The sequence below is a fragment of the Cupriavidus sp. U2 genome (genome assembly GCF_009663685.2).
Lineage (GTDB): Bacteria > Pseudomonadota > Gammaproteobacteria > Burkholderiales > Burkholderiaceae > Cupriavidus > Cupriavidus necator_C.
In genome coordinates this window covers 168,436-283,778 of record NZ_RCOG02000032.1, presented here as the reverse complement: position 1 = coordinate 283,778, position 115,343 = coordinate 168,436, and the positions used below count along the sequence as shown (strand labels likewise).

Genomic DNA, 115,343 nt, shown 5'->3' with positions numbered 1-115,343 from the left:
GTTCGGGGCGCGTCCGCTCAAGCGTGCGATCCAGCAGCAGATCGAGAACCCGGTGGCCCGCGCCATCCTCGAAGGCAAGTTTGCCGCCAAGGACGTGGTGCCGGTGGACTACGAGGGCGATCACTTCACGTTCGGACGCGTCGTTCACTAAGCCGGGCGGCTGGCGGCATCGCCAGCATCGCCAGAGAACCAAGGACCTCTTCGGAGGTCCTTTTTTTTGTCTGTTGGCTTCGGCCTTTTGCGCCACAATACCGGCTCTGCCCGATTCCCACCCCCTGGAGCAATCCCATGGCTCATGGCGAGCACAAGTACCACGTCACCGTGGAATGGACTGGCAACCGCGGCACCGGCACCAGCGGCTACCGCGCCTACGGACGCGATCACACGATCCGCGCCGGCGACAAGCCGGAGATTCCCGGTTCCTCTGACCCGGCCTTCCTGGGCGATGCCACGCGCTGGAATCCGGAAGACCTGCTCGTCGCGTCGGCCAGCGCCTGCCACAAGCTCTGGTACCTGCACCTGTGCTCGGACGCCCGCATCGCGGTGCTGGCCTATGTGGACCACGCCGAGGGCACCATGACCGATGGCCCCGCAGGCGGGCAGTTTTCGGAAATCGTGCTGCGCCCGCGCGTAACGATCCGGGCCGGCGACGATGCGGAACGCGCCGCGCACCTGCATCACGTGGCGCACGAGAAGTGCTACATCGCCAATTCGGTCAACTTCCCGATCCGGTGCGAAGCGGTAATCGAGCAGGCAGCCCCGGCCTGAGCCTGATGCCGGCAGGTGGGGCAGGCGTATGTCCGCTGCCTCACCCATACCGCGCGAAAGATGCTTGGCCATCACGATCCTGATGGTCTAGTGTTGACACATTGCATTGATTGACAAGCCAACAGTCAGCACGGTCATGAATCCCCCTGTTGCCCTGACCAACTCCTCATAGCGCGCTGCGCCCGCGCCGCCGCGCGGGCAATCCTTGCTTCCCGGTCCGTCGCCTGAACTTCCCGAGCCATGCAGCCCGGCGGGCCCCGTTCGTCCTTGCATCCCAAAAAAAAACGGCAGACGTCCCATTGCCCGCTGCGCCACGCCTGCCCGTCCGACATCCACGGATCGCGCCTCCCCCTGGCGCTTCTTTGTAGTCTGGAGGAAATATGGTGTTGCCAATACGGAAGGTCCCCCTGACCCTGGCTGCCGCGGTTGTGGGCACACTGCTGGTCGTTTCCTGCGGTGGCAGCGACGACAATTCGAAGCCCACCACGCCCACCACGCCACAGGCCGACAACAGTTGCCAGGTGCTGGCCAGCAACGGCAGCACGGTGGTGGTCGGGTCGAACCAGCCCGGCGACCCGGCACTGCCGGAAGCGGCCACCGGCTATCGCACCGGGTTGAAGCCGGTCTACGCCAGGACCTATATGGTGTCGACATCGAACGCCTACGCCAGCGCGGCGGGCTGCGCGGTGCTCAAGAATGGCGGTACGGCCGCCGATGCCGCGGTGGCCGTGCAGGCCGTGCTGGGCCTGACCGTTCCCGAGGCCACGGGGATGGGATCGGGCGGCTTCATGCTCTATTACGATGCCGCCGCGAAGACGGTGCAGGCCTACGACGGGCGCGAAACGGCGCCGGCGGCGGCCACCGAGAACTACCTGCGATACGTGGACGACGCCACCGACCAGACGCCGCCCAAGCCCAGCGCGCGCGCGAGCGGCAGGTCGATCGGCACCATCGGCGTGCCCCGGCTGATCGAGCGCGTGCAGAAGGAACATGGCAAGCTGGCCTGGAAGGACTTGTTCGGCGACGCCATCGCGCTGGCCACCAACGGCTTCCCCATCGGCGGCCGGCTCGCCCAGGCCATCTCGTCGAACGCTGCCAGCCTGAAACGCGACCCCGAAGCCACCGCCTATTTCTTCAACGCCGATGGCACGCCCAAGGCGCTGGGCACGGTGCTCAAGAACCCGGCCTATGCCAACACGCTGACCGCCATGGCCGCGCAGGGCGCCGACGCGCTGTACAAGGGCGCCATCGCCAACGACATCATCGCCAAGATCGGCGCGACCACCGCCACGGACGGCACGCCGACCACCCCGGGCAAGACCACGCTGGCCGACCTGGCCGCGTACGAGGCCAAACTGCGCACCCCAGTCTGCGTGACGTACCGCGCGTACTGGATCTGCGGCGCGCCGCCCCCGACATCGGGCGGCATCACCGTGGCATCGGCGATGCAGATCATCGAGAACTTCGATATGGCGTCGCTCAAGCCCAATCCCGTCGACAACGAAGGGGGCAAGCCGACCGTGCAGGGCGTGCATCGCGTGAGCGAGGCCGAACGGCTCGCCTATGCCGACCGCGACAAGTACGTGGCCGATACTGACTTCGTGCCGCTGCCAGGCGGAACATGGGACACGCTGCTGAACAAGCCCTATCTGCAGACGCGCGCCGCGCTGATCGATCCGAACCGTTCGATGGGTACGGCCACGGCGGGTAACTTCGGCGCCGTGCCCCTGGGTGTGGTGCCGCTGGTCGAGCACGGCACGAACCACTATTCGATCGTCGACGCGCAGGGCAATGTGGTCAGCGCCACCACGTCGGTGGAGTCGAGCATGGGGTCGTTCCATATGACCAACGGCTTTCTGCTCAACAACCAGCTGACCGACTTCTCGGCCGCCCCGACCGATGCCAGCGGCAACCCGGTGGCCAACCGGGTACAGCCCGGCAAGCGGCCGCGCAGCTCGATGGCGCCCACGTTGGTGTTCCGCAAGGCGCCCGACGGGTCGATTGGCGATTTCCTGATGGCCACGGGGTCGCCGGGCGGCGGCACCATTCCGCAATACGTGGTGAAGACGCTCGTGGGCGTGCTCGATTGGGGGCTGGACGCGCAGCAGGCGTCGAACCTGGTGGATTTTGGCGCCAGCAACAGCGCCACCACCACCCTCGGCGGCGAGCATCCCGATATCGATACCAGCAACGGCGGCGCCAACGATCCGCTGATCACCGGCCTCAAGGCGCTGGGGCACACGATCTCCACCTCGGCGCAGTCCAGCGGCGTCAACACGATCCTGCGCAGCCAGGCCGGCGGCGCGCCCGTGCTGCAGGGCGGCACCGACCCCCGGCGCGAGGGCGTCGTGCTGGGCAATACCTTCGCGCCATGACTGCCACCTGAACGACACCGTTCCGCAGGGCCATCCGGCAGCGTTGGCCCTGATTTCGTCGCCAACCGCCCCCGATTGTGGGGCGGTTGACCTGCATCAACTTGCAAATGGGAACGGATGGCTAATATCTGAACCGTCATGGAGATGCGGGGGCGCTCTTCATGACTTGTCTACCCGTTTCCGGAATGGAAACTTGACCCGCAGCGCAACTCCGGTGCTGCGGGTTTTTTCTTTTGGGCGGCCGCCGGAAAGGGCGACGGCCCGCCCATCCGGACGCGCAGTGACAGCCCGGCGATCAGGCAAGCTGGACGTCGAGCCTCCGACCCAGCGAATCCAGCGCCTTTTCGATCATTTCCAGTTTGGAGGAGTGCCGCAGGTTCAGGAGCCGATCCACCTGCGGCATGTGAACATCGAGCCGCCGCGCGAGTTCTGCCTTGCGCACGCCTTGTGCCAGCATCTCATTGGCAAGGAGCACCTTGGCGGTGACCAACGCTGGCAACGTGACCGTTAGCTGGCCGCGACGGGCCTTGGACGGCAGCGGAATCTGACGGCGCAAGTCGAAATAGATGTCCAGGGCGGCTTCGAGGGCGTCCAGCCCTTGCTTGAGCGCGTCGGTTTCATCGACGCCGACGGCATTGGCTTCGGGGATGTCAGCAAACGTGACCAGCAGAGTGCCGTTGCTATCGGGCGTCAGCGTTACGGGGTACGAGAACATGTGGTGCGTCCTGTAGTAAGTCGTCGATGCCAGGTACGGGATGGCGAGTTCGAGTGAGAGGAGGCCCTTCGCGGGCCTGCCCGTCACTTCAGGCCGAGCTGCTTTCTGATCCTCAGTTCCAGATCCTTGCCCATCTCTTTGCTGCCGTGGTAGGGAAAGATCGTCGTGAAGCCATTCAGCGTGACCCGGTAGTGGCTGGAGCCGCTGCGGTGCTTCTGGAAGATCGCACCCTGCTGTTCGAGCCACCGCTTGAACTCGCTGTATTTCATGCCCCTCCCTTGTCGGTTGAGAGGCGGGCATTGTGCAACATATATGTTGTGCCTGACAACGTTGAAAATGCAACATTTATGTTGCGTTGTCAAGAGCGTGACGCACGTTTTCCAGCATTCCCATATTCCCGTCCGATCTTATGCAGAAAACGTGCTTGGATCGGCGAAACCATTCGTTCCGTTCAGAAGGGCCGGCCGGTAGCCTTTCTCCCTGACAGAAACCCCGTCCGATCCAGGCGGGGGCATTCACGACAACTCTGACGGGAGCAATTGAACATGATTCGCAAGCTGGCCCTGGGCCTCGCAGTACTGTCCGCAATCGGCGCGGCGCCGGCCGCCCTGGCCAACACCAACCTGCTGAACGTTTCCTATGACCCCACGCGCGAGCTGTACGTGGACGTGAACGCCGCGTTTGCCAAGGCCTACAAGGCGCAGAGCGGCGATACGGTGCAGATTCGCCAGTCGCACGGCGGTTCGGGCAAGCAGGCCCGGTCGGTGATCGATGGCCTGGATGCGGACGTGGTCACGCTGGCGCTGGGGTACGACATCGACGCCATCGCCGAGAAGGGCCTGCTGAAGCCCGACTGGCAGAAGCGCCTGCCGCACAACGCATCGCCGTATACGTCGACGATCGTGTTCCTGGTGCGCAAGGGCAACCCGAAACAAATCAAGGACTGGAACGACCTGGTGAAGCCTGGCGTGCAGGTCATCACGCCGAACCCGAAGACGTCGGGCGGCGCCCGCTGGAACTACCTGGCTGCCTGGGGCTATGCGCTGCGCCAGCCGGGCGGCAATGAAGCCAAGGCCAAGGAATTCGTCGGCCAGCTGCTCAAGAATGTGCCGGTGCTGGATTCGGGCGCGCGCGGCGCCACCACCACGTTCGTCGAGCGTGGTCTGGGTGATGTGCTGATCGCATGGGAAAACGAAGCCATCCTGGCGATCAAGGAACTGGGTCCGGACAAGTTCGACATCGTGGCGCCGTCGGTCTCGATCCTGGCCGAGCCGCCGGTGGCCGTGGTCGACAAGGTGGTGGACAAGAAGGGCACGCGCAAGGCCGCCGAGGCCTACCTGCAGTTCCTGTACACCGACGAGGGCCAGGAAATCGCGGCCAAGAACTATTACCGTCCGATCTCGGAAAAGGTGGCTGCCAAGTACGCCGCCAACTTCCCGAAGGTGAAGCTGTTCACGATCGACGAAGTGTTCGGCGGCTGGGCCAAGGCCCAGAAGGCGCACTTTGCCGATGGCGGTTCGTTTGACCAGGTGTACCAGCCCGGCAAGCGGTAATCACAGTGCCGGGGGCGGCCCCGGCCGATTGCGCCAGCGATCGTGCCCGCCGCCCCGGTGCGCCTGACGAAGGAGCCCGAGATGTCCGCTGTTCGCGCTGTCCTGCCTTCCCGCGTCGCCATGGGGCGATGTCCCGCCTGACCTGAAGTTTCCTCCACGCATGACGTTTTCCGCATGCCGCGCGCTGGCGCCGGCAGGGCGTCGTGCCGCCATCGATTTCGAACTTCTCCTCATCCGGAACCCCGATATGACATCGTTCAAACCGCTTTCCCTGCGCCGGCGCCTGCTGCTGGGCGCGCTCGTGGTAGCCACCGGCCTGACCTACGGCCTGCTGGCCAAGCCGGCCCAGGCGCAGTCGCAGACCGTGAATCCGAAGCAGCTGCGCATCGGCTATCAGAAGTACGGCACGCTGACGCTGCTCAAGGCGCGCGGCACGCTGGAAAAGCGCCTGGCGCAGCAGGGCATCACCGTGAAGTGGACCGAGTTCCCGGCCGGTCCGCAGTTGCTGGAAGGCCTGAACGTGGGCGCCATCGATTTCGGCACCGTCGGCGAGGCCCCGCCGATCTTCGCGCAGGCGGCCGGGGCGCAGCTGGCCTATATCGGCAACGAGCCGCCGGCGCCGACGTCCGAAGCCATCGTCGTGCCGAAGACCTCGACGTTGAAGTCCGTGGCCGATCTGCGCGGCAAGCGCGTGGCGCTGAACAAGGGCTCGAACGTGCATTACCTGCTGGTGCGCCAGCTGGAAAAGGCCGGCATTCCCTGGAGCGAGATCCAGCCCGTCTACCTGCCGCCCGCCGACGCCCGCGCGGCGTTCGAGCGCGGCGCCGTGGATGCCTGGGTGATCTGGGACCCGTTCCTGGCGGCCGCCGAAAAGCAGCTCGATGCCCGCGTGCTGGCCGATGGCCGTACCGCCGACGGCAAGAACCTGGTCAGCAACCATCAGTTCTACCTGGCGTCGCGCCCCTATGCGAATGCCCGCCCCGACGTGGTGAACGCGATCCTCGACGAACTGGCGCAACTGGGCCAGTGGGCTGAGAAAAATCCGAAGGACACCACGCAGTTCCTGGCCAAGGAAACCGGGCTTGACCCGAGCGTGCTCGATCTTGCTGTTTCACGATTTTCCTATGGCGCGAAGCCTGTGACGGCTGGCGTGCTGGCCGAACAACAGCGCATTGCCGACGCCTTCGTGACGCTGAAGCTGATTCCGAAGCCGATCAAGGTGGCCGATGCCGCCTGGCAACCGCCGGCCGCCACGGCGCAGCGGTGAAGCGGTGAATCGCCGAATCGCCGAATCGCCAAGGCCGTACATCGCAACCGATAAAACAAGAGGCTCGACATGCAAGTTTTCTGGTTCATCCCCACCCACGGCGACAGCCGCTACCTGGGCACCTCGGAAGGGGCGCGCGAAGTCAACTTCGACTACCTGAAGCAGATCGCCGTGGCCGCCGATACGCTGGGCTACGAAGGCGTGCTGATTCCCACCGGCCGCTCGTGCGAAGACCCCTGGGTGGCCGCGTCGGCCCTGGCTGCCGTGACGCGCCAGCTCAAGTTTCTGGTGGCCGTGCGGCCGGGTCTGATGACGCCAACGCTGGCTGCGCGCATGGCCGCCACGTTCGACCGCGTGTCGGGCGGCCGCCTGCTGGTGAACCTGGTGACCGGCGGCGATGTGGCCGAGCTGGAAGGCGACGGGCTGTTCCTGGATCACGCGGCGCGCTACGAGGCGTCGTCCGAGTTCATCCGCGTCTGGCGCGACGTGCTGGCGGCCAGCCACGACAACGGCGATATCAGCTTCGCGGGCAAGCACCTCACCGTGAAGGGCGCGCGGGTGCTGTACCCGCCGGTGCAGCGCCCGCATCCGCCGGTCTATTTCGGCGGATCGTCGGCGGCCGCGCACGAACTGGCCGCCGAGCAGGTGGAGACCTACCTGACCTGGGGCGAGCCGCCGGCCGAGGTGGCGAAGAAGATCGCCGATGTGCGCGCCCGGGCCGCGAAGCATGGCCGCACGGTGCGCTTCGGCATCCGCCTGCACGTGATCGTGCGCGAAACCGAAGCGGCGGCATGGGCGGCTGCCGACGAACTGATCAGCCGGCTCGACGACGACACCGTGGCCCGTGCCCAGGCCGTCTTCGCGAAGATGGATTCCGAAGGCCAGCGCCGCATGGCGGCCCTGCATGCCGGTGGCGCCAAGCGGACCCGCGAGGCGCTGGAAATCAGCCCGAACCTGTGGGCCGGCGTGGGGCTGGTGCGCGGCGGCGCGGGCACGGCACTGGTGGGCGATCCGCAGACCGTGGCCGCGCGCATCGAGGAATACGCCGCGCTGGGCATCGACACGTTCATTTTCTCGGGCTATCCGCATCTGGAAGAAGCGTACCGCTTTGCCGAACTGGTCTTCCCGCTGCTGCCGCGCTCGGTGCGCGACAAGCTGCCCGGCCAGGTGCTGTCGGGCCCGTTTGGCGAAGTGATGGCCACCGGCATCGTGCCGCGGGCATCGCAGAGTTGAGGAGGGCGCACACATGACGACGCCCCTGTCGAACCAGGCCGCCAGGAAGACCGCGAACAAGGCGGCGAAGAGAACCCCGGCGCAGGCCGTGGCACCGTGGATCGTGCCGGTGCTGCTGATCGTGGTCTGGCAGGCCGCCTCGCAACTGGGCTGGCTGTCGAACCGGGTCTTGCCGGCACCGCTGGCCGTGGTGGAGGCGGCGTGGTCGCTGGCCGTATCCGGCGAGCTCTGGCGCCACGTCTGGGTCAGCACCTGGCGGGCGCTGATCGGGCTGGCCGTGGGCGGCGGGCTGGGCCTGGCGCTGGGCCTGCTGACCGGCACGTTCCGCACGGCGGCCACGCTGCTCGACAGCACGCTGCAGATGGTGCGCAACATCCCCACGCTGGCGCTGATTCCGCTGGTGATCCTGTGGTTCGGCATCGACGAGACCGCCAAGCTGTTCCTGGTGGCGCTGGGGGTGTTCTTCCCGGTGTACCTGAACACGTACCACGGCATCCGCGCGGTGGACCCGGGGCTGGTCGAGATGGCGCGCAGCTATGGCTTGTCGGGCTGGCGCCTCTATCGCGAAGTGATCCTGCCTGGCGCGCTGCCGAACATCCTGGTGGGCGTGCGGTTTTCGCTGGGCCTGATGTGGGTGATCCTGATCGTGGCCGAGACCATCTCGGCGCAGTCGGGCATTGGCTACATGACGATGAATGCGCGTGAGTTCCTGCAGACCGACGTGGTGCTGGTCGGCATCCTGCTCTACGCGCTGCTGGGCAAGCTGGCCGATGTGCTGTCGCGCGCGCTGGAGCGGTTCTGGCTGCGCTGGCATCCGGGCTACCAGACCAACTGACAAGGAGAGATCCCCATGCAAACGCTATTTCCCGTGGAGCAGGCCGCGCTGGCGTGGGCCGAGCGCGATCTGGCGCGGCGTGACGTGGCCCGCCGCGAGGCGGCTGCCGAAGCGCGCCAGACGCCGGCGGCCGCTGGCATCGCGCTGCGCGTGCAGCAGGTGGTCAAGTGTTACAACGGCCGCGAAGTGCTGCATGGCATCGACCTCGATGTGACGCCGGGCGAGTTCGTCGCCATCGTCGGGCGCAGCGGCTGCGGCAAGAGCACGCTGCTGCGGCTGGTGGCCGGGCTGGAGCCGGCCGACGAGGGTGCGGTGCTGCTGGACCATCAGCACGGGCGCCAGCTGGATCGCCAGCAAAGCCGGACCTTGCAGGACAGTATCCGCGTGATGTTCCAGGATGCGCGGCTGTTGCCCTGGAAGCGTGTACTCGACAACGTCGCGCTGGGCCTGCCGCGCGAGCGCCGCGCCGATGCCGCCGCCGTGCTGGCGCAGGTGGGGCTGGCCGAGCGTGCCGACGAATGGCCTGCGCGGCTGTCGGGCGGCCAGCGCCAGCGCGTGGCCCTGGCGCGCGCGCTGGTCCACCATCCGCGCCTGCTGCTGCTGGACGAACCGCTGGGCGCGCTCGATGCGCTGACCCGCATCGACATGCAGGCGCTGATCGAATCGCTGTGGCGCCGGCTCGGTTTCACGGCGCTACTCGTCACACACGATGTATCGGAGGCCATTGCGCTGGCCGATCGCGTGGTGCTGATCGAGGACGGCCGCATCGCGCTGGACCAGCGCGTGGCGCTTGAGCGTCCGCGCCAGCGCGGATCGGCGGCGTTTGCGCAACTCGAAGACACCGTCCTGCGCCGCGTGATGCGGCAGCCATCGACAGTGTCTGCACCATCAACGAATCTTCACGCCCGGCCCGCCGAGGAGCTTCTATCATGAGCAATCAGGCGAACCGCGCGTACCGACATGGACTTCACCATGACCCACGCTTCCGCAGCTTCCGCACCTTCCGCAACCTCCGCACTCGAACGCTACCTTGAAACACTGCCGCGCGAGCCGGTGCCCGGCCGCGAGCTGTGGCGCGACGCGCGAGGGCAGGTGCAGGGCCAGTACTTCAACTGCTCGCTGACCAGCGCGTTCGACCCGCTGGTGACGCTGGCCGACCGTGAGGTGGTGGCCCACGAGGGCTCCATCCGCACCTATGCCGAAGATGGCGTGGGGCTGGCCGCCTGGAAGCTGTTCGCGATGGCGGCCGACGACGCGTCGCTGGTGTCGCTGGACCGCCTGTCGCGGCTGGTGCACGCGATGAACTACTTCGCGGCGCACGGCGAGCGCAAGCTCGTGCTCAACGTGCATAACCGCCTGCTGGCGGCGGTGGCCGACGATCACGGCGCGGCATTCCGGCGTGCGCTGGAATCGCTGGGCCTGCCGGTGGACCGTTTCGTGATTCAGGTGCCTGCCAGCGCCAATGACGACCTGCCGCTGCTGCTGCACGTGGTGGGCAACTATCGCCGCAACGGGTTTGCGGTGAGCCTGCAGGCATCCGACCCGGCCGAGGCCGGCGCGCTGATGGCGCATGCGCTGCCCGACTGGCTCAAGCTCGACATGCGCCGCATCTGGACGGACCGCCAGCTTGCCGGCCTGCGCGCCAGCGCCGAGGGCGCCGGTGTCACGCTGATCGGCCGGCGGCTGCAGAACGACGAAGCCGTGGAGCGGCTGCAGAACGCGGGCATCGCGCTGGGGCAGGGCGAGGCCGTGGCCGGCGGGCCGGTGCCGGCACGGCATTTGCGGGAGCCGTTGCAGACAGGCAGTGCTTCCTAGGCGGCATCGCCCCGGCGGCACTGGCTGGCCGGTAGCGCCCTGTCGGCGAACATCGACAGGCGATCGGCAATCTTGTTGCAGTACCCCATAAGTCCTGAACAACGAAGCACCGAAGCAGAGAAGGAGAGCGCGTATGGCGGCATCGACTCTATCGGGCGGCGTCGCGCGGCTGGAAGTGCCGCGCGGCCTGCAGATCCTGACCGTACCGGGCCTGCATGGCAGCGGGCCCGCACATTGGCAAAGCCGTTGGGAAAGGCTCTACCCGGACTGGCAGCGCATCGAGCAGCACGACTGGGGACGCCCCAGCCTGCCGCTGTGGGCCGAGCGGGTCTCGGAAGGGGTATCGCGCGCACTTCGCGTGGCGTCGCGCGGCGCGGTGCTGGTGGCGCATAGCTTCGGCTGCCTGGCCACGCTGCGACAGGCGTCGCTGGATCCGGTGGGCATCGCGGGCGCGCTGCTGGTGGCGCCGGCCGATCCGGACAAGTTCGGCGTGGGCGGCTTGCTGCCCACGTGGCGGCTGCCGTTTCCGACGGTGCTGGTGGCCAGCACCAATGATCCGTGGATGTCGCAACGCACCGCGTTCAGCTGGGGCACGCTGTGGGGCAGCGAACTGGTGGATGCGGGGGCACTCGGCCATATCAATGCCGATTCGCACCTGGACGACTGGCCGGCAGGGCAGGCCCTCCTCGCCGCTTTGCTGCAGCGGATCGACTCAGAGGGGCGTATCCTGCACCTCGGCGACGGCTCGGACAGCTGGGAAGCGTCCGCGGATGTCGCACAGACATCGCCTTATATCTAAAGCGTCTAAGAAAATTCGGAAATATTCGTTCTTTTTATAAGGGCGCATCTGCAAAATTTGTCTCGTACGCCGGCGCCTTATGCGCCGGTTTCATAAGACGAGACACGCATGCCTTCCTCGATATCCCTGGCGGACGCGCCCCCGCCGACGGTCAATGCCGCGCCCCTGCGCGCGGCGCCGGCCCAGCGATTTACCGTGTTGCCGGGCTTCGGGCTGTCGCTTGGCTTCACGATCTTCTACCTGACGCTGATCGTCCTGATCCCGCTGTCGGCGGTGTTCCTGAAGACCTTCACGCTGACCTGGGACGGCTTCTGGGCGACGGTGGGCAACCCCCGCGTGGTGGCATCGCTGGAACTGAGCTTTGGCGCGTCGCTGATTGCGGCCATCGTCAACACGGCCTTTGGGCTGGTGGTGGCCTGGGTGCTGGTGCGCTACCGCTTCTTCGGCAAGCGATTTATCGATGCGCTGGTAGACCTGCCGTTCGCGTTGCCCACGGCCGTGGCCGGTATCGCCCTGACCGCGCTGTTCGCCGGTAATGGCTGGATCGGCCGCTGGCTGGAGCCGCACGGCATCAAGGTGGCGTTCACGCCACTGGGCGTGGTGGTGGCGCTGACCTTCATCGGGCTGCCGTTCGTGGTGCGCACGGTACAGCCGGTGCTGGAGGACGTGGAACGCGAACTGGAGGAAGCGGCGGCCAGCCTGGGCGCGTCGCGCCTGCAGACGTTCGGGCGGGTGATCCTGCCGGCCATCCTGCCGGCGCTGCTGACGGGCTTTGCGCTGTCGTTCGCGCGTGCCACCGGCGAGTACGGATCGGTGGTCTTCATCTCCGGCAACATGCCGATGGTGTCCGAGATCGCCCCGCTGATGATCTATTCGAAGCTGGAACAGTACGACTATGCCGGCGCCACGGCGGTGGCCGTGGTGATGCTGGTGATCTCGTTCGTACTGCTGCTGCTGATCAACCTGCTGCAGGCCTGGACGCGCCGCCACCAGACTGGTGCCCGCGCGGCCGCGCTGCCTGACGGCAACCCGGAGGCGAACTGACATGGCCGGCGCTGTATCCCGACTGGGCGGCCAGGCTGCCGCCCGACATCCGCACGAGGCCACGGGCGAATCGCCGTGGGTGCGCTATACGCTGATTACCGTGGCGGTGCTGTTCCTGGCGCTGTTCCTGTTCGTGCCGCTGGCTTCGGTCTTCTACGAGGCGCTGCGCAAGGGCCTGGACACCTACCTGGCGGCGCTGACCGAGCCCGACGCGGTGGAGGCCATCAAGCTGACGCTGACCGTGGCGGCCATCGCGGTGCCGCTGAACGTGGTGTTCGGCGTGGCGGCGGCCTGGGCCATCGCCAAGTTCGACTTCCGGGGCAAGAACCTGCTGATCACGCTGATCGACCTGCCGTTCTCGGTGTCGCCGGTGATCTCGGGCCTGATCTACGTGCTGATGTTCGGCGCGCAGGGCTGGTTCGGCCCGTGGCTGGAGGCCCACGACATCAAGATCATGTTCGCGGTGCCGGGCATCGTGCTGGCGACGATCTTCGTGACCTTTCCGTTCGTGGCGCGCGAGCTGATTCCGCTGATGCAGGCGCAGGGCAGCGAAGAGGAAGAGGCGGCCATCGTGCTGGGTGCCTCGGGCTGGCAGACGTTCTGGCACGTGACGCTGCCGAACATCCGCTGGGGCCTGCTGTACGGCGTGATCCTGTGCAATGCGCGGGCGATGGGCGAGTTCGGCGCCGTGTCGGTGGTATCGGGCCATATCCGGGGCCTGACCAACACCATGCCGCTGCACGTGGAAATTCTCTACAACGAATACAACTTCGCGGCCGCGTTCGCCGTGGCGTCCCTGCTGACGCTGCTGGCGCTGGTCACACTCGGAATCAAGACGCTGGTGGAAGTGCGCGCCAGCCGTGAACACGCATCGGAAGGGCAGCCATCATGAGCATTCAGGTCAGGAACGTGCAAAAGCGGTTTGGCGATTTTGTGGCGCTCAACGACGTCTCGCTGGACTTTGCCGAAGGGGAACTGACGGCGCTGCTGGGGCCATCCGGGTGCGGCAAGACCACGCTGCTGCGCATCATCGCCGGCCTGGAACGCGCCGACGCGGGCCAGGTGGTGCTGGCCGGGCAGGATGCCTCGTCAACGCATGTGCGCCAGCGCAACGTGGGCTTTGTGTTCCAGCACTACGCGCTGTTCAAGCACATGACCGTGTTCGAGAACGTGGCCTTCGGCCTGCGCGTGAAACCGCGCGCCGAGCGCCCGTCAGAGGCCAAGATCCGCGAGAAGGTGAAGTCGCTGCTGGAACTGGTGCAGCTGGACTGGCTGGGCGACCGCTACCCGGCGCAACTGTCGGGCGGCCAGCGCCAGCGTATCGCGCTGGCCCGGGCGCTGGCCGTGGAGCCGCGTGTGCTGCTGCTCGACGAACCGTTCGGCGCGCTCGACGCCAAGGTGCGCAAGGAACTGCGCCGCTGGCTGCGCCGCCTGCATGACGAACTGCACGTGACCAGCGTGTTCGTGACCCACGACCAGGAAGAGGCGCTTGAAGTGGCCGACCAGGTGGTGCTGATGAACCGTGGCGCCGTGGAGCAGTTCGGCACGCCCGAGGCGGTCTACAACCATCCGGCCACGCCGTTCGTGTTCGGCTTCCTCGGCAACGTGAACCTGTTCCACGGCCGGCTGGAAGTGGGCGACAGCGGCGGGCTGCTGCATACGGGCGAGGCGGTGCTGCCCGTGGTGGGCAGCGGGCACGAGACGGCGGGCGATGCGGTGGCCTACGTCCGGCCGCACGACCTGGAACTGGAACGCTACGCGCCGGGCACCGATGGCATTGCCGTGACGCTGCGCCGTGCGCTGACGCTGGGCCCGGTGGCCCAGCTGGAACTGGAGCGCGAAGACAACCAGGACGTGATCGAGGTGGCGCTGCCGCTGGAACGCTTCCGGCACCAGGGCTTCCGCGAGGGCGAACTGCTGGCGGTGCGTCCGCGCCAGCTGCGCGTTTTCAACCGCAACCAGACAACAACACAGGAACAAGGGGCGGCACGATGAATTTCCAGCAACTGCGTTCGATTCGTGAGGCGGTGCGCCGCCAGTTCAACCTGACCGAAGTGGCCAACGCGCTGTACACGTCGCAGCCGGGCGTGTCGCGCCAGATCCGCGAGCTCGAGGAAGAGCTTGGCGTGGAGATCTTCGAGCGTTACGGCAAGCGGCTGACCGGGCTGACCGAGCCGGGCCGCGAGATCGTGCGCATCGTCGAACGGCTGCTGCTCGAAGCCGAGAACCTGCGCCAGGCCGGCGACGAGTTCGCGGGCCGCCATACCGGCCGCCTGACCGTGGCCACCACGCACACGCAGGCGCGCTACGCGCTGCCCAAGGTGGTGCAGAGCTTCCGGCGCGAATATCCCCACGTCACGCTGGCGCTGCAGGAAGCGTCGCCGTCGCATATCGTGGAACTGCTGCTGACGGGGCAGGCCGATATCGGCATCGCCACCGAGGCGGTGGCCAGCGAGGCCGGGCTGACGTCGTTCGAGGCCTATAGCTGGCAGCACGTGATCGTGGTGTCGCCCGAGCATCCGCTGACGCGCCTGCCCGAGCCCACGCTCGAGGACCTGTGCAACTTCCCCATCATCACCTACGACGCCGGCTTTACCGGGCGCCGCAAGATCGATGGCGCGTTTGCCGCCGCCGGGCTGCAGCCGGAGATCGTGCTGACCGCCATGGATGCCGACGTGATCAAGACCTATGCCGAACTGGAACTGGGCGTGGGGATCATCGCGTCGATGGCCTACGACTCGCGCAAGGACGCTGGCCTGACGCAGATTTCGGCCGCTCACCTGTTCGAGCCGAATACCACCAGCGTGGCCGTGCGGCGCGGTGCCTACCTGCGCGGCTACGCCCATGCGTTCATCAACATGTTCGCGCCGCACCTGTCGCGCGACACCGTGTCGACCGCGCTGGCCGAGGCGACCAGCCGCCTGGCGGTGGCGGCCTGAGGCCGCCCGAGGGCCCCTGAGTCCCACGAAGCCGCCTGAGGCCCCCTGAGGCCCCCTGAGGACCACCGCCGGATACTGGCCCGATCGCCGCCGTGACCGCTGCCCGGGCCATCCGGGCAGCCACGGGCCCGCCACCCGATGCACCGCCCGGGCGGGGCCGTCCCCGCCAGCCCGGGCCGCCGCATGGCTTCAAACGGGCGTACGACCCGCTGGTCGAATCCCTGCACCAATCGCGCCATTTCCCGCCAGTTCGTCGCACGACGCTTTCTTCCCGTCGCGCTCCGGCGTAAAGTGCCCTTCATCGCAGCGCCCGGAAGCCACCGAATGCCCGGGCCGCTGCCTATGCTGCAGTGCATCACAGATTTGCACGCGGTTTGTGGAGCAGAAGGAGGGAGAGAGATATGCGCATGTCGTGCGCGGTGCCGTCACGGCTCAATATTCTTGCGCGAGACCTGCTGTTCGTGCTCTGCATGAACACCGTCATCGCGGTCAGCCTCAACTATGGCTTCCAGACCGGCGGCACGCTGGTACAGAACTTTGTCTACAGCCAGCTGATCGGCCTGTCGATCTGGGTACTGATCGACGTGCCGCGCGTGCTGATCTGGTGGAACGACCGCCCGCGCCGCTGGCCGTTCATGTGCCTGGCCGTGGTGGCCGTGCCGATGGGCGTGGTGCTGGGCAGCTGGGCCACGCGCGAACTGCTGCACCTGCCCGAGAAATCCGCGGCCGCCACCGGCGACATGCTGCGCATGTGCCTGATCGTCGGCATGCTGGCGTCGGCCAGCATGATCTATTTCTACTGGTCGCGTGAAAAGCTGGCCTACCTGGAACGCCAGGCGGCGCTGGACGCCCTGCAGCGCGAGGAGGCCGAAAAGCAGCTGGTGCGCGCCCAGCTGATGGCGCTGCAGGCGCAGATCGAGCCGCACTTCCTGTTCAATTCGCTGGCCAACCTGGACGGCCTGATCGCCACCGACCCGCGCGCGGCGCGCCAGCTGCTGCAGCGGCTGATCGGCTTCCTGCGCATGTCGCTGTCGCACACGCGCGCCGAGCATTGCACGCTGGCGCAGGAATTCGAACTGCTGCGCAGCTACCTCGACATCCAGGGCATGCGCTTCGGCGCGCGGCTCGACTACGAGGTGGATTTGCCGCCGGCGCTGGCCGATGCCGAGATTCCGCCGATGCTGATCCAGCCGCTGGTGGAAAACGCGGTCACGCATGGCATCGAACCGTGCATGCGCGGCGGCAAGATCGTGCTCTCCGCGCGTCAGGCCGAGGACGGCAGCCTGCAGGTGCTGATTGCCGACACCGGCGTGGGCTTCTGCCAGAGCGGCAAGAGCGGGTCCGGCCTGGGGCTGACCCATGTGCGCGAACGGCTGGCGCGCATCTTTGGCGCGGCGGCCACGATGCAGATGGAAGAAAACGTGCCGCGCGGCGTGGTGGTGCGGCTGACGCTGCCGCTCACGCGCAGCACCGAGCCGACCTTCGTGCCGATGCGCGCCGCGCCGGACGCGCGCCCTGCGCCGCCCGCCACCGTGGCGCCGGCCATCTCCCGTACCTGAGCGCGCCCGAGCCCCGCCCCTGAACCGTTCTGTCCCTGACATTCGTCCTCCATGTCTCCGACCCTGCTGATCGCCGACGACGAGCTGCTGCTCGCCCGCGTTCTCGAAGCCGAACTGAAAGCCCTGTGGCCTGAAGCCACGATCGTGTCCGTGGTGCATGACGGCATGGCCGCGCTGGAGGCCGCGCGCGCCCACCGGCCCGACGTGGCCTTCCTGGATATCCGCATGCCAGGCATGAGCGGCATGGACGTGGCGCGCGAACTGATCGAGTTCGACCACCCGCCGCTGGTGGTGTTCGTCACCGCGTACGACCAGTTTGCGCTGGAAGCCTTCGAGCGCGCGGCGGTGGACTACGTGCTGAAGCCCGTGCAGCACGAACGGCTGGAGGCCACGGTGGGGCGCCTGAAGGCGCGCCTGAGCGCCAAGGCCGCCGAAGCGGGCAAGGCGGCCGGCAACGACGAGGGGGATGACGGCGACGAGGCAGCCGCCACCGACATCGGCACCATGGTCGACACCGACCGGCTGGCGCAACTGCTGCAGCGGCTGGAGTCGCTGGAGCAGCCCGCCGCCGCCCCGCGCGGCCACTATCTGCGCTTTATCAAGGCGCTGGTGGGGCAGGAGGTACGCATCATCCCGGTCGATGAAGTGGTGTATCTGGAGGCCACCGACAAGTACGTGAACGTGGTGTCCACCGGCGGCGAGGCGCTGATCCGCACCAGCCTGCGCGAACTGACGCAGCAGCTGGACCCCGACCGCTTCTGGCAGATCCATCGCGGCACGGTAGTCAATATCGACTGCGTGGCCAGCGCCGTGAACCAGTCGCTGGGGCGCCTGTCGCTGAAGCTGCGCGACCGGCCGGAGTCGCTGCCGGTTGCGCGGCAGTACGCGCACCTGTTCAAGCAGATGTAGGGCCTTCCGGGCCGGGGCCGAACGGGGCCGACCGGGCCGGTATGGGCCTGCACCACGGCGGGGAAAACGGGTGCGAAGGTTCCGCCGCCACGCGGCTTCCTCTACCATGGGCGTTCCCTGTTCCGTCACCCAAGGATTGCGCCATGCAGCGAGTGTTTGTCTACGGCACCCTTCGTGCCGGCGAGGTCAACGATCTGAACCGGGCCGCCGCGCGGCATGGCATCGGCGCGGCGACGCTGGTCGGCACGGCCAGCATTGCCGGGCGGCTCTATGACTTCGGCACGTATCCGGGCCTGGTGCTCGATGCGTCGGCCGGCCCGGTGCTGGGCGACGTGTACGACATTCCCGACGCGCTGCTGCCGGTGCTGGACGAGATCGAAGAGGTCTATCCCGGGCAGGCCACGCTGTTTATCCGCGAAACGCAGCCCGTGATGCTGGACGGCGCGCCCACCGATTGCCTGCTGTACCCGGTGGCGGACGCTGCGGTGGCCGGGCTGGCCCGCATCGACGGGGGTGACTGGGTGGCCTATCGCCAGGCGCGCGACACCGCCGCGGCGGCCTGACGACGAGACATTTCAAACGCCGTCACGCGGCACGTGACGGCGGTAGCATGGCCGGCGATGACATCCGATGCTGTCAACGCACAACGCCCGCCCATGACCCAGCCGCCTGCGCCCGCGCATTCCGCAAGGGCTCCGCTTCGATTCCATGTCCAGTCCGGCCGTGTCCGCCTTGCCGCCTCGGCCTGGGGTGATCCCACGCATCCCGTGGTGGTACTGGTGCATGGCTACCCCGACAACAGCGAGGTGTGGCACGGCGTGGCGCAGGCGCTGGCGGCGCGGTTCCATGTCATTGCCTACGACGTGCGCGGGGCGGGGCAGTCCGATGCGCCGCCTGACGTGTCCGACTATCGCCTGGAACGGCTCGCCGATGACTTTATTGCCGTGATCGACGCCGTGTCGGCGGACCGGCCGGTGCATCTGGTGGGCCATGACTGGGGATCAATCCAGGGCTGGGAATTCGTGACCGATCCGCGCCTGTACGGCCGTATCGCCTCGTTCCCGTCGTGCTCGGGGCCGTGCCTGGACCACGCGGCCAGCGCGTTGCGTGCCGGCGGCCGCCGCAGTCTCGGGCAATGGGGCGCCACGCTGCGCCAGGCGCTGGCGTCGTGGTACATCCTGTTCTTTCATATCCCGCTGCTGCCCGAATGGCACTGGAAGCTCTGGCTCGGGCGCGGCTGGCCGTTCTGGCTGCGCCACACCGAAGGGCTGCACGTGCCAGCCAATCCCACGCAGACGGCGGACGGCATCCACGGGCTGCGGCTGTATCGCGCCAATCTCCGCGCGCGGCTGCGTGCGCCGCGCGAACGCCGGGCGCATGCGCCGGTGCAGGTCATCGTGCCCACGCGCGACCGCTACGTGCGGCCCGCCGTGACCGAGGATATGGGCCGCTGGGTCACCCGGCTATGGCGCCGCCGGATCGATGCGCATCACTGGCTGCCGCTGTCGCATCCGCAGCGCATGGCGGCCATGGTGGGCGAGTTTGTCGACCATCTCGATGGCGCGGCCACCTCACCTGCGCTGGAAGCGGCGCGTGTCGACCCGGAGGCTGCCGGAATTTCATGATGCGGAATGATGTTTTGGTCCGCAAAAATCCGCGCGTGATATCGGCCCGGGCATTTCTCATCCTGAAAGATGTCGTGCCGCATCGTGAAAAGACGAGGCTAACACTTTGATTTTTATCAACTAAAAAACTGTGCGCGAGCGACCATCGGCGCTTGTTGCAACGCGGGAAGCTTCTCTACACTCTTATATAAGACACATGACCTGAGACGCCAAAGACACAGCGTCCCGGGTCCCCCGGCCAGCCAGGGCCGGGGAGCCGTCGCCGATTTCCATGCCATCTCGACATTGCTACAGGAGAGTGAACATGACGACCCGCCAACAACAGATCGATGCCCTTCAAAAGGACTGGGATAGCAACCCCCGCTGGAAGGGCGTGCAACGTCATTACACCGCCGAAGACGTGGTCCGGCTGCGGGGTTCGGTCCAGATCGAGCATACGCTGGCCCGCCGCGGCGCGGAAAAGCTCTGGCATCTGCTGAACACCGAGCCGTTCGTCAACACGCTGGGTGCGTTGACGGGCAACCAGGCCCTGCAGCAGGTCAAGGCCGGCCTGAAGGCCATCTACCTGTCGGGCTGGCAGGTGGCTGGCGATGCCAACCTGGCCGGGGAAATGTACCCGGACCAGTCGCTGTACCCGGCCAACTCGGTGCCGATGGTCGTCAAGCGCATCAACAACACGTTCCAGCGGGCCGACCAGATCCAGTGGAGCGAAGGCACCGGCGACACCGACTTCTTCGCGCCGATCGTGGCCGATGCCGAGGCCGGCTTCGGCGGCGTGCTGAACGCATTCGAACTGATGAAATCGATGATCGAAGCGGGCGCCGCCGGCGTCCACTTCGAAGACCAGCTGGCGTCGGTGAAGAAGTGCGGCCACATGGGTGGCAAGGTGCTGGTGCCCACCCGCGAGGCCGTGGCCAAGCTGACCGCCGCGCGACTGGCCGCCGACGTGTCGGGCGTGCCCACGCTGGTGATCGCGCGTACCGACGCCGAGGCCGCCGATCTGGTGACGTCGGACGTGGACGAGCGCGATCAGCCGTTCCTGACCGGCGAGCGCACCGTGGAAGGCTTCTTCCGTTCGAAGGCTGGCATCGACCAGTCGATTGCCCGCGCGCTGGCCTACGCCGAAGTGGCCGACCTGGTGTGGTGCGAAACCGGCAAGCCGGACCTGGAGTTCGCAAAGAAGTTTGCCGAGGCCGTGCATGCCAAATTTCCCGGCAAGATGCTGGCCTATAACTGCTCGCCGTCGTTCAACTGGAAGAAGAACCTCGACGATGCCACGATCGCCAAGTTCCAGCGCGAATTGGGCGCCATGGGCTACAAATTCCAGTTCATCACGCTGGCCGGCTTCCATTCGCTGAACTATTCGATGTTCAACCTGGCCCACGGCTACGCGCGCAACCAGATGTCGGCCTTCGTGGAACTGCAGGAAGCCGAGTTTGCCGCCGCCGAGAAGGGCTTCACCGCCGTCAAGCACCAGCGCGAAGTGGGCACCGGGTACTTCGACGCCGTGACGCAGACCATCGAAGGCGGCCAGTCGTCGACGACCGCACTCAAGGGATCGACCGAAGACGAACAGTTCTTCGACAAGAAGGTGGCCTGAGCCACCTGACCGGAAAGGGGATTCGGGGACGGCGCGCGACCATCGCGCCGTCAGTTTGGCTCCGCGCCGCAAGACCTGCGGCGCGGCTTTTTTCGAGAGGCACCTTCGTTTTTCTGGCACCTCTCGGTGTGGGAGCTATCGGTAGACGATCACAGGAATATCGGTATGCGTGAGCACTTTTTGCGTTTCGCTGCCGAGCAGCAGGCCTGACAGCCCGCGTCGGCCGTGCGAGGCCATGAAGATCACATCGCAGCCATGGCGTTCCGCCGCGTCGATGATGCCCAGGTAGGGCACGGCGAAGGTCGTCATGTCGGCGTCGAAGGGCAGGCCGGCGGCAACGGCAGCGTTCTCGATTTCCTTCAGGTACAGCCGGGCCTGGTTCTCGATGCGTTCCTTGAACGCCTGGGGCGCCTCGACCACGATCTCGCTGAAGGGCGTATACGGATATTCCTCAAGACAGACGTAGGCGGTCACGCGGGCATTGATGGCCTTGGCCAGTTCCAGGCCGCCGTCTATGGCCTTCTTGGACAGCTCCGAACCGTCGGTGGGCAGCAGGATGTGCTTGAACATACCGGACTCCTTTCGCGAGTGGGAACGGGTGCAGGCCAGCGCGGCGCCTGTCTGCATCGATTGTAGTCAGTGTGCAGTGTTCGTCATTGTGAAATATCAAGATTCTGCGATTGACAGCGTACGGACGGTGCTACGCGACGACGGCGTGGACTTCGGCGGCGGCGCTGCTGGGCGCCTGTTCGGCGCGGCGCCAGTAGGCCGGGTTGCCGTAGGTGTTCTTGAGATGGTCGATAAACAGTCGCACGCGCAGCGGCAGGTGCTTGCGTTGCGGAAAGACGGCGTGGATGCCGATGGGCGGCGCCTGGAATTCGTCGAGGACGGTCACCAGCCGGCCGCTGACGATTTCCTGGCCCACTTCCCACCAGGAGCGCCAGGCCAGGCCGTGGCCCTGCAGGCACCAGGCGTGGAGCACGGCCCCGTCGGTGCATTCCATGTTGCCGCCCACCTTGACGGTGACGGCGCGGCCGTCCTGCTGGAACACCCAGCCGCGCTGCACGTTGGCGCTGGCGCCGAAGTGCAGGCAGTTGTGGCGGGCCAGGTCATCGGGCAGGGCCGGGGTCCCGGCGCGCGCCAGGTATTCGGGCGACGCCACGACCACGCGGCGGTTTTCGGCCAGGCGGATCGACACCAGGCTGGAGTCGGGCAGGTCGCCCAGGCGGATGGCGCAGTCGAAGCCCTCGTTGACCAGGTCGACCACGCGGTCGGACAGGTCGAGCGTGAGCGTGACGTCGGGATGGGATTCGATGAACAGCGGCACCAGCGGCGCCACGTGCTTGCGGCCGAAACCGGCCGGGGCGGTGATGCGCAGGTGGCCGCTGGCCTTGACCCCGCCGGCGGAGACGCTGGCTTCGGCATTGTGGAGGTCGTTGAGGATGCGCTGGCAGTCTTCCAGAAACGCGGAGCCTTCGAACGTCAGGGTGATCTTGCGGGTGGTGCGCACCAGCAGTTTGACGCCCAGCCGCTCTTCCAGCGCATCGATGCGGCGGCCGATGATGGCCGGCGCAACGCCTTCGGCGGCTGCGGCAGCGGACAGGCTGCCACGTGACGCCACCGATACAAAAGTCTCCAGTTGCTTGAAGTGGTCCACGAAAGATAGCTCGGTTGTAGACGAGTCTTGATGAGGATGGCCAAGATTAGTAGTGCAAAAGTAAAAGATCAAGTGACAGCGCGCCTATTTGCCGCACTGCAGCGCATCACTAGAATTCCATGCATTCAATCGTGTACAGGTCCATTCAGTCCCTGGCGTTTTGAGAGATGAACAAAATCCGCGCGGTAGTCTTCGATGCTTACGGCACGCTGTTCGACGTGTATTCGGTCACGGCGCGCGCCGAGCAGCTGTTCCCGGGCAAGGGCGAGGCGCTGGCCCTGCTGTGGCGCGAGCGGCAGATCGACTACACCCGGCTGCGTTCGCTGGCCGCGCCGGACGGGGCGCGCTACAAGCCGTTCTGGGACATCACGATCGATGCCCTGCGCTATGCCGCCGAGCGGCTGGCACTGAAGCTCGATGACACCGCGCAGGCGCAGCTGCTCAAGGAATATGCGTGCCTGTCGGCGTTCCCGGAGAACCTGGCGGCGCTCAAGCGCCTGCGCCGCGCCAACCTGCCGCTGGGCATCCTGTCCAACGGCAACCCGGAAATGCTCGATATCGCGGTCAAGAGCGCCGGCATGCACGGGCTGTTCGACCATGTGCTGTCGGTCGATGCCGTGAAGCAGTACAAGACCGCGCCGGCCGCGTACGCGTTGGGCCCGAAAGCCTTCGACCTGCCGGCCGGCGAGATCCTCTTTGTCTCGTCGAACTGCTGGGATGCCTGTGGCGCCACGTGGTTTGGCTACACCACCTACTGGATCAACCGTGCCGGCCATCCGGCGGAGCGCCTGGACGTGGCGCCCACCGGCACCGGGCACGACATGAACGACCTGCTTGCCTTCGTTGCCGCCTCGGGCGCAACGGTCTGACAGGCGGGCCCCCTTAAACACACCATCGCACCAACAGGAGAAGACTGATGGCTATCACGCTGCCCGCGGGCATGAAGATTACCGGCGAGATCCTGCCGGCTTACGAAGACATCCTCACGCCGGAAGCCCTGGCCCTGGTCGACAAGCTGCACCGCGCCTTCGAGCCGCGCCGCCAGGAACTGCTGGCCGCGCGCGTGGAACGCGCCAAGCGCCTGGACGCCGGCGAAATCCCCGATTTCCTGCCGGAAACGAAGCACATCCGCGAAGGCGACTGGAAGGTTGCCCCGGTGCCCAAGGCGCTGGAATGCCGCCGCGTGGAAATCACCGGCCCGGTGGAAGCCAAGATGGTCATCAATGCCTTCAACTCGGGCGCTGACAGCTACATGACCGACTTCGAGGACTCCAACACCCCGAACTGGCACAACCAGATGCAGGGTCAGGTGAACCTGAAGGCCGCCGTGCGCCGCACGCTGACGCTGGACAGCAACGGCAAGCACTACAAGCTCAACGACAAGATCGCCACGCTGCAGGTGCGTCCGCGCGGCTGGCATCTGGACGAAAAGCACGTCACGATCGACGGCAAGCGCGTCTCGGGCGGCATTTTCGATTTCGCGCTGTTCCTGTTCCATAACGCCCGCGAGCAGATCGCCCGCGGCGCCGGCCCGTTCTTCTACCTGCCGAAGATGGAAAGCCATCTGGAAGCGCGCCTGTGGAACGACGTCTTCGTGATGGCCCAGAAGGAAGTTGGCCTGCCGCAAGGCACGATCAAGGCCACGGTGCTGATCGAAACCATCCTGGCCGCGTTCGAAATGGAGGAAATCCTGTACGAACTGCGCGACCACAGCGCCGGCCTGAACGCCGGCCGCTGGGATTACATCTTCTCGTGCATCAAGAAGTTCAAGGTGGACAAGAACTTCTGCCTGGCCGACCGCGCCAAGGTGACGATGACCGCGCCGTTCATGCGCTCGTACGCGCTGCTGCTGCTGAAGACCTGCCACAAGCGCGGCGCCCCCGCCATCGGCGGCATGAGCGCCCTGATCCCGATCAAGAACGATCCGGAAAAGAACGCCATCGCCATGGAAGGCATCATCAGCGACAAGCGTCGTGACGCCACCGACGGCTACGACGGCGGCTGGGTGGCCCATCCGGGCTTGGTCGAGCCGGCGATGAAGGAATTCGTGGCCGTGCTGGGCGACAAGCCGAACCAGTTCGAGAAGCAGCGCATGGACGTGGAAGTGAAGGCGGCCGACCTGCTGAACTTCCAGCCCGAAACGCCGATCACCGAACACGGCCTGCGCATGAACATCAACGTCGGCATCCACTACCTGGGTGCCTGGCTGGCCGGCAACGGCTGCGTGCCGATCCACAACCTGATGGAAGACGCCGCCACGGCCGAGATCTCGCGTTCGCAGGTCTGGCAGTGGATTCGCTCGCCGAAGGGCAAGCTCGAGGACGGCCGCAAGGTCACCGCCGAGCTGGTGCGCGCGCTGATTCCGGAAGAACTGGCCAAGGTCAAGGAAGTGGCCGGCAGCGGCCCGACCTACGACCGGGCCGCGAAGATCTTCGAGCAAATGTCGACGTCGGAAGACTTTGCCGAATTCCTGACCCTGCCGCTGTACGAGGAAGTCTGACCCTCGTTGCCTTGTGTGTGCGCGCCGCTCCCAGCTTTGGGAGCGGGGCGGAAGAGAGGGGAGAGGGCCTGGCGGTTCTGACGGCGGCAAGCCGGCAGGCAGAACCGCCGACCCTCTCCCCCAAACGCCTTTCCCGCCTGCGGGCGAGGCGCCCCCTCAGGCGCTTGCTCGCGCGCCGTAGCCTGTCCCCTTCCACTCGATAAAACACAGTCCGTGCCCGAACGGGTCGGACAGCATCGCCTGGCGGCCCCAGTCGAACTCCCGTGGCCAGTCCTCGATTTCCGCACCGGCGCTGAGCGCGCGCTCGATGGCCGGTTCCAGCGATTCGACCACGAAATCCAGATGCACCGGGGTCCAGTGCCGCACGTAGTCGCGCCGGGTGTCGGCCCGGGTAGTGGCCAGCGTGCCCGGCGCCTTGGCCAGCAGATACACCGGCGCGCAGGCGCCGTGCAGCTCGGCCACCGTGCCGTCGAACAGCTTGCGGTTGAGCCGCAATCCCAGTCCTGCCTCATAAAAGCCGATGCCGCGGTCAAGGTCATCGACGTCGATGTTGATCAACAACTCCATGCCTGCCTCCTGAGCGTTCTCCCGATGCGCGGCGCAGGGCGGCCGCTCCTGACGGCTCCTGACGCTATCCGGACACCGGGCCAGCATTGTGCGCCCGGCCTCCTGACACCAGCTGTCAGGAGTGATGTGCAGGCCGCCAACCCGGACGGGTGGCCCGGGGACGGACAGCGGCGCGCGGGAGGCCCCATAATACGGAAATCTACGATCTGGAGAGTCAAGTTGCGCTTCGAACACCTGGTGGAAATCAATGACCCAGGCAACCCCACGCTGGAGCCGCTGACGCCGGACCAGCTCTGGCAGGGCCTTGTGCTGCGGGCGGAATCGCCGGAACTGTTCATGCTCGGGCTCGATAGCGCCGAGATCGTCGGCCGGGGCGACGGCTGGATCGAGCGCGTGCTGCATTTCGGCAAGGCCAGCGTGAGCGACCGCGTGGCCTACGAGCCGCGCCGCGCGGTGCGGTACGAGTCGGCCCCGACGGCCGAGCACGCGGGCGGTACGCTGGAGATGATCATCGAGACCCCGGCGCCCGGCGCGCTGCTGGTCCGCTTCATCTACCAGACCACCATGCCCAATGTGGACGCCAGCGGCGACAACCGCTACGCCGAGATCGTCAAATCCGCCTATCACGAGGCCGATCTCGATACGGTCCGCAAGATTCGCGAAATCGCTGCGACGGGACGGCTCGGGTGAGCCGCCCATCCACTGCGCCGGCACGTACCGGCAGCGGGGATGCCCACGGAGGAGGAACTGGCGGACCGCAGGCGCCGGGAGGACCCGGGGAGCCGGAACCATCGTCCGGGCGTCGCGGCGGCCCGACCCGCGCCGACCTGCGCGCCCGCCATGGCGACCGCCTGCGCTGGCTGATCCTGGTCACGCTGATGCTGGGCACGATGTCGTCGATCGTGTCGTCGACCATCGTCAACGTCGCCATCCCCGATCTGAGCCGGCATTTCGCCCTGGGCCAGGAGCGCGCCCAATGGGTGGCCGCCAGCTTCATGATCGCCATGACGCTGTCGATGCTGCTGACGCCGTGGCTGCTCAACCGCTACGGCCTGCGCCGCACGTTCATCGGCACGCTGGTGCTGCTGGGCGGGGGCGGGCTGATCGGCGGATTCTCGCCCACCTTCGGCGTGATGCTGGCCATGCGCGTGGCCGAGGGCATTGCGGCCGGCATCATGCAGCCGCTGCCCAATATCTTCATCCTGCGCGTGTTCGATGAACGCGAGCAGGGCAAGGCGCTGTCGCTGTTCGGGTTTGGCGTGGTGCTGGCGCCGGCCATCGGGCCCAGCGTCGGCGGCTTTCTGGTCGAGCTGTTCGGCTGGCGGTCCATCTTCTTCGTGGTGGTGCCGCTGACGCTGGCCGGCTGGTGGATGGCGCGGCGCTACATGGCCGTCGATTCGGCGATGATGGGCGAGCGCAAGCCGCTGGACTGGCGCGGCCTGGCCCTGGTGGGCGTGGCGACGGTGAGCCTGCTCAATGGCCTGGTGGAAATGCGCACCAACGCCGGCGAAGGTGTCGGGCTGGCCGTGTTCGGCGTGCTGATGCTGGTGGCGTTCGTGGCGTGGCAGTTGCGCGCGCCCGATCCGCTGATGAACATGCGTCTCTACAGCTATCGCCAGTTCTCGGCGGGCGCGGTGGTGGCCTTCATCTACGGCGCGGGGCTGTTCGGGTCTACCTACCTGCTGCCGGTCTACATGCAGATGGCGCTGTCCTATACGCCGTCGGCGGCGGGGCTGGTGCTGATGCCGGCCGGCATTGCGCTGGCCGTGACCATCGCGGTGGCCGGCCGCCTGACCAACCGCATCCTGCCGCACCGCCAGGTGTCGTTCGGGCTGGCGCTGCTGGCGGGCTCGTTCCTGCTGATGGCCACCGGATCGATGGCCACGCCATACGTGCTGCTGGTGCTGTACGCGGTGATCGGCCGTATCGGCCTGGGCTGCATCCTGCCCTCGCTGACGCTGGGGTCGATGCGGGGCGTCGATTTCTCGATGATTCCGCAGGGTTCCAGCTGCATCAACTTCCTGCGGCAGCTGGGTGGGGCGATTGGCGTGAGCCTGGCCGGGGTGGGCCTGCAATGGCGCCTGGCCGAGCATGGCGCGGTGCTGGGCCGTGGCGGCGACGCGGCGGCGCAGGCGGCGCGCATCCAGGCCTTCGACGAAACCTTCCTGGCCGTGGGGATCGTGATCGCCACGGCCATGCTGGCCGCGTGGCGTATCCGCCCGCGGCCGCTGCCCGGGGACTGACGCCCGCGCCTGCGGCGTTTCCGATCGTTATTGCAGCAGGGGCAGTTCGTTGCGCTGATAGCAGACGCCGGCCAGGAAGCCGCTCAGCACCGACGCGGCTTCGCGCCCGCCAGCCGGGCGGGCCTGGATGGCCGAGACGGCGAATTCGGTCAGCGCCACCATGGGGGCGGAGGGCGGGTTGCCGCCTTCGACCAGCGCGCGCTTCGCGCCATAGCCATGCGTGCGCATGTCCACCGCGGCGGACATCGCCGTCGCGGCATAGACGGTGCAGGACTTGTAACGGACGGGATCGTAGGCCGGGGCCGCAGGCTCGGCGGGACGGGACGGCGCACGCGGCGCGGCCATCAGCGCCGTGGACAGCGTCAGCGCGCAAACGCTGAACAGCACTCGGTAGGTCTTCATGTCTTCCTGAATCACGACACTGTTGCCAGATACATTGCGGATGATCTGGTTATCGGCAGGAAAGACAAGGGGCTGAATGGGGGGAACAGCGGCGGACGGCGCGGGGCCGTCCGCGGGGGCACGTGCAGGGCCAGGTTCAGCTGGCGCGGCCGGCCAGCAGATCGCCCACCAGTTCGATGTACTTCTGCTTGGCCTCGTCCTGGGCGGTGCCCTTGAGCGCTTCCCAGGCCTCGAACTTGTAGCGGCCGACGAAGTCGGTCATGCCGGGCTTGTCGCCGTGGGCGTCGCCCTCGGCACCTTGCTTGTACAGCGCGTACAGGCGCAGCAGCGTCATGTTGTTGGGGCGCTCCGACAGCGTCTTGACGTCGATTTGGGCCTGGTCGAATTGGGCTTGCAGGTCGCTCATGGGGTCTCCGTGTGGCAATGCGTTGGACAGGCGATGATAAGCGCCGCCGGCGTCCGTTTCGGTGCAAAAAAGTCGAGGAAGCTCTCAGGTTGCCCCGCTGGCGGCCCGCGCGGGGGGCTCGCCGTTGCCAATACTGCTTTGCCCCGCCAGCGGATACAATCGCTGCCATGTCCTGGATTCTTGCTGTCGAGACCTCCACAGAGTGGTGTTCCGTCGCACTCGGCCGCGCCGCCGGGTGTTTCTCCCGTCATGAGCACACCGGCGCGCGTTCGTCGTCGCGGGTGCTGCCTGCCGTTGGCGAGGTGCTGGCCGAGGCCGGCATCCGCTTGGCCGACTGCGCCGCCATCGCCTTTGGCGCGGGTCCCGGTTCCTTTACCGGCCTGCGCACTGCCTGCGGCGTGGTGCAGGGCCTTGCCTTCGGCGCGGACCTGCCCGTCATCCCCGTCAACGTGCTGATGGCATGTGCCGAAAGCGTACGCAACGGCACGTGCGGCGGTGAAACGCTGCCTGCGGGCGCGGCGGTGCTGGTCGCCATCGACGCCCGCATGGACGAAGCCTATGCTGCCACGTTCCGCTGGGACGATGCCGCGAACGAATGGGCAATGGAAGGCGCCATGCAGGTGGGCGCGCCGGAATCGATCGTGGCACCCGATGGCGATTTCTGGCTGGCCGGCAACGCGCTGACCGTCTTTGGCGACCGCCTGGCCGCGGCAGCCGGGGCTTCGCGCACCGTGCCGGACGCCATGCCCGACGCCCGCGCGATGGTGTCGATCGCCCAGCGTGCGCTGGCGCGTGGCGAGACGATTGCCGCGGCGGATGCCATGCCGATCTATGTGCGCGACAAGGTTGCCCAGACCATCGTCGAGCGCGAGGCCGTGGCCGCCGCCAAGGCCGCCGCGCTGGCCGCACAGGGAGCGGCCCGATGAGCGCCGCGCTGCTGCCGCCCGAGCGTCCGGACCACCCCGAGTGGCCGGCGGTGCCGGTCATGCCGCCGCTGGCGCAGGGCTGGGCGCTCGACCACATGAGCGCGCGCGACCTGCCGGCCGTGGCCGAGATCGAGCAGCGCGCCTACAGCCATCCGTGGACGCGCGGCAACTTCGAGAACTCACTCAAGGCCGGGCATTTCGGCCTGACGCTGCGAGACCCCTCGACGGCGCTGATTGGCTACGCGATGCTGATGCCGGTGGTTGACGAGATGCACCTGCTCAATATCACGATCGATCCGGCCCACCAGCGACAGGGCTACGGACGGCTGCTGCTGGCCATCGCGCTGGCTACGTCGCATGCGCACCGGCTGCACACGATGTTGCTGGAGGTGCGTCCGTCGAATATCGGCGCGCTGGCGCTGTATCTCGAAGCAGGATTCGTCGAGATCGGTCGCCGCAAGGGCTACTATCCGGCCACGGCGCTGGGGCGCGAGGACGCCCTGGTGCTGCGCCGCGTCTGGCCCGCCAGGCTTGACGGAGAACCGGCATGAACCGCCGCGCATTGTTCCTGGAAGCCCTGGGCATTCCGGCCGAGTGGGTGCCACGCCGGGCCCAGGCCATTGAAGGAGCGGCAGACGAAGCCGTGGCGGCGGAAGCTGTCGTCGCACAAGCGGTGGACGATGCAAGCGCCGCACCCGCAGCCGCAGTACTGGCGGAAGTCCGGGCGTCGCCGTCCGCCCGTCCGCCCGAGCCGCCCGAAGTTTCGACGCTTTCGACCGGACGGCTGGCCGATGTGCTGGCGGACGAGCCGGCCGGGATCGATCATGCCGCCGACAGCGGCATCAGCGCCATCGAACTGGCCGCGACCGTCGAGGCTTTCGATGCGCCGAACCCGGACCGGCCGGTGGCCCCGCACGGAGACAAGCCGCTGGGCCGTCTGCCCGGGCAGGCCGGCCGCGAGGCCGCCATCGCCGGGATGCCCTGGCCGGAACTGGCCGACAGCGTTGCCGGCTGCACCGCATGTGGCCTCTGCGACACCCGCACCAACACCGTGTTCGGCGTGGGCGATCCGCAGGCCGAATGGATGCTGGTGGGCGAGGCGCCGGGCGAGAACGAAGACTTGCAGGGCGAGCCGTTCGTCGGCCAGGCCGGCAAGCTGCTGGACAACATGCTGGGGGCGCTGGGCCTGGCGCGCGGACGCAATGTCTATATCGCGAACGTGCTCAAGTGCCGGCCCCCGGGCAACCGGAATCCCGAGCCCGAGGAAGTCGCCCAGTGCGAGCCCTACCTGAAGCGCCAGATTGCGCTGATCAAGCCGAAGGTCATCGTGGTGCTGGGCCGCTTTGCGGCGCAGTCGCTGCTACGATCGACCACGCCGATCGGCAAGCTGCGCGGTACGGTGCATACCTACGAGGGCATCCCCGTGGTGGTGACCTATCACCCGGCCTACCTGCTGCGCACGCTGACCGACAAGGCGCGTGCCTGGGAAGACCTGTGCCTGGCGCGCGAGGTCCACGATCGTGCGGGAGCTCAAGCCTGATTTCGCCCAGATAACGCCACCGGGCGGCTGCGCGCCGACCGGGGCGGACGCGCCTTTGCCGCTCTGGTGTCGCGCGGCCTCGCAGCGCACGCGCGACCTGGCCTGGTGTTCGCTGTCGCCGGCGCTGCTGTCCCATCTGCCCGATGGCTACCAGGATGGGCCTGCGCGGCTGGCCCAATGGCCGCCCGGCGCGCAGGCGGGGTGGCAGGCCTGGCTGTCGCAGGCCGATCCGGCCACCTTGCCCGAAACCATCGTCGAACTGAGCCAGCATCCGGACCCGACCGGCAGCCGCAGCCTGCGCCTGGGTCGTCATGCCGAGCGGCTGCTGCACTTCGCGCTGCGGCACACGCAAGGGGTGGATCTGCTGGCGGCCAATGTGCCGATCCGGCGCGCGAATGGACATGGCGTGCAGACGCTGGGCGAACTCGACGTGATCTGGCGCGACCCCGCCAGCGCGGCCGTCGTCCATTGGGAGATGGCGGCCAAGTTCTACCTGATGGTGGACGGCGTGGCCGGGCATCGGGCCTTTGTCGGGCCGAATCTGGTCGACCGGCTGGGCGACAAGCTCGATCACATCGTGCGGCGCCAGTTGCCGCTGGGCCGGACGGCGGAAGCCCAGGCGCTGGTCGGGCATCCCGTGGATCGCAGCGAAGTCTATCTGCTGGGCTGGCTGTTCTACCGCGACGGCATCGTGCCGCCGGGCCTGGAAACGCTGGGGATTGCGCCGGATCACCTGAACGGGTGGTGGGCACCGCTGGCCGACTGGCGCGCGCGTGCGTCGGACCCCGCGAGAGGGCATGTGCGCTGGTGCCGGCTGTCGAGGTCCGACTGGCTGTCGGGGGCCCGTGTGGCCGAGGCCGCGACCGAAACGGCGGCGGTCATGCACGATGCGCTGGCCGAACGCTTTGCCGACCCGATCCACGCGTGGCGCCGCGAGGCGCCGGTCATGGTCTGTGAACTGGTGCAGGATCAGGACGCGCCCGGCATCTGGCGCGAATGCTCGCGCGGATTCGTGGTGCCGGACGACTGGGAGGTGCGGGCCACGCTGCGGGCCGCGGCGCCTTGAAGACCGGGGCGAGCCGGCAAGGCTGACGCCCCGCGTGCGATCAGTGGTGCTTGTCCTCGCCGATCATCGCCAGCGAGTTGTACATCTTCACATTGTGCTTGTGCAGGCGCATCACCAGCGCCATGGTCGCCACGATGAACAGGCCTAGCGCGACAATCACAAAGCCGATCGGCACGTTCAGCTTGATCAGCAGCGCGTACAGGCACAGCATCAGCAGCACCGAAACGTTCTCGTTGAAGTTCTGCACCGCGATGGAATGGCCGGCCGAAAGCAGCACATGGCCACGGTGCTGGAGCAGGGCGTTCATCGGCACCACGAAGTAGCCCGACATGGCACCCACGATCATCAGGAACACGTAGGCGATGGCCATGTAGAGCGGCATCGCCATGCCCAGCACGTCGAGCGTCACGGCCGGCATGGTGTCCTTGGTGTAGAACGCCATCAGGATCACGGTGGCGCCCATGGCCACGCCGAACGGCAGCACCGACAGCGACTTGCGCAGCGGAATGCGCGCGGCGGCCGCGATAGCGCCCACGGCTACGCCCACTGCCACCACGGCCTGCAGCAGGGCGCCTTGCGACAGGTTCAGCCCCAGCGACTTCTCGGCCCACTTGAGCACGATGAACTGCAGCGTGGCGCCCACGCCCCAGAACAGCGTCGTCACGGCCAGCGAGATCTGGCCGAGCTTGTCGCGCCACAGCGCAATGAAGCAGTCGCCAAACTCCGCAATCAGCTTGATCGGGTTCTTTTCCTGCTGGGGATAGCGTGCGCCGGTGTCCGGAATGAACAGGTTGAAGACGGCGGCAATGAAGTAGAACAGCATGATCACCACCATCGCCGCTTCGGCGGGGGTGTTGACGCCGGTGTCGACATAGGGCAGGTCGAAGTGCAGCAGGATGCTCGACAGTTGCACCGAGATCAGCGCGCCGCCCACCACCGTGCCCAGGATGATGGAGCCGACCGTCAGACCCTCGATCCAGCCGTTGGCCATCACCAGCTTCTCGGGCGGCAGCAGCTCGGTCAGGATGCCGTACTTGGCCGGCGAATAGGCCGCGGCGCCGAATCCGACCACGCCATAGGCCAGCAGCGGGTGCAGCCCGAACATCATGATGGCGCAGCCCACGATCTTGATGGCATTGGTGATCAGCATCACCTTGCCCTTGGGCATGGAGTCGGCGAAGGCGCCCACGAATGCCGCCAGCACCACATAGGACAGTACGAAGAACAGCTTGAGCAGCGGCGTCATCCACTGCGGGGAATGCAATTCGGCAAGAAGGGCAATGGCTGCGATCAGCAGGGCATTGTCGGCCAGCGACGAGAAAAACTGCGCGGCCATGATCGTGTAGAAACCCTTCTTCATACCTTGGACTTTGTCTCCATCGCGGGCGTCCATGTGGACGGGCAAAAGCGCACCGGCCGGTAGTGCCGTCGCTTGGCGGGAACCTGCTGCGCCTGCCTTGTCAAAGTGGGGCGGCGACGCTACTTTCGCGCGCCTTGCGGCTTGCCTGACCGTCATTGACATATTGCTTCTCTTTTAAAACATGGCCGGAGCGTCCGGCTTTATATCACGAATCCGCGACATTTCAGCACACCGGCGGACGCGCATTGGACAGTACATGCCCGGATGGATTCCCGGAATCGACCTGCGGATGTGGTCAAATATCGCCTGCGCAAGGTGGCGCCGGCTTGTCCGCGCCGGCCGGTTCGTCCCGAAGGCCTGTTACCGCACAGTGTGTGCCACCTCAACGCCCGAATCCAGTGGCCTGCCGACCGGGTCTTCCCGCATCTGGTGCAGAACATCGTTCGACAGCCCACGCAAGCAGTCATATCCATGCCAAGACCCATTCACGCTGTCATCCACCAGCCCGCGCTGGCCAACAACCTGGAAGTGGTGCGCCGCCATGCCCCGGATTCCCGCGTCTGGGCGATCGTCAAGGCCAATGCCTATGGCCACGGCATTCGCCGCGCCTTTGCGGGCCTGAAGGCCGCCGACGGCTTCGGCCTGCTGGACCTCAACGAAGCCGTGCTGCTGCGCGAACTGGGCTGGCAGGGGCCGATCCTGCTCCTGGAGGGATTCTTCCAGCCCCAGGATGTTCCCGTCATCGAGCAATATCGCCTGACCACCGCCATTCATTGCGAGGAGCAGCTTCGCATGCTGGAACAGGCCCGGCCCAAGGGCCCGCTGGCCATCCAGCTCAAGCTCAACACCGGCATGAACCGGCTGGGCTTCCGGCCTGCCCAGTACCGGGCGGCCTGGGAACGCGCCCGCACCATGCCGTGCGTGGGCAGTATCGTCCATATGACCCATTTCTCCGATGCCGACAGCGCGCGCGGCATCGCGCACCAGATCGAGGCGTTCGAGACGGCCACGGCCAACCTGCCCGGCGAGGTCAGCCTGTCGAATTCGGCGGCCGTGCTCTGGCATCCGTCGGCCCATCGCAACTGGGTGCGGCCGGGCGTGATCCTGTACGGCGGTTCGCCCACGGGCCTGTCGGCGGACATCGCCGATACCGGCCTGCAGCCGGCGATGTCGCTGCACAGCGAACTGATCGGCATCCAGGACCTGCAGCCGGGCGATACGGTTGGCTATGGCTCGATGTTTACGGCCGACCGGGCGATGCGCATCGGCGTGGTGGCCTGCGGCTATGCCGACGGCTACCCGCGCCACGCGTCGGGCTGGGGTGACAAGCGCGCCCCGGTGCTGGTGGACGGCGTGCGCACCGACCTGGTGGGCCGGGTGTCGATGGACATGATCTGCGTGGACCTGACGCCGTGCCCCAAGGCCAAGGTCGGCTCGCCGGTCACGCTCTGGGGCCACGGGCTGCCGATCGACGACGTGGCCGCCGCCAGCGGCACGGTGGGCTATGAACTGATGTGCGCGCTGGCCCCGCGCGTGCCGACCACCGTGGCCATGCTGACCACGGCCGATTCCGTCTCCTGAAGACAGCCCGAGCCCCATCCAGCCCGAGTCCGGATTTTTTCGATGGCCAAGACCAAGACTGTCTATACCTGTACCGAATGCGGCGGTACCACGCCGCGCTGGGCGGGCCAATGCCCGCAGTGCAACGCCTGGAACACGCTCGTCGAGACCGTGGCCGAATCGGGATCGTCGGCCGCGCGCCGTTTCCAGCCGCTGGCGGCGTCGGCCGTGGTCCGCAAGCTCAGCGATATCGAAGCCGCCGAGGTGCCGCGCTTCACCACGGGCATCGACGAGTTCGACCGCGTGCTGGGCGGCGGGCTGGTGTCGGGCGGGGTGGTGCTGATCGGCGGCGATCCCGGTATCGGCAAATCGACGCTGCTGTTGCAAACGCTGGCCAACCTGTCGGCCAGCCGGCGCGTGCTCTACGTCAGCGGCGAGGAATCGGGCGCCCAGATCGCGCTGCGCGCGCAGCGGCTGGGGGTGGAAGCCGCCACGGTGGGCCTGCTGCCCGAGATCCAGCTTGAAAAGATCCAGGCCGCGCTGGAGGCCGACAAGCCCGAAGTGGCCGTGATCGACTCGATCCAGACGCTGTATTCCGAGGCGCTGACCTCGGCGCCCGGGTCGGTGGCCCAGGTGCGCGAGTGCGCGGCGCAGCTGACGCGTATCGCCAAGAGCAGCGACATCACGATCATCCTGGTGGGCCATGTGACCAAGGAAGGCAGCCTGGCCGGGCCGCGCGTGCTGGAGCACATCGTCGATACGGTGCTGTATTTCGAGGGCGACACGCATTCGTCGCACCGGCTGATCCGCGCGTTCAAGAACCGCTTCGGCGCGGTCAATGAACTTGGCGTTTTTGCGATGACCGAGCGCGGCCTGCGCGGCATCAGCAATCCGTCGGCGCTGTTCCTGTCGCAGCATGAGGAGCAGGTGGCCGGGTCGTGCGTGCTGGTGACGCAGGAGGGCACGCGCCCGCTGCTGGTGGAAGTGCAGGCGTTGGTCGATACGGCCAACGTGCCCAACCCGCGCCGGCTCGCGGTGGGGCTGGAGCAGAACCGGCTGGCGATGCTGCTGGCCGTGCTGCACCGGCACGCCGGCATCGCTTGCTTCGACCAGGACGTGTTCCTGAACGCGGTCGGCGGGGTCAAGATCACGGAGCCGGCCGCCGATCTGGCGGTTTTGCTATCGATCCACTCGTCGATGCGCAACAAGCCGCTGCCGCGCGGGCTGGTGGTGTTTGGCGAAGTGGGGCTGGCCGGCGAGATCCGCCCCAGCCCACGCGGGCAGGAACGGCTCAAGGAAGCCGCCAAGCTTGGTTTCACGATGGCCGTGATTCCCAAGGCCAACGCGCCCAAGCAGGCCATCGACGGGCTGGAAGTCATTGCGGTGGACCGCCTGGAGCAGGCGATCGATCGCGTACGGCACCTGGACTGACGCAATGGCCGATGCTGCCGGGGATACCGAAGACGCAGCGTCGCGGTCCGTGGCGCGCGGCAAGCGGTCGCAGGCCGCCTACCAGGCGCTGCGCGACGACATTTTCGCGTTCCGGCTGCTGCCCGGCGACCGCTTTACCGAAAACGACGTGGCCGAACGGCTGGGCATCTCGCGCACGCCCGTGCGCGAGGCGCTGCAGCGGCTGCAGGGCGATGGTCTGGTGCGGGGCTACTACCGCAACGGCTGGGAAGTGGTGCCGCTGGACCTGGGCCGCTTCGAAGCCCTGTACGAACTGCGCACGCTGCTGGAAACCCATGCCGTGACGCGCCTGTGCCAGCCGTCGCACGCAACGCGCCGGGCCGCGCTGGTGGCCATGCTCGATGCCATCTGGCGCGTGCCTCAAGCCCGGCGCCTGGCCGACGGCAACGCCGTGGCGCAGCTTGACGAGGCATTTCACCTGGCCATCGTCGAGGCGGCGGGCAACGCCGAAGCGGCGGCCGTGCATCAGCAGGTGACCGACCGCATCCGCATCATCCGCCGGCTCGACTTCGCGTTCGGCGAGCGCGTCTCGCTGACCTACGACGAACACGGCGCGATCCTGGCCGCGCTGGCCGATGCCGATGCCGGTCGCGCGGTGGCGCTGCTGTCCACGCATATCGAGGATGGCCGCGCAGAAGTCAGCCGCCTGACCATGGCGCGCCTTGAGGAAGCCCGCACCAGCTTCGTGCCGTCGACCGAATCCGGTGCACCGGCGCGCCGCCGCCGGTTCGGCTGATCGCAGCGCTTTCTTCCCCGGTGACTTCGCGCGCGGCATCGCGTCGCGACGCTTTATCGCCCGCTATCCCCCACGCCACGCGGCATAGCCCGCTTCACGCCCGTCCGGCAGCCGTCCCCCTTCGCCAGTAGGGGCGCCCATGGCATGCCTATTGCGACCGTTCCCATGCAGGAGATTTATGTATACATAAATCGCGGAACTGTCGTGACCTTCCATCTGTATCCGAGGCAGCGATCCGCGCAGCGATGGCGCGGCGGCCGCCTGGTGAACACGGGTTGCCCGTGTCATCAGGCGGCCGCCGCCCCGCACTGGATTCCAACAAGGCGTGGCGCCGCGTGGCCACGCATCTCTCTCGAAGTCTGTCTGAAGGAGTGGTTCGATGCGTACCGTTGCTGATAACGCGGCCCTGGGTGTGCCGCACGCCGTGCCGCTGGCGCGCACGCGCTGGCTGCAGCTGCTGCTGGGGCTCGTGTGCATGATGGCGATTTCCAGTCCGCAGTATGTCTGGACGCTGTTCACTAAACCGCTATCCGCCAAGCTGGGCGTGCCGCTGTCGGAACTGCAGGTCACGTTCTCGCTGCTGATCGTGTTGCAGACATTCTTCTCGCCATTCCAGGGCGCGATGATCGAACGGTTCGGCCCGCGCCGCCTGATCGCGCTGGGCACGGTGCTGTCGGGCCTGTCGTGGGTGCTGGCCGCGTCGGCGCAAAGCGTGAGCATGCTGTACCTGACCTACGGCGTGGTGGGCGGGCTCGGCACGGGCATCGTCTACGTGGGCGTGGTGGGGCAGATGGTGCGCTGGTTCCCTGACCGGCGCGGCTTTGCCGTGGGCATGGTCGCGGCCGGCTACGGCATGGGCGCCATCCTGACCACCTTCCCGATTGCCGCCGCGCTGGCGGGCAAGGGGCTGGAATCGACGCTCTGGCAATTCGGCCTGATCTTCGCGGTAATCGGCTTCCTGGCGTCGCAGGGGCTGCGCGCGCCGGCCGCCGGCGAGCCAGTGGCGGTGCGGCCGGCCTACACGCCGTCGAACGTGGCCGATGTGCCGACCCGCAAGATGCTCAGGACGCCGCTGTTCTGGCTGCTGTTCGCGATGATGACGATGATGTCGACCTCGGGCCTGATGGTCACGTCGCAGATGGCCGCGTTCGCCAAGGATTTCGGGGTGTCCAATGCCGTGGTGTTCGGCATGGCCGCGCTGCCGCTGGCGCTGACCATCGACCGCCTGACCAACGGCCTCACGCGACCGATGTTCGGCTGGATCTCGGACCGCTGGGGTCGTGAAAATACGATGTGCTTTGCCTTTGCGCTCGAAGCGGTGGCCATGACGCTGTGGCTGCTGACGCGCGAGAACGCGGTGCTGTTCGTGCTGCTGTCCGGCGTGGTGTTCCTGGGCTGGGGCGAGATCTTCTCGCTGTTCCCCTCGACGCTGACCGACACGTTCGGGACAAAATTCGCCACCACCAACTACGGCTGGCTGTATATCTCGCAAGGCATCGGCTCGATCTTCGGCGGCCCGCTGGCGGCGCTGATGCACGAGCGCATGGGTAGCTGGATGCCGGTCTTCGGCGTGGCCATCACGCTCGACATCGTCACGGCGGTGCTGGCCATTGCCGTGCTGAAGCCCTGGCGCAAGCGGTACCTGGGCGCGCCGGCGGCACGCTGATGGCGCGGGGGGCGGGCGGGAAGTTGGCCGGTTGGGCACAGGTGAGGGCAGGTGCGTCAATCCGCCACACTGCACCCCGTGGCGGATTGCTCGGGCACCCCGGTGTCGCAACGGAAAATGGGTAATAATTCGCGTCGAAGCCAATCTTGCCCTCGACACACCCATGCAAGCCAATTCTCGCGCCTATTTCCTGCTGATCGCCGTGGTCTCGTTCGCGTTGCTCGGTGCCGCGTTGTACATGCAGTACGTGGAGGGCTACCAGCCATGCCCGCTCTGCATCATGCAGCGATTTGCGTTCCTGGGCATCGGGCTGTTTTCGCTGCTGGCGGCCATCGCGCAAAACACGCGCACGCTGTGGCAGGGCCTGGGCATGCTGTCCGGCGTGGCCGGTATCGCGGTGGCCGGCTACCACGTGTCGCTGCTACTGAACCCCAAGGCATCGTGCGGCATCGATCCGCTGGAAAACTGGGTCAACGCGCTGCCCACGGCCAAGCTGCTGCCGCAGGTGTTCTATTCGGACGGCCTGTGCACGGCGCCGCTGCCGCCGCTGTTCGGCCTGTCGATCCCGGCCTGGTCGCTGATCTGGCTCGTGATCCTGACGCTGACGCTGGCGGTGGGGCTGATCCGCCGCGAGAAGAACTACCGCTAGAGGGGAGCAAACCGCTGGGGCAGTTGCGCCTGTAGTTGTCTGCCGGTCGGCAGGTATTACGCGATCTGCTCGATCTGCTCTTGCAGTTCCAGCCAGCGTTCCTCCAGCTGGTCCAGCTCGCCTGTGACCTCGGCCTGGCGCTTGAGCATCTCCATCAGCTTCGCCTTGTTGGCTTCCTCATAACTTGAAGATTCGGCCATGAAGGCGTCGATCACGGTCTTGTCGGCCTGCAGCACCGACATCCGCTTTTCCACCTTTTCCAGTTCCTTGGTCAGCGGCTTGCGCAGCACCGACAGCCGCTGCCGTTCGTCGGCCTCGGCGCGGCGCTGATCGCGGCGGTTGACCGCCGGGGTGGATTCGGCGGCGTGGGCGGCTGTGGCGGCATTGCGCTTGGCGGCGGCCTGTTGCAGCAGCCAGTCGCGATAGTCGTCCAGGTCGCCGTCGAACGGCTTGATGGTGCCGTCGGCCACCAGCATGAACTGGTCGGACGTGGCGCGCAGCAGGTGCCGGTCGTGCGAGACCAGGATCAGCGTGCCCTCGAACTGGGCCAGGGCCATGGTCAGCGCCTCGCGCGTGTCCAGGTCCAGGTGGTTGGTCGGTTCGTCAAGCAGCAGCAGGTTGGGCTTTTGCCAGACGATCAGCGACAGGGCCAGCCGGGCCTTCTCGCCGCCCGAGAACGGTTCGATTGGCGAAGTTGCCATGTCGCCGCGGAAATTGAAGCTGCCCAGGAAGTCGCGCAATTCCTGCTCGCGCACGTCGGGAGCCAGCCGCGCCAGGTGCTGCAGCGGCGAATCGTGGTCGCGCAGCGTTTCCAGCTGGTGCTGGGCGAAATAGCCGATGACCAGGCCCTTGCCCAGCCGCACCGTGCCGTTGAGCGGCGGCTGCGTGCCGGCCAGCGTCTTGACCAGCGTCGACTTGCCCTGGCCGTTGGCGCCGAGCAGGCCGATGCGCTGGCCGTTCTGGATCGACAGCATCAACTTGTGCAGGATGGTCACGGGCGGGTCGGCTTCGGCGTAACCGCAGTCGACGTGGTCGAGCACCATCATCGGGTTGGGCGCCGAATCGGGCTCGCGGAATTCGAATGCGAAGCCGGCCGCCACGTGCACCGGTGCCAGCCGTTCCATCTTTTCCAGGGCCTTGACGCGGCTCTGCGCCTGGCGCGCCTTCGTGGCCTTGGCCTTGAAGCGCGTGATGAACGATTCCAGGTGCGCGATTTCCTTCTGCTGGCGCGTGTAGGCGGCCTGCTGCTGGGCCATCTGCTGCAGCCGCATCGTTTCGAACAGCGTGTAGTTGCCGCCGTATCGCTTGAGCTGCTGGTTTTCGATATGCACTGTGACAGTGCATATGGCATCGAGAAATTCGCGGTCGTGCGAAATCATCACCAGCGTGCCCGGGTAGCGGGCCAGCCAGTCTTCAAGCCAGACGATGGCGTCCAGATCCAGGTGGTTGGTCGGCTCGTCGAGCAGCAGCAGGTCGGAGGGGCACATCAGCGCCTGCGCCAGGTTCAGGCGCATGCGCCAGCCGCCCGAGAACGATGCCACCGGCTGCGTCACCTGCGGCAGCGTGAAGCCCAGGCCAAGCAGCAGCGCCTCGGCGCGCGCGGCGGCGGTATAGCCATCGGCATCGGCATAGGCGGCGTGGGCCTCGGCTTCGGCCGATCCGTCGCCGCTGGCCTGCGCGGCGGCGATGCGCGATTCGATCTCGCGCAGCCGCGTGTCGCCGTCGATCACGTAATCCACGGCCGTACGATCCACTGCGGGTGTCTCTTGCGCCACATGTGCGATGCGCCACTGGGTGGGCACGCTCACATCGCCGCCGTCGGCATGCAGTTCGCCGCGCAGCATCGCGAACAGGGTGGACTTGCCGCTGCCGTTGGCGCCGACAAGGCCCACGCGCTCGCCGGGGTTGAGCGTCACGCTGGTGTGGTCGAACAGCACCTTGGTGCCGCGCTGGAGGACAAGCTGGTCGATACGTATCACGTGAAGGGCTTCAGGCTGGATGGTGCAGGGCAGCCGATCGTTGGGCAGGCCGGCATTGTAGCGCGCCGGAGCCTGCCGGACCGGCGCTGGCCCGCGGCGGCGACGCCGGCTTTCAGTCGGCTTGCATGTCCGCTTCCATGTATTGAGGGATTTCCCGTATTCGACCACTTAGGTCATTGCGGGCACGCCATTTGCGTGTAAATTTATTTACATTGCTTGCTGCACTGCGAAAGTGCCTTTTCATTGCCGGCGCGTCGCCAGTGCCGTTGGCGATGCTTCAAGGCGGTGCCAACCTTCACCCCGACGTCCTCACATGTCCAGCGGCCAGACGATTTCCGAACGCATCGCTCGCGCCTTGCCCACACTGACGCCCGCGCACCAGCGCATGGCGAACTACCTGCTGGACAACCTGTTTCGCGCGGCCACGATGCGGATCGACGAATTCGCCACGGCCGTGGAAGTGTCGGTAGCCACCGCCAACCGCTTCGCCAAGGCCCTGGGCTTCGAGGGCTATCCGCAGTTTCGCGCCGAACTGGTGCGCGGATTCGAGGCCACGCTGGCGCCGGTGGAACGGCTGCGCGACGAACTGGCGCGCCCGAGCACGGTGGCCGACGTGTTTGCCGCCTCGCTGGAGGACGGTGCCCGCAACCTGGAATCCACGCGCCGCAACCTCGATCCGGAATCGATCGAGCGGGCCGTCGATGCCATCCTGGAAGCCGAGCGCGTCTACGTGATGGGCTTCGGCGCCAGCGGTTACCTGGCCGGCCTGATGCAGCACGGGCTGGAAATGCACTGCCGGATGGTGACCTCGGTGTCGACGGTGGGCGGCGCCTCGCACGCGGCGCGGCAACTGTTCAAGCTGACGCCGAAGGACCTGGTGGTCTGCATTGCCTTTCCGCGCTATGTGACCGATTCGATGAAGCTGGCCCAGCGCGTGAAGGCGCACGGCGGCCGGCTGCTGGCGCTGACCGATGGCCCGACCTCGCCGCTGGCGCCGCTGGCCGATATTTCGCTCTACGCCAATGCCGGCAACCGCCTGTCCGCCAATTCGGAAGCCACGGTGCTGGCGCTGATCGAGGCGCTGTGCGGGGCGGTGTCCTACCGGTCCGTGCGCGCGGTGAAGGCGGCGGCCGAGATGACCGAATTCCTGCTGCCGTGGCTGTACGGCGCGCCCGGTGTGCGCGACGACCGCGGCACGCAGAAATCCTCAGACTGAAGTCAAGAAGGGAAGTAGAAGGACCTATGCCTCAAGCTGTTATCGCCATCCACGGCGGCGCCGGCACGATTACCCGTGCGGCCATGGACGCCAACCGCGAACGCGAATACACCACCGCGCTGGAACAGGTGCTGCTGGCCGGCCAGCGCGTGCTGGCCGAAGGCGGCAGCGCGCTGGACGCCGTGACCGAAGCCGTGCGCCTGCTCGAAGAATGCCCGCTGTTCAATGCCGGCAAGGGCGCCGTGCTGACGCACGCCGGCACTTACGAGCTCGATGCATCGGTCATGGATGGCGCCACGCTGAACGCCGGCGCCGTGGCCTGCGTCAAGCGCCTGCGCAATCCGGTGCTGGCCGCGCGCGCCGTGCTGGAAAAGAGCGAGCATGTGCTGTTTGCCGGCGAAGGGGCCGAGGCTTTTGCCGAAGCGCAAGGACTGGAGCTGGTGGCGCCGGAATACTACTTCACGCAGGCCCGCTACGATCAGTGGCAGCGCGCCCAGGGCACCACCGGCATGGCGCTGCTGGATCACGATGCCGCCGCGCTGGCCGCCAGGGCCGCGCAGGAAGGCAAGGCCGACCCGCTCGATGCGGACAAGAAGTTCGGTACGGTCGGCGCGGTGGCCTGCGATGCCAACGGCAACCTGGCCGCGGCAACGTCCACCGGCGGCGTGACCAACAAGCAGGTGGGCCGCGTGGGCGATACGCCGGTGCTGGGCGCCGGCTGCTATGCCGATGACGTGGCGGCCGTGTCGGCCACGGGCACCGGCGAGATGTTCATCCGCACGGCGGCGGCGTTCGACGTGTCGGCGCAGATGCGCTATGCGGGTTTGTCGCTGGAGGAATCGGCGCGCCGCGTGGTCATGGAGAAGCTGCCGGCCATCCATGGCCGCGGCGGCCTGATCGCGGTCGATCGCGCGGGCAACGTGACGCTGCCGTTCAACACCGAAGGCATGTATCGCGGCCTGGCCCGCGTCGGCGAACCGGTCAACGTCTGGATTTACGGCTGATATGCAGAATACTGTTTCCAAGCACGGCATCGTGCTGCCGCCCGAACGCGCGGTGGTGGTGGACAACCTGACGGTGCGCTTTTCCACCTCCGAACGCACAGTCGAGGCGGTGCGCAACCTGTCCTTCCATGTGGATCGCGGCGAAACGCTGGCCGTGGTGGGCGAATCGGGCTCGGGCAAGTCGGTGACGTCGCTGGCGCTGATGCGCCTGGTGGAGCACGGCGGCGGCAAGATCGCCAACGGCAGCATGCTGCTGCGCCGCCGTTCGGGCGAGGTGCTGGACCTGGTCAACTCCACGGAAGCGCGGCTGCGCAGCGTGCGGGGCGCCGACGTGGCGATGATCTTCCAGGAGCCGATGACGTCGCTCAATCCGGTGTTCCCGGTGGGCGAGCAAATTGCCGAATCGATCCGCCTGCACCAGGGCAAGGGCAAGGCCGCGGCACGTGCCGAGGCGCTGCGCATGCTGGAACTGGTACGCATTCCCGAGGCACGCCGCGTGCTGGACCGCTTTCCGCACCAGCTGTCGGGCGGCATGCGCCAGCGCGTGATGATCGCCATGGCGCTGTCTTGCAAGCCGGCGCTGCTGATTGCCGACGAGCCGACCACGGCGCTGGACGTGACGATCCAGGCCGAAATCCTGCAGCTGATCCGCAACCTGCAGGCCGAAATGGACATGGGCGTGGTCTTTATCACCCACGACATGGGCGTGGTGGCCGAGGTGGCCGACCGCGTGCTGGTGATGTATCGCGGCGAGAAGGTGGAAGAGGGCACGTCCGACGACGTGTTCCACGCGCCGGCCCATCCGTACACGCGCGCGCTGCTGTCGGCCGTGCCCAAGCTCGGCGCGATGTCGGGCACGGACCTGCCGGCCCGCTTCCCGCTGGTGCAGGTGAGCGACGGCGCCACCCCGGTCAAGGAAGTGCCGCAGGATACGGTGCCGGCGGGCGCCGCGCCGATCCTGCGCGTGCGCGACCTGGTCACGCGCTTCGACGTGCCGGGCGGCCTGTTCGGCAAGGTCACGCGCCGCGTGCATGCCGTGGAGCAGGTCAGTTTCGACCTCTATCCCGGCGAAACGCTGGCGCTGGTGGGCGAATCGGGCTGCGGCAAATCCACCACGGGCCGTTCGTTGCTGCGCCTGGTCGATGCCCAGAGCGGCACGATCGAATTCGCGGGCCAGAACATCAGCAAGATGCAGGGTCCGGCGCTGCAGGCGCTGCGCCGCAATATCCAGTTCATCTTCCAGGACCCGTTTGCGTCGCTGGACCCGCGCGTCCCGGTGGGCTACTCGATCATGGAGCCGCTGCTGGTGCACAAGGTGGCCAGCGGCAAGGAAGCCGAGGCCCGCGTGGCCTGGCTGCTGGAAAAGGTGGGCCTGACGGCGGCGCATGCGTCGCGTTATCCGCACGAGTTCTCGGGCGGCCAGCGGCAGCGTATCTGCATCGCCCGCGCTCTGGCGCTGAACCCCAAGGTGGTGGTGGCCGACGAGTCGGTGTCGGCGCTGGATGTGTCGATCCAGGCGCAGATCGTCAACCTGATGCTCGACCTGCAGCGCGAACTGGGCGTGGCCTTCCTGTTCATTTCGCACGACATGGCTGTGGTGGAGCGCGTGAGCCACCGCGTGGCGGTGATGTACCTGGGCCAGATTGTCGAGATCGGCCCGCGCCGCGCCATCTTCGAAAACCCTCAGCATCCTTATACGAAGAAGCTGATGTCGGCGGTGCCGATTGCGGACCCCGCGCGTCGCCATCTGAAGCGCGAACCGCTGAACGACGAGATTCCGAGCCCGATCCGCATGGTCGGCGACGAACCCGTGGTGCAGCCGCTGGTGGCCGTGGCCGGCAGTGGCGCGCACGGCCACTTCGTGGCGCGGCACGCCATCGGCGGCGCCTATTGACCAATTCCGTAGTACCGAAGTCGCTGTATCCCCTGTATTCCTGCTTTCCCGATAGAGGAGAAGAGATGTCCAAGGTTTCTTTCCGGCTGATGGCCGGTGCTGCCGCAGTCGGCGCCATGGGTATGCTGGCCGCCGCGCCGGCCTTTGCCGCCAAGGATGCGGTGATGGCCGTGTATTCGACGTTCACCACGCTCGACCCGTACGACGCCAACGACACGCTGTCGCAGGCCGCCACCAAATCGTTCTACCAGGGCCTGTTCGGCTTCGACAAGGACCTGAAGCTGGTCAACGTGCTGGCCGAAAGCTATGACGTCAGCAAGGACGGCCTGGTCTACACGTTCAAGCTGAAGAAGAACATCAAGTTCCACGACGGCACCACGTTCGATGCCACGGCCGTCAAGGCCAACCTGGACCGCGTGACCGATCCGGCCAACAAGCTCAAGCGTTACACGCTGTTCAACCGCGTGGCCAAGACCGAGGTGGTTGACCCGTACACCGCCCGCGTGACGCTCAAGGAGCCGTTCTCGCCGTTCATCAACGTGCTGGCCCACCCGTCGGCCGTGATGATCAGCCCGACCGCGCTGAAGAAGTACGGCAAGGAAATCGCCTTCCACCCGGTGGGCACCGGCCCGTTCGAGTTCGTGGAGTGGAAGCAGACCGACTACCTGAAGGGCAAGAAGTTTGCCGGCTACTGGAAGACGGGCTACCCGAAGATCGACTCGATCACGTGGAAGCCGGTGGTGGACAACAACACGCGTTCGGCCGTGATGCAGACGGGCGAGGCTGACTTCGCGTTCAGCATTCCGTTCGAGCAGGCCGCCGTGCTCAAGGCCAGCCCGAAGGTGGACCTGATCGATTCGCCGTCGATCATCCAGCGTTATCTGTCGCTGAACACGACGGTGAAGCCGTTCAACGACCCGAAGGTGCGCCAGGCCATCAACTACGCCATCAACAAGGAAGCACTGGCCAAGGTGGCCTTCGCCGGGCACGCGGTGCCGGCCGACGGCGTGGTGCCGCATGGCGTGGACTACGCCGAGAAGCTGGGCCCGTGGCCGTACAACCCGGCCAAGGCACGCGAACTGCTGAAGGAAGCCGGCTACCCGAACGGTTTCGAGACCACGCTGTGGTCGGCCTATAACCACACCACCGCGCAGAAGGTGATCCAGTTCGTGCAGCAGCAGCTGCAGCAGGTGGGCATCAAGGCCCAGGTGCTGGCCCTGGAAGCCGGCCAGCGCGTGGAGCGGGTGGAATCGGTGCAGAAGCCGGAAGAAGCCGGCGTGCGCATGTACTACGTCGGCTGGTCGTCGTCGACCGGTGAGTCGGACTGGGCGCTGCGTCCGCTGCTGGCGTCGGAATCGATGCCGCCGAAGCTGCTGAACACGGCGTACTACAAGAACGACCAGGTGGATGCCGACATCGCCGGCGCGCTGCGCACGACCGATCGTGCCGAGAAGGCCAAGCTGTACAAGGATGCCCAGCAACGCATCTGGAACGACGCGCCGTGGGCCTTCCTGGTCACCGAGAAGATCCTGTACGCCCGTGCCAAGCGCCTGACCGGTGCCTACGTGATGCCTGACGGCTCGTTCAACTTCGACGAGATCGACATCAAGCAGTAAGCCTGGGGTTGACTGACTTTTTTTCCCCTCTCTCGCACGCGGGAGAGGGTAGCTGGTGCAGTAGAAGTGGTAGCAGTCGCGGTAAGCAGTGCATAACAAGCTGTTGATAAATGCGGTAAGCCGGGAGGCCGCCTGCCCGTGTATGCGGGGTGAAAGGGCGGGCGGCCATCGGTCTCAAATTTCTGGTTTTCTGGTGTCAGGATGCTGAATTACTTCCTCAAACGATTTCTGGGCGTCATACCGACGATGCTGCTTGTGGCAGTGCTGGTATTCCTGTTCGTCCACCTGCTGCCCGGCGATCCGGCGCGGCTGGCCGCAGGCCCGGAAGCCGATCAGGCCACTGTCGAACTGGTCCGCAAGGACCTGGGGCTCGACCGCCCGATGCACGAGCAGTTCGTGCGCTTCTTCACGAATGCGCTGCAGGGAGAGTTCGGTACATCGCTGCGCTCCAAGCGCCCGGTTTCGCAGGAAATCAGTGAACGCTTCCTGCCGACGCTGTACCTGACCGTCACGTCGATGGTCTGGGCGGTGATTTTCGGCATGGCCATCGGCATCAGTTCGGCCGTATGGCGCAACCAGTGGCCCGACCGCCTGGGCATGACGCTGGCCGTCTCGGGCATTTCGTTCCCGGCCTTTGCGCTGGGCATGCTGCTGATGGAAATCTTCTCGGTGCAGCTGGGCTGGCTGCCGTCAATCGGGGCCGACAGCTGGAAGCACTACATCCTGCCGTCGCTGACGCTCGGCGCCGCCGTGGCCGCCGTGATGGCGCGGTTCACGCGCGCGTCGTTCATCGAGGTGCTGCAGGAAGACTTCGTGCGCACCGCGCGCGCCAAGGGCGTGCGCGAGACCGTGGTGGTGATCAAGCACGCGCTGCGTAACGCCATGATCCCGGTGGTGACGATGATGGGCCTGCAGTTCGGCTTCCTGCTGGGCGGCTCGATCCTGGTGGAGATGGTGTTCAACTGGCCGGGCCTGGGCCGCCTGCTGGTGGATGCCGTGGAAATGCGCGACTACCCCGTGATCCAGGCCGAAGTGCTGCTGTTCTCGCTGGAATTCATCCTGATCAATCTGGTGGTGGACCTGCTGTACACCGTGATCAACCCCACCATCCGCTACAAGTAAGGAGGCTGACATGACCGAGCTTTCCACGTCCGCCACCGTCACGCCAGCTTCGGCCGCCGAAGCCGTCCGCACGCCCTGGACCGAGTTCTGGCGCAAGTTCCGCAAGCAGCATCTGGCGCTGGTTGCCGGCGTCTTCGTGCTGCTGCTGGTGGTGATCGCCATCCTGGCGCCCCACATCGTGCCGTACGACCCCGAGAACTACTTCGACTACGACGCGCTGAACGCCGGCCCGTCGGCCGCCCACTGGATGGGCGTCGATTCGCTGGGCCGCGACATCTTCAGCCGCATCCTGGCCGGCACGCGCATTTCGCTGGCCGCCGGCGTGTTCTCGGTGGTGATCGGCGCCATCATCGGCACGCTGCTGGGTCTGCTGGCCGGCTATTACGAAGGCTGGTGGGACCGCATCGTCACGCGCATCTGCGACGTGCTGTTCGCCTTTCCCGGCATCCTGCTGGCCATCGCCATCGTGGCCATCCTGGGCAATGGCATGGTCAATGTGATCATGGCCGTGGCCGTATTCAGCGTGCCCGCGTTTGCCCGCCTGGTGCGCGGCAATACGCTGATGCTCAAGCGCCTGACCTATGTGGAGGCGGCGCGCAGTATCGGGGCGTCCGACTGGACCATCCTGATGCGCCACATCCTGCCGGGCACCGTGTCGTCGATCGTGGTCTATTTCTCGATGCGGATCGGTACGTCGATCATCACGGCCGCGGGCCTGTCGTTCATCGGCCTCGGCGCACAGCCGCCCACGCCGGAATGGGGTGCGATGCTGAGCCAGGCGCGCGCCGACATGGTGACCGCGCCGCACGTGGCCATCTTCCCGAGCCTGGCGATCTTCCTGACGGTGCTGGCATTCAACCTGCTTGGCGACGGCCTGCGTGACGCGCTGGACCCGAAGATCGACCGTCGCTGATTCCATGGCCAACGCTCCCATCGTCGGCAGCCTGCCGGCCGGCCCGCGCAATGCCATGACCGATGTGGCGGGCGTCTCCGTCGGCCACTGCACGCTGGCCGACGGCGCCTGTCAGACCGGCGCAACCGTGATCCGCCCGCACGCGGGGAATGTCTACACCGACAAGGTGCCCGCTGCCGCCACCGTCTTCAATGGCTTCGGCAAGAGCATCGGGCTGGTACAGGTGGACGAACTCGGCGTGCTGGAAACGCCCATTGCGTTGACCAACACGTTCTCTGTCGGCACGCTGGCGCAGGCGCAGATCCGTCACGCGATTGCGTCAAATCCCGAGATCGGGCGCAAGTGGCCCACCGTCAATCCGCTGGTATTCGAATGCAATGACGGCTATCTGAACGATATCCAGGCGATGGCCGTGCAGGGCCAGCACTACGACGCGGCCCTGGCCACGGCGGGCGCGGACGTCGCACAAGGCGCTGTCGGCGCAGGGCGCGGCATGTCGTCGTTCGGTGCGAAAGGCGGCATCGGCACGGCATCGCGCCTGGCTGGCGGCTATACGGTCGGGGCGCTGGTGCTGTCGAACTTCGGTACGCCGGAATCGCTGATCCTTGCTGGCCGCCCCCTGGGCGCCGAACTCAACGCCCGCCTGAAGCAACCGGCGGAGCCCGAGAAGGGTTCGATCATCATGATCGTGGCGACCGACGCCCCGCTGGACGCGCGCCAGCTGCGCCGCCTGTCGATGCGCGCCGGCACGGGGCTGGCGCGAACCGGTTCGATCTACGGCCATGGATCGGGCGATATCGCATTGGCCTTCTCGACGGCCTATACCGTACCGCACCTGGGCGATGCGCCGATGCCGGCCGTGCCGATGATGCACGAATCGAAACTGGACCCGCTGTTCCGCGCCGCGGCCGACAGCGTCGAACAGGCTATCGTCCACGCGCTTTGGCACGCCGAAACCGTGCAAGGCCGCGACGGCCATACCCGCCGCGCGCTGCGTGAGCTGCTGCAAGACCTGCTGTAAAGCCCGAATCCATGAAGATCCTGATTTCCGCTGATATCGAAGGCGTGGCCGGCGTATTCCACGCCGAGCAAACGCGTGCCGGCAATGGCGAATACGAACGCGCCCGCGCCTGGATGACCGCAGAAGCCAATGCCGCCGTGCAAGGCGCGTTCGCCGGCGGCGCGACCGAAGTGCTGGTCAACGATTCGCACGGCGGCTTTCGAAATCTGCTGCCCGAGCAGATCGACCCGCGCGCCGAACTGGTGCTGGGCAAGCCGCGCTACCTGAGCATGATGGCCGGCGTCGAGCAGGACTGCGACGGCGTGTTCATGATCGGCTACCACGGCCGCGCCCAGAGCCGTGGCGTGCTGGCGCACACCATCAATAGCGGCGCGTTCGCGCGCGTCTGGTTCAACGGGCTGGAACTGGGCGAGGCCGGCATCTACGCCGCATTGGCCGGCGAATTCGACGTCCCCGTGCTGATGGCCAGCGGCGACGACGTCTTCATCGCCGAAACCCGGCCGCTGATGCCCTGGGTGCGCTACGTGCAGACCAAGACGGCCGGCGGGCAGGGCAGCGGCACGACGCTGTCCCCCGCCGCCGCCCGCGACGCCATCGCCCAGGCCGCCGAAGCGGTCACCCGCCAGGCCATCGCCCACCCCGAAGCCCGCTGCTTCGAACTGTCCGGCCCGGTAACCTGCCGCCTGCAGACCCTGACCACGGCCCACGCCGACCTGTTCTGCCAATGGCCCACATTCGAGCGCGTGGACGGCGTAACGCTTTCGTTCACAGCACCGACGGTACAGGGGGCAGTGCGGATGCTGAATTGCTGTTCGGCGATGGCGTTTATGTTGAAGTAGAGGGTGATCGGAGTTTCGGATATCGAACCGGTGTCGCGGCTTGCCTACTTTGACCGGCTTTTTCTTTGCTCGCGACTAATTAAAGCGGCATTCATTTCCAGGAGACACTACAGGCCTTCTTTGCAGGATCGCATTCCTGGTTGCAAAGTAGTCGCCGCCAATGGGTTCAATTTCGACTGTCCAGAGAACCTTTTCGTCGGCTGCCTTTAGGGTTGCGCGACCGCGCTGTGCGTCGAAGAAGGATGCGAAGTCGAGAATCGCGGCTCTGCCCGATGCGTCGATTTCTCCGTGAATATTGTCCAAATCGTCCACTTCGCAGTCGATTCGTGCTCCGCTTTGTGCGATTGCACAGCACCGTCCGTGGATCCGCTCTTCATTTTGCTTCAACGTGATCGAGAACGATCTGGTGCCCGGGGCTTCCGCCCAATCGCATGTGCCTTGGAAGCAAAATGCATGAGTAATTGTGGGAGCCAAATAAAGAAATGTCGTGGCAATCAGGATGGTAACTTTCATATCGGCAGTCCATGAGATATGCAGTTATCCACGCGATTAAGCCAGTTCTTTCAGAAATTTGCGGTTGTTTGTCTCCTTTTTGTTCATATCAAACGCCAAGGATGTGTTAGCCGAGCTGTCCGTTTGACTGATTCGCATCTGGCTTCGATCTGTTTATTTTAATGCTTCTGAGATATTTTCTGACGGCGGCAGCCGTGCGAAAGGGAAAGGATGACTCTTCGTGCTCAGAATATCCGTCAATCCCGGTCCACTGGCCCATTCGCAGAAAATCGTTATTTTCAATGACTGTGCCTGCGGAATCCATTTGATAAGCGCTAACTTGGTAGAGGTTTCCAAATGTTCCGAGCCCGCGATGATTTATTGTCCAGCGGACTATTGTAATTAGATTCATCTTTCCCGCTATCTCTTCGAAGAACAAAGAATCCACGCTGGGAGGGCCGCCCTCCCAGCGATAGACGGCTATTTTCTGTCTGCGACAATAATCGCCTTCGTTCCTATAAAATACAAGTTGGCTGGAACTGGAATTATTTCCCTCGATAGCTATGATGCTATCTCTTTCTAGTTTCTTTGCGGAAAACGTTTGATTTTTTTTGGAAATTTCAGGGCAAGCGGCGGCGCTTGATTTTTCGTTGTCAAGTGAGGAGGCTGGTGTGCAAAATGCAACACATGCGACGAGCAGTAAGCCTCTTTGGAAGGCCGCCTTATTGGCCAGGATCACTCGAAAGATCCAGTAAGAGAGCAAGGCGGTTATATGATGCCCTTCTTGCCGCGATTCCATGTGTTCCTCCATTCACGAATCGGGATACGGTCGCAACGTCTCCCGTGTCCGCTATTGGGTTAATATTGCGAGTAACGGTCCAGTAAACAAATGCAGACTCGATGCCATATGCCAGGTTGGTGAGAATCAGATCTGGATGGGCTACGAAATCTTGTGGGTCATCCGGAAACCTACGATTGTGTTCTTCGGTAAGAACCCTATAGTTCGCCTTGAAAGTTGTCTGAATAAGGCCCCTTCCTCGATATCGATATCCATCTCCGGTTGATTCTGCGCCATTTTCATACCTGTTTTCATAGACGTAATTTGCCAGGTTTTCCGGATTGTTTTCATAAAAGTCAGTTTCTGACCAAAGCTTCGGTCGAAGTTTTCCGTAATTGCATTCAACGTCATTTTCGGAGATTGTAGCCGCTGGGGCACTCGCGCCACGTGGTTTTGGTTTGCATCCAAAAATCACTTTCATGTTTTGCGAATTGTAAAACAGATTTTCTTCGACATTCCTAAATTTGCTTTCTGCTTCGATTTGCGATAGAAAATGTGCGATTCTTTTTGGTGTTGTGACATTGTATTTTTCGGCGAACGTATTGAGATGCGCGAGTAGGCTCTCATGATAAGTGGTTGACCCTGATGGGTTGGCCGCAGCAAGCATTTCGATCGTTATTAACGGATGTTTCGCCTGAAAGTTCCCCACCATCCCCACCGGATGCATATGAAACACTGCCGGGCCGGGTAAATCAGGCAGCTTTGCCTTGACCTCCTCCCACCACACCAGTTTCTCGATACGCCGTTGCTCGGCTGCGTACTGGGCATTCGCACCCGTTTCCTTTTCGAGTTCCGCGGTCAGCGATTTCCATTTGGACGGGTTGGCCCATTCGCTTTCGTGTCGGATAATCAGGCGCGATGCACGCAGCGACTGCCATCTGTCTTTCGCGGCCACGCATAGCTCGTCGATGGCGCGGTCGCCGTTACTGCCGGGGCAAATTGCCTGATAGACGCTTTTCATTAGCGGACTTAGTTTGTCCAGCGCAGCGGTGGCCGGCATGTCTTTGTCGCAGGCATAGTCGACGTACGCTTTTGATTTGGCGCATAGCGTATGGGCGGGGTCATGCGCGCCCTCGATGGGCTGGAAATCCACCCAATCCTGCGGATACTCGCGCGTGACGCGACCGCCCGCGAAATTCTGTTCTCGTACCCAGCCGCTGATTTCGTTGCCAAGCCACGCATAGCTCGTCGATGGCGCGGTCGCCGTTACTGCCGGGGCAAATTGCCTGATAGACGCTTTTCATTAGCGGACTTAGTTTGTCCAGCGCAGCGGTGGCCGGCATGTCTTTGTCGCAGGCATAGTCGACGTACGCTTTTGATTTGGCGCATAGCGTATGGGCGGGGTCATGCGCGCCCTCGATGGGCTGGAAATCCACCCAATCCTGCGGATACTCGCGCGTGACGCGACCGCCCGCGAAATTCTGTTCTCGTACCCAGCCGCTGATTTCGTTGCCAAGCATGTTGGCGCTATGCACTTTCCACCAGTTGAGCTTCAGGTTGTCCGCGCCAGGGCTCGTCTCCGTGAACTTGTGTTCCTTTCGCCGACCCAGTTCCGCTAGCGACAGCATTAGGACGACATCGGTGCGCGGAGCGTCCTTTCCCTCCTGATGGGCCGCCTTATAGAGCTTTGTTCGCCTGTCGATACGCAGCAGGGTGGGTTCGGCAGGCAATCCAAGTGCCTTCCAGCGCGCGGTGTGCGGCGAGTGTTCCTGGATCCAGGCCCGGCTCGTCTGCAGGAATACCTTGATTTCGTCGCCACAGAAGATCTCGATATGGACCATTCGGGTCGGCACTGCGTTGCCGAGCGAGTCGTACCGGCCGAGGTGGCCGAGCAACTGGCCCGCTTTGACCTTGATCGGTTTTGGAGGAACGACTATGCAGTCGAGCGCGGTGTCGGGTATGAATTCCTCGAACACCTGTCCACCATTCTCGCGCCCAAGAAATACCCAGCCGCCGACCGCAGCATCTGGCGCCACGAAGTCTCCAGCGCGGGCCGGAATCGGCGGACCGCTGCGTGCGATCTTTCCCCAGTTGCCAGTGCGCTCGCTGATACTGAACTGTGTGCCCTGCGGCAGGATGCCAAGCGTCGTGCCGCCGGCCCGTGCGGACCGCACGCGCAGGCCCTTCTGCTCGGCGGGCGCACCGCGCACGCCGGGCCTGGGGCGTTGCCGATCCCGGGCGAACGTCGTGACCTTGAACTCCGGCGACCAATGGGCCGGGCGGGACAACGTCTTCTTGTTCTCGTAGCCAGCCAGATCCTGCAGGTGCATGTACAGGCTGTAGAAGGTCAGCCAGGTCCCGCGCGGAAACTCCATCTTGTGGCGCACCAGCGCGAAACCCGTGCTGTAGCAAGCCTGGATGGCGGACTGCTGGCCATCGCCGGGAAGTTCTGTCACCGGACAGGTTCGATCAAGTCGCCACGCGACGACCTCGCCGTCGGCCATCGCCAGCACGCCGCCGGTCAGGTCGAGGAACTGGCCAGCGCCAGCTTCGGTGATATGGATGCCGCCGTGCCACATGCCGTGGGCGCTGACGGCAAAGGCGCCGCCGGGCTCGAGTCGGAGCAGGCGGTGGAACTCGTGCTCGTCGGTGATCTCGACGCCGGGCGCGCCTTCCTTTGCAGCCTTTTTTCGCAGGGGGAAGGTGAAGCGGAGGGGTTTCAGTGGGGGCGGCAAAACGGCTGTGGCATTGGGAGGTGTATTCGTTGACATACTCGTGTTCGAGAGGCCGTTCGTAGCCCCGATCAATCCGGGGAGGCTTTCAGAAGGGTGAGCCGGGTCTTACCATCAGGCATGAAATGCGTCCCATAGCGCACCAATCCCGTCTTCTGCAGTTGGCACGTCATCACAAAGCTCAGCAACATGCCGGATTCGGGCACTTCGAGAGCAATGTCGATGGACTTCAGCCGCGGCTCATAGCGCAGCAGCGTTGTCTCGATCTCCCGCTTGAGAATGTGTGCCGAGGCGGGCAGATGGCGGTAGATCAGCGATAGATCGCCGAGACCGTAGTCGGGCAGATGGGCCAGGCAGCCACGCCGGCTGTTGAGAATGCGCTGGATGTTGTCCTGTACCGACAGAAAAGTCTGGGTGGCGGGATCAAATTCATCAATGGCGACGCCATTCGCGAAGAAGCCGGTGATGGCTTCGAAGAGGCCAGGTCCGCCGTGTGTCATGTGGGGGTGCCAGTCGTGGAAGGGGCAGTCTCGGATGTGTCGAAGGCGATGCCAATGCCGTCTTCCTCGGAAAACGACAGTCGCACCGCCTGCAACCGCTGGCGCGTGTCCGCGTGCATCAGCAACTCGCGCGCGAGGACGGGCAAGATCTGCTGATCCAGCAGGCTGTCGATGTTGCGTGCCCCCGAATCAGGCAGCAGGCACGCCCGCACCAGTTCCTTTGCCAGTTCTTCGTCGCAGTGCAGCGGCACGCCAAAGCGGCGCTCGACGCGCCGCGCCACCTTATCGAGTTTCATTCGAACAATCGATGCCATGGCTTCTGCGGAAAGTGGCCGAAATACGATGGTCTGAAATCGCGCCAGCAATGCAGGCTGGAAATGCCGGACCAGAACCGGGCGTAGACGTGCCAACAGCGCGGCGCCGTCGGGCTCGCTGTCCGCTTCACTGCAGGTTTGCGTGGCGGCGAGGATGTCTTCACTGCCGAGGTTCGAGGTCATGATGATGACCGTGTTGCGGAAGTCGATCTCCCGACCCTCGCCGTCACGCATGCATCCGCGATCAAAGACCTGGTAGAACAGGGTCAGCACATCCCGGTGGGCTTTTTCGACTTCGTCCAGCAGGATCACGCTATAGGGCCGCTGACGCACGGCCTCCGTCAGTACGCCGCCTTCACCGTAGCCAACATAGCCCGGCGGCGATCCCTTCAGTTGCGAAACGGTGTGGGCCTCCTGATATTCAGACAGGTTGATGGTGATCAATGATCTCTCGCCGGCGAACATCAGGTCGGCCAGTGCCCGCGCGGTCTCGGTCTTGCCGACGCCGGAAGGCCCGACCAGCAGGAATACGCCAAGCGGCGACGTTTCCGAGCGCAGGCCCGCCTTCGCAGCTCGCAGGCTCTTGCCCAGCGCGGCGAGCGCCTCGTGCTGGCCGACCACGATGCGGCCCAGGCGCGCTTCGATATCGAGCAAGGTTGCCCCTTCGCCGGAGAGCAGGGTATCCATCGGCACTCCAGTCCAGTCGGCGATGACCTGGGCGATGGCCTGTTCGTCGACTTCAGCGTGAATCAAGGGCTTGCTACTGTCTTGTACGAGCCTCGCGCGCGCTGCCTGCATGCCGGGCACCAGCTGGCTGCGGGTCGACGTACCCGTGGCAACACGCCATTGTTCGCGGAGGGTGGCCAAGGCATCCGCCGCAAGCCGTTGCCCGGTGTAGGCGTCGCCAAGCTCCGCCTTCAGGCTGTCCAGTTCTGCCAGGCGTGCGTCGATCGATGCCAGCCGCGCCGCGTCCCCGCTGCCGGTCATGGCGTGATCGTCGTGCAGCGCGGCACGTTCAAGCTCGAGCGACGACCGTTCGGCGTCACACGCCTGAAGCGGGGCTGGCGTGGATTGCTGGCTCATGCGCACCCGGGCAGCGGCCGTATCGATCAGGTCGACCGCCTTGTCCGGCAGTTGGCGCCCGCTTAGATAGCGGCGCGACAGCCGGACCGCCGCGCCCACGGCGGCGTCGGTAATATGTACGCCGTGGTGGCGCGCATAGCGGTCCTTGAGCCCGCGCAGCATCACGCACGCATTGTCGTCATCGGGCTCGTCGACCTTGACCATCTGGAAGCGCCGCTCCAACGCCGCATCGCGTTCGAAGTACTGCTTGTATTCGGACCACGTGGTGGCGGCGATGGTCCGGAGTTCGCCGCGCGCCAGGGCGGGCTTGAGAAGATTGGCCGCATCGGCGGCACCGGCGTTGTTGCCAGCGCCGATCAGCGTGTGCGCCTCATCGATAAATAGCAGGATCGGTGTGGGGGATTGCTGCACCGCGTCGATGACGCTCCTGAGCCGGTGCTCGAACTCACCCTTGACACCTGCGCCAGCCTGCAGCAGGCCCAGATCGAGCGCGAGCACGGCGACATCGCGGATCGCTGCGGGCACATCGCCGTTGGCGATCCTGAGTGCCAGACCTTCGACCAGGGCCGTCTTGCCGACACCCGGTTCGCCGACCAGAATCGGATTGTTCTTACGGCGGCGCGCCAGGATTTCAATCATCAGGCGGATTTCCGCCTCGCGGCCGAACACAGGGTCGATCTGCCCGTCACGCGCCTTGCGGGTCAGGTCCATGGTGAAGCGGGCCAGTGCTTCTTGCTGCCCTGGCTGGTCCACGGCCGGCGCGCGCGGCGCGATATCTTCGGTGCTGGCAGAGGATACGGCCAGGTTGGGCAGGCAATTGTCGATATGCGCGATCGGGGCGGTCAGCAAGGGCCACGCGTCGGGGGCGCGCAATAAGCTGGGATGCTCCGAGAGGGCGGACAGCAGATGGATTGTCCCGAGCGATGACGATCCGTCCAGCGATGCCCGAAGCCAGGCTGCCTCCATCCATCGACCAAGACGCGCTGACACGCCCGGTTTCCCGCGCAGGTCGCACGGCAGGCGCTCTATATAGTCCAGCAGGCCGTTTCGGATGGCGTCGACATTGACACCGTGGCGACGCAGTACTCTCGGCAAATCGTTGTCGCCGGGCTCGAGCAGTGCGATCAGCCAGTGTTCGACTTCGATATTGCGATGTGCGCGTGTTTCACACAGGCAGGCTGCTTCTGTCAGTGCCTGGGCGCTAAGTTCGTCAAGGCGGCGCAAGAACGGTGTGTAGTCGCGGGAGGTCATGTCGCAGATCGTGGTGTGTCGGGTCGATGCGGAAAATGGCCGGTGCGAGGCACCGGCCAACGGTCACGCGCCGGCTTCAGGCACGTTCATTCCAGCTATCGGCGTGGATGATGTTGCCGTCCTTGTACGACCAGGTGATCTTCTCGTAGCGCAGTTCGATCTCCTCGAGGTGGTTGTGCTTTTCGAAGGCAGGGTTCTTGATGTCGAGCATCTTCGGCGTGACGCCGACCACCTTGACGCTTTCCAGCGTCGTGTTGAAGTACTCTTTTTCCTTGCCGGCGTCGTCGATCCGGTACCACTTGATTTCGACCGATTTCAGCGTCTGCCCGCTCGTGACGGCCTTGTAGAGATAGGGCGTCGCCGCGTCGGTCTCCTTGGTGAACTGAATGGGGCGGTGGACGCGCGTGCCGGTCAGCTTTCCCGTATTCGAGTCGGTCGGGATATGGACGCCATGCTCGAAGGCGACGATCTCGACGCTGCCTTCCCGGCCAGATACCGTCACGGAGCCTTTGATGTCGGCGCCGCCGTCGTCCTTGATCCACATGTATGCGGGAATTGCCATTGCTACTCCTTTTGCTGGAATGAACAGGCCGAAAGGCCAGGGATTGCAGAACTGCCGCGCGCTATTTCGCGACAGTCTGTGACAAGTGTGATTTCAACGCGACGATTCGCCGCCCGTCCGGCGGCGGTGTCGTTGGATGCCTTGGGTCGGCTATCGCCATAACCCTGGATGGCAAAGTGGGTCACGGGCATTCCCGCGGCATCGGACAGCCAGTCACGGACCGATGCCGCCCGGGCTTCCGATAGCCGCAGGTTCGATCCGGCGTTGCCGACGGAGTCCGTATGGCCCGCGACGAGCACGCGTTTGTCGGGATTTGCCTGGATCATTGTCACTGCCGCGACTAGCGCGCGATTGGCGCCAGGATTCAACTTGGCCGAGCCGCTCTGGAACAGCGACAGGCTGTCGAGTTCGATCGTTGACGGCGGCGCCGCCGGCGGGCTGTAGGCGGCAATCAGCGCGTGGATCGGCGACAGCAACGGCGTGCCACGGTAGAATCCGAGCCCGAGCCGGGGCGGCACGCCATGGACCTGATAGCCCTCGAGTACGTCGCGATGGCGCTTGAGCGTCAGCAAGGCGTCGACCCGGGCGGCATCATGTTCGGGGGGCACCTGGCGATAACGGGACATGTCCTCTGTCACGCGCGCCACGAGCGCCCGGTTTTGCCAGGCCGAAGCGGCTGCGGCTGCGCAGAAGGCAAGCACCAGCCAGACAAAGGCGTGCGCCAACGCACGGGGCAGGACAGGCTGTGGCCGCTGGGTCGGGATACCGGCCAGCATCGGCGCCGGAAGAGGGTACGGTGTCTCTGGCGCAGTGCGGGCGGTGGATAGCAAGCCGGTCTTTTCCGAAACGAATGTGCCGAAATGCGAGTCCACGCCTTGGGGTCCGGATACTGCTGTCACGCCAAAGCCAGTGAGCTTCAATGGACTGACGTGCGAGCCTGGATCGGCGCCTTCGCGCGCGACTGGCAACACCACGTCGGCGGCCCAGCGGGCGACGGCGCCGAGGCGCGCGGCGCGATGCATGCGCTTTTCGCGGTCCAACGGCGTCGCGACCTGCGGGTATGCCGTCAGCCCCGTGGCCAGGTGTTCGCACAGGGTGTCCCCGCTCTCAATCTCACGCCCCGATACCCCGAACCATGGACACGCGTCGGGTGGCCCGCCGGCGTCCGCTGCATAGATGGCAAGGCATACCGGCAACGGGTAGCCGAGCGCGCGTCCCGCCTCGGCAATGACGGCGTGCCAGCGCCGCAGATAGCCGGACAACTCCGGGAAGTCGGCATGCTGGTCGGCAGCCACCAGCCATGCGACGGCGTCCGGCCCTTGGCCTTCACGCCAATGCCGAAGCGCGACAGCCAGCCCGGCCAGGTCGGTTGCATGTTCGACGCGCACCCAGACGGCATCGCCGGTGATCCTGATCGGATCGTCTCCGAAGGCCGAAGCCAGTGCAGAATCGCCTAGCGTCAGAACCAGCGGAACCGTGCGACGGACGTGACCAGGCAAGCCATCCAGGGATGTGGCGATCGATTGCAATGCGGCCTGTGATGGTGCCGCTCGGGTGCTCAGATGGCGCGACACCCAGCACAAGGCGACCGCGGCCAGAACAGCGGCGAGACCGAGAAACGCGTTCCAGGTATCGGACCACGGAGACCAGAACGCCAGCCAGGCCAGCGCAAGCAACATCACCCAAATGGCGACAGCGCGATAGGGGTAGCCTTTCACAATCGGCATCTCAAGCAGACAGCCTGGCGATGGATGAATCCAGCCAGCGATCCAGCGCGATGTAGATCAGGCCCGCCGCAGCCAGTGCAACGGCCACCCAGGCGAGGGGCGGCATGTTCCACCGGCGGTGTTCCTTGCCCGCGGTGATGACCATGGGGCCGACGTGCTTTCGCAAGCCCGCTCGTTCCAGCTGCGCATCGATCGCGCCTATCAGCTGCTCACGGGATGGGCTGTCATCCAGGGCGAATCGTCCGCGGAAGCCGAGCCCCATGACCGTATAGAAAACCAGTAGCAAGGGTACGACGGGTTGCGGCTCGGCAAGTCTCTGCTCGATGCGCGCAATCAAGGCGTCGCCTGCGTCGTAGCTCTGAAACTCACGGACCTGAAGGGGTTCCCGCTCCCAGGCCTCACGCGCCGCTTCGGAAAGATGACGCAGGGCGATCTCGTCGAACAGGGCGCACAGCGCGTAGGCGGCATCCGCAATGACTGGCGACGGCTGTCCCGCTGCCTCGAATTCTGCCTTCAGGTCGGCAATGTGCCCCAGGCAGGTGGCGCGAAACGATTCGAAAGTGTCGGCTGGCCTTGCCCCCTGGGCGAGCTCGGTCACCGTCAGCGCGGTATCGCGCAAGGCCAATGGAAGAACAGTGGGCAATGTTGTCATGCCGGCAGCACCGCAAAAAGCTCAAGGGAGACATCCGGCAACGAGGCCGGGACGTAGAACTGGCATGCCCGCGCGTCGAGCATCCGGGAGAAGGCGGGGTGCGAACTGTCCAGCGCGAAGTACTGGTTCTCGATTCGCACGGGGATGGCAGGCGGCAGCCTTGCCGACGGCTGCAACGGGATGCCCTGGAGGGCGGAATTGATGATTTGTTCGACTTCGTCGGGCGCACCGGCCTTGCACAGGCGGGGCATCTGCTCAAGTAGCGTGTGAGCCGGGACGGTGGCTTGCACGGAAAGGTAGTAATCGGCACCCTCGACAAGCCGCTGGTCGTTGAGCTGACCGACCCAGATCGTCGGGCGCGTTCGTTCCAGTGCAATCGGCACTACACGCGTCGGAATGACCGAATCAAGCAGCCGTCGGATCAACGCTTCCAGCGTAGCAAACGCCGCTTCGGGCGCGCGGTGATGGTAGGCAGGTATGGCGGCAAGCGTTTCCGTCGTGGAGAAGGTCAACAGCGAACCGGCTAGCCTGGCCAGCACACGATAGAGGTGCTCCGGGTGCTGCTGCGGGGCGGCGGAAAGGCGCGCCAACTCTGGCCAGGTGCCATTGACACTGTGCAAGAGCCAGAACAACGCCACGTCCGCCACGGCGAAGTCGGCAATCTGGTCTGAGCGTTCCCGTCGACGTACCGCGAGGCTCGCGCTCTTTGCCGCGAGAATTTCCGTTAGCCGATGAATACGCTCCGTCAGTCGTTTGCTGGCGGACAGGAACAGACACGGCGGCACAAAGGTGTGATCAACCTCGAAATGCCCTCGCGTCGTACGGACCAGACGCGCGATCGGGCAGGTAACGAAATCGGTAGCCTCCTCGAAATCAAAAAGCAGGGAAAGCGCATGCCGTTCCACGCTGACTTCCTCCTGGCCATCGCCGAGCAGGTCGGCAAGGGCCCGGTACTCTCGCAGAAAACGACGCGGCCGCGTGGGGGGAGCGCCTTCCTCGATGCAGTTACCGCCTTGTGCGTCGAACAATGGCAGGCCGATTGTGACGATGACGCTATCGGCCCCGTCAGGCACCACGCCAAGGTCGCGCGGCGAAGGCAGGACATCTGCCGTGTCGGTATCCAGAAGCGTGCCCTCCGGCATCCGCACCGTCAGGGTGTCGAGACTCAGCCGGTCAACGCTGAGGGCCTGCTCGTCGAGCTCAACACGGATGACACCCCAGGGATCAGGACTGGCAATCCGTGCAACCTGCTCGTCAACATGACGCTCCCACAATGCCTGCTGTTGAAAATGTTGGGGAGTCATGAAAATCCCCTGCGTCCACAATGGTCTGCAAATCTTCATGTCGATCGGTAATTACCGTGGGCCTACCTGGCCGACCGCCGGCCAGCAGGAAACTCTGTCGTGCGAGGGAACAAGAATCCCCGGCACGACAGCCTTCGATGCACGAGGCGGGGCGTGGTGCCCCGGCTTCAATGGATCAATTCTTCGCCTTCGGCATTTGCGAGACCAATGACAGGTTGATATCCATCCCTTCAATCTGGAAATGCGGCACGATGAAGAGCTTGACGCGGAAGAATCCCGGGTTGTCCTCGATATCCTCGACGACAACCTTGGCCTCGCGCAGCGGATGCGAAGCCTGGAGCTCGTCGCCCGGATCGGTCATTTCCGTCACCAGGGTCTTGATCCAAGTATTGAGTTCAAGCTCCAGAACGCGGCGGTCCTTTGTCGTGCCGATGTTTTCGCGCTGGATCAGCTTCAAATAATGAGCGATGCGCGAAAGCAGGAAGATGTACGGCAAACGCGCGTTGACCCGGCTGTTTGCCGTCGCTTCACGCGTCTCGTAGAGCGCCGGCTTCTGCGCGGAGTGCGCGGAGAAAAAGCACGCGAAATCATGATTCTTGTAGTAGGAGAGCGGGATAAAGCCCAGATTGGCGAACTCGAACTCGCGTGTTTCCGGAATCAACACCTCGGTCGGAATCTTGGCCTGGTTGCCAGTACCCAGGTCATAGAGATGGATTGGCAGATTTTCCACGAGGCCCCCGGCCTGCGGTCCACGGATTTGCACACACCAGCCATTTCTGACGAAGCTGCGCACCATGTTCGCGGCAAAGGCGAACGACGCGTTGGCCCACAGGTAGCGGCGATGGTCCGGGCCTTTGACGGCTTCGGTATAGTTGAACGCGCGCACCGGCACGGTTTCGGGCCCATATGGCAGGCGTGCCAGAAAGCGCGGCAACGTCAGGCCGATATAGCGAGCGTCGTCCGAGTCGCGAAAACTCTTCCATTTCAGGTACTCGGCGCGATCGAAGTAGTTGCCGATATCGCGGATGCTGGCAACTTCCTCCATCGATTCCTTACCGAAGAACTGCGGAGACACCGTGCCGATGAATGGCATGTGCGCGGCCGCAGAGACCTTCGCAATATTGCGGAGCAGTGCGATATCCTGCGCGCCGCGATCAAACGCATAGTTCGAAATGATCGAGCCGATCGGTTCGCCACCGGGGGTGTCGTATTCGCGAATATATGTGTGCAGGTATAGGCCGCTCTGGATAACTTCTGGCGTATCTTCGAAGTCCTGCCTTAGCGCATCCTTCGAAACATCGAGTACCTCGATCTTGACGTTCTTGCGGAAATCGGTGCGATCCACCAGAAACTTCAGACCGCGCCACGCTGATTCAATTTCCTGGAACGCCTCGTGGTGCATGATCGCATCCAGCTGGCGGCTGATCTGGGCGTCAAGCTTGGCAATATGGAAGTCGAGCAGGCTCTTGTCGAGCCGATCCACTTGCTGGGCCGATTCCTGAATCATTTTCAGGAAAACGCTCATGGCTTGCGTGACGCGTTCGTCAAGCGAGGAGTCCGAAAGGGCGTCGGCGCATTCGAAGGATTCGACCGGACGCGTACTGGTTACTGGTGTCAGATTGATCTTCTCGCACAGGGATTCGTAGACGCTCCTGGTCGCGCCATCAAGGACGGCTTGCGCTTGGGGCTGGCCTTGTGCGGCCCCGATTTCTTGCTTCGACATGAAATATCTCCTCGAGGGCCGTTCAGTGGGTGGCGGGTCTGTCCTGCGTAATTCCCTGCAGGTCGGCTCTTAGCCGTTCGGAAAGGGCAGGGTCCTTGAGAATCTTCTCCAGTTCCCGGCGGAACGTGGCGTTGTCGAGCAAATTGGATTTGAGGTCGCGCAGCAGGTTGCGCGCCGCCATCAGCGCGCGCAGCTCAGGCACGCGGCTCGCGACGGCTTCGGGCTTGAAATCGTCCATCGAGCGGAAATCGAGATCGACGGGAAGCTCCGACCCGTCGTCGGACAGGGTGTTTTCCACTGCGATGCGCGCCCTTGGATTGAAATCGGCAAGCACCGCATCGAAGTTGTTCTTGTTGATGGATACCTTTTCGCGTTCGGCCAGCGAGCGGGTGTCTCGCCCGTTTCCGTAGTCGCCCAGGACCAACAGTTTTAGCGGCAACTCGACCTTCTTCTGCGCCCCGCCGGTGTGCAGGTCGAGCTTGATGTTGACCCGCGCCTTCGGCACTTCGTTCTGGAAGCTTTCAGCCATTGTCTGATTTCCTGTTGCACTGCAATCGATTGGTGTTCGTCCGGCCGGTGTGCAGCCGCATCCGGTGCGCGAACCCGTGGCGTTTTAGCACTGCACCATCGGTGTCGTACATCGCAGAGTTGCGAAAATTGAGAGGTAGCAGAAGGCAGCTTGCAGTGGGTCAGAAAAGACGATCTCAACGGTTTCTCCAATCATGAATTCCCGGTAGCGTGCGGCATCTTGCGTGCGGCACTGCGACGCGAACGATCATGCGGCGACCTCGCTGCAACGGGAGTGGAGGACCATGGCGGATGAATCGATGCAGGTGGGACAAGCGGCGGTGGGGTTCGTCGGAGGGCTGATCCGAAATCAGTCCTACCGCCTCGAAGTCCCCGCCGCCCCCACCGCCATCGCGCTGTCGGTGGTCTCGTTCAAGGCCGTCGAGACACTCGGCAAGCCTTATGAGGTCACCGTCCAGCTGACCCATCCGCTGGAACTGGATCGTGCCGACTACCTGAATCGACCGGCCACCTTCGTCGTCGACCCCGGCGACGGCAGCGAGCCGCGCCGCTTTGCGGGCTGGATTCCGGCGTTCTCCAAGACCCGCCAGACGCGCGACTTCCATGGTTACGAGATGGTCGTGGAGCCGCTGGTGACGCGCCTGCGGCTGACGCCGCGCAGCCGTGTCTATCAGCACAAGACCGCACCGCAGATCATCGAGGCCATCCTGCGCAGCCATGATCTCGAGGGCCATCAATTCGCTTTCCGGCTACGGCGCGAGTATCCCGAGCACAAGTTCCGTCTGCAGTACCAGATGTCCGATTGGGACTACGTCCGCCTGCTGATGGAGCAGGAAGGCATGTACTGCTACTTTGCGCCCGGGAAATTTGGCGAAATTGTGGTGTTCGGGGACGACATCGATCACTACATCTATCAGCCGGAACTGCGGGTGCCCTATCGGGAGACGGCCGGGCTGGAGTCGGGCACCGAAGCGGTCTTCGCCATTCGTACTAATACGAGAACCGTCGCCAGATCGGTCCTGGCATCGGACTACAACCCCGCGCACGCCTACGAGCGGCTCAAGGCCGACGCCAACATTGCATACAAGGATCGGACGACTTATGGCGAGCCATACGTCCATGGCACCCATCATCTGGATATGGCCGGCGCGAAGTGGGAGGCGCTGCTGCGCCACGAGGCGGCCATCGCCAGCCAGGTCGTCTACCAGGGTGAAAGCAACGTGCTGGCGTTGCGCCCGGCGCGCATCCTGCGCATGGATGCGACGCTGCCGGATGCGCCGAACGGTCAGGTCATTACCGAAGTCATCCACACGGGCGCCCGCGATCAGGCTTATCGGAACACCTATCAGGCGATTCCGTCGGACCGGCGCTTCCGTCTGCCGGTCGACGACACGAAATGGCCGCGCATCGCCGGCACGCTGAGCGGTCGCGTCACCTCGCCGGGCCAATACAAATATGCCTACCTGACGCAGGACGGCCATTACACAGTCCGCTTCGACCTCGACTTCGACGAATGGCCGAATGGCCAGGAAAGCGTACCGCTGCGGCTGGCCAAGCCGTTCGCCGGCGCCGTGCAGACCGGCTTCCACTTCCCGCTGCTGGAAGGCACCGAGGTCGCCATCGGCTTCCACGACGGCAACCCGAACCGCCCCTATATCGCCCACGCGCTGCACAACAGCCACAAGCCCGACCTGATCATCGGCCGGGACGGCTGGCAATCGCGCAACGTGATCCGGACGCAGCGCAACAACAAGCTGCGCTTCGAGGACTGGGAGGGGCATGAGGGGATCAAGCTGTCGACCGAGTACGGATGGCGGACTCAACTGAATCTTGGCTATTTGGTCGACCGGGAAAGGCAGAAACGAGGATCCGGCTTCGAACTCAGGACGTCCGAGTTCGGGGCGCTGCGTGGTGGCAAGGGTCTATATCTGACCGCTGCAGACCAGCCGAATGCGGTAGGCAAGCAACTCGACATGGACGACGTGGCGGAAACCTTCAGGCAGGCCACGGAGGTCCTGCAATCGCTTTCGAAATCCGCAAACGCTGCGAAGGCTTGGGCAGCTGAAGTAGACAGGCAGCGTGCTCTTGTCGAAAAACGGCTGCTAGGCCTGCAGAAGGCCTGTCTGGTCGCGACGGCTCCACATGGGGTAGGCCTGGCTACCGGTAGCGATCTGCAAATTGCCGCGCGTGAACACGTTTTCTTGACAGCAGGTGGCGGTTTCGACGTAGGTGTCCTAAAGCGGATGTCTGTCGCCGCAGGCGAAGCGATCTCTCTATTTGCTGCAAAGCTTGGTATTCGAATTTTTGCATCGAAAGGAAAGGTGGAAATACAAGCCCAAGGCGATGGTTTGGACCTGATGGCGTTGAAGGATATTGCTATCACTTCGTCGGAGGGAAAGTTGACCCTTGCCGCGTCGCAGGGCATCCGGCTATCGGATGGTGCTGGCGCGTACATCGAGGTTCGCAAGGGCAGAGTCATCTTGGCCAGTCCCGCGGGAGCGGTGGAGGTGAAAGGACAGATGCGTATCGAGGGTGCGGCTGGGAGCGGCGTTTCGTTCCCGGGTTGGTCAAGAACTCCGCCGGAAGGCGTCAAATACAGCGGGCGGTTCGGATTCTCGGAATAGGAACGGATGCCACACGAGCTTTGCTGCCTGGCCATTTGTTCCCATGCTTGTCGTCTGAACCTTAAAGAGAGATTTTGAAGCTGTTGGTGAGTTGATGCCTATTGATTTCGCTAGGGTACCGCCACGTGTCGTTGTTCCGAAGCCGCCCCGAATATGCGCTTGGCGGTGGGGAGCCTTGCTTGTCATATTTGTCGCCGTTGGTACTAGTATTGCCGGCCTTCTTTGGTGGCAAGCAGAGTCCGAGCAGTGGACGCTATGGGTAGGGGTATCGGGTACTCGGTTGCGTGCTGGCTGTTCGCCCTATCCCTGCGACTAGGCCTAGGGCATCTTGCCTGCAGCCAGGCGGTTGTGGAAAACGAAGTGCGAGACGAAATTGAGGAGGATTTCCATGATCGAGCCAGCAGACCCCTCGCGGTGATCGGTCATGCCCAGCGTGCCCCCACGGAGGAGATGGCGCGCGCCGTTCGCATCGATCTCGGTGCCGATCCACATGATCATGCACCAGGTCGTGATACGACGGACCGAGTCGTTCCCGCGCCACGCGCACTGAGGATACCGAATCGTCCGTTCTACCCTAGTAATGTACTGGGTGAACACGTACGCCATCGCGAAATCTGCGCGTGGCTCTTTGCAGGCCTGGTCCGTGAAATCGCAGGCGGTCTTTGTGCATTACCTTCGGGATGCGAACTGGATGTTCGGCTTCGGCTCGCTGCACGTGTCGATCCTGAAGAGACTTGCCAAGAGCTGGAGGCGTTATTGTCGTCAAAAGCCCGTGGCTTGATCGTGCGTGTGACACCCTGTGCGGGCAGCTTCGGCATATTGGAGCTGGAGCAATGGCACGACAGCATGGCAGTGAATGAAGCGAAACTTGTTGTTGTGGTTCAACTTCGAGACGCCATAAGCGACGGCATGGAATGTGGGCATTCAGAAGGGGCCGCAGCGATGCTGCTTCGCCGCACAGATGCATCGGACCGATCAGCGGACCTTAAGTCAGCGTTGCACATTCATCGACCAGGACGTGGCCCGGTGGATTCGATGCCTCGGACGGTGGATCTGGCCGCGAAGTGGGGACGAACTGCCGTGGACCAAGTCGAGACGGTATGGATGCAAGGACTTTCGACAGAAGCATGCCAACAGCTCAATAAGATGCTTGGGGACGGCGTAAGGAAAAGGGATCTTGACGCGATGCTCGGGAATTGCGGTGACGCTAGTCCATGGCTCGCCGCCATTCATGCATTGGAAAACGCTGAGCGCCTGGCGCTACCGCAACTTATCGTTGCTCAACATGGGAGCGGCATTGTCTCCCTCGTTTGCAGGAATCAATAATGAAGGAGAGACCGCAAGGGAAGTCCGCGATGCTATATCTCGGCGTTGCTCTATTCATTCTGTATATCGTTGTAGCGTTCACGGCTGGGGCGGTCTTGCTGCGTTATGAAAAACCAGCTGAACAGATAGCGATCATCGAGCTATGCCTATTCAGTGGTTTTCTGGTCGGGCTGATTTTCTTGAAGCATCTGCAAGCGGTCGTCCTTCTGATAGCCAGATTGAAGTCAACGGTATTGTCGCCCAGGCCAGAAATTTTGACGTCGTCGAAAACGAAAGGGGGCGAAGCATCGGGGCCGACACCGTGGACGGAACTTCGATCCGTGCAAAGGGCCTTGCGAGGGAGGCACGGAATAGGTTGGCGACGTCGCGCGCCGTGGTTACTGTTGTGTGGCGACGACAGGACCATCAACACAATTGCGCCGGGACTAGATGCAGTCGGCATTGTCGATGCAAAGGATACGGTTCTAGTCCATGCAACGCCAATCGGTGTGGATGCGATCCTGTGGCGGAAAGAGATCCTGACGGCGCGCCCGCGTCGGCCGATCGATGCACTGGTATATGTGGTCGCCGAGGGTGACGGTCTCGACAAAGAGAGTGATGTGCTACGGAGGTTGGCTGCGATGGAGGAAGAACTTCGTTGGAGCTTCCCGGTTGTTCTTCTATGTCCGTCGGTAGCGCAGGGTCAATCAGGGCGATGCGAGCTTGCGGGCGTCTTCTTTCGGGGGCGGTTGCAAGATAGTACCGAGGAGGCTAACCATCAGGTTGCCCGTGCGCTGGATTCGCTGGAACGTCGGCAGGCACTTGACGCCATCTATGCGCGGAGCATCATCGACCGATCAGGGGCTGTCAAGCTTTCGGCTGTCGTGGGCTCAATGTGCGGAATGCTTGCGCGCTTTTCCAAAATATGGCTAGCGTCAGATTGGGTGAAAGGGCGTTTGAGCGGTGCGGTGTTCACCCTGGCAGGACAGCCTGGGTCGAGTCATGCGGATTCCGATGACGGCCGGAACTGTTCGTCTTCATTGTCACTGGTATGGCGGGAGATTGGTGCGCAGTCAAGGGCATTTTGTGTCCGCTCAATAGGAGTACGTCGAGTAGACGTTTTTCTTGCGATTGCCATCGCAGGGATTTGTGCCTGGACTTCTGTGATGATGGTCTCAGGCATGCAAAGTTCAAGAAGTCTGAGTATGGCCTCAGGTGCGATTCAAGGTATTCATCGCTCCACAAGTCCTGCGGACAAGCTCAGGTCTTTGGTTTCGCTCCAACACCAAATTGATGTTTACGAGCAGCGCATATCGAATCACTCGAGTTGGTGGGCCCGCGCCACCCTCAACCGCGACGCCGAAATCCTCGCTGCGTTACGGATACCCTACGGCCGAGCCGCTCGTCAGCTTCTGATCACCCCCGTCCAGCACGACCTCGAAGCCTCTCTCGCGGACCTTTCCCAACTTCGGACGACACAACTCGACGATCAGACTACTCGCTGGGCGATGGCCGGTCGCGACACGCTCAAGGCGTATCTGATGATGGCGAATCCGGCTCGCGTCGAGCCCGATTTCCTTGCGGCGCAGATGGCGGCACACTGGACCACCGGTGCGCGCGTGACGCCGGGTGAAAGGATGGACATGGCCGAGCGCCTGGCCAACTTCTATGCGCGGCACCTGAAAACGAACGAAGCCTGGAAGATTGACGCGCGAGAGGATCTGGTCGCCGGCGCCCGCAGGACCTTGCTGGCCGTCATCGGGCAGACCAATGCGCAGGACACGCTCTACCGGGGCATCCTCGATGGTGTCGGCAGCAAGTATCCGGACCTGACGTTGGCGCAGCTTGCCGCCGGCACCGATACGCGTGGCCTTTTGCGATCCTCGGCGGTGGTGCCGGGCGTCTTTACGCGACAGGCGTATGAAGGTTATGTCGCGGACGCGATCGATGCTGCCGCCAAGCGGCGGGATATTGCCGCGGACTGGGTGTTGTCCGACGATGGGGCAGACGGTCAGGCTGGCTTCGGCAAGACGGAGGGGCGTGACTCCGCCGATGCGATGCGTGTCGCGCTGACTGCGCAATACTTCGCCGACTATGCCGAGCACTGGCAGGCCTTCATGAACGCGTTGCAATGGGAGGCGGCCCCGACGTTGCCGGCGTCGATTGCCCAACTCAAACAGCTGACCGATGCGCGTCAGTCGCCCGTTGTTGCGTTGATGAAGGCGCTGGCGTACCAGGGCGGGGCCGGGGTGCAGAAGGCTTCGTTGGCCGAGGCGCTGGTCGACAAGACCAAGGCCATCCTTGGCGGGAAGGCAGAAGGGGCGAGCGCCGAGGGAGCGAACGGGCCGCTTGATGCGGCGTTTGGACCGGTGTTGCGACTTGCCGGTCAGCCGGGGGCGGGTGGGTCGAGTGTGCCGGTCGGCAGTGGCGATCTGAGCCTGCAGCGATACTTCGATCGTGCGACGGCGTTGCGCCTGCGGCTGCAGCAGATCACGCAAAGCGGCGATGGCGATGGGCAGGCACGGCAGCTGGCGCAAGCGCTATTTCAGGGCAAGGGGTCGGAACTCGGTGACACGCAGGCCTATGCGCAGTTGATGGCCGCCAGCCTTGGCGCCGAATGGGCCGGCATGGGCGAGGCGCTGTTCGTGCGGCCGGTTGCGCAGGCCGCACAGGCTGTCCTGCGGCCGGCCCAGGCCAGTTTGAACGAGGCATGGCGTCAACACATCGCGATGGCCTGGGGGAGGGCGTTCGCAGGGCGCTATCCATTTGCGTCGACCGAGAATGACGCTTCGCTGCCAGAACTGGCGCGCTTTCTGCGGCCGAGGGACGGATTGATCCATGCCTTCCTGGGCAGTCAGCTTGCCGGCGTGCTGGAACTGCAGGGCGACCAATGGGTGCCCGTCGCGGCGGATGCGGAAGGGCTGAAATTTGATCCGAATTTCCTCAAGGGGATCAATGCTCTGCAGCGGATTGGGTCCCGACTGCTGGTGCAAGGCGAACCGCAGTTTCAGTTTGCGCTAAAGCCGATCCCGACGCCGGGCCTGACTGACACCCTGATGACCGTGGACGGCCAGACGCTTCACTATTTCAACCAGCGCGAAGCGTGGCATGCCACACGGTGGCCGGCCAACAATCTTCAGGCGCCGGGCACGCGCCTGCAGTGGCAGACCGAGACGGCCGGGACGAACAAGCACTATGAATTCGACGGGCGCTGGGGATGGATCAGGATGCTGGAGCGCGCGGATGTCGAGCCCATCGACAGCGCAACGTTCCAGCTGACATGGCAGGGTGCGCCTGATACTGGCGCTGCGGACAAGCAGGCAGTGACTGCCGCCCCCGATAGCCTGACCGCGCGCGAAGCCCATACGCCGGTGTCGGCCGCGATGGCGTATCCCATCCGCTACCAGATGCGGACAGAGGCGGGTCATGGGCCGCTTGAGTTGCTGGCCTTGCGAGGCTTTGTGCTGCCGTCTCGGATCTTTGCCGATTCCGGGCGGCATTCGCTGGCGCAGGCCAGTGCGACGGCATCCCACTGACGAATTCGACTCGCCGTATGTTCAATCAACTACTCAAGGCGCTGTTCGGCGCCGACACGCCCTTGGCGCTCGTACCCTCCACGCAGGCGCAATGGGAACCATGGCTGCAGGACATTCGCCCGGAGATGCCGGTTGGCGACGATCCAGGCTATGAGGACGAATTCCTTGTCATCAAGGACGAGGTAGCCAAGCTGTCCGGCGTCGACGACACCCTGATCGTGGAGTTGTCCGAGCGGTTGCTGAAAACCCATGCCAAGGATGTACGGCTGGCGGTCTACTACCTGTACGGTCGCATGCGTCGCGATGGCGCGGAGGGCGTAGCGGCAGGATTCGAGCTGTTGTCGGCGCTGATCGATCGCTTCGGCAACCAGCTGCTGCCCGCCCGCGAGGAATCGCGCAAGGCGGCGCTCGAATGGCTGGCGGGCACGACGTTCGCCGACAGGCTGGATCGCGTGCATGGACTGACCGGGGACTCCCTGGCGCGTACGCTTTCGGCGCTGGCGTTGATCCAGGCGCGGACCGCGCAATGGTCCGATACCGGCCGTCCGGCGCTGGAGGGTCTGTGCCGGCGCTTCGAGAGCCGGATGGAAAACCCGTTACTGGAGCCAAGCGACGACCGGTCGGTCAAGCCAGTGGACGCACCCGAGTCGCTGACATACGGCGCGGTGACGTCGGCACGGGAACTGTTGGACCGTGCCCGCCAGATGGCGCGTTTCCTGCGCGAGCAGCCAGACGGATATCTGGCCGCTTACCGGCTGATACGGTGTGTGCGCTGGGATGTCCTGGTCGAGGTGCCGCCTCACGATGCCAGCGGTCGCACCCGGCTGGCAGCGCCGCGCGCGGAGTTGCGGGCGCACCTGAAGCGGCTGTCCCTGCAGAAGCAATGGCCGGAATTGCTCGAACGCGTGGAGCAGGCCTTCGCGGAAGGCGCGAACCATTGCTGGCTGGATCTGCAGTGCTACGCGTTTGTTGCCCAGGAGCAGGCCGCCGGGCCATACGCGGCCGTGCGAGACCTGCTGGCCACGGACTGTGCCTTGTTGCTGGAGCGGCTGCCGGGGCTGGACCAGCTGTCTTTCTCCGATGGCACGCCGTTCGCGGACGACGCCACGCTGGAATGGATCGGTCGCCATGCCACGGTACGTGATCTGGAGCGCGGTGGTCCGATCGCACCCGCCGTGGTGTCCGAGGCCAGGACCGACTGGACCGAAATGAAGGCCCAGGCCATCGACATGGCTGGGGAGCGGGGCATCGAAGCGGCCTTGTCGTGGTTACAGGGCTTGCCGGCGCGCGGCGGCGAGCGTGAACGCTTTGTCCGGCAGTTGGTCATGGCAAGGGTTGCCGAACGGGCCGACCGGGCGGATATCGCCGCGCACCTGCTGACCGTACTGGACCAGGACGCGCAGCGGTTCCAGCTGGCGGCCTGGGAACCGGCGCTGGCCTTCGACGTCAAGCAGCACCGGCTACGGCTGCTCAAGTCGCGCATTCTGCGCAAGGACGCGAACAAGCCCGTGCTGGCGCATCGCATCGATGTGCTGCTGGGCGAGCTGACCGCCATCGACCCGGCACGGACCCTGACCCTGGCATGACAACGACGCTGAAACGATGAGCCATTCCGCCCAAGACAATGACATCCTGCGTTACTACGAAGCCGAGATGCGCTATCTGCGCGATGCCGGCAAGGAGTTTGCGCAGGCGTTTCCGGACCGCGCCCGCATGCTCAACATCGATCGGGTCGGGGAGCGCGATCCCCATGTCGAGCGCCTGTTCGAGGGATTCGCGTTCCTGATGGGGCGGCTGCGGCAAAAGCTCGACGACGAATTGCCCGAGATGACGGAGGGCCTGGTGAGCATGCTGTGGCCGCATTACCTGCGGATGATCCCGTCGCTCTCGATCCTGGAACTGACGCCAGAGCCGGCCGGGCTGCATCGCCACGAAGTGCTGCCTGCCGGGCTGGAGGTGCTGTCCGATCCGATTGCCGTGGAGAACGGCCGCGACGGCACGGGCCAGGTCGAGTGCATCTACCGGACCACGCAGGCCGTCGATCTGTATCCGCTGCGGCTGACCGATGCCGGGATCGATACGCGCGAGGACGGACGCTCGGTCGTGCGGTTGCGGATGGCGTTTGAGGGGCCGGCCACGCGCGAGCCGTTCGAGGTGCCGCGCCTGCGGATATACCTGCATGCCGACCGGCCGCTGGCGTTGGCGATGCGGGCCGCGCTGACGGCGCCGCCGGTGGCGGTCCAGGTACGCGTCCCGGGGTTCCCTGCAGATCGGCCCGGTGCCGCGCAGCCCATGGCGGGGCTGCGCATCGAACCGGCGGGATTGGGTGCCGGCGAACGGCTCTGGCCGAAGCCGGACAATGCGTTCGGCGGCTACCAGCTGCTGCTGGAGTATTTCACGTTTCCCGAGAAGTTCATGTTCGTGGATCTGGTTGGCCTGGACTTGAAGGCGATCCCGCCCGGTGTCGATCACTTCGATGTCGAGGTTGTCCTGGAAAAGGCGTTGCCCGCCGACCTGCGGGTATCGGCCGACAACTTCCGGCTGTACTGCACGCCGGTCATCAACCTGTTCGAACTGGAGGCGGACCCCGTTTCCGTGACCCACCGGGAATCCGAGTATCGCGTGCGGGCCACCGAGCGGCACGGCTGGCACGTCGAAGTCTATTCGGTGGACACCGTGCGGGGCTTCGAGGCGGCGACGGGCGGGCGCTTCGAGTATGCGCCGTTCGCCGCGTTCCGTCATCGCGGCGGCATGTTGCGTCACGAGATGCCGGAACGGTACTTCCACACCCGCGTGCGGCGCGGGCCATCGGGCCGCTTCGATACGTGGCTCGTGCTGGGCGGCCATGCGTGGGAACAGCACGACAGCCTGCCCGAGGAGACGCTGTCGCTGTCGGTGACGGGCACCAATGGCATGCTGCCGCGCAAGGCGCTTGGACAGGCCGGCATCCGCCGCATGCGCAGCGGCTTTGCCCACGTCAGCGCGGTGCGGAACCTGACCGCCCCGACCTTGCCGGTCTATCCGCCGACGCGCGACAGGTTCCACTGGCGCGTGCTGTCGCATCTGGCGCCGAACTACCTGTCGCTGCTCGATGCCGAGATGCTGCGCGGGTCGCTGGCGCTCTATGACTGGACCGATGGCGAAATGAACCGGCGCCGGATCGGCGCCATCACCGCCGTGCAACACCGGCCGCTGCGCAAGCTGGTCAAGGGCGGTTTGCTGCGTGGCGTCGAAATCGCGGTCACGGTTGACCGGACCCGCTTTGCGGGCGATGGCGATCTGGCGCTGTTTGGCGACATGCTGCATGCGTTCCTGTCGCTCTACGCCACGCTGAACCTGTATACGCGCCTGGTAATCATCGCCCAGCCGGATGGCGCTCGGCTGGTTTGGCCCGATAGCAAGGCCGAAGGAGCGCCATTTTGAGGCAGGTCGAATCCCACGCGAAGGCCGGTGGACGGCTGCTGGCTGCGGTGCTGGCCAATGCGCCCCGGATGAATTTCCTACGCTTTTGCGAACTGATCGAGCTGGCGGCCCCCGATCACCCCCCTTTGGGCTCCACGAACCGGCTCGCCGATGATCCGGTGCGGTTCCGGTCTGCGGCGCAGCTTGGCTTTCCGGGACGCGAGATGGCGGCGGTCGAGCAGGATGCCGGCGGGCTGGGTGACGTGCCCACGGTGCGAACGACCTTTATCGGGCTATACGGCGTGGATGCGTTCATGCCATCGTATTTCGTCGATGAAATTGCGCAGCGTCGCGATGGGGCCGAGCCCCTGGCCGCGTTTCTGGACCTGTTCCATCACCGGATGGTCACCCAGTTCTACCGTGTGGCAAGCAAGTACCGGTATCCGGTTGGTTTCCGGCGCGAGGGGCGCGACAAGATTTCGCAATGTCTGTTGAGCCTGGTGGGCCTGGGCATCGGCGAGCCGGACGTACGACGAATCGTAGAAACGCCAAAGCTGTTGTCGATGCTGGGCCTCGCCGGCCAGCGGACACGCACGGCCGAGGGGTTGGCCGGCGTATTGCGGCACGCCGTGCCGGATACCTGGGTCAAGGTGGAGGAGTTTTACCCGGTTTGGGTTCGCCTCGATGACCCGCGCGACCAGGACGCGCAGCGCGCCCAGCCGCTTGGCGACCACTGCGTGCTGGGGCGCGGCTTCGTGGATCGGACCAATACCGTCCGCGTCGTACTGGTGCCGCAGACCGGCGAGGCGGTGCTCGGGCTGCTGCCGGGTGGGGCGATGCATCGCGCAGTGCTGGCGTTGCTGGGCTTCTATCTTGGATACACGGTCCAGGCGTGCCTGGAAATGCACGTGCAGCCCGCACTGATGCCCGCGCCCCGGCTCAATGCCGGGGATGCCAGGCTGGGCTACTCGATTCAGCTTCCGTGCGTCGAAGACGCGCAACGGCCCGCTACGGCTGGAGGCAGGCTGACCCGCGTGCAGCTTGGAACGTGGACGGGCCACCGAACCACGCACCATGGCATGCGCCCAGCGCAAGCCATTTCTTAACGTATGGGATAGGAGGCAGGGCACGATGCGATGTCTGAAGCGCAGTGCAATGGTCGCGCTGGCCAGCGCCGGGCTGGTTGGATGCGGAGTGGGGCAGGCGGTCAAGGACGGCACCGTGGACGCGGCGAAATGGGCGTTCACGAGCCAGGTGAAGACCATGAACATCGACCTCGCCGGCCGGGCGTCCGTGAATCCCGATGCCGCCGGCAAGTCGCTGTCGACGGTCGTGCGGTTCTATCAGCTCAAGGACGCGCAGCGGTTCGAGCAGTCGACCTACGAGCAACTGCAGGCCAATGACCTGGAATGGCTGAAGCCGGACCTGCTGGCCACGGGGGACGTGGTGCTGCGCCCGGGCGCAGCCGCCAGCATCAGCGAGCCGATGAAGGACGGCAGCGAATACGTTGGCGTGGTGGCGTTCTTCCGCGACACCGGCGGCGATGCGGTGTGGAAACTCGTCATCCCGCGAAAACAATGGAAGAAAAGCGATCCGGTCAGGATCGAGGTGCGTGGCAATACGCTCGAAATGACTTAGCAGCCGCTGAAACAGTGGGACAATAGCGGCCGATTTCCCCACCCGCACTGCCTCATGACCCCACCCCTGCCCGGGAGCTGGATTCCCGTCCGCAAGGATTTTGTCGATCCGTCCGCCACCCGCTGCCACGCGCGCAGCGCCCTGGGTGGCCGCCACCATGGCTTTCCGGAAGGCCATGCCTGGATCCTGCGCGGTCCCGATGGCCATGAATACCCGTTTGGTCTGGAATGCGCGCGCGCCGCGCTTGCCGTGCCGGGCATGCTCGACCAGGTGCCGGACTACACCGAACGCGACGCGGTCAAGCGCGTGGACGCCGCGTTTGCCGATCTGCCGCGCCGCAAGCCCACGGCGGCCGAACTGGAGCTGCAGCGCCGCAACTTCGCCACGCGATATGTGGTGCTGCGGATGGAAAAGGTGGCCGGCGTGCCGCGCGTGCAGCCGACCGTGCGGTTTCCAGCGCTGGAAGACCTGTACCAGCAGATCATGGCCGGCCGGCCGCTGACGCATGCCCAGGTGCAGCGCGTGCTGGCGATCGAACGCAGCGCCGCCACGCCGCCCAAGCTCAAGGCGCTGAACCTGCTCGATGTGTACACCGCGCACACCAAGCTGGAATGGCTGACGGCCAGCGCCAATCGCGAGGATCGCATACGTTTTCTGCGCAGCCTGCATGACTGGCTGGCCAGACATCTGGTGCTGTCCGCCGCGCAGATCGAGGCGGCCGGCATCGTCATGCATCCGCATGCGTTCCGTTCCGCCTGGCCGAAGGAAGGCGCGCCCGGCGGGCCGGGCGAACTGTTCTGAATCGCTCCTGCATCGGTCCTGAATCCGTTCCGAGGCCGTTCGCAGGCCGTTCGCAGGCCGTTCGCAGGCCGTTCGCAGGCCGTTCCGGCCCCCGCATGCAAGACGCTGGCATCGGACGGCCGATTGGCGTTACATTGGGCGTACCTTCACCCGGCCTAGGCCAACTCCCCGCCATGCCTGCCAGTCCGATGTCGCCCGTTGCGCGCCAGTTCGCGCGCAGCTATGCCGAAGCCCGCCAGAAGTTTCTCGATGCCGCCCATGGTTGCGGCGCCACGCTGACCGAATTTCCCCATCCGACCGAAGTGGGCCGTGACGGCGAGACGTTGGCCATGGACGTCGCCTGGCTCGGCGCATCCGACGCGACCCGCGTGCTGATGGTGACATCGGGCACGCACGGCGCCGAAGGCTACTGCGGATCGGGCGCCCAGGTGGCCATGCTGCACGATACCGCCCTGCATGCCGATTGCCGCCGCGCCGGCTGGGCGCTGATGTTCGTGCATGCCGTGAACCCCTATGGGTTCTCGCACCTGCGCCGCGTCAACGAGGACAACGTCGATCTGAATCGCAATTTCATGGATTTCGACCGGCCGCTGCCGCTGAACCCGGCCTATGCCGAAGTGGCGCCGCTGCTGCTGCCGGCACAATGGCCGCCGTCCTGCGACGCGCAAACGGCGTTGATGACGACCGTGGCCCAGAAGGGGATGGACTGGTATCAGGCTGCGGTCAGCGCGGGCCAGTACCAGGACGCCGCCGGCATGTTCTTCGGCGGCCACAAGGCCACTTGGAGCAATTACACGCTGCGGCGCATCCTGGCCCGGTTTGGCGCGGGCCGCACGGTGCTGCGCTGGATCGACGTGCATACCGGCCTGGGCCCGTGGGGCTATGGCGAACCGATCTACATGGGGCCGGACGCGCCCGAGCCGCTGGCCAGGACGCGTGCCATCTGGGGCCGCAGCGTCACATCAATCTACGACGGTTCGTCAACCTCGGCCAACCTGACGGGCCTGGCGTGGCAGGCGGTGCCACAGACCCTGCCGTCCATCGACTATGCCGGCATTGCGCTCGAATTCGGCACGCTGCCGCTGGCCGAAGTGCTGGACGCACTGCGCGGCGATCACTGGCTGTACTTGCATCCAGAGGCCGACGAGAACCAGCGCGCCCTGATCAAGCAGACGGTATGGAACGCATTCTATGGCGATACCGACGATTGGCGCGAGAGCGTGGTGGCGCAGGTGACCGACGCCGTGCGCAAGGCTCTCGCTTCCGCCCCGTAGCCGGCCACTGTCAGGGGCGTCGTTCGTCCGTCCCTGGAAAATGCCGATGCCCGACCGGACCTAGGCCCCGGCGTCGCTTTCCTCGATCAGCCATTGACGGAACGCTCGCGCCGCCGCCGGTTCGGCCCGGTCGCGCGGCCAGACCACGTAGTACCCGCCGCCCAGCGACGCACTGGCGTCGCAGGCGCGCACCAGCAGGCCCGCCGCCAGGCATCGGTCGATCATATGGCGCCACGCCAGCACGATGCCTTGGCCTTCGATGGCCATCTGCACCAGCACGGGGTAGGTATTGGCCACCAGCTCGCGCTCGAAGCGGGTTTCACGCAAGCCGTTGCGCGCGAACCAGGCCGGCCACGACATCCAGATGCGCTGGGCATCCTCCAGCACCAGCAGCGATTCCCTGGGCAGGTCCGACACCTTCAGCGCCCGTCCGCCCAGGTACGACGGCGCGCAGACCGGAAACACTTCCTCGTCGTAGAGACGCTGCGCGGCAATGCCGCTGGGCGCGCCTTCGCGCAGGTAATACAGGCCGACGTCGAAATCGGTGCCCGACAGCGACGCCAGGCTGTCGTTGACCACCAGCCGCACATGAAAATCCGGATGCCGGGCCCGGAAGGCTGCCAGGCGCGGCGTGAGCCAGAGCACGGCCACGCCGGAGGAGCAGGCCACGGTCAGTTCGACCTGGCCCTTGCGCTTCATCACGTCCTCGGTGGCTTCGGCGCAGCGCACCAGCAGCCGCTGCACCTGCTCGGCGTACTGCTGGCCGCTGACGGTCAGCCGCAACGCGCGCGGCTCGCGCACGAACAGCTTCTTGCCCAGGAATCGCTCAAGCTGGGCCACCTGGCGGCTGATGGCACTTTGCGTGAGATGGAGTTCGGCCGCGGCCTTGGTGAAACTGCCGTGCCGCATCGCGGATTCGAAAGCGACCAGGCAGGGCAATGGGGGAAGGGGGGTGATGCGCATCGGGGGCTTGTCATGGGCAGGTGACGATGCCAATGATAGTCGCAAGCCTTGTGCCAGAGGGGGGAGGACGGGGGCGTCTCGAGACGCGAGGGGCTCGATTTGCACTGCCGTGCCCGCTCCCCCGGCCCCTCTCCCATACATGGGAGAGGGGAGACAACCGGCAGGCATTGCAGCCCCCAACGGTTTGCTCCCCTCTCCCGCGTGCGGGAGAGGGGCGGGGGAGAGGGTGGGCTTTTCGTGGCCTCAAGCGTGATGGATCTTGCCCGCCTGCATCACCAGTTCGATGCGCGACGCGGGGCCGGCCAGTACCTCGATGTCCTGCAGCGGGTCGCCATCGACCACCAGCACGTCGGCGATCGCGCCGGCCTTGATCACGCCAAGCTCGCCGTCGCGCTGCAGGATCTCGGCGGCGATCGATGTGGCCGAGCGTACCGCCTCGGCGTTGCCCAGCAGTTCGGCGCGGATGCGGAATTCCTCGGACTGGTACTGGTGCATTTCGCCCAGCAGGTCGGAGCCGAAGCCCATCGGTACGCCGGCTTCGGCGTAGATGGCCAGCGAGTCGCGGCCGGCCTGGCGCACGGTTTCGATCTTGGCCACGGAGTCGGCTGGCAGCCCCAGGCGCGCGCCGTCGCGGGCCAGGGCGTCGTAGGTGATCAGCGTCGGCACCACGTAGGCGCCGTGCTCGCGCATCACGCGGGCGGCCGCCGCATCGACAAGGTTGCCATGCTCGATGGTGCGCACGCCGCAGCGAATCGCGCGGGTGATCGCCCGGCCCGTGTAGGCGTGGGCCATCACGTAAGTCTGCGCGGCCTCGGCCTCGGCCACGATGGCGCGGATCTCGTCTTCGCTGTACTGGGTGTTGCCGATGGGGTCGGTGGGCGATGCCACGCCGCCCGACGCCATGATCTTGATCTGCGTGGCGCCTTTCTGGATTTCCTCGCGCACGGCCAGCCGCACGGCGTCCACGCCGTCGGCCACGCGGGCGATCGCGCCGGCCCGGAACGCGCAAGAGCACGGCTCCAGCGTGTCCGAGCGCGGGCGGAAGTCGCCGTGGCCGCCCGTCTGCGACAGCGCCTTGCCGGACGGGAAGATGCGCGGGCCGGGGATCAGCCCCGTGGCCACGGCCTGCGACAGACCCCAGTCGGCGCCGCCGGCATCGCGCACGGTGGTGAAGCCGCGTTCCAGCATGCCGCGCATGATCGGCATGGCGCGGAACGCCACCAGCACGTTCGGCTGCACCGCATTCAGGCCCAGGTTGGCCAGCGACGCCAGCACGTGCACGTGCAGGTCGATCAGGCCCGGCATCACGGTCTTGCCAGTGACGTCGATCACGCGGGCCTGGGGCGCGTGGATCGGCGTGGCGCTGACGTCAACGATGCGCTCGCCGTCGATCAGCACATCATGGCGCGGCAGCAGCGCGCCGCGCACGGGGTCGAGGACGTTGCCGCCCTGAAGCAGGATCTGGGTCATCTTCAATTACTTCGATTGCAGGTAGGCGGGCTCGCGCACCAGGCGCGTGCCGCAGAAGCTGATGGCCGCCGCGATCATCACGTAGATGGCCGGGGCCATGGCGCTGCCCGTGCTGGCGATCAGCCACGTGATGAAGAACGACGCGAAGCCGCCGAAGATCGTCACGGCCAGGTTGTAGGCTACCGACAGGCCGGTGGACAGCACCTTGGCCGGGAACAGTTCGGCAAACGCGGCCAGGATCGGGCCTGTGTAGGCGGCAATCAGCACGCCGAAGACAATCTGGAACACCAGCAGCGAACCCAGCCCCGGCGCGTGGTTGATGTAGGCGAACATCGGCCAGGCCAGCACGAAGATCAGCGCGGCGGCGCCCGACAGCAGGCCGCGGCGGCCCAGGCGGTCGGCCATCATGCCGACGATGGGCGCGAAGACCATGATCGCCATGCCCCCGGCCATGCCGGCGATAAAGCCGGTCGATTGCGGCACCTTGAGCACCTTGACGGCGTAGGTCGGCATGTAGAACAGCAGCACGTAGGTGCACACCGTCCACAGGATCACCATCGAGAAGCTCGCGGCGGTCTGGCGCGGATAGTCGCGCAGCACTTCCTTCAGCGGCGAATCGGTCTTGTCGGTGGTCGCCTGGAACGTGGGCGTCTCTTCAAGGTTGTGACGGATATAGAAGCCGACCGGGCCGATGATCATGCCGATCAGGAACGGCAGGCGCCAGCCCCAGCTGTTGAGCGCCTCGGGGCTCAGCGACGCGGTGACGAAGGTGCCCACGGCGGCACCCAGCAGCACGGCCACGCCGATGCTGGCCTGGATCCAGCTTGAGTAGTAGGCACGCTGGCGCTCGGGCGCGTACTCGGTCAGGAACGCCGTGGCGCCGCCCATCTCGCCGCCGGCCGAGAAACCCTGCATCAGGCGCGCGATGACGATGAGCAGCGGGGCGAACACGCCGATCTGGTCGTAGGTGGGCGCGATGCCGATCAGCGTGGTGCCGGCGGCCATCAGCAGGATGGTCAGTGACAGCGCCGCCTTGCGGCCCACACGGTCGGCGTAGACGCCCAGGATGATGCCGCCCACGGGCCGCATGAAGAACCCCACGCCGAACGTGGCCACGGCCAGCAGCAGCGATGACAGGTCGTTTCCGGTGGGGAAGAACAGTTTGGCGATGATCACGGCGAAGAAGCTGTACACCGTGAAGTCGAACCATTCGAGGCCGTTGCCGATCACCGTGGCGATGATGGCGCGGCGGCGTTGACTGGCCCCGATCTGGGGCACGGTCTCCGCAAAGGCGGGGGCGCTGGCTTGCATGTCTCTCTCTCTCCCTGTTTGGCAGGACGCTGGGAAGCCCTTTTATGACGGGCTCTGGCCGATGGTAGGGGCGCCGCGGCAAGAGAGAGAAACGATATCTGCGCATGCTGGCATGACGCCAGCGCATGCGCGGCCTGCGCTGGCGTCGGGCTAGGCGGTGCTGTTGACGCGCGTCAGGGCACCCGTCACGCCGTGCGCGCACAGCAGTTCCAGCTGCGTGGCCACGCTGTCCACGAACACCGCCGACTGGCCCAGGTCGCCAAACACGGGCGCAAAGCCGGCGATGGTCCGTACGCGCGTCTGCTCGCGTGTGCGGGCATCGAACAGTTTTTCGGTCTGGCGCGCGGCGTCGGCCATCACGGCGGCCAGCGGCTGCGCCAGCGGGTCTTCGATCGGGAAGGCATTGCCGGCCTCGTCGTAGCCGCGCAGGAAGTGCAGCCACGCGGCCACACCCAGCGCCAGGCGCGGAAACGGCTGGCCGGCGGCAATGCGGTCGCGGATCGGCGCCAGCAGCCGCTGCGGGATCTTCTGCGACCCGTCCATGGCGATCTGGCGCGTGCGGTGCCCCAGCGCCGGGTTCGTGAAGCGCGGCAGCAGGCTGGCGCGATAGGCGTCCACGTCGAGCCCCGGCAGCGGCGGCAGCGTGGGCTGGGTTTCGCGCGCCATGGTGTCCGAAATGAACGCGTGCACGGCGGGCTGGGCGATCACACGGTCGGTGGTGGCCCAGCCGGCCAGCACGCCCAGGTACGCCATCATCGACTGGCTGCCGTTGACCAGCCGGTGCTTGAGCACCTCGAACGGCCGGGCCTCGGCCACGAACTGGGCGCCGCCGGCTTCCCATGCGGGGCGGCCCGCCGCGAAGCGGTCCTCGATCACCCACTGGAAAAAAGGCTCGCCCACCACGGGCCACGCGTCGTACAGGCCCAGCGCCGACGAGACATGCGCCACGTCGTCGATGGTGGTCTTGGGCACGATGCGGTCCACCATCGTGTTGGGGAACGTGCAGCGCGCCGCCACCCAGTCGTGCAGCGCCGGGTCGATCTCTGCGCAGAAGGCCAGCAGCACGCGGCGCAGCGTATCGCCATTGCTGGCGAGGTTGTCGCACGACAGCAGCGTGACCGGGCCCAGGCCGCGCTGCATGCGCCGCTGCAGGCCCAGCGCCAGGTAGCCGATGGCGGTCACGGGGTGCGATACGGCGGACAGATCCTCGACGATGTCGCGGTCGGCCCGGTTCAACTCGCCGGTGGCGGGATCGTGGCAATAGCCTTTCTCGGTGACGGTCAGGCTGACGATGCGGGTGTCGCGATGGGCGATGCGGTCCAGCACGATCTCGGGGTCTTCCTCGGCCACCAGCACGCCGAGCACGGCCCCGATGACCTGCAGCGTTTCGGCGGTGGCGCTGCGCAGGGCCAGCGTGTACAGGCCTTCCTGCGGCTTGAGTGCGTCGCGCGTGTCGGGCCGGCGCAGCGACACGCCGATGATGCCCCAGCGCAGTCCGTCTTCCCCCATGGCCGCGATGGCGGCTTCGGTGATCTCGGCCTGGTGGCCGCGATGGAAGGCGCCGATCCCCAGGTGAACGATGCCCGCCCGCAGGGCGTCGCGCGCATAGCCGGGACGCCGCACGTCGGGCGGCAGCGCGCCGAGCCGCGCAGGATGCAGACGCGGCAGCTGTTCGATATCGCTCATCGTGGTCTCCTTGTCAGGCCTTGCGCTCAACCTTGATCGCCACCCGCCGCGCTACCAGTGCCACAGCGTGCCGTCGTGCGCCAGCCGGTTCACCGGCAGGTAGGCGCGCTGGTACGGATACTTCGCGGCCAGCGTCTCGTCGATGTCCACGCCGTGGCCCGGTGCGTCGCCGGGGTACATCATGCCGTCCTGAAACGTGTACGCGTGCGGGAATACGGCGTCGGTCTCCTCGGTATGGCGCATGTATTCCTGGATGCCGAAGTTGGGCACCCAGATATCGAAATGCAGTGCCGCCCCCATGCAGGCCGGTGACAGGTCCGTCGCGCCATGGCAGCCCGTGCGCACCTGGTGCAGTGCCGCGAAGTCGGCAATACGGCGCAAATGGGTGATGCCGCCGGCATGCACGACCGTGGCTCGAATATAGTCGATCAGCTGTTCCTCCAGCAGGGCCTTGCAGTCCCAGATGCTGTTGAAAATCTCGCCCACGGCCAGCGGCGTGACCGTGTGCTGGCGGATCAGCCGGAACGCGCGCTGGTCTTCGGCCGGCGTGGCGTCTTCCATCCAGAACAGCCGGAACGGCTCCAGCGACTTGCCCAGCCGGCCCGCTTCGATCGGCGTCAGCCGGTGGTGCACGTCGTGCAGGAGGTGGATGTCGGGGCCCACCGCTTCGCGCACCTTGTCGAACAGCTTCGGCGTGTGGTCCAGGTAGCGTTCGGTGCTCCAGTCGTGTTCGGAGGGCAGGTTGGCGTCGGCCGGCTCGTAGAACAGCCGGTCGCGCGACACCCCATACACCTTGTTCAGCCCCGGCACGCCGGACTGCGCGCGAATCGCCTTGTAGCCCATTTCCTTGTAGCGCAGCACCTCTTCCACGGTGTGGCCGATGTCGCTGCCGTTGGCGTGGCCGTAGACCATCACCCCGGTCCGGCTCTTGCCGCCCAGCAACTGGTACAGCGGCAGATTGGCGGCCTTGGCCTTGATGTCCCACAGCGCCGTGTCCACGGCGGCAATCGCACTCATCGTCACCGGGCCGCGCCGCCAGTAGGCGCCGCGGTACAGGTATTGCCAGATGTCCTCGATCTGGTGCGCGTCGCGCCCGATCAGGCACGGGACGACGTGGTCTTCCAGATAGCTGGCCACGGCCAGTTCGCGCCCGTTGAGCGTGGCGTCGCCGATGCCGGTCAGCCCCTGGTCGGTTTCGATCTTGAGCGTGACGAAGTTGCGTCCCGGGCAGCAGACGATAACGCGTGCGTTGGTGATCTTCATGCAGGTCTCCGGCAATGCGGGGGGTGGGTTACATCACGGCGCCAAGCGCCCAGGGCACGAATTCGTTCTGGCCGTAGCCGTGCTGCTCGCTGCGGGTGCGGCGGCCCGAGGCGGTTTCCAGCATCAGCCGGAAGATGGCCGCGCCCTTGTCGGCGATGGTCGATTCGCCTTCCAGGATGTCGCCGCAGTTGATGTCGATATCCTCCGACTGGCGCTGCCACAGCGCATTGTTGGTGGACAGCTTCAGTGACGGCGACGGCGCGCAGCCATAGGCCGATCCCCGGCCCGTGGTGAAGCAGATCAGGTTGGCGCCGCCCGCCACCTGGCCCGTGGCCGACACGGGGTCGTAGCCCGGGGTGTCCATGAAGACCAGCCCGTGCGCGCGCACCGGTTCGGCAAATTCGTAGACATCCACCAGATTGGTGGTGCCGCTCTTGGCCACGGCGCCCAGCGACTTTTCCAGGATGGTGGTCAGCCCGCCGGCCTTGTTGCCGGCCGACGGGTTGTTGTCCATGCTGCCGGCGTTGCGGGCGGTGTAGGCCTCCCACCAGCGGATGCGGGCAATCAGCCGGTCGGCCACCGCCGCCGACACCGCGCGGCGCGTCAGCAGGTGCTCGGCGCCGTAGATCTCGGGCGTTTCCGACAGGATCGCCGTGCCGCCCTGCGCCACGAGCAGGTCCACGGCCGCCCCAAGCGCCGGATTGGCGGTAATGCCCGAATAGCCGTCGGAGCCGCCGCACTGCAGCCCCACCATCAGGTGGCTGGCCGGTACCGGCTGGCGTGTGACGCGGTTGGCGTCTTCCAGCAGCGCCTGCACCACGCCCACGCCGCGCGCGACGGTCCTGGCCGTGCCGCCGGTGTCCTGGATGTTGAAGCTGTGAAAGCGCGGCCCCTCGGCCAGCGCCGACAGGCCCGGCTCGGCCAGCAGCGCATCGATCTGGTTGGTCTCGCAGCCCAGGCCCACCACCAGCACCGCCGCAAAGTTCGGATGCCGGGCGTAGCCGGCCAGGGTGCGGCGCAGCACGCGCAGGTTTTCGCCGTCGCTGTCGGTGGCGCAGCCCGCGCCGTGCGTCAGCGCCACCACGCCGTCCACATTGGGATAGGGCGCCAGCGCCTCGGGGTGGATCTCGCGCCGGAAATGGTCCGCAATGGCACGTGCCACCGTGGCCGAGCAGTTCACCGAGGTCAGGATGCCGATGTAGTTGCGCGTGGCGATCCGGCCATCGGCCCGCACGATGCCGTCGAACGTGGCCGGGGCGGTGGCCTTCGCCGTGTCGTGGACGTCGCTGCCGGCCGCGTAGTCGCGCGCGAAGTCGCCCATGGCCAGGTTGTGGGTATGCACATGCTGGCCCGGCGCGATGGCCTGCCGCGCGAAGCCGATGATCTGGTTGTAGCGCCGCACGGGCGCGCCTTCGGCAATGGCGCGCACGGCCACCTTGTGGCCCGGCGGCACCAGGCTGGCCACGGTGACGCCCTCCTGGTGCAGCACCGTACCGGGCAACAGCTGGCGGCACGCGATGACGATATCGTCGGCGGGATGGATCCGGATGACAGCCGGTGCGGACATGCGTGCGCCTCCCGTGGGTCAGTTGGACCAGCCGCCGTCGATCACCTGGGCGGTGCCGGTGGTGAAGGCCGATTCGTCCGATGCCAGATACACGGCCAGCGCGGCGATCTCGGCAGGCGTGCCGATGCGGCCCATCGGCTGGCGGGCAATGAAATCGGCTTCCACCTGCGCCAGCGTGCGGCCACTGGCGGCGGCCTGGTTGCCGATACGCTGGCGTAGCGACGGCGATTCCACCGTGCCAGGACAGATCGCATTGCAGCGGATGCCGCGCGTGATGTAGTCGGCGGCCACGGCCTTGGTCATGCCGATCACGGCAGCCTTCGAGGCGCCATAGACAAAGCGGTTCGGCGCGCCCTTGATGCTGCCGGCCACCGAGGCCATGTTGATGATCGACCCGCCGCCCGCGTCGAGCATGGCCGGCAGGAATGCGCGCATCATGCGATACATGGCGCGGACGTTCAGGTTCATCGAAAAGTCGAAGGCGGCCTCGTCGCAGTCCAGGATGGTGCCGTGGTGGACAAAGCCGGCGCCATTGAACAGCACGTGGATGCGGCCGATCTCGCGTGCGGCGGTGTCCACGGCCGCGCCGTCGGTGACGTCGAGCCGCAGCGTCCGGCAGCCGGGCAGGGCAGCCAGCGTCGCCAGGGGTTCGGGATTGATGTCGGCGGCGATGACCTGGGCGCCTTCGCGCAGGAACGCTTCGGCCGTGGCCCGGCCGATGCCCTGGCCGGCGGCCGTTACCAGCGCGATCTTGCCGGTGAGTCGTTGCGACATGGATGGCTCCTTATCGGTTCAAGCGGGTTTGTGTTGTCAGTCTTGCCGGCCAGGTCAGGAAACGGTGGCACGCGCCCTGGCGCGGCGATCGATGGCGGCCCAGTCCCAGTCGATGCCAAGCCCCGGCGACGCAGGCGGCACGGCGTGGCCATCGGCAAACGCCACGCGGCTGTGCGTGATGGCATCGAGCTGCGGGATGTACTCGACCCACGGGGCGTTCGGCACCGCCGCGCAGAGCGACACATGCAGCTCCATCAGGAAGTGCGGGCAGATCGGGACGTTGCAGGCCTCAGCCAGGTGCGCCACCTTGAGCCACGGCGTGATGCCGCCCACGCGCGCCACATCGGCCTGCACGACCGAACAGGCGCCCTGGCGCAGGTAGTCGGCGAACTGGCCAGCGGAATAGAGCGATTCGCCCACGGCAATCGGCAGGGAGGTGGCGGCGGCAAGCCGGACGTGGCCGGACAGGTCGTCGGCCGGCAGCGGCTCCTCGAACCATGACAGGCCCAGGCCTTCATAGTGGGGCGCGCGCCGGATGGCCTCGCCCGACGTGAAGCACTGGTTGGCGTCGATCATCAACGCGAAATGGTTGCCCACGGCTTCGCGCACCGCGTAAAGACGGTCGAGATCCTCGGCCAGATGCGGCTTGCCAACCTTGAGCTTGACCCCCTGGAAGCCCGCCTGCCTTGCCGCCAGCGTGGCCTGGACCAGTTCGGCGGGCGACAGGTGCAGCCAGCCGCCTTCGGTGGAATACATCGGCACGCGCTGCTGCGCACCGCCGGCGGCGAGCCACAGCGGCTGGCCGTCGCGGCGGCAGCGCCAGTCCCACAGCGCCGTGTCGATGGCCGCCAGCGCCAGGCTGGTGATGGCGCCCACCGAGGTGGCGTGGGTGCTGAACAGCAGGTCGCGCCAGATCTGCTCGATGCGGGCCGGGTCGCGGCCGATCAGCTGCGGCGCCAGGTGGTCGCGCAGCAGCGCCATGACCGACGAGCCGCCTGTGCCGATCGTATAGCTGTAGCCCGTGCCCTCGCTGCCGTCGTCGCAGCGCACGCGCACCATCGGCGTTTCCTGGGTGACGAACGACTGGATCGCATCGGAGCGCGCAACGGGGGGTGGCAGATCGACCTGCAGCAGTTCAACGTGCGTGATCGTCGTCATTTGCTGCCTACCAGGTTGGGCAGCCACAGCGTGATCTCGGGCACGTAGGTGATGGCAATCAGCGTCAGGAACAGCGGGATCAGCCACGGCAGGATGGCCACCGTGGTGCGCTCCACCGACAGCCTGGCCACGCGCGCCAGCACGAACAGCACCATGCCCAGCGGCGGGTGCAGCAGGCCGATCATCAGGTTCAGGGTCATGATCAGGCCGAAGTGGATCGGGTCGATGCCGAGCTTGAGCACGATGGGCAGCAGGATCGGCACCAGGATCGTGATGGCCGCCGTGGTGTCGATAAAGCAGCCGACGATCAGGATCAGCACGTTGGCCAGCAGCAGGAATACCCACTTGTTGTGCGTGAAGCCCAGGATGGCGTCGGTCAGCGCCTGCGCGGCCTGGCTCGTGGTCAGCAGCCAGGCGAAGATCGACGCCGCCGTGACGATGAACAGCACCGACGCGGTGGTTTCCACCGTATCGAGCGTGGCGCGGGCCAGTGCCCGCAGCGTCATCGACCGGTAGCGCACCAGGCCCAGGAACAGGGCCCAGATGACCGCCGCCACGGCTGCCTCGGTGGGCGTGAACCAGCCCAGCGTCATGCCGCCGATCAGGATCACGGGCGCCATCAGCGCCATCACGGCCGAGAAGTCGAAGTACCAGTCCAGCGCCAGCAGCACCACCAGGGCAATCATCGCCGCCATGTTGGTCGACATGCCGGCCGACACGGCCAGCCAGATCGCCATCGGGAAGGCCAGCACCACGATGATCTCCACCGTGGCCGAGCCGAGCAGCTTCCACGAGAACGCCGTGTCGCCGCCCCAGCCGCGCCGGTGCGCGATCCACGCCACGGTGGCCATCATGAACAGCGTCAGCACCAGCCCCGGCACGATGCCGGCCAGGAACAGCGAGCCGATGGACACGTTGGCCATCATCCCGTAGATCACGAACGGCAGCGACGGCGGGATGATCGGGCCCAGCGTGGCCGATGCCGCCGTCACGCCCACGGCGAATTCGGTCTCGTAGCCGTGGTCCTTCATCGCCTTGATCTCGATGGTGCCCAGGCCGGCCGCATCGGCAATGGCCGTGCCGCTCATCCCCGAGAAGATCACCGAGCCGATGATATTGACGTGGCCCAGGCCGCCGCGCATCCAGCCCACCAGCGCCACCGCGAAGTTGTAGATGCGGCCCGTGATGCCGGCCACGTTCATCAGGTTGCCGGCCAGGATGAAGAACGGCACGGCCAGCAGCGGAAAGCTCTCCACGCCGGCGATCATGCGCTGGGCCAGGATCACGTCGGGCACGGTGCCGCTGGCCCAGATATAGAACAGCGAGGCCAGCGCCATCGACACGGCCACCGGCATGCCCACCAGCATCAGCAGCAGGAACGAAGCAATCAGGATCCACATGCCCGGGCTCCTTAGTCGTCAAACGATTCGAAGGCTTCCGGGCGTTCCAGAATCGAATAGCCGTTTCGCCAGTTTTGCCAGGTCACCTGGATCGAGCGTCCCAGCATCAGCACAAAGCCGAGCAGCGCCGCCCAGTACACATGGTTCTTGTTCCAGTCGATGGTGGTCATCGGCTCGTCGCCCACGATGCCGATGTACTTCCAGACCAGCCACGCGGCGTAGCCCAGGAACGCCGTGCGCAGCACGTCGACCAGCGTGGACAGCACGCGCGCCGGGCCATGCGGCAGGTAGCGATAGATCAGGTCCACCTGGATATGCCGGCTCTTGCGCACGCACATCGACGCGCCGATGAAGACCACGCCGATCAGGCAGTAGGTGGCCAGTTCCTCGGTCCAGGCCAGCGAATCGTTCATCACGTAGCGCGTGAAGAACTGCATGAAGACCAGCAGCGTCATGATCCAGAACAGGCCCACGGTGAACCAGTCCTCCGCGGCGTAGCCGGACAGGTCCACCGGCTGCGCATCCGCATCCTCGAAGGTCTGGACGATTTCCTCGACGGACGTCATGTGCGGCGTGCCTTCGGCGGGCGGGGCGTCCGTGGCCCGGTCGGGCAAGGCTTGGGAGCGCAATTCCATTGGAAGTCTCCGGTTCCTGTGGTGGTTTTTCTCCCCTCTCCCGCTGGCGGGAGAGGGGCGGGGGAGAGGGCGTTGAGGATCTGCTTGCCGGCAAATCGGGGATTTGAACCGCCGGGCCCTCTCCCCCAGCCCCTCTCCCACGTTGTGGGAGAGGGGAGGCAACCGGCAGGCAAGCAAAGTTCGTTACTTCACCGCCTGGATCTTTTCCCAGTCCGCCTTGCGATAGCCCTGCGACTCGACGCTGACGTTCTTGAGCACGGCGTCGCGATACTCGGGGATGCTGACCTCGGTCACCGTGATGCCCTTTTGCTTGAACACCGCCACGAGTTCCTTCTCGCGCGCCACCACGTCTGCCGTGGCCTTGGCAGCGGCTTCCTGGGCCACGTCGAGGAACATCTTGCGCTCCGGCTCGGACAGCTTCTTCCAGAGCGCGCCCGAGACAATCGTGTTCAGGTGATCGACGATATGGCCGGTCAGCACGATGTACTTCTGCACTTCGTAGAACTTCTTCGCCTCGATGGTGGTCAGCGGATTCTCCTGGGCTTCCACGGTGCCGTTCTGCAGCGCCAGGTAGACCTCGGCAAACGCGATCGGCGATGTGTTCACGCCGCAAGCCCGGGGCATGGCCAGGTAGGCCGGCACGTCAGGCACGCGCATCTTCAGGCCCTTCATCTCGGCGCAGTGCGAGAACGGCTTGTTCGACGTGGACTGGCGCGTGCCGTAGTACGTGGTGGCCACGATATGGTTGCCGGTCTTCTGCTCGTAGCCCGCCGTCAGTTCCTTGTAGATGTCGCTCTTCGTGTAGGCCAGCAGGTGGTCGGGGCCCCGGAAGGTGTACGGGTAGTACGTTACGCCGATGCGCGGGAACGACTTGGCCGCGAAGCTGGAGCCCGAGATGATGATGTCCACCGTGCCCATCGCCAGGCCCTGGTTGATATCGTTCTCCTTGCCCAGTTGCGACGCCGGGAACACGTCGATCTGATACTTGCCGTTGCTGCGCTTCCTGATCTCGTCGGCGGCCCAGACCGACCATTTGTGGAACGGCTCCGAGGTTTCATAGACGTGCGCCCATTTGAGCTTGATCGGGGCAGCCTGCTGGGCCAGCGCGGGGGTGGTCAGGGTGGCGGCGAACAGCAGGGCCGCACCGAGCATGGACGAAAACTGCCGGCGACGTAGCATCATGGGTCTCCTTTTTCGGTGAAAGATCCGCCGGTCTTATAGAGGTGACCAGTCGGCATGCGAGGGCAAAACCTTACCCGGTCAACTGCACCTTGGTACTGCGGGATTTGTCGGCGGCCAGCTGGAAGGCCTCGACCGCCTGTGCCAGCGGCAACTGCGCGGACAGCAGCGGCCGCACGTCGAGCCGCCGGCTGGTCAGGTACTGCACCGCCCAGTCGAATTCGCGGCCAAAGCGGAACGCGCCCACGTAATCGAGTTCGCGCGCCATGATGCTGTTGGCGGGAAAGTGCAGCCCTTCGGCCGGCAGAGTGCCTACCTGTACGATGCGGCCGCCACGGCGCGTGGCCGTCAGGCACGTGCCCAGCGCGGCGACGCTGCCGGCGGCCTCCAGGCTCACATCGGCAATGTCCTGCAGTTCGCTGGCGGACACCTGCGTCGTCAGGATGGTGCGGTCGGCGCCCACCGCCGCCGCCACGTCGAGCGGCCGCTGGGCGATATCGCACACGATGATCTGCGCCGCGCCGGCCAGTCGCGCGGCCATCACGGTCAGGCTGCCGATGGTGCCCCCGCCGGTCACCAGCACGGTCTTGCCGAGCAGTTCGCCAGCCCGGTTCACGCCGTGCAGCGCCACCGACAGCGGTTCGGCAAAGGCCAGTTCGCCCAGCGAGATATCGGCGTGCACCGGCGTCAACTGCCGCTCATGCATCGGGAAGTGCTGGCGGAACATGCCCTGCACATGCGGAAACACGCTGGCGCTGCCCAGGAAGCGCATGTTGCGGCACAGGTTGTCGCGGCCGGCGCGGCAGTAGTCGCACTGGCCGCACGCGTGCGACGGATTGATCGCCACCTTCATGCCCGGCGCCACACGCGTGACGGCGCTGCCCACCGCTTCGACGATGCCGGACGCCTCGTGCCCCGGCGTCAGCGGTTCCTGGATGACGAACGCGCCGACCTTGCCGTGGAAGTAGTAGTGCAGGTCCGACCCGCAGATGCCGGCCGCGCCCAGGCGCACCAGCACATCGTGCGCGCCGGGGGCGGCCGGTTCCACTTCGGTAAAGCGCAGGTCTTCGCTGGCGTGGATATGGCAGGTCAGGGACATCACGACTCCTCGCTGTGGACTTTCACGTCTTTGCCATGACCCGGCCATGCCGCATAGAAGCGGTGATGCGACAGTTCCAGGTGGTCGCACATCGCGGCCCGCGCCGCATCGGGCGACCCGGAATCGATGGCGTTCACCACGGCACGGTGTTCGGCAATGGCGGCGGCCCAGCTTTCGGCATTCTCGAAATGGTTGCCAAACTGCGCGAACAGCGGGTTATGGCGCTCGTCGAAGAGCTCGGCCACCAGGCGCAGCAGCACGGCGTTTTCCGATACCTCGGCAATGCGTAGATGAAACATGCGGTCGCCGCGCACGGGGATATTGCCGCCGCCGGCTTCCTCTTCCATCAGCGCAATCGATTCGGCCAGCGCCTCCAGCAGCGCCGGCGTGCGGTGGCGCGCGGCGCCGGCGGCCATTTCGCCTTCGATCACCTGGCGGGCGCGGATTACGTCCAGCGGCGTCGCGGCCACGATGCCGCCACCGTGCGCGGCCGGTGGCGTGGCATCGGCGGCGCAGGCATAGATGCCCGATCCCATGCGGACCTCGACCAGACCTTCCACCTCCAGCGCAATCAGGGCCTCACGTACCGACGGACGCGACACGCCCAGTTGCACCGCCAGGTCACGCTCGGGCGGCAGCCGCGCGCCAACGGGGAACTCGCCGCTTTCGATCAACCGGCGCAGCTGGTCGGCAATCTGGCGGTACAGGCGACGCGGTTCGATCTGCTGAAGCGGCATGGGGTATCCCGGGCAGGCAGCGGACAAATGGTCAAGCGGTCTGACCAATTTCTAGGAGACTTTGCGCGCCGCTTCAAGAAAATGTTATGGCGCGCCGCAGCAGGCATCGCGCCCGGGAAGCCGGAACCGCAAGGAAGGCGGCGCGGGAAGATATGACACGGCTGCATGCCAAAACTACCGGCGATCACCGATCCTCTGCGCCATTTTTTCAGTTTGGGCGTCCGTGGCGCACGCGCTCCAAGTCCCTGAAAGCATTGGAGAAAGCCGGCCCGGGAGACGTCAGGTCGACATCGGGCCATCATGCGGGCCCTGCATTTGCTACTAAGCTTTCTTGGGACTGCCCTGGTTCTGGGACAGTCTGCCGTGTTCCGTCTGTGAGGAGATCACGATGCAAACAAAGACGTTAATACCCGCTGTACTGGTCGCCGCCGGCCTGCTGTCCGTGCCGCTCGCCCAGGCCCAGCAACAACAACCGATGCCCGGCCAGACCCAGCCGTCGGGTCCCACCCCCATGCCATCCCCCGGCCAGGCCGGCGCGATGCCACCCAATGCGACTCCGATGCCGCCGGCCACCAGCGGCAAGCAGCCACAGGGCATGTCGAACAGGGGACAGAGCTCTGGTTCCCAAGGCAGCATGTCTCAGGGCGGCATGTCCTCGGGCGGCTCCCAAGGCGGCATGTCTCAGGGGGGCTCCCAAGGCAGCATGTCCTCCGGCCAGTCTGGCTCGGCGCCGATGGGCGCACAGTCGCCTTACTCGCCCAAGAAATGGAACAAGGGCGAAAAGCTGCCAGCAGAATTCCGCGACCGGCAGTACGTGATCGACAAGTACAAGGACTACAACCTGCCCGCGCCCAAGAAGGGGTATCACTGGGTAGGCGTCGGCGCCGACTACTATCAGGTGTCGTCGAACGGCACGATCTATTCGGTCGGGCCGGGAAGCTGATCCGGCTAGGAGTTTTCCTAAGAAAAACGCCGCGGGGTCGCGGCGTTTTTTTGTTTAGCGGTGCGTATCGGCGTTGTCGGCCTCCGCAAAAAACACGGCCTGGACGGCATGTTCGATGGCGTCGAACGTTTCGGGCCGGACCCGTGTGCCAAGCTGCTTGCGCCAGCGATTCGATATCCGGCCTTTTTCACGGAAGCAGCTCGATATCAGCGTGGCCAGATCGTGATTGCGAATGTCGAACTCGGCTTCCACGCGGCTGACTACTTCGTCATAGCCCAGCAGGAATTGCGTTTCCGCCTGCAGGTCATGTTCTAGCGCCTCCTTGACCATGCGCACGCTGAATTCGACGCACTGCGTCGCGTCCCAGTAGCGGTACGGCGTGGCGCCTGCCGAGGTCTGGCAATCGAACTCATGATCGCCGACGGCCCAGACGCGCCACAGCGCACGTACCGGTTTCGAAAAACTCTCCAGCGCCGCCAGATAATCGGCTTCGTTCCGCTTGATGGCCACCGAGACTGGCAGCAGGAAGCCTTTCGCCATCTTGCCCGAACGGCAAAGTGCGTGATGAATAAGAAACCGCGACAGTCGCCCATTGCCGTCCATGAATGGATGGATGAACACGAACCAGAACGAGACGACGCTGGCGACGATCAGCGGGTCGAGATTGCGCGGAGGCGCGTTGGCAAACGACTCAAGGCCCTGCATCAGCCCCGGCACGTCGTCGGGGTGCGGCGGGACATAGGTGACCGATGCGGCGCCATGGCCGCCGCGCCGCAGCCAGTTTTGCTCGTTGCGGTACTGCACGGCCTGGTCGTACGGATTGGCGATGATGTCGTTCTGCAGCTCGGTCAGGTATTCCTCATCGAGCGGCCGCCGTTCGTGAGCGTGCTGCAGCAGCCGGACGAAGCGTTCGGACTTGTCGAGCGTCGGCCGTTCACGCTCGATTTCGAAGGACTTCTCTGTCTCGCTCAGGTAGGCCCAGTTCAGCGCGCGATCGAGAAGGTCTTTGCCCACCGTGGCGATGAACGTATCCATGCGGGCAAAGACGTCCATGTCCAGCACGGCCTGTATGGCATCGGTGCGTTGGACATTCACGCATTGGTCCAGTGAGCCCAGGCCGTTGAACCGAACGCGCCAGCGTGGAAACAGCTGACCGGGTTCGGCCGTGTAATAGCGTGCGGGATCGAACAGGTCCACATAGGGCACCTTGGTCGATTGCCGTGGCGTCACGATCTCGCCTGTGAAGTGTTCCCAGAGCAGCGCCGCGATGCGGACGTAGCGACTGTTTGGCTGTGCGTCGATTTCGGCCTGGAGATCGGCGTGTTCGATCGTTGGAAGGGCGCCAGCCAGGATAGCCAGGTTGACGCCCTCATGCTTGAGCGCAAACAGCACATGCGCCAGTGGCGACGCGCCTTCAGGCGGCGCAACTTTACGCGGAAACAGCACGGCATCGGCGGTTGCCAATATGCGCGTCGTGGCGCCCGCGCGGGCTTCGCGGGCGACGGGAACAGCGGGAAGGTCCAGCTGTTCACGCAGCCGGGCATATCCAACCAATCGCATACTGTGCATGGCGACCCCTTAAAGTGATGTTAGGGGCGCAACTTTTTATTAGGCAGACGAAGAATTTTTATATTTTTCGGCCTACTCGTCTACTTTTTATTAGGCAGTGCTGTTTACGGCACTCAAAATGCGTGGTGCACCGCCATACGCCACACCGAATTTGCGCTGGCCGAACTTTTTATATATTTCGACCCCAAACCACACACCAAATCTTGGTGGTTTGCGGCCCTGACTTGCACTCAATCCGGCAACGCGTCGTACGTCACCAGAAACACCTGGTCATCGCCCGCGCTGACCGACAGCCAGACGATATCGAGGTCGGGGAAGGCCGCTTCCACGTTGTCGTGTTCGTTGCCGATTTCCACCACCAGCACGCCGCCGGGGTTCAGACGCTTTTTGGCGCCAGCGATGATACGGCGCACCACGTCCATGCCGTCGTCGCCGCCGGCCAGTGCCAGGCGCGGTTCGGCCAGGTACTCGGCCGGCAGTTCGCGCATCGACTGTTCGTTGACATAGGGCGGATTGGTCAGGATCACTTCGTACGTGGCGCCCGAAGGCAGCGGCGCGTACAGGTCTCCCTCGAACAGCGCGATGCGGTGTTCCATCTTGTAGTCCGCCACGTTGCGGCGGGCCACGGCCAGCGCGTCGGACGAAATGTCCACGGCGTCGATGCGCGCATTGGGCCAGACATGCGCGGCGATAATCGGCAGGCAGCCCGACCCGGTGCACAGTTCCAGCACCGGGCCGATCTCCCCGATGTCGCCCAGCCATGGCTCCAGGCCGTCCTGTAGCAATTCGCCGATAAAGCTGCGCGGCACGATCACGCGCGAATCCACGTAGAAGCGCAGGCCGTGCATGAACGCCTCATGCGTGATGTACGCGGCCGGCACGCGTTCCGTGACGCGGCGGTCGATCACCTTGAGCACGGCGTCGACTTCCTCGGGCAGCAGGCGCGCGTCGAGGAACGGATCGAGCGTGTCCAGCGGCAGGTTCAGCGTGTGCAGCACCAGGTAGGCCGCTTCGTCATAGGCGTTGGCGCTGCCGTGGCCGAACGACAGTCGGGCGGCCGTAAATCGGGAAACGGCCAGGCGCAGCAGGTCGCGGACGGTCTTCAGGGGGGAGGGGGTAGCCATGGCGGTGGGTCGTTCCAATGGTAAGTCGATCAGCCGATCAGGCGATCAGGCGTTCCAGCACGCCACGGTAGACGTTCTTGAGCGGCTCGATGAAGCGCACTTCCACGTGTTCGTCGATCTTGTGGATGCTGGCGTTCGGCGGGCCGAATTCAATGACCTGCGGGCAGATCTTGGCGATGAAGCGGCCGTCGGACGTGCCGCCCGTGGTCGACAGCTCGGTCGTCACCCCGCACTCGGCGGCAATGGCGGCCGCCAGCGCGTCGGAAAGATCGCCGCGCGGCGTCAGGAACGGCTCGCCGCCCAGTGTCCAGTCCAGCGTGTATTCCAGGCCGTGCTGGTCCAGGATCGCATGCACACGCTGCTTCAGGCCCTCCGGCGTGCTGGCCGTCGAGAAGCGGAAATTGAAGTCGATGGTCACGTGGCCCGGAATCACGTTGGTGGCGCCGGTGCCCGCGTGGATATTCGACATCTGCCACGTGGTGGGCGGGAAATACTCGTTGCCCTGGTCCCACGTCTCGGCCACCAGCGCGGTCAGCGCCGGCGCGGCCAGGTGGATCGGGTTGCGCGCCAGGTGCGGGTAGGCGATGTGGCCCTGCACGCCCTTGACCGTGAGTTTGCCCGACAGCGACCCGCGGCGGCCGTTCTTCACCATGTCGCCCAGCGTATCGACCGAGGTCGGCTCGCCCACCACGCAGTAGTCCAGACGTTCGCCGCGTGCCTTCAGGGCTTCCACCACCTTCACGGTGCCGTCGTGCGCGGGGCCTTCCTCGTCGCTGGTGATCAGGAACGCGATGGAACCGGCGTGGTCGGGGTGGCGGGCGACGAATTCCTCGCAGGCCACCACGAAGCCGGCAATCGACGTCTTCATGTCGGCCGCGCCACGGCCGTAGAGCTTGCCGTCGCGCTGGGTCGGTTCGAACGGGTCGGACGACCACTGGTCGAGCGGGCCGGTCGGCACCACGTCGGTGTGGCCGGCAAAGGCCAGCAGCTTGCCCGCCGTGCCCTGCGTGCCGCGCCTGACTGCCCACAGGTTGGTCACGCGGAAGCTGTCAGGGCCGCTGACGATGTTCTCGCAGGTAAAGCCAAGCGCGGTCAGGCGCGCTTCCAGCACGGACTGGCAGCCTTCGTCGGCAGGGGTGACCGAGCGGCGGCGCATCAGGTCTTCGGTCAGGGCAAGGGTCGGGTTCATGGTACGGGCAGGTGCGACGAATGGTGCGAAATGCGGGTCTTCAGAACAGCGAGGCGTACGTGTCGGCGGAAAACCCCACGCTGACCTTGCCATCGCGATCCAGTACCGGGCGCTTGATCAGCGACGGGCTGGTCTGCATCAGGGCCACGGCGCCGGCTTCGTTGTCCGCCCGGGCCTTGTCGGCGTCGGACAGCGCGCGGTACGTCGTGCCTTTCTTGTTCAGCAGCGTGGCCAGCGGCACGTGCTTGAGCCAGGCGCGCAACATCTTCTCGTCAACGCCTTGCTTCTTGAAATCGTGGAACGTGTAATCGACACCGTTCGATTCCAGCCAGGTGCGGGCCTTCTTGACGGTGTCGCAGTTGGGAATGCCGTAGAGCAGGACGGTCATGGTGCACGGAATCGGGGTGAAATTAACGGAACAGCAGGTTGATCGCGATGATCAGCCCACCCAGGCCAAATGCCACGCCAGCCATGGCCACGGCTGTCATCAGGCGCAGCCGGCGGTCCAGCCGCGCGGCCTCGCGGCGCAGCGCCTCGATCGTGATCGCGTGCTGTTCGGCCAGCAGCTTGACCGCCTCGGCCTGCTGCACGGCGGCCGCTTCCAGTTCCGCGATGCGCGCGGCCGGGTCGCGCGGTGGCTCGGCGTCGGGCTGCGTGCTTTCGCTGCCGTCCTTGCGCTTGCCCTTCTTGAGCTTCTCGATGGTCTTGTTGGCCTGTTCGAGGATGGTGGGCAGCAGGGATAGCACGGTACTGACAGTGGCGGGGTCGAGGGCCATGAATCGCTTGGCAGAGGATGGCATCGGCGGGGCTGTGATCTGCCGCCGGGACGGGCCCGGCGGCAGGGTGCGGCGCGAAAGGTCCGTGGGATCAGTCGCGCAGCAGGTCGTTCAGGCTGGTCTTGGCGCGGGTTTGCGCGTCCACCTTCTTCACGATCACGGCGCAGTACAGGCTGTACTTGCCATCCTTGGACGGCAGGTTGCCCGCCACCACCACCGAACCGGCCGGCACGCGGCCATAGTGGATCTCGCCCGTTTCGCGGTCGTAGATCTTGGTCGACTGGCCCAGGTACACGCCCATCGAGATCACCGAATTTTCTTCAACGATCACGCCTTCCACCACTTCCGAACGGGCGCCGATGAAGCAGTTGTCCTCGATGATGACCGGATTGGCCTGCAGCGGCTCCAGCACGCCGCCAATGCCCACGCCACCCGACAGGTGAACGTTCTTGCCGATCTGGGCGCACGAACCGACGGTGGCCCAGGTGTCGACCATCGTGCCTTCGTCCACGTAGGCGCCGATGTTCACGTACGACGGCATCAGCACGGCATTCCTGGCGATGAACGAGCCACGGCGGGCCACGGCCGGGGGCACCACGCGGAAGCCGGCCTTGGCGAAGTCGTCCTGGCTCCAGTTGGCGAACTTGGTCGGCACCTTGTCGTAGAACTGGGCAAAGCCGCCGGCGCTCATCGGCGCGTTGTCTTCCAGACGGAACGACAGCAGCACGGCCTTCTTGACCCACTGGTTGACGATCCAGTCCTGGCCTTGCTTCTCGGCCACGCGCAGCGTGCCGGCGTCCAGTTGCGAGATCACGTTGGCCACGGCTTCGCGGATATCGTTCGGCGCGGACTTCGGCGACAGGCTGGTGCGGTCTTCCCAGGCCTGGTCGATCAGGGCTTGCAGAGCTTGCGTCATGATGGTGTTCTCAGTGGTGATTTGTGTAAGAGGCGGCGCCGGTGGCAGGTGCCCCGGCGCCAGGGCATTCGATCGGTGAAACAGGCGAAGCGGGGCGCCGGGTCTGTCAGCCCAGCGACTTGCAGAATTCGACAATCCGGCGCGCACCTTCCAGGCACTCGTCGGGCGTGGCCACCAGCGCCATGCGCACGCGGTTCTTGCCGGGGTTGGCACCGTGCGCATCGCGCGCCAGGTAGCTGCCCGGCAGCACGGCCACGTTCTGCTCGGCCAGCAGGCGAACGGCGAACTCGGTGTCGCTCAGGCCCGTGCGCGACACATCGGCCCACAGGTAGAACGCCGCGTCGGGCAGCGCCACGTCCAGCACCTGGGCCAGTAGCGGCGTGACTTCGGCAAACTTGCGCACATAGGCGGCGCGGTTGTCGCGCACGTGTGCCTCGTCGCCCCACGCGGCCACACTGGCGGCCTGCACGGCCGGGTTCAGCGCGGCACCGTGGTAGGTCCGGTACAGCAGGAATTTCTTCAGGATGGCCGCGTCGCCGGCCACGAAGCCCGAGCGCAGGCCCGGCACGTTCGATCGCTTGGACAGGCTCGAGAACATCACCAGGCGCTCGAAGCCCCGACCCAGCTTGTGGGCGGCCTCCAGCGCGCCCAGCGGCGGCGTGGCTTCGTCGAAATAGATCTCGGAATAGCACTCGTCCGAAGCAATCACGAACCCGTAGCGGTCCGACAGTTCGAACAGCTGCTTCCAGTCGTCCAGCGACAGCACGGCGCCCGTGGGGTTGCCCGGGGAGCACACGTAAAGCAGCTGCACCTTCGGCCAGATATCGGCATCGATCTGGTCGAACGCCGGGGCGAAATTGCGCGCCGGATCGCTGTTGGCGAAAGCCGGGCGGGCACCGGCCAGCAGGGCCGCGCCTTCATAGATCTGATAGAACGGGTTCGGGCACAGCACCAGCGGATCGGGCCGGCTGGCATCGATCACGGTCTGCGCGAAGGCAAACAGCGCCTCGCGCGATCCGCTGACCGGCAGCACCTGGGTGGCGGCATCGACGTTCGGCAGGTGGTAGCGGCGCTCCAGCCAGCCGGCGATGGTCTGGCGCAGCGCGTCGGTGCCGGCCGTGGCCGGGTACGTGGCCAGCCCGGACAGCGATGCGGTCATCGCGTCCTTGATGAACTGCGGCGTCGGATGCTTGGGCTCGCCAATGCCGAAACTGATGGCCGGCTTGTCGGCCGGTTTCACATCGGCCACCAGCGCGCGCAGTTTCTCGAAAGGGTAGGTCTGGAGCAGGTCGAGGCGCGGATTCACGGTGGCAGGGCGGCGGGGCGGTTGAAACGCAGAAGTATATCGCGCCGGGCACATGACCGGAAAGCGCGGGCGGGCGCAGGTACCCCGTACAGGCGCCCGTCAATACAGCATCACCCGCGACACCATTGCGACGATGGGCCGACGCACCAGGTCTTCCAGGCGCGCATGCAGGTGCAGGGGGCGCAACAGCATCTTGACCGTCATCTCGATCGGCAGGTGGCGCCGGATGACGGCGCTGCAACGCGAATTCAGGGCACGCACCTCGCGATCCGGCACGTCTTCGCGGTTCTGCTCGATGCGCAGCACGTTCCGGAGGGCGATTTCGGCGTCCTCGTTCTTGATTTCCAGCAGCCGGCGCGCCAGGGCGGCCAGCACCTTGGCCCGGCCAAGCCGCTCGTCGCTGCTCAAGTCATTGAAATAACGGAAGAAATGCTTGTAGTGGCGCACTTCGTCATTGGCGATGCGGCGCGTCAGGTTGCGCAGCACGGGCTCGTCGCTGGCCTGTTCCAGTGCCCGGTAATAGGTGGCGGTGCCGGTTTCCACCACGCAGCGCGCGGCCATTTCCAATGCCGGCGTACGCTCGAAATTGTCGACGGAACAGGTCTTGCTGTACTCGTCAAAGAACCGGCGGTACCCGCGTTCCCAGTCGAATTCGGGCCAGACATGCTCGACATAGCGGCGCAGCGCCAGGCCGTGCTGCAGTTCCTCGGATTCCCAGTGCTGCGACAGCCACTCGGCCGCGTCGGGCACGTCGGCGTAGTACTGCGCCAGATTGCCGGCGTAGGTGTCCGACCCACTCTCGATGAACGAGGCGCCGGTCAGCAGATAGAAGAGCGTGCGATCGTCTCGGACTTTTGCGACGTCGATGGCGTTGTAGTCGATCTCGGCGATGGACCACGGCAGGTCACCCGGCGTCTCGGCCGGTGGGGTTCGGGTCATGGTCAGTCCTCCAAAACTGCTGCGATGCAGGCAATCAAGCTTCAGACTGGCCGCGCGCGCCAGGACAGCGGCAGGCGTGGCGGAGCGACGGGCCCGGCGCATGGGGAGTGGGACCCCGGGATCACGCCGGCATCTCCAGAGACTAGCACTAACCCTAAGAAGTTTCCGGCGGCTTTGCCAGCGTGACGTTTTCATGAAACAACGCCAGGGGCTAGAAAGTGCATGCAGCATCGCCCGCAAGTATCGGAAGTACAACGGTTTTTCAAGTCGGGCAACGACCGCTTCGCGGGGGCGGCAACGGTGGCGAAAACGGCCGGTCAATGGATTGGCGATGGTATGATGAGCGCCAATCTATCGGGTACCGGGGGCAGTTTGCGGCGCAGGCGTCACGTCTTGCCGTGTGCTCCGGCGTGGGCCCGGCGTTTCCAATTTCGTATCGCCCAAACCACACGACAACCGTGCGACTGTCCTCGATCAAACTGGCGGGCTTCAAGTCCTTCGTCGACCCCACCAATTTTCAAGTGCCTGGCCAACTGGTCGGCATCGTAGGTCCTAACGGCTGCGGTAAATCCAACATTATCGACGCGGTGCGCTGGGTGCTCGGCGAATCACGCGCGTCGGAACTGCGTGGCGAATCCATGCAGGACGTGATCTTCAACGGCTCCACCGCGCGCAAGCAGGCGGGCCGGGCCAGCGTGGAGCTGGTGTTCGACAACGCCGAAGGGCGTGCCGCCGGGCAGTGGAGCCAGTACGCCGAAGTGGCTGTCAAGCGTGTGCTGACCCGCGACGGCACGTCTTCGTACTACATCAACAACCAGCCGGTACGCCGCAAGGACATCCAGGACATCTTCCTGGGCACCGGCCTGGGGCCGCGCGCCTACGCCATCATCGGGCAGGGCATGATCTCGCGCATCATCGAGGCCAAGCCCGATGACATGCGGATCTTCCTGGAAGAAGCCGCAGGCGTGTCCAAGTACAAGGAGCGCCGCCGCGAGACCGAAAACCGGCTGGGCGACACGCGCGAGAACCTGACCCGCGTGGAAGACATCCTGCGCGAACTGGGCTACAACCTCGACAAGCTGGAAGGCCAGGCCGAGGTGGCGCAACGCTTCCGGCAACTGCAGTCCGAAGGCGAGGAAAAGCAGCACCTGCTGTGGCTGCTGCGCAAGCGCGAAGCCCAGGCAGAGCAGGAACGCCATGCCCGCGCCATCGAGCAGGCGCAGATCGACCTGGAAGCCCAGACCGCGCAATTGCGCCATGTCGAGGCCGAACTCGAAACCATGCGCGCGGCGCACTATGCCGCATCCGATGGCATGCACGCCGCGCAGGGCGCCCTGTACGAGGCCAACGCGGAAGTCAGCAAGCTCGAAGCCGAGATCCGCTATGTGGTGGAGTCGCGCAACCGGCTGCAGGCGCAGATCGCCGCGCTGACCGCCCAGCGCGAGCAGTGGCAGGGCAAGGCCGACCAGGCCAATGACGACATTGCGCAGGCCGAGGAAGACCTGGCGCTGGCCGAGGCGCGCACGATCGAGGCCCAGGACGCCGTTGCCCAGAAGAGCGAAGAGCTGCCCACCCTGGAAGCCCAGTGGCGCGACGCCCAGCAGAAGCTCAACGACCAGCGCAGCGCCATCATGCAGGCCGAGCAGGCACTGAAGCTCGAAGCCGCGCACCAGCGCAACGCCAACCAGATGCTGCAGCAGCTGGAGCAGCGCAAGGAACGCCTGAAGGCCGAGGAGCAAGGGCTCGACCGTCCCGACGAAGTGCGGCTTGAAGCGCTGCGCATGGACCTGGCCGAGCAGGAAGCCACGCTCGAGGAAGCCCAGGCGTCGCTGATGGATGCCGAGGAGGCGGTGCCGCGCCTGGACGCCGAGCGCCGCGCGGCGCAGGAGCGCGTGCAGCGCGAGACGGCCGCGATTGCATCGCTGGACGCCCGCCTGGCGGCGCTGCGCCAGCTACAGGAAAGCGTACAGACCGATGGCAAGGTGCAGCCCTGGCTGGAGCGCCATGGCCTGGCCGAACTGCCACGCCTGTGGAAGAAGGTCCATATCGAGCCGGGCTGGGAAAACGCGCTCGAATCGGTGCTGCGCGAAAAGCTTGCGGCACTGGAAGTGTCGAACCTGGACTGGGTCAAGGGTTTCCTGTCCGACGCCCCGCCGTCCAAGCTCGCGTTCTACACGCCGCCGCCCGCCGCGCGCCCGGTGGAAGCCCCGGCCGGGCTGCGTCCGCTGATGTCGCTGGTGCAGATCACCGAGCCCGGCATCCGTGCGGTGATGCAGGACTGGCTGGCCGACATCTACACGGCCACCGACATGTCGCAGGCCCTGGCGGCACGCGGCACGCTGCCCGAAGGCGCCCAGTTCGTGGTGGCCGAAGGCCATCTGGTGGGCCGCAACGCGATCCAGATCTACGCGGCCGATTCCGAGCAGGCCGGCATGCTGGCCCGCGAGCAGGAGATCGAGAACCTGCAGAAGCAGTCGCGCGCGCAGATGCTGCTGTCCGACGAGGCCAGGTCCAATGCCGTGCGCGCCGAGACCGCGTACACGCATGCCAGCACGACGCTGATCGAGGCGCGTGCGCGCGCCGAGCAGGCCACGCGCCGCGTGCATGCCTTGCAGATGGACGTGCTGAAGCTGTCGCAGGCCATGGAGCGGTTTTCGGCGCGCAGCAACCAGATCCGCGAGGAACTGGGCGAAATCGACGCGCAGATCGACGAGCAGCGCGCCATCCGTGCCGAATCCGAAGCCAGCTTCGAGCAGCACGATACAAGCCTGGCCGAACTGCAGGCGGCGCACGAAGACCAGCAGATGGCCTTCGATGCCCTGGATACCCAGCTGACCCACGCGCGGCAGCAGTTGCGCGACCTGGAGCGCGGCGCCCAGGAAGCGGTGTTTGCGGAGCGCAATCTGGCCGGCCGGATCGACGAACTGCGCCGCAATATCCAGATGGCCGCCGACCAGCGCGAGCGCGTGGCGGAATCGCTGGAAAACGCCCGCGCCGAGCTCGAAACGATCAACGAACAGACCGCCAATACCGGCCTGCAGGAAGCCCTGGAAGTGCGCGCCGAGAAGGAGCAGAAGCTGTCCGCCGCGCGCATCGAGCTCGATGCCCTGTCGGCACAGCTGCGCCAGTTCGACGAACAGCGGCTGGCGGCCGAACGCAGCCTGCAGCCGCTGCGCGACCGCATCACCGAATGCCAGCTCAAGGAACAGGCGGCCCGCCTGAACCAGGAGCAGTTCACCGAGCAGCTGGCCACGGCCGAGGTCGACGAAGCGGCGCTGGCCGAAAAGCTGACCGGCGACCTCAAGCCGTCGTACCTGCAGGGCGAGGTGACGCGCCTGAACAATGCCATCAACGCATTGGGCCCGGTCAACATGGCGGCGCTGGACGAGCTGGCCGCGGCGCGCGAACGCAAGACGTTCCTCGATGCGCAGTCGGCCGACCTGACCGACGCCATCAACACGCTCGAAGACGCGATCAACAAGATCGACCAGGAAACGCGGGCGCTGCTGCAAGGCACGTTCGACCAGGTCAACCATCACTTCGGCGAGCTGTTCCCGGCGCTGTTTGGGGGTGGCCAGGCCAGGCTGATCATGACCGGCGAGGAAATCCTGGACGCCGGCGTGCAAGTGATGGCGCAGCCGCCGGGCAAGAAGAACTCGACGATTCACCTGCTGTCCGGTGGCGAAAAGGCCCTGACGGCGATTGCGCTGGTGTTCGCGATGTTCCAGCTGAACCCGGCCCCGTTCTGCTTGCTGGACGAGGTGGACGCGCCGCTGGACGACGCCAACACCGAGCGTTACGCCAACATGGTGGCGCGTATGTCCGACAAGACACAGTTCGTATTTATTTCCCACAACAAGATTGCGATGGAGATGGCCCACCAACTGATTGGCGTGACGATGCAGGAGCAGGGTGTCTCGCGGATCGTGGCAGTGGACATGGATGCAGCCGTATCGATGGCGGAGGCCGCTTAAGATGGAACTGCAGAACGCACTGATCATCGCGGGTGTTGTATTGCTGCTGTTGCTGGTGGCCTATAACCGCTGGCAGATCCACAAGGCGCGCCGCGTGCGGCCGCTGATGCCCGAGGACGACCTGCCGCCGATGCGCGAGCCGGTGGTGGGCAAGACCACGCAGCCCGAAACGCAGGCCAAGCTCAAGGAAGCGCCGCCCGAGCACGTGAGCCGGCGCGAGCCGACGCTGGGCGAGGCTGGCAAGGGCCTGAAGCGTGACGCGCCGGCCGACGTTGCCATGGCCACCGCCGCCGCCCATGCCGCCGCCAGTTCGGCCGATGCCGACGACATCGTGGCCGACGAGGTGGCCGTGGCAGCCGCCCCGGCTGCCGGGCATGCCGATGCTGACGCCGACGCGCACGCCGAAGCGCACGCGCAAGCCCAAGCCGGGACCCATGCCGACGCACTGGCGGACGCCGGGCGTGAAGCCGGCAGCCAGGTTGCCGGGGAACCCGTCGCAAAGGCGGCCCCGGCCCCCGCCACCGTATCCGTCCCGGACGGCCAGCCCGCCGCCGCGGTCATCGATCCGCTGATCGACTGCATCGTGCCGATGCACCTGGAACGCAAGGCGTCCGGTGATCGCATCCTGCCGCTGACGGGCCGTCTGCGCCGCGCTGGCACGAAGCAGGTGCATATCGAAGGCCTGCGCGTCGAAGCCAATGCCTGGGAGCCGGTCACCGCCGGTCACCAGTACGAAGACCTGCAGGTGGCCGTGCAGCTGGCCAACCGCAGCGGCCCGCTCAATGCGCTGGAATTCTCCGAGTTCGTCAACGCGGTGGAAGCACTGGCCGAGGCGCTGGATGCATCGGCCGACCTGCCCGATATGACCGAGACCGTGGCCAACGCACGCGAACTGGACGGCTTTGCGGCCGGTGCCGACGTGCAGCTGGGCGTCAACGTGATTTCGGACGGCGCGCCGTGGTCGGCCGCCTATGTGCAGACCGTGGCCACGCAGGACGGCCTGGTGCTGTCGCGCGACGGCACGCGGTTCATCCGCTACGAACCAGGCGCCGATGGCGTGCAGAGGCCGCTGTTCACGCTGCAGTTCGGCGACACGAACTTCCTGCGCGACGACCTGACGCTGAACGCGGGCCGCCAGATCACGCTGCTGCTCGACGTGCCGCAGGCCGCGCAGACGATCAAGCCGTTCAAGACGGTTTGCGAGTACGGCTACAGCCTGGCGCAGCGGATGGGCGCCCAACTGGTGGACGACAATATGCGTCCGCTGACCGAAGCGTCGTTCGTGGCAATCTTCAACCAGCTCGAAAAGCTCTACGAAAAGCTGGAAGCGCGCGGCATGCCGGCCGGTTCGCCGGTGGCCCAGCGCCTGTTCAGCGTATAACGACGGAGCCCCCATGACCGCCAAGCATCCAGGCGCGCGGGCTCCGGGCCCCGCGCCCGCCGCCCCTTTGCCGGCCCATGCGTCCCCCGCCGAGCGGGTGCAGTGGCTGCGCGCCGAACTGGAGCGCCACAGCTACCAGTATTACGTGCTCGATGCGCCGACCATTCCCGATGCGGAATACGACGCGTTGTTCAGCGAACTGCAGGCGCTGGAAACCGAGCATCCCGACCTGCTGACCGATGACTCGCCGACGCAACGCGTGGGCGGGGCGCCGCTGGCTGCGTTCGACACGGTGCGCCACCGCGTGCCGATGCTGTCGCTGAACAACGGCTTCGAGGACGAGGACGTGGTCAGTTTCGACCGCCGCTGCGCACAGGGGCTGGGCAAGGCCGCCGTCGCGGCGCCGGCCGATGACCTGTTCGGTGCCGCCGAAGCGGCCGAAAGCGCCGTTGAATACGCGTGCGAACTGAAGTTCGACGGCCTGGCCATGTCGCTGCGCTACGAGGACGGCAAACTCGTGCAGGCCGCCACGCGCGGCGATGGCGAGACCGGCGAGGATGTGACCGCCAATGTGCGCACCATCAAGGCCATTCCGCTGAAGCTGCGCGGCAAGGCCCCGGCCGTGCTGGAAGTGCGCGGCGAGGTGTTCATGTACCGCGCCGATTTCGACCGCCTCAACGCGCGCCAGGCCGAGGCCGGCGAAAAGACGTTCGTCAATCCGCGCAATGCGGCGGCAGGCAGCCTGCGCCAGCTGGACCCGCGGATCACGGCCAGGCGGCCGCTGTCTTTCTTCGCCTACGGCCTGGGCGAGCTGCAGGGCGCCGACCGTCCGGCCACGCACAGCGTGATGATGGACGGCTTCGCCGCGCTGGGTTTGCCGGTCTGCGACGAACGCCGCGTGGTCAAGGGCGCGCAGGGCCTGCTGTCGTTCTATCGCGATATCGGCGCGCGCCGCGACCAGTTGCCGTACGACATCGACGGCGTGGTCTACAAGGTCAATGCCATCCCCGAGCAGGAACAGCTGGGCTTCGTCTCGCGCGCCCCGCGCTTTGCGCTGGCGCACAAGTTCCCGGCGCAGGAGATGACCACCACGGTCGAGGACATCGAGGTGCAGGTGGGCCGGACCGGCGCCATCACCCCCGTGGCACGGCTGGCGCCAGTGTTCGTCGGCGGTGTGACCGTCACCAACGCCACGCTGCATAACGAGGACGAGATCCGCCGCAAGGATGTGCATATTGGCGATACGGTGATTGTTCGCCGTGCCGGCGACGTGATTCCGGAGGTGGTGGCCGTGGTGCTGGAGCGCCGGCCTGCCGACGCCCGCGCCTTCGTGATGCCCACCGCGTGCCCGGTATGCGGGTCGCATGTGGAAAAGCTCGAGGGCGAGGCCATAGCCCGCTGCACGGGCGGCCTGATCTGCGCGGCGCAGCGCAAGCAGGCGCTGATCCACTTTGCCCAACGGCGCGCGATGGATGTGGATGGCCTGGGCGACAAGATCGTCGAACAGCTGGTGGATATGGGCATCGTCCGCACGCCGGCCGACCTCTACAAGCTTGGCGTGGCCAAGCTGGCCGCGCTGGACCGCATGGCCGACAAGTCGGCCACGAACCTGGTGGCGGCCATCGACAAGTCGCGCGAGACCACGCTGAACCGGTTTATCTTTGCGCTGGGCATCCGCCACGTGGGCGAGGCCACGGCCAAGGACCTGGCCAAGCACTTCGGCAAGCTCGACAACCTGCTGGCCGCCGACGAGGCCGCGCTGCTGGAAGTCAACGATGTGGGGCCGGTGGTGGCGCAATCGATCGCCAATTTCTTCGCCGAGCCGCACAACGTCGAGGTGATCGAGCAGTTGCGTGCCGCAGGCGTACACTGGGTCGAATCGGAACCGACGGCACGGGCGCCGCTGCCGCTGGCCGGCAAGACCATCGTGCTGACCGGCACGCTGCCGACGCTGTCGCGCGAGGACGCCAAGGAAAAACTCGAAGCCGCCGGCGCCAAGGTGGCGGGCTCGGTATCGAAGAAAACCGATTACGTAGTGGCTGGCGCCGAAGCCGGCAGCAAGCTGGAAAAGGCGCAGGCGCTGGGTGTGCCGGTGCTGGACGAGGACGGCATGCTCAAGCTGCTGGCCGACGCCGGGGCCGATGCCCCCGAGAACGGAGAACCGCAATGATCCGCGAGATTCTGAAGATGGGCGATGCGCGGCTGCTGCAGAAGGCGCGGCCGGTGATCGAGTTCAACACGCCGGAACTGCGGCTGCTGGTCGACGACATGTTCGACACGATGGAGCATGCCAACGGCGCCGGCCTGGCCGCGCCGCAGATCGGCGTGGACCTCCAGGTGGTGATCTTCGGCTTCGATCGCAACCCGCGCTATCCCGATGCGCCGACGGTGCCCAAGACCGTGCTGATCAATCCGGTGCTGGAGCCGCTGTCCGACGACATGGAAGACGGCTGGGAGGGTTGCCTGTCGGTGCCGGGCCTGCGCGGCGTGGTGCCGCGCCACACCCGCCTGAAATACTCGGGCTTCGACATGCTAGGCAACCCGATCGAGCGCGTGGCAGATGGCTTCCACGCGCGCGTGGTGCAGCACGAGTGCGATCACCTGATCGGTGTGCTGTATCCGATGCGGGTCAAGGATTTCACGCGCTTCGGCTTCACGGAAGTCCTGTTCCCCGAACTGCCGCCCAACTACGACGACTGAGCAGGCGGCGGGCCTGGCCGGCCCCTGCCCGGGTCCGTCATGCGGCACCAGTGGCCAGCACCGGCTGGCCGTGGCGGGCGTGATAGATCACGGCCGCCGCCACCAGCATCGTCATCAGGACCAGCTCGGCCGCCAGGCTCGCGAGCGTGGCATCGAGGTAGCTGCCGCCGTGGTGAAGGCGCTGGGCGAACACCGTGCCCAGCAGCGCCGAACCGAGACCCAGCGACGCCTGCTGTACCGTGGCCAGCGCCGCGCTGCCTGCGCCGGCGTGATCGGGCGGAATATCGGCCAGCCCGATGCGATAGAAGCAGCCCACCACCAGCGCGTTGCCAATACCGATCAGCATGGTCGGCGCGGCTAGCGTGAGCAGGTCGGGATGCGGCCAGACATGGCGCAGCGTCCAGGCCAGCGCCGCCATGCCGGCCATCTGGATCAGGCAGCCGATCAGCAGCACGCGCGTACGGCCCCAGAGACCGACCACACGCGGACTCAGCAGCGAGGCCACCGAGAACGCCACGCCCAGCGGAATGAACGCGTTGCCGGCCATCGTCGGCGTCATGCCGCCACCGCCCTGCAGGGCCAGCGCCAGCACGAACATGAAGCCGCTCCAGCACGCATAGAACAGGATGGCCACCACAAAGCCGAAGCGCACGCTCGGCAGCCGCAACAGCGACGGCGGCAGCAGCGGATGCACGCCGCGCCGTTCCTGGCGCTTTTCAACCTGCCACAGCCACAGCGTCAGCGGGCCCGCCGCCGCCAGCGTGGCCAGCACGGGCCAGGACCAGTGGAACATTGGCCCCATCGCCACGGGCAGCAGCACGGCCAGGATCACCATCGCCAGCAGCGCCGTGCCGGGGACATCCACACCGGCCGGATTGTCCCGCCGCGTTTCCGGGATCACGCGCGGCGACAGCCAAAGGATGGCCGCGCAAACGGGCAGGTTGATCAGGAACGCATTGCGCCAGCCCAGGCCGCCGATATCGGCATCCACCAGGAAGCCGCCCAGCACCTGCCCGATGATGAAGGCCACACCGCCCACCGACGCGAACAGCGCCAGCGCACGGGAGTGCGCGTGCCCGCGCAGGGCCACGTGGATGGTGGCCAGGATCTGCGGCACCAGCAGCGCGGCGGCTGCGCCCTGCAGCAACCGGGCGCCCAGCAGCACCAGCATCGACCCGGCCACGCCGCACAGCAACGAGGCAATGCCGAACAGCAGCACGCCGGCGTTGAAAACGCGGCGGCGCCCGAAGTTGTCGCCCAGCCGGCCGCCCATGGCCAGGCACACGGCGAATGCCACGCCGTAGACGGCCACCATCAGTTCCAGTTCGGCCGGCGAGGCGCCCAGCGAATGTTCAATGGGGTGCAGCGCCACGTTGACGATGGAAAAGTCGATCTGCGGCAGCAACTGACCGGCCAGCAGCACGTACAGGCCGGTCCGACCCAGTGACGGTGTGGAATCCGGTGCGGAAGTATGGAGGGAAGGTGCGGGGGCTTTCATGGCATGCGGACCTCGACAAGGCGTGAGGCTGCGAGTATGGTCATGCATTCAGACTGGTACAAGAGTCCAGTTAGACTGGTATAAACAGTGTCAGGCTACGCAGGAGTGATCCATCATGAACGCCCGTCAGGAACCGAGTGTGCTGTTGAATCCGGGAACCGGCCTGCCAACGGACAACGAAGCGCCCGAGTTCGCCGGCCATGCCGGCACCGGCAGGGAGGCCGAACTGGGCGCCTTCCTGCGCGCGCGCCGCGAAAATCTCGATCCGGCGCGGATCGGCCTGTCGCGCGCCGGCCGACGCCGCACGCCGGGCCTGCGGCGCGAGGAAGTGGCCGCGATGGCCGATATCGGCATCACCTGGTACACCAAGCTGGAGCAGGGCAGGCCGATCCGCGTGTCGCCAAAGGTGCTCAATGCGGTGGCCGCCGCGCTGCAATGCTCGCCGACCGAGACCGAGCACCTGTTCACGCTGGCCGGCCTGCAACGCCCTGCGGCACTGGCCGGCACGTCGGTTTGCGAAACGGTGTCGGTAACCACGCAGCGGATGCTTGACCAGCTCGACCCGATCCCGGCGCTGGTCCAGAACGCCCGCTTCGACATCGTGGCGCACAACGACGCCTATTGCCGCCTGCTGGGGATGAATGTCCCGAGCCTGCCGCCGGAAGACCGCAACTGCATCTATCTGGCACTGACGCACCCGGGCTGGCGCAAGGCCGTGCCCGACTGGGAAAGCATGGTCTGCAACATGGTGGCGATGTATCGGGCGGCGATGGCCGAGCACGTCGACGATCCGCTGTGGGAAGCGCAGCTGGCGCGCTATATGGCGGTGTCCGAGACCTTCCAGCAGCTCTGGCAGCGATACCAGGTGCGCGGCATCCAGAATCACGTCAAGCGTTTCACCCATCCGGAAACCGGGGATTTCCAGCTGACGCAGACCAATTTCTGGACCGCGCCGCGCAATGGCGCGCGGCTGCTGGTCTATGTGCCGGCCGATGAGCAGGCCGAGGCCGCGCTAAGGAAGCTGCCGCCGGTGCATGGGTGAGGGGGTAGCCCCCCTCCGCATGCGGGAGCGGGGCCGGTGAGTCAAGGCTGCCCGGGCCGCCTCAGAACTTTTCGAACTGCCCCAGGAAGCGCCACTGGCCCGGCGGCAGGTCGCCCAGCGCGATACGGCCCATGCGCACGCGCTTGAGGCCCACCACCTTCAGTCCCACCTGTTCGCACATCCGGCGGATCTGGCGCTTGCGGCCTTCGCGCAGCACGAAACGCAACTGCTCTTCGTTCTGCCAGCTCACCTTGGCGGGCTTCAGCGCCACGCCGTCCAGCGACAGGCCAAAGCGCAGGCGCTCCAGCTGGTCTTCGGGGAAGACGGCGCTGATGTTGCGGTCGACCAGACCCTGTGGCGATTCCCACTCCACGCGCACCAGGTATTCCTTTTCGACGGTCGAATCGTCGCCGATCAGCGCCCGCGCCACGCGGCCGTCCTGCGTGAGCACCAGCAGGCCGGTGGAGTCGATATCGAGCCGGCCCGCCGGGGCCAGGTTCTTGCGCTGCCACGGCGCGAAACGCTTGCGCGTGGGGTCTTGCTCCCACTGGTTCTCGGCCGTGAACAGGACGGCGGCGGGCTCGTAGCCATCTTCGGCCTGGCCGGAGACATAGCCGACCGGCTTGTTCAGCAGCACCGTCACGCGCTCGCCTTGCTCCGAGCGCGCTTCCTGCCGGATTTCGATTTCGGCGTCCGGGCGGATGCGGGTGCCGAGTTCGGTCACGGGCTCGCCATCGACCAGCACCCAGCCCAGCGGAATCCATTCGTCGGCTTCACGACGCGAGCACAGGCCCAGTTCGGACATGCGCTTGGACAGACGGACCAGGCCGTCTTCACGCGGCTCGGCCGGGGCCTGCGGGGCCGGGCGTTCCGCGCGCTCGAACCGTTCACCGCGGTCGCCGCGCACCGGGCGGGCGCGGTCCGACGTGTCGCTGAATCGGCGTGCCGGTGCATCGCCACGGCGCGGCGCACCATCATCGCGGCGCGGACGGTCCGTACGCGCATCGTCGCCAAAGCGGCGCGGGCGCTGGCCACCTTCGCCTTCGAAGCGGCGCGGGCGGTCCGAGCCCTGGCCTTCAAAACGACGCGGACGATCCGAGCCCTGGCCTTCAAAACGGCGCGGGCGGTCG

At 65.7% G+C, this 115,343-nt stretch carries 99 protein-coding genes (2 of these 99 only partly in view); 55 read left to right on the top strand and 44 right to left on the bottom strand.

What is annotated here, in order from left to right:
* The 3 genes from clpB to D9X30_RS25555 all read left to right on the top strand — a co-directional run.
* A protein-coding gene (gene clpB, locus D9X30_RS25565) for an ATP-dependent chaperone ClpB (RefSeq protein WP_153945191.1) crosses the window boundary here: on the top strand, nt 1-151 show its 3' portion. The gene continues 2,438 nt to the left of window position 1, outside the view; 151 of the gene's 2,589 nt are visible here — the last part of the coding sequence; its start codon lies off the left edge, out of view; it ends in the stop codon at nt 149-151.
* Between the two features lie 137 nt (nt 152-288).
* Complete coding sequence (locus tag D9X30_RS25560; protein ID WP_153945190.1) at nt 289-768, top strand: OsmC family protein; 480 nt, start codon at nt 289-291, stop codon at nt 766-768.
* Between the two features lie 392 nt (nt 769-1,160).
* A complete protein-coding gene (locus tag D9X30_RS25555; protein WP_249641108.1) occupies nt 1,161-3,143 on the top strand; it encodes a gamma-glutamyltransferase family protein in 1,983 nt (660 codons plus the stop codon).
* A gap of 295 nt (nt 3,144-3,438) precedes the next feature.
* Here D9X30_RS25555 and D9X30_RS25550 read toward each other — a convergent pair whose 3' ends face one another.
* Entirely contained in the window at nt 3,439-3,858 is a 420-nt protein-coding gene (locus tag D9X30_RS25550) for a type II toxin-antitoxin system HicB family antitoxin (RefSeq protein WP_153945188.1), read from the bottom strand.
* An 83-nt stretch (nt 3,859-3,941) separates the two neighbouring features.
* Entirely contained in the window at nt 3,942-4,127 is a 186-nt protein-coding gene (locus tag D9X30_RS25545) for a type II toxin-antitoxin system HicA family toxin (protein ID WP_153945187.1), read from the bottom strand.
* A gap of 276 nt (nt 4,128-4,403) precedes the next feature.
* Here D9X30_RS25545 and D9X30_RS25540 point away from each other — a divergent pair, with 276 nt between their 5' ends.
* The 16 genes from D9X30_RS25540 (at nt 4,404) to aceA (ending at nt 21,036) form a co-directional block, all read left to right on the top strand.
* Nucleotides 4,404-5,411 carry a sulfate ABC transporter substrate-binding protein gene (locus tag D9X30_RS25540; RefSeq protein ID WP_153945186.1) on the top strand — a complete coding sequence of 336 codons (1,008 nt, stop codon included), beginning with the start codon at nt 4,404-4,406 and terminating at the stop codon, nt 5,409-5,411.
* 247 nt (nt 5,412-5,658) lie between these two features.
* On the top strand, nt 5,659-6,678 hold the full coding sequence (locus D9X30_RS25535; RefSeq protein WP_153945185.1) for a sulfonate ABC transporter substrate-binding protein: 1,020 nt from the start codon (nt 5,659-5,661) through the stop codon (nt 6,676-6,678).
* Between the two features lie 69 nt (nt 6,679-6,747).
* Nucleotides 6,748-7,911, top strand: coding sequence for an FMNH2-dependent alkanesulfonate monooxygenase (gene ssuD / locus D9X30_RS25530; RefSeq protein ID WP_153945184.1), 1,164 nt, complete (start codon nt 6,748-6,750; stop codon nt 7,909-7,911).
* A gap of 13 nt (nt 7,912-7,924) precedes the next feature.
* Nucleotides 7,925-8,746 carry an aliphatic sulfonate ABC transporter permease SsuC gene (ssuC, locus tag D9X30_RS25525; protein WP_228770709.1) on the top strand — a complete coding sequence of 274 codons (822 nt, stop codon included), beginning with the start codon at nt 7,925-7,927 and terminating at the stop codon, nt 8,744-8,746.
* Between the two features lie 15 nt (nt 8,747-8,761).
* Complete coding sequence (locus D9X30_RS25520) at nt 8,762-9,679, top strand: ATP-binding cassette domain-containing protein (protein ID WP_153945183.1); 918 nt, start codon at nt 8,762-8,764, stop codon at nt 9,677-9,679.
* Nucleotides 9,680-9,718: 39 nt separating this feature from the next.
* The gene (locus D9X30_RS25515) at nt 9,719-10,561 is read left to right on the top strand and encodes an EAL domain-containing protein (protein WP_153945182.1); all 843 of its coding nucleotides are present in this window, start codon (nt 9,719-9,721) and stop codon (nt 10,559-10,561) included.
* Nucleotides 10,562-10,694: 133 nt separating this feature from the next.
* Nucleotides 10,695-11,360 carry an RBBP9/YdeN family alpha/beta hydrolase gene (locus D9X30_RS25510; RefSeq protein ID WP_153945181.1) on the top strand — a complete coding sequence of 222 codons (666 nt, stop codon included), beginning with the start codon at nt 10,695-10,697 and terminating at the stop codon, nt 11,358-11,360.
* A 108-nt stretch (nt 11,361-11,468) separates the two neighbouring features.
* Complete coding sequence (gene cysT, locus D9X30_RS25505) at nt 11,469-12,404, top strand: sulfate ABC transporter permease subunit CysT (protein WP_153945180.1); 936 nt, start codon at nt 11,469-11,471, stop codon at nt 12,402-12,404.
* Nucleotide 12,405: 1 nt separating this feature from the next.
* Nucleotides 12,406-13,296 carry a sulfate ABC transporter permease subunit CysW gene (cysW, locus tag D9X30_RS25500; protein ID WP_153945179.1) on the top strand — a complete coding sequence of 297 codons (891 nt, stop codon included), beginning with the start codon at nt 12,406-12,408 and terminating at the stop codon, nt 13,294-13,296.
* Complete coding sequence (locus D9X30_RS25495) at nt 13,293-14,399, top strand: sulfate/molybdate ABC transporter ATP-binding protein (protein WP_153945178.1); 1,107 nt, start codon at nt 13,293-13,295, stop codon at nt 14,397-14,399. The genes cysW and D9X30_RS25495 overlap by 4 nt, the downstream gene beginning before the upstream one ends.
* Nucleotides 14,396-15,343 (top strand): CysB family HTH-type transcriptional regulator, encoded by a 948-nt coding sequence (locus D9X30_RS25490; RefSeq protein ID WP_153945177.1) that lies wholly within the window; start codon nt 14,396-14,398, stop codon nt 15,341-15,343. The genes D9X30_RS25495 and D9X30_RS25490 overlap by 4 nt, the downstream gene beginning before the upstream one ends.
* Nucleotides 15,344-15,744: 401 nt before the next feature.
* Complete coding sequence (locus tag D9X30_RS25485) at nt 15,745-16,902, top strand: sensor histidine kinase (RefSeq protein ID WP_153945176.1); 1,158 nt, start codon at nt 15,745-15,747, stop codon at nt 16,900-16,902.
* Nucleotides 16,903-16,953: 51 nt separating this feature from the next.
* Entirely contained in the window at nt 16,954-17,811 is an 858-nt protein-coding gene (locus D9X30_RS25480) for a LytR/AlgR family response regulator transcription factor (protein WP_153945175.1), read from the top strand.
* A 143-nt stretch (nt 17,812-17,954) separates the two neighbouring features.
* On the top strand, nt 17,955-18,374 hold the full coding sequence (locus D9X30_RS25475; protein ID WP_153945174.1) for a gamma-glutamylcyclotransferase family protein: 420 nt from the start codon (nt 17,955-17,957) through the stop codon (nt 18,372-18,374).
* 93 nt (nt 18,375-18,467) lie between these two features.
* On the top strand, nt 18,468-19,436 hold the full coding sequence (locus D9X30_RS25470; RefSeq protein ID WP_153945173.1) for an alpha/beta fold hydrolase: 969 nt from the start codon (nt 18,468-18,470) through the stop codon (nt 19,434-19,436).
* 304 nt (nt 19,437-19,740) lie between these two features.
* On the top strand, nt 19,741-21,036 hold the full coding sequence (aceA, locus tag D9X30_RS25465; protein WP_153945172.1) for an isocitrate lyase: 1,296 nt from the start codon (nt 19,741-19,743) through the stop codon (nt 21,034-21,036).
* A 135-nt stretch (nt 21,037-21,171) separates the two neighbouring features.
* Here aceA and D9X30_RS25460 read toward each other — a convergent pair whose 3' ends face one another.
* Together D9X30_RS25460 and D9X30_RS25455 are read right to left on the bottom strand one after the other, a co-directional pair.
* Nucleotides 21,172-21,606, bottom strand: coding sequence for a universal stress protein (locus D9X30_RS25460; protein WP_153945171.1), 435 nt, complete (start codon nt 21,604-21,606; stop codon nt 21,172-21,174).
* Nucleotides 21,607-21,736: 130 nt separating this feature from the next.
* Nucleotides 21,737-22,765, bottom strand: a complete 1,029-nt coding sequence (locus D9X30_RS25455; RefSeq protein ID WP_502799689.1) for a substrate binding domain-containing protein — start codon at nt 22,763-22,765, stop codon at nt 21,737-21,739.
* 95 nt (nt 22,766-22,860) lie between these two features.
* Here D9X30_RS25455 and D9X30_RS25450 point away from each other — a divergent pair, with 95 nt between their 5' ends.
* Both D9X30_RS25450 and aceB read left to right on the top strand, forming a co-directional pair.
* The gene (locus D9X30_RS25450; RefSeq protein ID WP_153945170.1) at nt 22,861-23,562 is read left to right on the top strand and encodes a haloacid dehalogenase type II; all 702 of its coding nucleotides are present in this window, start codon (nt 22,861-22,863) and stop codon (nt 23,560-23,562) included.
* A gap of 47 nt (nt 23,563-23,609) precedes the next feature.
* Nucleotides 23,610-25,193, top strand: a complete 1,584-nt coding sequence (gene aceB / locus D9X30_RS25445; protein ID WP_153945169.1) for a malate synthase A — start codon at nt 23,610-23,612, stop codon at nt 25,191-25,193.
* A gap of 156 nt (nt 25,194-25,349) precedes the next feature.
* On the opposite strand, the gene D9X30_RS25440 is transcribed toward aceB, so the two are convergent.
* Nucleotides 25,350-25,760 carry a VOC family protein gene (locus D9X30_RS25440; protein WP_153945168.1) on the bottom strand — a complete coding sequence of 137 codons (411 nt, stop codon included), beginning with the start codon at nt 25,758-25,760 and terminating at the stop codon, nt 25,350-25,352.
* A gap of 219 nt (nt 25,761-25,979) precedes the next feature.
* Between D9X30_RS25440 and D9X30_RS25435 the strand changes: the two genes are divergently transcribed.
* Nucleotides 25,980-26,450 carry an SRPBCC family protein gene (locus tag D9X30_RS25435; RefSeq protein ID WP_066733424.1) on the top strand — a complete coding sequence of 157 codons (471 nt, stop codon included), beginning with the start codon at nt 25,980-25,982 and terminating at the stop codon, nt 26,448-26,450.
* A 137-nt stretch (nt 26,451-26,587) separates the two neighbouring features.
* Entirely contained in the window at nt 26,588-28,003 is a 1,416-nt protein-coding gene (locus D9X30_RS25430; RefSeq protein ID WP_153945656.1) for a DHA2 family efflux MFS transporter permease subunit, read from the top strand.
* Nucleotides 28,004-28,030: 27 nt separating this feature from the next.
* Here the strand turns inward: D9X30_RS25430 and D9X30_RS25425 are convergent, their stop codons facing one another.
* Both D9X30_RS25425 and D9X30_RS25420 read right to left on the bottom strand, forming a co-directional pair.
* A complete protein-coding gene (locus D9X30_RS25425) occupies nt 28,031-28,405 on the bottom strand; it encodes a hypothetical protein (RefSeq protein ID WP_153945167.1) in 375 nt (124 codons plus the stop codon).
* Between the two features lie 136 nt (nt 28,406-28,541).
* Nucleotides 28,542-28,811 (bottom strand): acyl-CoA-binding protein, encoded by a 270-nt coding sequence (locus D9X30_RS25420; RefSeq protein ID WP_153945166.1) that lies wholly within the window; start codon nt 28,809-28,811, stop codon nt 28,542-28,544.
* A gap of 167 nt (nt 28,812-28,978) precedes the next feature.
* On the opposite strand from D9X30_RS25420, the gene tsaB reads away from it, so the two are divergent.
* The 4 genes from tsaB to D9X30_RS25400 are packed head-to-tail and all read left to right on the top strand — an operon-like array spanning nt 28,979 to nt 32,343.
* Nucleotides 28,979-29,737: a tRNA (adenosine(37)-N6)-threonylcarbamoyltransferase complex dimerization subunit type 1 TsaB gene (tsaB, locus tag D9X30_RS25415; RefSeq protein ID WP_153945165.1), complete on the top strand. Its 759-nt coding sequence runs from the start codon at nt 28,979-28,981 to the stop codon at nt 29,735-29,737.
* Nucleotides 29,734-30,288, top strand: coding sequence for a ribosomal protein S18-alanine N-acetyltransferase (gene rimI / locus D9X30_RS25410; protein ID WP_153945164.1), 555 nt, complete (start codon nt 29,734-29,736; stop codon nt 30,286-30,288). Before tsaB ends, rimI begins: the two co-directional genes overlap by 4 nt.
* A complete protein-coding gene (locus D9X30_RS25405) occupies nt 30,285-31,277 on the top strand; it encodes a uracil-DNA glycosylase (protein WP_153945163.1) in 993 nt (330 codons plus the stop codon). Before rimI ends, D9X30_RS25405 begins: the two co-directional genes overlap by 4 nt.
* Complete coding sequence (locus D9X30_RS25400; RefSeq protein WP_502799688.1) at nt 31,258-32,343, top strand: DUF1853 family protein; 1,086 nt, start codon at nt 31,258-31,260, stop codon at nt 32,341-32,343. The genes D9X30_RS25405 and D9X30_RS25400 overlap by 20 nt, the downstream gene beginning before the upstream one ends.
* Nucleotides 32,344-32,383: 40 nt before the next feature.
* Here the strand turns inward: D9X30_RS25400 and lplT are convergent, their stop codons facing one another.
* Entirely contained in the window at nt 32,384-33,703 is a 1,320-nt protein-coding gene (lplT, locus tag D9X30_RS25395) for a lysophospholipid transporter LplT (protein WP_153945161.1), read from the bottom strand.
* A gap of 471 nt (nt 33,704-34,174) precedes the next feature.
* On the opposite strand from lplT, the gene alr reads away from it, so the two are divergent.
* The 5 genes from alr to D9X30_RS25370 all read left to right on the top strand — a co-directional run bounded on the left by alr (nt 34,175) and on the right by D9X30_RS25370 (nt 39,784).
* The gene (gene alr / locus D9X30_RS25390; RefSeq protein ID WP_153945160.1) at nt 34,175-35,284 is read left to right on the top strand and encodes an alanine racemase; all 1,110 of its coding nucleotides are present in this window, start codon (nt 34,175-34,177) and stop codon (nt 35,282-35,284) included.
* Nucleotides 35,285-35,326: 42 nt separating this feature from the next.
* Entirely contained in the window at nt 35,327-36,694 is a 1,368-nt protein-coding gene (gene radA / locus D9X30_RS25385; RefSeq protein ID WP_153945159.1) for a DNA repair protein RadA, read from the top strand.
* A gap of 4 nt (nt 36,695-36,698) precedes the next feature.
* Nucleotides 36,699-37,469 carry a GntR family transcriptional regulator gene (locus D9X30_RS25380; RefSeq protein WP_153945158.1) on the top strand — a complete coding sequence of 257 codons (771 nt, stop codon included), beginning with the start codon at nt 36,699-36,701 and terminating at the stop codon, nt 37,467-37,469.
* 379 nt (nt 37,470-37,848) lie between these two features.
* Nucleotides 37,849-39,135 carry an oxalate/formate MFS antiporter gene (gene oxlT / locus D9X30_RS25375; RefSeq protein ID WP_153945157.1) on the top strand — a complete coding sequence of 429 codons (1,287 nt, stop codon included), beginning with the start codon at nt 37,849-37,851 and terminating at the stop codon, nt 39,133-39,135.
* Between the two features lie 163 nt (nt 39,136-39,298).
* A complete protein-coding gene (locus tag D9X30_RS25370) occupies nt 39,299-39,784 on the top strand; it encodes a disulfide bond formation protein B (protein ID WP_153945156.1) in 486 nt (161 codons plus the stop codon).
* Nucleotides 39,785-39,840: 56 nt separating this feature from the next.
* Here the strand turns inward: D9X30_RS25370 and D9X30_RS25365 are convergent, their stop codons facing one another.
* Nucleotides 39,841-41,763, bottom strand: coding sequence for an ATP-binding cassette domain-containing protein (locus D9X30_RS25365; protein ID WP_249641087.1), 1,923 nt, complete (start codon nt 41,761-41,763; stop codon nt 39,841-39,843).
* A gap of 313 nt (nt 41,764-42,076) precedes the next feature.
* On the opposite strand from D9X30_RS25365, the gene D9X30_RS25360 reads away from it, so the two are divergent.
* From D9X30_RS25360 to D9X30_RS25325, 8 genes are all read left to right on the top strand, one after another.
* Entirely contained in the window at nt 42,077-42,979 is a 903-nt protein-coding gene (locus D9X30_RS25360; protein WP_153945155.1) for a MurR/RpiR family transcriptional regulator, read from the top strand.
* A gap of 26 nt (nt 42,980-43,005) precedes the next feature.
* On the top strand, nt 43,006-43,983 hold the full coding sequence (locus tag D9X30_RS25355; RefSeq protein WP_153945154.1) for an isoaspartyl peptidase/L-asparaginase family protein: 978 nt from the start codon (nt 43,006-43,008) through the stop codon (nt 43,981-43,983).
* 1 nt (nt 43,984) lies between these two features.
* The gene (locus D9X30_RS25350; protein WP_153945153.1) at nt 43,985-45,877 is read left to right on the top strand and encodes a dipeptide ABC transporter ATP-binding protein; all 1,893 of its coding nucleotides are present in this window, start codon (nt 43,985-43,987) and stop codon (nt 45,875-45,877) included.
* Between the two features lie 65 nt (nt 45,878-45,942).
* Complete coding sequence (gsiB, locus tag D9X30_RS25345; RefSeq protein ID WP_153945152.1) at nt 45,943-47,493, top strand: glutathione ABC transporter substrate-binding protein GsiB; 1,551 nt, start codon at nt 45,943-45,945, stop codon at nt 47,491-47,493.
* A gap of 201 nt (nt 47,494-47,694) precedes the next feature.
* Nucleotides 47,695-48,615, top strand: a complete 921-nt coding sequence (gsiC, locus tag D9X30_RS25340; RefSeq protein ID WP_153945151.1) for a glutathione ABC transporter permease GsiC — start codon at nt 47,695-47,697, stop codon at nt 48,613-48,615.
* A gap of 10 nt (nt 48,616-48,625) precedes the next feature.
* Nucleotides 48,626-49,528, top strand: a complete 903-nt coding sequence (gene gsiD, locus D9X30_RS25335; protein ID WP_153945150.1) for a glutathione ABC transporter permease GsiD — start codon at nt 48,626-48,628, stop codon at nt 49,526-49,528.
* A gap of 4 nt (nt 49,529-49,532) precedes the next feature.
* Entirely contained in the window at nt 49,533-50,549 is a 1,017-nt protein-coding gene (locus D9X30_RS25330; protein WP_153945149.1) for a DmpA family aminopeptidase, read from the top strand.
* An 11-nt stretch (nt 50,550-50,560) separates the two neighbouring features.
* Nucleotides 50,561-51,388, top strand: a complete 828-nt coding sequence (locus tag D9X30_RS25325) for a M55 family metallopeptidase (protein WP_153945148.1) — start codon at nt 50,561-50,563, stop codon at nt 51,386-51,388.
* A gap of 75 nt (nt 51,389-51,463) precedes the next feature.
* Here the strand turns inward: D9X30_RS25325 and D9X30_RS25320 are convergent, their stop codons facing one another.
* The 12 genes from D9X30_RS25320 to tssB form a co-directional block, all read right to left on the bottom strand.
* Nucleotides 51,464-51,901: a hypothetical protein gene (locus D9X30_RS25320; RefSeq protein WP_153945147.1), complete on the bottom strand. Its 438-nt coding sequence runs from the start codon at nt 51,899-51,901 to the stop codon at nt 51,464-51,466.
* Between the two features lie 106 nt (nt 51,902-52,007).
* Complete coding sequence (locus D9X30_RS25315; RefSeq protein ID WP_153945146.1) at nt 52,008-52,619, bottom strand: hypothetical protein; 612 nt, start codon at nt 52,617-52,619, stop codon at nt 52,008-52,010.
* The gene (locus tag D9X30_RS25310) at nt 52,603-53,811 is read right to left on the bottom strand and encodes a glycoside hydrolase family 19 protein (RefSeq protein ID WP_249641086.1); all 1,209 of its coding nucleotides are present in this window, start codon (nt 53,809-53,811) and stop codon (nt 52,603-52,605) included. The genes D9X30_RS25315 and D9X30_RS25310 overlap by 17 nt, the downstream gene beginning before the upstream one ends.
* Nucleotides 53,780-55,429: a hypothetical protein gene (locus D9X30_RS25305; protein WP_249641085.1), complete on the bottom strand. Its 1,650-nt coding sequence runs from the start codon at nt 55,427-55,429 to the stop codon at nt 53,780-53,782. Before D9X30_RS25305 ends, D9X30_RS25310 begins: the two co-directional genes overlap by 32 nt.
* 32 nt (nt 55,430-55,461) lie before the next feature.
* On the bottom strand, nt 55,462-55,890 hold the full coding sequence (gene tssE / locus D9X30_RS25300; protein ID WP_066733371.1) for a type VI secretion system baseplate subunit TssE: 429 nt from the start codon (nt 55,888-55,890) through the stop codon (nt 55,462-55,464).
* The gene (tssH, locus tag D9X30_RS25295) at nt 55,887-58,538 is read right to left on the bottom strand and encodes a type VI secretion system ATPase TssH (RefSeq protein WP_153947831.1); all 2,652 of its coding nucleotides are present in this window, start codon (nt 58,536-58,538) and stop codon (nt 55,887-55,889) included. The genes tssE and tssH overlap by 4 nt, the downstream gene beginning before the upstream one ends.
* Nucleotides 58,539-58,614: 76 nt before the next feature.
* Nucleotides 58,615-59,100, bottom strand: coding sequence for an Hcp family type VI secretion system effector (locus D9X30_RS25290; protein ID WP_153947830.1), 486 nt, complete (start codon nt 59,098-59,100; stop codon nt 58,615-58,617).
* Between the two features lie 2 nt (nt 59,101-59,102).
* On the bottom strand, nt 59,103-60,827 hold the full coding sequence (locus D9X30_RS25285) for an OmpA family protein (protein ID WP_153947829.1): 1,725 nt from the start codon (nt 60,825-60,827) through the stop codon (nt 59,103-59,105).
* 1 nt (nt 60,828) lies between these two features.
* Nucleotides 60,829-61,479, bottom strand: coding sequence for a DotU family type IV/VI secretion system protein (locus tag D9X30_RS25280; RefSeq protein WP_153947828.1), 651 nt, complete (start codon nt 61,477-61,479; stop codon nt 60,829-60,831).
* Complete coding sequence (tssK, locus tag D9X30_RS25275; RefSeq protein ID WP_153947827.1) at nt 61,476-62,822, bottom strand: type VI secretion system baseplate subunit TssK; 1,347 nt, start codon at nt 62,820-62,822, stop codon at nt 61,476-61,478. The genes D9X30_RS25280 and tssK overlap by 4 nt, the downstream gene beginning before the upstream one ends.
* A 136-nt stretch (nt 62,823-62,958) precedes the next feature.
* Nucleotides 62,959-64,506, bottom strand: a complete 1,548-nt coding sequence (gene tssC / locus D9X30_RS25270) for a type VI secretion system contractile sheath large subunit (RefSeq protein ID WP_153947826.1) — start codon at nt 64,504-64,506, stop codon at nt 62,959-62,961.
* A gap of 22 nt (nt 64,507-64,528) precedes the next feature.
* On the bottom strand, nt 64,529-65,035 hold the full coding sequence (gene tssB / locus D9X30_RS25265) for a type VI secretion system contractile sheath small subunit (protein ID WP_153947825.1): 507 nt from the start codon (nt 65,033-65,035) through the stop codon (nt 64,529-64,531).
* 283 nt (nt 65,036-65,318) lie between these two features.
* Here tssB and D9X30_RS25260 point away from each other — a divergent pair, with 283 nt between their 5' ends.
* The 9 genes from D9X30_RS25260 (at nt 65,319) to D9X30_RS25220 (ending at nt 79,614) form a co-directional block, all read left to right on the top strand.
* Entirely contained in the window at nt 65,319-67,658 is a 2,340-nt protein-coding gene (locus D9X30_RS25260) for a type VI secretion system Vgr family protein (RefSeq protein ID WP_153947824.1), read from the top strand.
* Nucleotides 67,659-67,913: 255 nt separating this feature from the next.
* Nucleotides 67,914-68,984 (top strand): KPHS_23130 family T6SS system protein, encoded by a 1,071-nt coding sequence (locus D9X30_RS25255; protein WP_502799687.1) that lies wholly within the window; start codon nt 67,914-67,916, stop codon nt 68,982-68,984.
* Nucleotides 68,984-72,499 carry an ImcF-related family protein gene (locus tag D9X30_RS25250; protein WP_228770896.1) on the top strand — a complete coding sequence of 1,172 codons (3,516 nt, stop codon included), beginning with the start codon at nt 68,984-68,986 and terminating at the stop codon, nt 72,497-72,499. Before D9X30_RS25255 ends, D9X30_RS25250 begins: the two co-directional genes overlap by 1 nt.
* A gap of 17 nt (nt 72,500-72,516) precedes the next feature.
* Complete coding sequence (gene tssA / locus D9X30_RS25245; RefSeq protein ID WP_153947822.1) at nt 72,517-74,085, top strand: type VI secretion system protein TssA; 1,569 nt, start codon at nt 72,517-72,519, stop codon at nt 74,083-74,085.
* Nucleotides 74,086-74,101: 16 nt separating this feature from the next.
* Nucleotides 74,102-75,922, top strand: coding sequence for a type VI secretion system baseplate subunit TssF (gene tssF, locus D9X30_RS25240; RefSeq protein WP_153947821.1), 1,821 nt, complete (start codon nt 74,102-74,104; stop codon nt 75,920-75,922).
* 68 nt (nt 75,923-75,990) lie between these two features.
* Nucleotides 75,991-77,007, top strand: coding sequence for a type VI secretion system baseplate subunit TssG (gene tssG / locus D9X30_RS25235; protein ID WP_153947859.1), 1,017 nt, complete (start codon nt 75,991-75,993; stop codon nt 77,005-77,007).
* A gap of 25 nt (nt 77,008-77,032) precedes the next feature.
* Complete coding sequence (gene tssJ, locus D9X30_RS25230) at nt 77,033-77,539, top strand: type VI secretion system lipoprotein TssJ (RefSeq protein ID WP_153947820.1); 507 nt, start codon at nt 77,033-77,035, stop codon at nt 77,537-77,539.
* 54 nt (nt 77,540-77,593) lie between these two features.
* The gene (locus D9X30_RS25225; protein ID WP_153947819.1) at nt 77,594-78,340 is read left to right on the top strand and encodes an interleukin-6 family cytokine; all 747 of its coding nucleotides are present in this window, start codon (nt 77,594-77,596) and stop codon (nt 78,338-78,340) included.
* Between the two features lie 173 nt (nt 78,341-78,513).
* Complete coding sequence (locus D9X30_RS25220; RefSeq protein WP_228770895.1) at nt 78,514-79,614, top strand: M14 family metallopeptidase; 1,101 nt, start codon at nt 78,514-78,516, stop codon at nt 79,612-79,614.
* 60 nt (nt 79,615-79,674) lie between these two features.
* Here D9X30_RS25220 and D9X30_RS25215 read toward each other — a convergent pair whose 3' ends face one another.
* The 13 genes from D9X30_RS25215 to D9X30_RS25155 all read right to left on the bottom strand — a co-directional run bounded on the left by D9X30_RS25215 (nt 79,675) and on the right by D9X30_RS25155 (nt 94,856).
* Nucleotides 79,675-80,577, bottom strand: a complete 903-nt coding sequence (locus D9X30_RS25215; RefSeq protein ID WP_153947818.1) for a LysR substrate-binding domain-containing protein — start codon at nt 80,575-80,577, stop codon at nt 79,675-79,677.
* A 243-nt stretch (nt 80,578-80,820) separates the two neighbouring features.
* Nucleotides 80,821-82,047, bottom strand: coding sequence for a metal-dependent hydrolase family protein (locus D9X30_RS25210; protein WP_153947817.1), 1,227 nt, complete (start codon nt 82,045-82,047; stop codon nt 80,821-80,823).
* 6 nt (nt 82,048-82,053) lie between these two features.
* Entirely contained in the window at nt 82,054-83,358 is a 1,305-nt protein-coding gene (locus D9X30_RS25205; protein WP_153947816.1) for an MFS transporter, read from the bottom strand.
* A gap of 150 nt (nt 83,359-83,508) precedes the next feature.
* Nucleotides 83,509-85,044 carry a mannitol dehydrogenase family protein gene (locus tag D9X30_RS25200; protein ID WP_153947815.1) on the bottom strand — a complete coding sequence of 512 codons (1,536 nt, stop codon included), beginning with the start codon at nt 85,042-85,044 and terminating at the stop codon, nt 83,509-83,511.
* Nucleotides 85,045-85,095: 51 nt separating this feature from the next.
* Nucleotides 85,096-86,307, bottom strand: a complete 1,212-nt coding sequence (gene manD / locus D9X30_RS25195; protein ID WP_153947814.1) for a D-mannonate dehydratase ManD — start codon at nt 86,305-86,307, stop codon at nt 85,096-85,098.
* 28 nt (nt 86,308-86,335) lie between these two features.
* Complete coding sequence (locus D9X30_RS25190; protein ID WP_153947813.1) at nt 86,336-87,874, bottom strand: UxaA family hydrolase; 1,539 nt, start codon at nt 87,872-87,874, stop codon at nt 86,336-86,338.
* A gap of 18 nt (nt 87,875-87,892) precedes the next feature.
* The gene (locus D9X30_RS25185; protein ID WP_153947812.1) at nt 87,893-88,648 is read right to left on the bottom strand and encodes an SDR family oxidoreductase; all 756 of its coding nucleotides are present in this window, start codon (nt 88,646-88,648) and stop codon (nt 87,893-87,895) included.
* Between the two features lie 54 nt (nt 88,649-88,702).
* Complete coding sequence (locus D9X30_RS25180) at nt 88,703-89,806, bottom strand: mandelate racemase/muconate lactonizing enzyme family protein (protein WP_153947811.1); 1,104 nt, start codon at nt 89,804-89,806, stop codon at nt 88,703-88,705.
* Entirely contained in the window at nt 89,803-91,206 is a 1,404-nt protein-coding gene (locus D9X30_RS25175; protein WP_153947810.1) for a TRAP transporter large permease, read from the bottom strand. Before D9X30_RS25175 ends, D9X30_RS25180 begins: the two co-directional genes overlap by 4 nt.
* Nucleotides 91,207-91,217: 11 nt before the next feature.
* Nucleotides 91,218-91,841, bottom strand: coding sequence for a TRAP transporter small permease (locus D9X30_RS25170; RefSeq protein ID WP_153947809.1), 624 nt, complete (start codon nt 91,839-91,841; stop codon nt 91,218-91,220).
* A 183-nt stretch (nt 91,842-92,024) separates the two neighbouring features.
* Entirely contained in the window at nt 92,025-93,020 is a 996-nt protein-coding gene (locus D9X30_RS25165; RefSeq protein ID WP_228770905.1) for a sialic acid TRAP transporter substrate-binding protein SiaP, read from the bottom strand.
* A gap of 73 nt (nt 93,021-93,093) precedes the next feature.
* A complete protein-coding gene (locus D9X30_RS25160) occupies nt 93,094-94,119 on the bottom strand; it encodes an L-idonate 5-dehydrogenase (RefSeq protein WP_153947808.1) in 1,026 nt (341 codons plus the stop codon).
* Nucleotides 94,119-94,856: a FadR/GntR family transcriptional regulator gene (locus D9X30_RS25155; protein WP_153947807.1), complete on the bottom strand. Its 738-nt coding sequence runs from the start codon at nt 94,854-94,856 to the stop codon at nt 94,119-94,121. Before D9X30_RS25155 ends, D9X30_RS25160 begins: the two co-directional genes overlap by 1 nt.
* A 388-nt stretch (nt 94,857-95,244) precedes the next feature.
* On the opposite strand from D9X30_RS25155, the gene D9X30_RS25150 reads away from it, so the two are divergent.
* Complete coding sequence (locus D9X30_RS25150; RefSeq protein WP_228770894.1) at nt 95,245-95,799, top strand: RcnB family protein; 555 nt, start codon at nt 95,245-95,247, stop codon at nt 95,797-95,799.
* A gap of 54 nt (nt 95,800-95,853) precedes the next feature.
* On the opposite strand, the gene D9X30_RS25145 is transcribed toward D9X30_RS25150, so the two are convergent.
* The 8 genes from D9X30_RS25145 to D9X30_RS25110 all read right to left on the bottom strand — a co-directional run bounded on the left by D9X30_RS25145 (nt 95,854) and on the right by D9X30_RS25110 (nt 103,618).
* On the bottom strand, nt 95,854-97,368 hold the full coding sequence (locus D9X30_RS25145) for a Fic family protein (RefSeq protein ID WP_228770893.1): 1,515 nt from the start codon (nt 97,366-97,368) through the stop codon (nt 95,854-95,856).
* A gap of 230 nt (nt 97,369-97,598) precedes the next feature.
* Nucleotides 97,599-98,492 carry a 50S ribosomal protein L3 N(5)-glutamine methyltransferase gene (prmB, locus tag D9X30_RS25140; RefSeq protein WP_153947806.1) on the bottom strand — a complete coding sequence of 298 codons (894 nt, stop codon included), beginning with the start codon at nt 98,490-98,492 and terminating at the stop codon, nt 97,599-97,601.
* 37 nt (nt 98,493-98,529) lie between these two features.
* Nucleotides 98,530-99,681, bottom strand: coding sequence for a succinyl-diaminopimelate desuccinylase (dapE, locus tag D9X30_RS25135; protein ID WP_153947805.1), 1,152 nt, complete (start codon nt 99,679-99,681; stop codon nt 98,530-98,532).
* A gap of 40 nt (nt 99,682-99,721) precedes the next feature.
* Nucleotides 99,722-100,069 carry an arsenate reductase gene (locus D9X30_RS25130; RefSeq protein WP_153947804.1) on the bottom strand — a complete coding sequence of 116 codons (348 nt, stop codon included), beginning with the start codon at nt 100,067-100,069 and terminating at the stop codon, nt 99,722-99,724.
* A 22-nt stretch (nt 100,070-100,091) separates the two neighbouring features.
* Nucleotides 100,092-100,481 carry a hypothetical protein gene (locus D9X30_RS25125; RefSeq protein ID WP_153947803.1) on the bottom strand — a complete coding sequence of 130 codons (390 nt, stop codon included), beginning with the start codon at nt 100,479-100,481 and terminating at the stop codon, nt 100,092-100,094.
* Nucleotides 100,482-100,548: 67 nt separating this feature from the next.
* Entirely contained in the window at nt 100,549-101,373 is an 825-nt protein-coding gene (dapD, locus tag D9X30_RS25120) for a 2,3,4,5-tetrahydropyridine-2,6-dicarboxylate N-succinyltransferase (RefSeq protein ID WP_101684181.1), read from the bottom strand.
* 106 nt (nt 101,374-101,479) lie between these two features.
* Nucleotides 101,480-102,679, bottom strand: a complete 1,200-nt coding sequence (gene dapC / locus D9X30_RS25115; RefSeq protein WP_249641084.1) for a succinyldiaminopimelate transaminase — start codon at nt 102,677-102,679, stop codon at nt 101,480-101,482.
* A gap of 99 nt (nt 102,680-102,778) precedes the next feature.
* Complete coding sequence (locus tag D9X30_RS25110) at nt 102,779-103,618, bottom strand: ferritin family protein (protein ID WP_153947801.1); 840 nt, start codon at nt 103,616-103,618, stop codon at nt 102,779-102,781.
* A gap of 458 nt (nt 103,619-104,076) precedes the next feature.
* On the opposite strand from D9X30_RS25110, the gene smc reads away from it, so the two are divergent.
* Genes smc through def form a run of 4 tightly spaced genes read left to right on the top strand, consistent with a single transcriptional unit; the run spans nt 104,077 to nt 111,673 of the window.
* The gene (smc, locus tag D9X30_RS25105) at nt 104,077-107,592 is read left to right on the top strand and encodes a chromosome segregation protein SMC (RefSeq protein WP_249641083.1); all 3,516 of its coding nucleotides are present in this window, start codon (nt 104,077-104,079) and stop codon (nt 107,590-107,592) included.
* 1 nt (nt 107,593) lies between these two features.
* Nucleotides 107,594-108,973, top strand: a complete 1,380-nt coding sequence (locus tag D9X30_RS25100; protein ID WP_153947800.1) for a cell division protein ZipA C-terminal FtsZ-binding domain-containing protein — start codon at nt 107,594-107,596, stop codon at nt 108,971-108,973.
* Between the two features lie 13 nt (nt 108,974-108,986).
* The gene (gene ligA, locus D9X30_RS25095) at nt 108,987-111,143 is read left to right on the top strand and encodes an NAD-dependent DNA ligase LigA (protein WP_153947799.1); all 2,157 of its coding nucleotides are present in this window, start codon (nt 108,987-108,989) and stop codon (nt 111,141-111,143) included.
* Nucleotides 111,140-111,673, top strand: coding sequence for a peptide deformylase (gene def, locus D9X30_RS25090; protein ID WP_153947798.1), 534 nt, complete (start codon nt 111,140-111,142; stop codon nt 111,671-111,673). The genes ligA and def overlap by 4 nt, the downstream gene beginning before the upstream one ends.
* Nucleotides 111,674-111,710: 37 nt before the next feature.
* On the opposite strand, the gene D9X30_RS25085 is transcribed toward def, so the two are convergent.
* Nucleotides 111,711-113,171 (bottom strand): MFS transporter, encoded by a 1,461-nt coding sequence (locus D9X30_RS25085; protein ID WP_153947797.1) that lies wholly within the window; start codon nt 113,169-113,171, stop codon nt 111,711-111,713.
* Between the two features lie 115 nt (nt 113,172-113,286).
* Between D9X30_RS25085 and D9X30_RS25080 the strand changes: the two genes are divergently transcribed.
* Entirely contained in the window at nt 113,287-114,213 is a 927-nt protein-coding gene (locus D9X30_RS25080) for a helix-turn-helix transcriptional regulator (protein ID WP_153947796.1), read from the top strand.
* A 61-nt stretch (nt 114,214-114,274) separates the two neighbouring features.
* Here D9X30_RS25080 and D9X30_RS25075 read toward each other — a convergent pair whose 3' ends face one another.
* Nucleotides 114,275-115,343: the 3' portion of a pseudouridine synthase gene (locus D9X30_RS25075; protein WP_153947795.1), read on the bottom strand. Its footprint extends 689 nt past the window's final position; the window shows 1,069 of its 1,758 coding nt (coding positions 690-1,758); the start codon falls outside the window, past its right edge — the gene reads right to left on this strand; the stop codon is at nt 114,275-114,277.

Bases quoted from the DNA above. Each gene is read 5' to 3' on its own strand.
- tsaB (WP_153945165.1), top strand. From the start codon at position 28,979: ATGTCCTGGATTCTTGCTGTCGAGACCTCCACAGAGTGGTGTTCCGTC.
- D9X30_RS25425 (WP_153945167.1), bottom strand. From the start codon at position 28,405: ATGAAGACCTACCGAGTGCTGTTCAGCGTTTGCGCGCTGACGCTGTCC.
- D9X30_RS25350 (WP_153945153.1), top strand. From the start codon at position 43,985: ATGCAGAATACTGTTTCCAAGCACGGCATCGTGCTGCCGCCCGAACGC.
- D9X30_RS25170 (WP_153947809.1), bottom strand. From the start codon at position 91,841: ATGGAATTGCGCTCCCAAGCCTTGCCCGACCGGGCCACGGACGCCCCG.
- D9X30_RS25450 (WP_153945170.1), top strand. From the start codon at position 22,861: ATGAACAAAATCCGCGCGGTAGTCTTCGATGCTTACGGCACGCTGTTC.
- D9X30_RS25470 (WP_153945173.1), top strand. From the start codon at position 18,468: ATGACCCAGCCGCCTGCGCCCGCGCATTCCGCAAGGGCTCCGCTTCGA.
- manD (WP_153947814.1), bottom strand. From the start codon at position 86,307: ATGAAGATCACCAACGCACGCGTTATCGTCTGCTGCCCGGGACGCAAC.
- D9X30_RS25205 (WP_153947816.1), bottom strand. From the start codon at position 83,358: ATGCAAGCCAGCGCCCCCGCCTTTGCGGAGACCGTGCCCCAGATCGGG.
- D9X30_RS25250 (WP_228770896.1), top strand. From the start codon at position 68,984: ATGAAGGAGAGACCGCAAGGGAAGTCCGCGATGCTATATCTCGGCGTT.
- aceA (WP_153945172.1), top strand. From the start codon at position 19,741: ATGACGACCCGCCAACAACAGATCGATGCCCTTCAAAAGGACTGGGAT.
- D9X30_RS25110 (WP_153947801.1), bottom strand. From the start codon at position 103,618: ATGACCCGAACCCCACCGGCCGAGACGCCGGGTGACCTGCCGTGGTCC.
- D9X30_RS25130 (WP_153947804.1), bottom strand. From the start codon at position 100,069: ATGACCGTCCTGCTCTACGGCATTCCCAACTGCGACACCGTCAAGAAG.
- cysW (WP_153945179.1), top strand. From the start codon at position 12,406: ATGGCCGGCGCTGTATCCCGACTGGGCGGCCAGGCTGCCGCCCGACAT.
- D9X30_RS25405 (WP_153945163.1), top strand. From the start codon at position 30,285: ATGAACCGCCGCGCATTGTTCCTGGAAGCCCTGGGCATTCCGGCCGAG.
- tssC (WP_153947826.1), bottom strand. From the start codon at position 64,506: ATGTCGAAGCAAGAAATCGGGGCCGCACAAGGCCAGCCCCAAGCGCAA.
- gsiB (WP_153945152.1), top strand. From the start codon at position 45,943: ATGTCCAAGGTTTCTTTCCGGCTGATGGCCGGTGCTGCCGCAGTCGGC.
- D9X30_RS25080 (WP_153947796.1), top strand. From the start codon at position 113,287: ATGAACGCCCGTCAGGAACCGAGTGTGCTGTTGAATCCGGGAACCGGC.
- gsiC (WP_153945151.1), top strand. From the start codon at position 47,695: ATGCTGAATTACTTCCTCAAACGATTTCTGGGCGTCATACCGACGATG.
- D9X30_RS25515 (WP_153945182.1), top strand. From the start codon at position 9,719: ATGACCCACGCTTCCGCAGCTTCCGCACCTTCCGCAACCTCCGCACTC.
- D9X30_RS25440 (WP_153945168.1), bottom strand. From the start codon at position 25,760: ATGGAGTTGTTGATCAACATCGACGTCGATGACCTTGACCGCGGCATC.
- D9X30_RS25475 (WP_153945174.1), top strand. From the start codon at position 17,955: ATGCAGCGAGTGTTTGTCTACGGCACCCTTCGTGCCGGCGAGGTCAAC.
- cysT (WP_153945180.1), top strand. From the start codon at position 11,469: ATGCCTTCCTCGATATCCCTGGCGGACGCGCCCCCGCCGACGGTCAAT.
- D9X30_RS25185 (WP_153947812.1), bottom strand. From the start codon at position 88,648: ATGTCGCAACGACTCACCGGCAAGATCGCGCTGGTAACGGCCGCCGGC.
- tssH (WP_153947831.1), bottom strand. From the start codon at position 58,538: ATGACCTCCCGCGACTACACACCGTTCTTGCGCCGCCTTGACGAACTT.
- def (WP_153947798.1), top strand. From the start codon at position 111,140: ATGATCCGCGAGATTCTGAAGATGGGCGATGCGCGGCTGCTGCAGAAG.
- D9X30_RS25285 (WP_153947829.1), bottom strand. From the start codon at position 60,827: ATGCCGATTGTGAAAGGCTACCCCTATCGCGCTGTCGCCATTTGGGTG.
- D9X30_RS25190 (WP_153947813.1), bottom strand. From the start codon at position 87,874: ATGTCCGCACCGGCTGTCATCCGGATCCATCCCGCCGACGATATCGTC.
- D9X30_RS25485 (WP_153945176.1), top strand. From the start codon at position 15,745: ATGCGCATGTCGTGCGCGGTGCCGTCACGGCTCAATATTCTTGCGCGA.
- D9X30_RS25255 (WP_502799687.1), top strand. From the start codon at position 67,914: ATGGGTAGGGGTATCGGGTACTCGGTTGCGTGCTGGCTGTTCGCCCTA.
- D9X30_RS25545 (WP_153945187.1), bottom strand. From the start codon at position 4,127: ATGAAATACAGCGAGTTCAAGCGGTGGCTCGAACAGCAGGGTGCGATC.
- D9X30_RS25490 (WP_153945177.1), top strand. From the start codon at position 14,396: ATGAATTTCCAGCAACTGCGTTCGATTCGTGAGGCGGTGCGCCGCCAG.
- dapE (WP_153947805.1), bottom strand. From the start codon at position 99,681: ATGAACCCGACCCTTGCCCTGACCGAAGACCTGATGCGCCGCCGCTCG.
- D9X30_RS25160 (WP_153947808.1), bottom strand. From the start codon at position 94,119: ATGTCCCTGACCTGCCATATCCACGCCAGCGAAGACCTGCGCTTTACC.
- D9X30_RS25510 (WP_153945181.1), top strand. From the start codon at position 10,695: ATGGCGGCATCGACTCTATCGGGCGGCGTCGCGCGGCTGGAAGTGCCG.
- D9X30_RS25520 (WP_153945183.1), top strand. From the start codon at position 8,762: ATGCAAACGCTATTTCCCGTGGAGCAGGCCGCGCTGGCGTGGGCCGAG.
- D9X30_RS25460 (WP_153945171.1), bottom strand. From the start codon at position 21,606: ATGTTCAAGCACATCCTGCTGCCCACCGACGGTTCGGAGCTGTCCAAG.
- D9X30_RS25260 (WP_153947824.1), top strand. From the start codon at position 65,319: ATGGCGGATGAATCGATGCAGGTGGGACAAGCGGCGGTGGGGTTCGTC.
- ssuD (WP_153945184.1), top strand. From the start codon at position 6,748: ATGCAAGTTTTCTGGTTCATCCCCACCCACGGCGACAGCCGCTACCTG.
- D9X30_RS25280 (WP_153947828.1), bottom strand. From the start codon at position 61,479: ATGACAACATTGCCCACTGTTCTTCCATTGGCCTTGCGCGATACCGCG.
- D9X30_RS25150 (WP_228770894.1), top strand. From the start codon at position 95,245: ATGCAAACAAAGACGTTAATACCCGCTGTACTGGTCGCCGCCGGCCTG.
- D9X30_RS25215 (WP_153947818.1), bottom strand. From the start codon at position 80,577: ATGCGCATCACCCCCCTTCCCCCATTGCCCTGCCTGGTCGCTTTCGAA.
- prmB (WP_153947806.1), bottom strand. From the start codon at position 98,492: ATGGCTACCCCCTCCCCCCTGAAGACCGTCCGCGACCTGCTGCGCCTG.
- D9X30_RS25085 (WP_153947797.1), bottom strand. From the start codon at position 113,171: ATGAAAGCCCCCGCACCTTCCCTCCATACTTCCGCACCGGATTCCACA.
- alr (WP_153945160.1), top strand. From the start codon at position 34,175: ATGCCAAGACCCATTCACGCTGTCATCCACCAGCCCGCGCTGGCCAAC.
- D9X30_RS25380 (WP_153945158.1), top strand. From the start codon at position 36,699: ATGGCCGATGCTGCCGGGGATACCGAAGACGCAGCGTCGCGGTCCGTG.
- D9X30_RS25220 (WP_228770895.1), top strand. From the start codon at position 78,514: ATGCCTGCCAGTCCGATGTCGCCCGTTGCGCGCCAGTTCGCGCGCAGC.
- D9X30_RS25210 (WP_153947817.1), bottom strand. From the start codon at position 82,047: ATGACCCAGATCCTGCTTCAGGGCGGCAACGTCCTCGACCCCGTGCGC.
- D9X30_RS25355 (WP_153945154.1), top strand. From the start codon at position 43,006: ATGCCTCAAGCTGTTATCGCCATCCACGGCGGCGCCGGCACGATTACC.
- D9X30_RS25225 (WP_153947819.1), top strand. From the start codon at position 77,594: ATGACCCCACCCCTGCCCGGGAGCTGGATTCCCGTCCGCAAGGATTTT.
- D9X30_RS25480 (WP_153945175.1), top strand. From the start codon at position 16,954: ATGTCTCCGACCCTGCTGATCGCCGACGACGAGCTGCTGCTCGCCCGC.
- D9X30_RS25560 (WP_153945190.1), top strand. From the start codon at position 289: ATGGCTCATGGCGAGCACAAGTACCACGTCACCGTGGAATGGACTGGC.
- ligA (WP_153947799.1), top strand. From the start codon at position 108,987: ATGACCGCCAAGCATCCAGGCGCGCGGGCTCCGGGCCCCGCGCCCGCC.
- D9X30_RS25100 (WP_153947800.1), top strand. From the start codon at position 107,594: ATGGAACTGCAGAACGCACTGATCATCGCGGGTGTTGTATTGCTGCTG.
- D9X30_RS25540 (WP_153945186.1), top strand. From the start codon at position 4,404: ATGATTCGCAAGCTGGCCCTGGGCCTCGCAGTACTGTCCGCAATCGGC.
- D9X30_RS25155 (WP_153947807.1), bottom strand. From the start codon at position 94,856: ATGCCGCTTCAGCAGATCGAACCGCGTCGCCTGTACCGCCAGATTGCC.
- D9X30_RS25125 (WP_153947803.1), bottom strand. From the start codon at position 100,481: ATGCCATCCTCTGCCAAGCGATTCATGGCCCTCGACCCCGCCACTGTC.
- tssF (WP_153947821.1), top strand. From the start codon at position 74,102: ATGAGCCATTCCGCCCAAGACAATGACATCCTGCGTTACTACGAAGCC.
- D9X30_RS25550 (WP_153945188.1), bottom strand. From the start codon at position 3,858: ATGTTCTCGTACCCCGTAACGCTGACGCCCGATAGCAACGGCACTCTG.
- D9X30_RS25420 (WP_153945166.1), bottom strand. From the start codon at position 28,811: ATGAGCGACCTGCAAGCCCAATTCGACCAGGCCCAAATCGACGTCAAG.
- D9X30_RS25535 (WP_153945185.1), top strand. From the start codon at position 5,659: ATGACATCGTTCAAACCGCTTTCCCTGCGCCGGCGCCTGCTGCTGGGC.
- tssE (WP_066733371.1), bottom strand. From the start codon at position 55,890: ATGACACACGGCGGACCTGGCCTCTTCGAAGCCATCACCGGCTTCTTC.
- D9X30_RS25305 (WP_249641085.1), bottom strand. From the start codon at position 55,429: ATGTCAACGAATACACCTCCCAATGCCACAGCCGTTTTGCCGCCCCCA.
- tssK (WP_153947827.1), bottom strand. From the start codon at position 62,822: ATGAAGATTTGCAGACCATTGTGGACGCAGGGGATTTTCATGACTCCC.
- lplT (WP_153945161.1), bottom strand. From the start codon at position 33,703: ATGAAGAAGGGTTTCTACACGATCATGGCCGCGCAGTTTTTCTCGTCG.
- tssG (WP_153947859.1), top strand. From the start codon at position 75,991: ATGAATTTCCTACGCTTTTGCGAACTGATCGAGCTGGCGGCCCCCGAT.
- dapD (WP_101684181.1), bottom strand. From the start codon at position 101,373: ATGACGCAAGCTCTGCAAGCCCTGATCGACCAGGCCTGGGAAGACCGC.
- radA (WP_153945159.1), top strand. From the start codon at position 35,327: ATGGCCAAGACCAAGACTGTCTATACCTGTACCGAATGCGGCGGTACC.
- D9X30_RS25175 (WP_153947810.1), bottom strand. From the start codon at position 91,206: ATGTGGATCCTGATTGCTTCGTTCCTGCTGCTGATGCTGGTGGGCATG.
- tssA (WP_153947822.1), top strand. From the start codon at position 72,517: ATGTTCAATCAACTACTCAAGGCGCTGTTCGGCGCCGACACGCCCTTG.
- D9X30_RS25320 (WP_153945147.1), bottom strand. From the start codon at position 51,901: ATGAAAGTTACCATCCTGATTGCCACGACATTTCTTTATTTGGCTCCC.
- D9X30_RS25370 (WP_153945156.1), top strand. From the start codon at position 39,299: ATGCAAGCCAATTCTCGCGCCTATTTCCTGCTGATCGCCGTGGTCTCG.
- D9X30_RS25325 (WP_153945148.1), top strand. From the start codon at position 50,561: ATGAAGATCCTGATTTCCGCTGATATCGAAGGCGTGGCCGGCGTATTC.
- D9X30_RS25200 (WP_153947815.1), bottom strand. From the start codon at position 85,044: ATGAGCGATATCGAACAGCTGCCGCGTCTGCATCCTGCGCGGCTCGGC.
- D9X30_RS25165 (WP_228770905.1), bottom strand. From the start codon at position 93,020: ATGCTACGTCGCCGGCAGTTTTCGTCCATGCTCGGTGCGGCCCTGCTG.
- tssB (WP_153947825.1), bottom strand. From the start codon at position 65,035: ATGGCTGAAAGCTTCCAGAACGAAGTGCCGAAGGCGCGGGTCAACATC.
- aceB (WP_153945169.1), top strand. From the start codon at position 23,610: ATGGCTATCACGCTGCCCGCGGGCATGAAGATTACCGGCGAGATCCTG.
- D9X30_RS25145 (WP_228770893.1), bottom strand. From the start codon at position 97,368: ATGCACAGTATGCGATTGGTTGGATATGCCCGGCTGCGTGAACAGCTG.
- oxlT (WP_153945157.1), top strand. From the start codon at position 37,849: ATGCGTACCGTTGCTGATAACGCGGCCCTGGGTGTGCCGCACGCCGTG.
- tssJ (WP_153947820.1), top strand. From the start codon at position 77,033: ATGCGATGTCTGAAGCGCAGTGCAATGGTCGCGCTGGCCAGCGCCGGG.
- rimI (WP_153945164.1), top strand. From the start codon at position 29,734: ATGAGCGCCGCGCTGCTGCCGCCCGAGCGTCCGGACCACCCCGAGTGG.
- D9X30_RS25290 (WP_153947830.1), bottom strand. From the start codon at position 59,100: ATGGCAATTCCCGCATACATGTGGATCAAGGACGACGGCGGCGCCGAC.
- D9X30_RS25330 (WP_153945149.1), top strand. From the start codon at position 49,533: ATGGCCAACGCTCCCATCGTCGGCAGCCTGCCGGCCGGCCCGCGCAAT.
- D9X30_RS25495 (WP_153945178.1), top strand. From the start codon at position 13,293: ATGAGCATTCAGGTCAGGAACGTGCAAAAGCGGTTTGGCGATTTTGTG.
- D9X30_RS25180 (WP_153947811.1), bottom strand. From the start codon at position 89,806: ATGACGACGATCACGCACGTTGAACTGCTGCAGGTCGATCTGCCACCC.
- gsiD (WP_153945150.1), top strand. From the start codon at position 48,626: ATGACCGAGCTTTCCACGTCCGCCACCGTCACGCCAGCTTCGGCCGCC.
- ssuC (WP_228770709.1), top strand. From the start codon at position 7,925: ATGACGACGCCCCTGTCGAACCAGGCCGCCAGGAAGACCGCGAACAAG.
- D9X30_RS25360 (WP_153945155.1), top strand. From the start codon at position 42,077: ATGTCCAGCGGCCAGACGATTTCCGAACGCATCGCTCGCGCCTTGCCC.